Annotated in this window: 108 protein-coding genes and 1 tRNA gene (1 of these 109 running past the window's edge); 42 read left to right on the top strand and 67 right to left on the bottom strand. The window is 37.7% G+C overall.

Going from position 1 to position 115,343, the window contains the following annotated elements:
* Positions 1-209: 209 nt before the first annotated feature.
* The 8 genes from BUB03_RS06505 to BUB03_RS06540 all read right to left on the bottom strand — a co-directional run bounded on the left by BUB03_RS06505 (position 210) and on the right by BUB03_RS06540 (position 13,697).
* A complete protein-coding gene (locus BUB03_RS06505; protein ID WP_175547489.1) occupies positions 210-620 on the bottom strand; it encodes a VanZ family protein in 411 nt (136 codons plus the stop codon).
* Positions 562-939, bottom strand: a complete 378-nt coding sequence (gene gcvH / locus BUB03_RS06510; RefSeq protein WP_040993778.1) for a glycine cleavage system protein GcvH — start codon at positions 937-939, stop codon at positions 562-564. Before gcvH ends, BUB03_RS06505 begins: the two co-directional genes overlap by 59 nt.
* A gap of 128 nt (positions 940-1,067) precedes the next feature.
* A complete protein-coding gene (locus BUB03_RS22060) occupies positions 1,068-2,270 on the bottom strand; it encodes a hypothetical protein (RefSeq protein WP_228417789.1) in 1,203 nt (400 codons plus the stop codon).
* A gap of 130 nt (positions 2,271-2,400) precedes the next feature.
* Positions 2,401-9,366, bottom strand: a complete 6,966-nt coding sequence (gene sov, locus BUB03_RS06520) for a T9SS outer membrane translocon Sov/SprA (protein ID WP_073061373.1) — start codon at positions 9,364-9,366, stop codon at positions 2,401-2,403.
* A 57-nt stretch (positions 9,367-9,423) separates the two neighbouring features.
* A complete protein-coding gene (ruvA, locus tag BUB03_RS06525) occupies positions 9,424-10,008 on the bottom strand; it encodes a Holliday junction branch migration protein RuvA (protein WP_040993774.1) in 585 nt (194 codons plus the stop codon).
* Between the two features lie 185 nt (positions 10,009-10,193).
* Positions 10,194-12,491, bottom strand: coding sequence for an NADP-dependent malic enzyme (locus BUB03_RS06530; RefSeq protein ID WP_040993772.1), 2,298 nt, complete (start codon positions 12,489-12,491; stop codon positions 10,194-10,196).
* A 15-nt stretch (positions 12,492-12,506) separates the two neighbouring features.
* A complete protein-coding gene (locus BUB03_RS06535; protein ID WP_073061376.1) occupies positions 12,507-13,358 on the bottom strand; it encodes an ATPase in 852 nt (283 codons plus the stop codon).
* A gap of 75 nt (positions 13,359-13,433) precedes the next feature.
* Positions 13,434-13,697 (bottom strand): hypothetical protein, encoded by a 264-nt coding sequence (locus BUB03_RS06540; protein WP_040993767.1) that lies wholly within the window; start codon positions 13,695-13,697, stop codon positions 13,434-13,436.
* Between the two features lie 494 nt (positions 13,698-14,191).
* Between BUB03_RS06540 and BUB03_RS06545 the strand changes: the two genes are divergently transcribed.
* The 7 genes from BUB03_RS06545 (at position 14,192) to BUB03_RS06575 (ending at position 23,838) form a co-directional block, all read left to right on the top strand.
* Positions 14,192-14,650: a GtrA family protein gene (locus tag BUB03_RS06545; RefSeq protein WP_073061379.1), complete on the top strand. Its 459-nt coding sequence runs from the start codon at positions 14,192-14,194 to the stop codon at positions 14,648-14,650.
* A 3-nt stretch (positions 14,651-14,653) separates the two neighbouring features.
* Positions 14,654-15,382: a lysophospholipid acyltransferase family protein gene (locus tag BUB03_RS06550; RefSeq protein WP_083538873.1), complete on the top strand. Its 729-nt coding sequence runs from the start codon at positions 14,654-14,656 to the stop codon at positions 15,380-15,382.
* Between the two features lie 39 nt (positions 15,383-15,421).
* Positions 15,422-16,867: an MFS transporter gene (locus tag BUB03_RS06555; protein ID WP_073061382.1), complete on the top strand. Its 1,446-nt coding sequence runs from the start codon at positions 15,422-15,424 to the stop codon at positions 16,865-16,867.
* Between the two features lie 91 nt (positions 16,868-16,958).
* Positions 16,959-17,918, top strand: a complete 960-nt coding sequence (locus tag BUB03_RS06560; protein WP_139258796.1) for a DUF3810 domain-containing protein — start codon at positions 16,959-16,961, stop codon at positions 17,916-17,918.
* Positions 17,919-18,561: 643 nt separating this feature from the next.
* On the top strand, positions 18,562-20,070 hold the full coding sequence (locus tag BUB03_RS06565) for a vitamin K epoxide reductase family protein (protein ID WP_073061388.1): 1,509 nt from the start codon (positions 18,562-18,564) through the stop codon (positions 20,068-20,070).
* A gap of 234 nt (positions 20,071-20,304) precedes the next feature.
* Positions 20,305-22,497 carry a peptidase domain-containing ABC transporter gene (locus tag BUB03_RS06570; protein WP_073061391.1) on the top strand — a complete coding sequence of 731 codons (2,193 nt, stop codon included), beginning with the start codon at positions 20,305-20,307 and terminating at the stop codon, positions 22,495-22,497.
* A 42-nt stretch (positions 22,498-22,539) separates the two neighbouring features.
* Complete coding sequence (locus BUB03_RS06575) at positions 22,540-23,838, top strand: HlyD family secretion protein (protein ID WP_040993964.1); 1,299 nt, start codon at positions 22,540-22,542, stop codon at positions 23,836-23,838.
* A gap of 197 nt (positions 23,839-24,035) precedes the next feature.
* On the opposite strand, the gene BUB03_RS06580 is transcribed toward BUB03_RS06575, so the two are convergent.
* The 7 genes from BUB03_RS06580 to greA all read right to left on the bottom strand — a co-directional run bounded on the left by BUB03_RS06580 (position 24,036) and on the right by greA (position 29,904).
* Positions 24,036-24,109, bottom strand: a tRNA-Met gene (locus tag BUB03_RS06580).
* Between the two features lie 44 nt (positions 24,110-24,153).
* Positions 24,154-25,446 carry a TlpA family protein disulfide reductase gene (locus BUB03_RS06585; RefSeq protein WP_073061394.1) on the bottom strand — a complete coding sequence of 431 codons (1,293 nt, stop codon included), beginning with the start codon at positions 25,444-25,446 and terminating at the stop codon, positions 24,154-24,156.
* 61 nt (positions 25,447-25,507) lie between these two features.
* Positions 25,508-25,729 carry a hypothetical protein gene (locus tag BUB03_RS06590; RefSeq protein ID WP_040993756.1) on the bottom strand — a complete coding sequence of 74 codons (222 nt, stop codon included), beginning with the start codon at positions 25,727-25,729 and terminating at the stop codon, positions 25,508-25,510.
* 6 nt (positions 25,730-25,735) lie between these two features.
* Positions 25,736-27,682: a T9SS type A sorting domain-containing protein gene (locus tag BUB03_RS06595; protein WP_040993754.1), complete on the bottom strand. Its 1,947-nt coding sequence runs from the start codon at positions 27,680-27,682 to the stop codon at positions 25,736-25,738.
* 75 nt (positions 27,683-27,757) lie between these two features.
* On the bottom strand, positions 27,758-28,945 hold the full coding sequence (gene clpX / locus BUB03_RS06600) for an ATP-dependent Clp protease ATP-binding subunit ClpX (RefSeq protein WP_073061397.1): 1,188 nt from the start codon (positions 28,943-28,945) through the stop codon (positions 27,758-27,760).
* Positions 28,946-29,003: 58 nt separating this feature from the next.
* Positions 29,004-29,393 (bottom strand): HIT family protein, encoded by a 390-nt coding sequence (locus BUB03_RS06605; RefSeq protein ID WP_040993750.1) that lies wholly within the window; start codon positions 29,391-29,393, stop codon positions 29,004-29,006.
* Between the two features lie 40 nt (positions 29,394-29,433).
* Entirely contained in the window at positions 29,434-29,904 is a 471-nt protein-coding gene (greA, locus tag BUB03_RS06610) for a transcription elongation factor GreA (RefSeq protein WP_040993748.1), read from the bottom strand.
* A 110-nt stretch (positions 29,905-30,014) separates the two neighbouring features.
* Between greA and BUB03_RS06615 the strand changes: the two genes are divergently transcribed.
* The 3 genes from BUB03_RS06615 to BUB03_RS06625 all read left to right on the top strand — a co-directional run bounded on the left by BUB03_RS06615 (position 30,015) and on the right by BUB03_RS06625 (position 32,681).
* Complete coding sequence (locus BUB03_RS06615; RefSeq protein WP_073061400.1) at positions 30,015-30,470, top strand: Rieske (2Fe-2S) protein; 456 nt, start codon at positions 30,015-30,017, stop codon at positions 30,468-30,470.
* A gap of 1 nt (position 30,471) precedes the next feature.
* Complete coding sequence (dtd, locus tag BUB03_RS06620) at positions 30,472-30,921, top strand: D-aminoacyl-tRNA deacylase (protein WP_040993744.1); 450 nt, start codon at positions 30,472-30,474, stop codon at positions 30,919-30,921.
* A gap of 107 nt (positions 30,922-31,028) precedes the next feature.
* Positions 31,029-32,681, top strand: coding sequence for a S8 family peptidase (locus tag BUB03_RS06625; RefSeq protein WP_073061403.1), 1,653 nt, complete (start codon positions 31,029-31,031; stop codon positions 32,679-32,681).
* 208 nt (positions 32,682-32,889) lie between these two features.
* Here BUB03_RS06625 and BUB03_RS06630 read toward each other — a convergent pair whose 3' ends face one another.
* The 11 genes from BUB03_RS06630 to BUB03_RS06680 all read right to left on the bottom strand — a co-directional run bounded on the left by BUB03_RS06630 (position 32,890) and on the right by BUB03_RS06680 (position 39,654).
* Positions 32,890-33,402 carry a hypothetical protein gene (locus BUB03_RS06630; RefSeq protein ID WP_040993742.1) on the bottom strand — a complete coding sequence of 171 codons (513 nt, stop codon included), beginning with the start codon at positions 33,400-33,402 and terminating at the stop codon, positions 32,890-32,892.
* A 52-nt stretch (positions 33,403-33,454) separates the two neighbouring features.
* Entirely contained in the window at positions 33,455-33,994 is a 540-nt protein-coding gene (locus BUB03_RS06635) for a hypothetical protein (protein ID WP_073061405.1), read from the bottom strand.
* Positions 33,995-33,999: 5 nt separating this feature from the next.
* On the bottom strand, positions 34,000-35,373 hold the full coding sequence (locus tag BUB03_RS06640; RefSeq protein WP_073061408.1) for a DUF4153 domain-containing protein: 1,374 nt from the start codon (positions 35,371-35,373) through the stop codon (positions 34,000-34,002).
* An 84-nt stretch (positions 35,374-35,457) separates the two neighbouring features.
* On the bottom strand, positions 35,458-35,754 hold the full coding sequence (locus BUB03_RS06645) for a hypothetical protein (RefSeq protein WP_073061411.1): 297 nt from the start codon (positions 35,752-35,754) through the stop codon (positions 35,458-35,460).
* A gap of 9 nt (positions 35,755-35,763) precedes the next feature.
* Positions 35,764-36,249 (bottom strand): Coq4 family protein, encoded by a 486-nt coding sequence (locus BUB03_RS06650; protein WP_073061414.1) that lies wholly within the window; start codon positions 36,247-36,249, stop codon positions 35,764-35,766.
* A gap of 6 nt (positions 36,250-36,255) precedes the next feature.
* Positions 36,256-36,555: a hypothetical protein gene (locus BUB03_RS06655; protein ID WP_073061416.1), complete on the bottom strand. Its 300-nt coding sequence runs from the start codon at positions 36,553-36,555 to the stop codon at positions 36,256-36,258.
* 12 nt (positions 36,556-36,567) lie between these two features.
* Positions 36,568-37,407 (bottom strand): metallophosphoesterase, encoded by an 840-nt coding sequence (locus BUB03_RS06660; RefSeq protein WP_073061419.1) that lies wholly within the window; start codon positions 37,405-37,407, stop codon positions 36,568-36,570.
* A gap of 20 nt (positions 37,408-37,427) precedes the next feature.
* On the bottom strand, positions 37,428-37,718 hold the full coding sequence (locus tag BUB03_RS06665) for a hypothetical protein (RefSeq protein ID WP_083538894.1): 291 nt from the start codon (positions 37,716-37,718) through the stop codon (positions 37,428-37,430).
* Positions 37,719-37,783: 65 nt separating this feature from the next.
* Positions 37,784-38,074, bottom strand: a complete 291-nt coding sequence (locus BUB03_RS06670; protein ID WP_040993730.1) for a winged helix-turn-helix domain-containing protein — start codon at positions 38,072-38,074, stop codon at positions 37,784-37,786.
* Between the two features lie 58 nt (positions 38,075-38,132).
* Positions 38,133-38,750 (bottom strand): hypothetical protein, encoded by a 618-nt coding sequence (locus BUB03_RS06675; RefSeq protein WP_073061421.1) that lies wholly within the window; start codon positions 38,748-38,750, stop codon positions 38,133-38,135.
* 139 nt (positions 38,751-38,889) lie between these two features.
* Positions 38,890-39,654 (bottom strand): enoyl-CoA hydratase/isomerase family protein, encoded by a 765-nt coding sequence (locus BUB03_RS06680; RefSeq protein ID WP_040993726.1) that lies wholly within the window; start codon positions 39,652-39,654, stop codon positions 38,890-38,892.
* A gap of 307 nt (positions 39,655-39,961) precedes the next feature.
* On the opposite strand from BUB03_RS06680, the gene BUB03_RS06685 reads away from it, so the two are divergent.
* A complete protein-coding gene (locus tag BUB03_RS06685) occupies positions 39,962-40,507 on the top strand; it encodes a phage tail protein (RefSeq protein WP_073061423.1) in 546 nt (181 codons plus the stop codon).
* A gap of 21 nt (positions 40,508-40,528) precedes the next feature.
* Complete coding sequence (locus BUB03_RS06690) at positions 40,529-41,350, top strand: T9SS type A sorting domain-containing protein (protein ID WP_073061426.1); 822 nt, start codon at positions 40,529-40,531, stop codon at positions 41,348-41,350.
* Positions 41,351-41,430: 80 nt separating this feature from the next.
* On the opposite strand, the gene BUB03_RS06695 is transcribed toward BUB03_RS06690, so the two are convergent.
* Both BUB03_RS06695 and BUB03_RS06700 read right to left on the bottom strand, forming a co-directional pair.
* Positions 41,431-42,117 carry an SMUG2 DNA glycosylase family protein gene (locus tag BUB03_RS06695; RefSeq protein ID WP_073061428.1) on the bottom strand — a complete coding sequence of 229 codons (687 nt, stop codon included), beginning with the start codon at positions 42,115-42,117 and terminating at the stop codon, positions 41,431-41,433.
* A complete protein-coding gene (locus tag BUB03_RS06700) occupies positions 42,110-42,838 on the bottom strand; it encodes a DUF4241 domain-containing protein (RefSeq protein ID WP_073061431.1) in 729 nt (242 codons plus the stop codon). The genes BUB03_RS06695 and BUB03_RS06700 overlap by 8 nt, the downstream gene beginning before the upstream one ends.
* Positions 42,839-43,023: 185 nt before the next feature.
* On the opposite strand from BUB03_RS06700, the gene BUB03_RS06705 reads away from it, so the two are divergent.
* Entirely contained in the window at positions 43,024-43,722 is a 699-nt protein-coding gene (locus tag BUB03_RS06705; protein WP_073061434.1) for a CPBP family intramembrane glutamic endopeptidase, read from the top strand.
* A gap of 65 nt (positions 43,723-43,787) precedes the next feature.
* Here BUB03_RS06705 and paaZ read toward each other — a convergent pair whose 3' ends face one another.
* The 18 genes from paaZ to BUB03_RS06795 form a co-directional block, all read right to left on the bottom strand.
* Positions 43,788-46,283: a phenylacetic acid degradation bifunctional protein PaaZ gene (gene paaZ / locus BUB03_RS06710; RefSeq protein ID WP_073061437.1), complete on the bottom strand. Its 2,496-nt coding sequence runs from the start codon at positions 46,281-46,283 to the stop codon at positions 43,788-43,790.
* A gap of 24 nt (positions 46,284-46,307) precedes the next feature.
* Positions 46,308-47,000 (bottom strand): DUF6624 domain-containing protein, encoded by a 693-nt coding sequence (locus BUB03_RS06715; RefSeq protein ID WP_073061439.1) that lies wholly within the window; start codon positions 46,998-47,000, stop codon positions 46,308-46,310.
* Positions 47,001-47,009: 9 nt separating this feature from the next.
* On the bottom strand, positions 47,010-47,837 hold the full coding sequence (locus tag BUB03_RS06720; RefSeq protein WP_073061441.1) for an alpha/beta hydrolase: 828 nt from the start codon (positions 47,835-47,837) through the stop codon (positions 47,010-47,012).
* Between the two features lie 74 nt (positions 47,838-47,911).
* Positions 47,912-48,490, bottom strand: a complete 579-nt coding sequence (locus tag BUB03_RS06725; protein WP_073061443.1) for a transposase — start codon at positions 48,488-48,490, stop codon at positions 47,912-47,914.
* 78 nt (positions 48,491-48,568) lie between these two features.
* Positions 48,569-49,162: an acyltransferase gene (locus BUB03_RS06730; RefSeq protein ID WP_073062680.1), complete on the bottom strand. Its 594-nt coding sequence runs from the start codon at positions 49,160-49,162 to the stop codon at positions 48,569-48,571.
* Positions 49,163-49,258: 96 nt separating this feature from the next.
* Entirely contained in the window at positions 49,259-50,464 is a 1,206-nt protein-coding gene (gene pcaF, locus BUB03_RS06735; protein WP_073061445.1) for a 3-oxoadipyl-CoA thiolase, read from the bottom strand.
* Positions 50,465-50,566: 102 nt separating this feature from the next.
* A complete protein-coding gene (locus BUB03_RS06740) occupies positions 50,567-50,980 on the bottom strand; it encodes a PaaI family thioesterase (protein WP_040993717.1) in 414 nt (137 codons plus the stop codon).
* Between the two features lie 71 nt (positions 50,981-51,051).
* Positions 51,052-52,182, bottom strand: coding sequence for a 3-hydroxyacyl-CoA dehydrogenase NAD-binding domain-containing protein (locus BUB03_RS06745; protein ID WP_083538876.1), 1,131 nt, complete (start codon positions 52,180-52,182; stop codon positions 51,052-51,054).
* Positions 52,183-52,222: 40 nt separating this feature from the next.
* Positions 52,223-52,576, bottom strand: a complete 354-nt coding sequence (locus BUB03_RS06750; protein WP_073061448.1) for a four helix bundle protein — start codon at positions 52,574-52,576, stop codon at positions 52,223-52,225.
* A gap of 36 nt (positions 52,577-52,612) precedes the next feature.
* Positions 52,613-53,413: an enoyl-CoA hydratase/isomerase family protein gene (locus tag BUB03_RS06755; RefSeq protein ID WP_073061450.1), complete on the bottom strand. Its 801-nt coding sequence runs from the start codon at positions 53,411-53,413 to the stop codon at positions 52,613-52,615.
* Positions 53,414-53,641: 228 nt separating this feature from the next.
* Positions 53,642-54,106: a 1,2-phenylacetyl-CoA epoxidase subunit PaaD gene (gene paaD, locus BUB03_RS06760; RefSeq protein WP_073061452.1), complete on the bottom strand. Its 465-nt coding sequence runs from the start codon at positions 54,104-54,106 to the stop codon at positions 53,642-53,644.
* Positions 54,107-54,188: 82 nt separating this feature from the next.
* On the bottom strand, positions 54,189-54,977 hold the full coding sequence (gene paaC, locus BUB03_RS06765; protein ID WP_073061454.1) for a 1,2-phenylacetyl-CoA epoxidase subunit PaaC: 789 nt from the start codon (positions 54,975-54,977) through the stop codon (positions 54,189-54,191).
* Between the two features lie 31 nt (positions 54,978-55,008).
* On the bottom strand, positions 55,009-55,290 hold the full coding sequence (gene paaB / locus BUB03_RS06770; protein WP_040993707.1) for a 1,2-phenylacetyl-CoA epoxidase subunit PaaB: 282 nt from the start codon (positions 55,288-55,290) through the stop codon (positions 55,009-55,011).
* A 3-nt stretch (positions 55,291-55,293) separates the two neighbouring features.
* A complete protein-coding gene (locus BUB03_RS06775) occupies positions 55,294-55,668 on the bottom strand; it encodes a 2-dehydro-3-deoxyphosphooctonate aldolase (RefSeq protein ID WP_073061457.1) in 375 nt (124 codons plus the stop codon).
* 10 nt (positions 55,669-55,678) lie between these two features.
* The gene (gene paaA / locus BUB03_RS06780) at positions 55,679-56,620 is read right to left on the bottom strand and encodes a 1,2-phenylacetyl-CoA epoxidase subunit PaaA (protein ID WP_040993702.1); all 942 of its coding nucleotides are present in this window, start codon (positions 56,618-56,620) and stop codon (positions 55,679-55,681) included.
* Between the two features lie 85 nt (positions 56,621-56,705).
* Positions 56,706-57,791: a 2Fe-2S iron-sulfur cluster-binding protein gene (locus tag BUB03_RS06785; RefSeq protein WP_073061460.1), complete on the bottom strand. Its 1,086-nt coding sequence runs from the start codon at positions 57,789-57,791 to the stop codon at positions 56,706-56,708.
* Positions 57,791-59,107, bottom strand: a complete 1,317-nt coding sequence (locus tag BUB03_RS06790) for a phenylacetate--CoA ligase family protein (RefSeq protein WP_073061462.1) — start codon at positions 59,105-59,107, stop codon at positions 57,791-57,793. The genes BUB03_RS06785 and BUB03_RS06790 overlap by 1 nt, the downstream gene beginning before the upstream one ends.
* Positions 59,108-59,302: 195 nt before the next feature.
* Entirely contained in the window at positions 59,303-59,881 is a 579-nt protein-coding gene (locus BUB03_RS06795) for a TetR/AcrR family transcriptional regulator (RefSeq protein ID WP_040993695.1), read from the bottom strand.
* Between the two features lie 470 nt (positions 59,882-60,351).
* Here BUB03_RS06795 and clpB point away from each other — a divergent pair, with 470 nt between their 5' ends.
* The 9 genes from clpB to BUB03_RS06830 all read left to right on the top strand — a co-directional run bounded on the left by clpB (position 60,352) and on the right by BUB03_RS06830 (position 68,918).
* Positions 60,352-62,946, top strand: coding sequence for an ATP-dependent chaperone ClpB (clpB, locus tag BUB03_RS06800; protein WP_040993693.1), 2,595 nt, complete (start codon positions 60,352-60,354; stop codon positions 62,944-62,946).
* Positions 62,947-63,093: 147 nt separating this feature from the next.
* Positions 63,094-63,270: a hypothetical protein gene (locus tag BUB03_RS21820; protein WP_175547490.1), complete on the top strand. Its 177-nt coding sequence runs from the start codon at positions 63,094-63,096 to the stop codon at positions 63,268-63,270.
* A gap of 11 nt (positions 63,271-63,281) precedes the next feature.
* A complete protein-coding gene (locus BUB03_RS21825) occupies positions 63,282-63,434 on the top strand; it encodes a hypothetical protein (protein ID WP_155859079.1) in 153 nt (50 codons plus the stop codon).
* A 173-nt stretch (positions 63,435-63,607) separates the two neighbouring features.
* Positions 63,608-64,150 carry a hypothetical protein gene (locus BUB03_RS06805; protein ID WP_073061465.1) on the top strand — a complete coding sequence of 181 codons (543 nt, stop codon included), beginning with the start codon at positions 63,608-63,610 and terminating at the stop codon, positions 64,148-64,150.
* Positions 64,151-64,173: 23 nt separating this feature from the next.
* Complete coding sequence (locus tag BUB03_RS06810; protein WP_073061467.1) at positions 64,174-64,830, top strand: hypothetical protein; 657 nt, start codon at positions 64,174-64,176, stop codon at positions 64,828-64,830.
* A complete protein-coding gene (locus BUB03_RS06815; protein WP_073061469.1) occupies positions 64,800-65,585 on the top strand; it encodes a sensor histidine kinase in 786 nt (261 codons plus the stop codon). Before BUB03_RS06810 ends, BUB03_RS06815 begins: the two co-directional genes overlap by 31 nt.
* Positions 65,582-66,223 (top strand): response regulator transcription factor, encoded by a 642-nt coding sequence (locus BUB03_RS06820; protein ID WP_040993686.1) that lies wholly within the window; start codon positions 65,582-65,584, stop codon positions 66,221-66,223. The genes BUB03_RS06815 and BUB03_RS06820 overlap by 4 nt, the downstream gene beginning before the upstream one ends.
* A gap of 261 nt (positions 66,224-66,484) precedes the next feature.
* Positions 66,485-67,501: a zinc metalloprotease gene (locus tag BUB03_RS06825; protein WP_073061471.1), complete on the top strand. Its 1,017-nt coding sequence runs from the start codon at positions 66,485-66,487 to the stop codon at positions 67,499-67,501.
* A 412-nt stretch (positions 67,502-67,913) separates the two neighbouring features.
* Positions 67,914-68,918, top strand: coding sequence for a zinc metalloprotease (locus tag BUB03_RS06830; protein WP_040993683.1), 1,005 nt, complete (start codon positions 67,914-67,916; stop codon positions 68,916-68,918).
* Between the two features lie 53 nt (positions 68,919-68,971).
* Here BUB03_RS06830 and BUB03_RS06835 read toward each other — a convergent pair whose 3' ends face one another.
* The 5 genes from BUB03_RS06835 to BUB03_RS06855 form a co-directional block, all read right to left on the bottom strand.
* Positions 68,972-70,840: a M1 family metallopeptidase gene (locus BUB03_RS06835; protein WP_073061474.1), complete on the bottom strand. Its 1,869-nt coding sequence runs from the start codon at positions 70,838-70,840 to the stop codon at positions 68,972-68,974.
* Positions 70,841-70,993: 153 nt separating this feature from the next.
* Positions 70,994-71,821 (bottom strand): endonuclease/exonuclease/phosphatase family protein, encoded by an 828-nt coding sequence (locus BUB03_RS06840; RefSeq protein ID WP_073062682.1) that lies wholly within the window; start codon positions 71,819-71,821, stop codon positions 70,994-70,996.
* Between the two features lie 282 nt (positions 71,822-72,103).
* Positions 72,104-74,302 carry a M1 family metallopeptidase gene (locus tag BUB03_RS06845; RefSeq protein ID WP_073061477.1) on the bottom strand — a complete coding sequence of 733 codons (2,199 nt, stop codon included), beginning with the start codon at positions 74,300-74,302 and terminating at the stop codon, positions 72,104-72,106.
* Between the two features lie 157 nt (positions 74,303-74,459).
* Positions 74,460-75,341, bottom strand: coding sequence for an SDR family oxidoreductase (locus BUB03_RS06850; RefSeq protein WP_073061480.1), 882 nt, complete (start codon positions 75,339-75,341; stop codon positions 74,460-74,462).
* Between the two features lie 217 nt (positions 75,342-75,558).
* Positions 75,559-75,966: a DUF1573 domain-containing protein gene (locus BUB03_RS06855; RefSeq protein ID WP_040993677.1), complete on the bottom strand. Its 408-nt coding sequence runs from the start codon at positions 75,964-75,966 to the stop codon at positions 75,559-75,561.
* Between the two features lie 169 nt (positions 75,967-76,135).
* On the opposite strand from BUB03_RS06855, the gene BUB03_RS06860 reads away from it, so the two are divergent.
* The 3 genes from BUB03_RS06860 (at position 76,136) to BUB03_RS06870 (ending at position 80,519) form a co-directional block, all read left to right on the top strand.
* Positions 76,136-77,383: a sensor histidine kinase gene (locus BUB03_RS06860; RefSeq protein ID WP_073061483.1), complete on the top strand. Its 1,248-nt coding sequence runs from the start codon at positions 76,136-76,138 to the stop codon at positions 77,381-77,383.
* A gap of 19 nt (positions 77,384-77,402) precedes the next feature.
* A complete protein-coding gene (locus BUB03_RS06865; RefSeq protein WP_073061486.1) occupies positions 77,403-78,089 on the top strand; it encodes a response regulator transcription factor in 687 nt (228 codons plus the stop codon).
* Positions 78,090-78,221: 132 nt separating this feature from the next.
* Entirely contained in the window at positions 78,222-80,519 is a 2,298-nt protein-coding gene (locus BUB03_RS06870) for a GH92 family glycosyl hydrolase (protein ID WP_073061488.1), read from the top strand.
* A 62-nt stretch (positions 80,520-80,581) separates the two neighbouring features.
* Here the strand turns inward: BUB03_RS06870 and BUB03_RS06875 are convergent, their stop codons facing one another.
* Positions 80,582-80,956 carry a winged helix-turn-helix transcriptional regulator gene (locus BUB03_RS06875; protein ID WP_042278794.1) on the bottom strand — a complete coding sequence of 125 codons (375 nt, stop codon included), beginning with the start codon at positions 80,954-80,956 and terminating at the stop codon, positions 80,582-80,584.
* Between the two features lie 108 nt (positions 80,957-81,064).
* Between BUB03_RS06875 and BUB03_RS06880 the strand changes: the two genes are divergently transcribed.
* Entirely contained in the window at positions 81,065-81,667 is a 603-nt protein-coding gene (locus tag BUB03_RS06880; protein ID WP_040993662.1) for an FMN-dependent NADH-azoreductase, read from the top strand.
* 63 nt (positions 81,668-81,730) lie between these two features.
* Here BUB03_RS06880 and BUB03_RS06885 read toward each other — a convergent pair whose 3' ends face one another.
* A complete protein-coding gene (locus BUB03_RS06885) occupies positions 81,731-83,068 on the bottom strand; it encodes a dihydroorotase (RefSeq protein ID WP_073061491.1) in 1,338 nt (445 codons plus the stop codon).
* 180 nt (positions 83,069-83,248) lie between these two features.
* Between BUB03_RS06885 and BUB03_RS06890 the strand changes: the two genes are divergently transcribed.
* The 8 genes from BUB03_RS06890 to ribA all read left to right on the top strand — a co-directional run bounded on the left by BUB03_RS06890 (position 83,249) and on the right by ribA (position 90,302).
* Positions 83,249-84,670: an oligosaccharide flippase family protein gene (locus tag BUB03_RS06890; RefSeq protein WP_040993658.1), complete on the top strand. Its 1,422-nt coding sequence runs from the start codon at positions 83,249-83,251 to the stop codon at positions 84,668-84,670.
* Between the two features lie 157 nt (positions 84,671-84,827).
* Positions 84,828-85,844 carry a sugar phosphate nucleotidyltransferase gene (locus BUB03_RS06895; RefSeq protein WP_040993656.1) on the top strand — a complete coding sequence of 339 codons (1,017 nt, stop codon included), beginning with the start codon at positions 84,828-84,830 and terminating at the stop codon, positions 85,842-85,844.
* 107 nt (positions 85,845-85,951) lie between these two features.
* A complete protein-coding gene (locus tag BUB03_RS06900; protein WP_040993654.1) occupies positions 85,952-86,797 on the top strand; it encodes a lipoprotein insertase outer membrane protein LolB1 in 846 nt (281 codons plus the stop codon).
* Positions 86,794-88,356, top strand: coding sequence for a peptidoglycan DD-metalloendopeptidase family protein (locus BUB03_RS06905; RefSeq protein WP_073061494.1), 1,563 nt, complete (start codon positions 86,794-86,796; stop codon positions 88,354-88,356). The genes BUB03_RS06900 and BUB03_RS06905 overlap by 4 nt, the downstream gene beginning before the upstream one ends.
* Before the next feature lie 31 nt (positions 88,357-88,387).
* Entirely contained in the window at positions 88,388-88,603 is a 216-nt protein-coding gene (locus BUB03_RS06910) for a twin-arginine translocase TatA/TatE family subunit (protein WP_034702992.1), read from the top strand.
* Positions 88,604-88,618: 15 nt separating this feature from the next.
* On the top strand, positions 88,619-89,233 hold the full coding sequence (locus BUB03_RS06915) for a DUF4254 domain-containing protein (protein ID WP_040993649.1): 615 nt from the start codon (positions 88,619-88,621) through the stop codon (positions 89,231-89,233).
* On the top strand, positions 89,230-89,688 hold the full coding sequence (locus BUB03_RS06920) for a hypothetical protein (protein WP_040993647.1): 459 nt from the start codon (positions 89,230-89,232) through the stop codon (positions 89,686-89,688). The genes BUB03_RS06915 and BUB03_RS06920 overlap by 4 nt, the downstream gene beginning before the upstream one ends.
* Positions 89,689-89,705: 17 nt before the next feature.
* The gene (gene ribA / locus BUB03_RS06925; protein WP_040993645.1) at positions 89,706-90,302 is read left to right on the top strand and encodes a GTP cyclohydrolase II; all 597 of its coding nucleotides are present in this window, start codon (positions 89,706-89,708) and stop codon (positions 90,300-90,302) included.
* A gap of 59 nt (positions 90,303-90,361) precedes the next feature.
* On the opposite strand, the gene BUB03_RS06930 is transcribed toward ribA, so the two are convergent.
* Positions 90,362-90,706 carry a hypothetical protein gene (locus BUB03_RS06930; RefSeq protein WP_052352561.1) on the bottom strand — a complete coding sequence of 115 codons (345 nt, stop codon included), beginning with the start codon at positions 90,704-90,706 and terminating at the stop codon, positions 90,362-90,364.
* Between the two features lie 190 nt (positions 90,707-90,896).
* A complete protein-coding gene (locus BUB03_RS06935; RefSeq protein WP_040993641.1) occupies positions 90,897-91,454 on the bottom strand; it encodes a hypothetical protein in 558 nt (185 codons plus the stop codon).
* Positions 91,455-91,569: 115 nt separating this feature from the next.
* Between BUB03_RS06935 and BUB03_RS06940 the strand changes: the two genes are divergently transcribed.
* On the top strand, positions 91,570-93,300 hold the full coding sequence (locus BUB03_RS06940; RefSeq protein WP_073061498.1) for a glycoside hydrolase family 3 protein: 1,731 nt from the start codon (positions 91,570-91,572) through the stop codon (positions 93,298-93,300).
* A 7-nt stretch (positions 93,301-93,307) separates the two neighbouring features.
* Positions 93,308-94,456: an N-acetyl-alpha-D-glucosaminyl L-malate synthase BshA gene (gene bshA, locus BUB03_RS06945; protein ID WP_040993637.1), complete on the top strand. Its 1,149-nt coding sequence runs from the start codon at positions 93,308-93,310 to the stop codon at positions 94,454-94,456.
* A 73-nt stretch (positions 94,457-94,529) separates the two neighbouring features.
* On the opposite strand, the gene BUB03_RS06950 is transcribed toward bshA, so the two are convergent.
* Positions 94,530-96,155: a transcriptional regulator gene (locus BUB03_RS06950; RefSeq protein ID WP_073061499.1), complete on the bottom strand. Its 1,626-nt coding sequence runs from the start codon at positions 96,153-96,155 to the stop codon at positions 94,530-94,532.
* Positions 96,156-96,680: 525 nt separating this feature from the next.
* Here BUB03_RS06950 and BUB03_RS21830 point away from each other — a divergent pair.
* The 4 genes from BUB03_RS21830 (at position 96,681) to BUB03_RS06965 (ending at position 99,177) form a co-directional block, all read left to right on the top strand.
* Positions 96,681-96,821, top strand: a complete 141-nt coding sequence (locus BUB03_RS21830; protein WP_175547491.1) for a hypothetical protein — start codon at positions 96,681-96,683, stop codon at positions 96,819-96,821.
* A gap of 355 nt (positions 96,822-97,176) precedes the next feature.
* Positions 97,177-98,448: a DUF2851 family protein gene (locus BUB03_RS06955; RefSeq protein ID WP_073061501.1), complete on the top strand. Its 1,272-nt coding sequence runs from the start codon at positions 97,177-97,179 to the stop codon at positions 98,446-98,448.
* Positions 98,441-98,662, top strand: coding sequence for a PspC family transcriptional regulator (locus BUB03_RS06960; protein WP_034712816.1), 222 nt, complete (start codon positions 98,441-98,443; stop codon positions 98,660-98,662). Before BUB03_RS06955 ends, BUB03_RS06960 begins: the two co-directional genes overlap by 8 nt.
* Before the next feature lie 2 nt (positions 98,663-98,664).
* Positions 98,665-99,177: a GNAT family N-acetyltransferase gene (locus BUB03_RS06965; RefSeq protein WP_073061502.1), complete on the top strand. Its 513-nt coding sequence runs from the start codon at positions 98,665-98,667 to the stop codon at positions 99,175-99,177.
* A gap of 121 nt (positions 99,178-99,298) precedes the next feature.
* On the opposite strand, the gene BUB03_RS06970 is transcribed toward BUB03_RS06965, so the two are convergent.
* The 3 genes from BUB03_RS06970 to BUB03_RS06980 form a co-directional block, all read right to left on the bottom strand.
* Positions 99,299-100,033, bottom strand: a complete 735-nt coding sequence (locus BUB03_RS06970) for an SIMPL domain-containing protein (RefSeq protein WP_040993627.1) — start codon at positions 100,031-100,033, stop codon at positions 99,299-99,301.
* Between the two features lie 76 nt (positions 100,034-100,109).
* Complete coding sequence (locus BUB03_RS06975; protein ID WP_228417791.1) at positions 100,110-100,988, bottom strand: carboxypeptidase regulatory-like domain-containing protein; 879 nt, start codon at positions 100,986-100,988, stop codon at positions 100,110-100,112.
* A 5-nt stretch (positions 100,989-100,993) separates the two neighbouring features.
* Positions 100,994-101,740, bottom strand: coding sequence for a peptidase associated/transthyretin-like domain-containing protein (locus tag BUB03_RS06980; RefSeq protein WP_073061505.1), 747 nt, complete (start codon positions 101,738-101,740; stop codon positions 100,994-100,996).
* Between the two features lie 168 nt (positions 101,741-101,908).
* On the opposite strand from BUB03_RS06980, the gene BUB03_RS06985 reads away from it, so the two are divergent.
* On the top strand, positions 101,909-105,064 hold the full coding sequence (locus tag BUB03_RS06985) for a UvrD-helicase domain-containing protein (RefSeq protein ID WP_394363663.1): 3,156 nt from the start codon (positions 101,909-101,911) through the stop codon (positions 105,062-105,064).
* A gap of 129 nt (positions 105,065-105,193) precedes the next feature.
* On the opposite strand, the gene BUB03_RS06990 is transcribed toward BUB03_RS06985, so the two are convergent.
* The 8 genes from BUB03_RS06990 to folE form a co-directional block, all read right to left on the bottom strand.
* Complete coding sequence (locus tag BUB03_RS06990) at positions 105,194-105,703, bottom strand: ferritin (RefSeq protein WP_040993945.1); 510 nt, start codon at positions 105,701-105,703, stop codon at positions 105,194-105,196.
* Between the two features lie 126 nt (positions 105,704-105,829).
* The gene (locus BUB03_RS06995; protein WP_040993621.1) at positions 105,830-106,279 is read right to left on the bottom strand and encodes a hypothetical protein; all 450 of its coding nucleotides are present in this window, start codon (positions 106,277-106,279) and stop codon (positions 105,830-105,832) included.
* Positions 106,280-106,460: 181 nt separating this feature from the next.
* Complete coding sequence (locus tag BUB03_RS07000; RefSeq protein ID WP_073061508.1) at positions 106,461-107,483, bottom strand: hypothetical protein; 1,023 nt, start codon at positions 107,481-107,483, stop codon at positions 106,461-106,463.
* Positions 107,484-107,622: 139 nt separating this feature from the next.
* Positions 107,623-110,277, bottom strand: coding sequence for a 4-alpha-glucanotransferase (locus tag BUB03_RS07005; protein ID WP_073061510.1), 2,655 nt, complete (start codon positions 110,275-110,277; stop codon positions 107,623-107,625).
* A 148-nt stretch (positions 110,278-110,425) separates the two neighbouring features.
* A complete protein-coding gene (locus tag BUB03_RS07010) occupies positions 110,426-111,592 on the bottom strand; it encodes a T9SS type A sorting domain-containing protein (protein WP_073061512.1) in 1,167 nt (388 codons plus the stop codon).
* Between the two features lie 242 nt (positions 111,593-111,834).
* On the bottom strand, positions 111,835-113,301 hold the full coding sequence (cysS, locus tag BUB03_RS07015) for a cysteine--tRNA ligase (RefSeq protein WP_040993613.1): 1,467 nt from the start codon (positions 113,299-113,301) through the stop codon (positions 111,835-111,837).
* Between the two features lie 121 nt (positions 113,302-113,422).
* Complete coding sequence (locus tag BUB03_RS07020; RefSeq protein WP_073061513.1) at positions 113,423-113,854, bottom strand: DinB family protein; 432 nt, start codon at positions 113,852-113,854, stop codon at positions 113,423-113,425.
* Between the two features lie 3 nt (positions 113,855-113,857).
* The gene (folE, locus tag BUB03_RS07025) at positions 113,858-114,526 is read right to left on the bottom strand and encodes a GTP cyclohydrolase I FolE (protein WP_040993609.1); all 669 of its coding nucleotides are present in this window, start codon (positions 114,524-114,526) and stop codon (positions 113,858-113,860) included.
* A gap of 89 nt (positions 114,527-114,615) precedes the next feature.
* Between folE and BUB03_RS07030 the strand changes: the two genes are divergently transcribed.
* On the top strand, positions 114,616-115,343 hold the 5' portion of the coding sequence (locus tag BUB03_RS07030; RefSeq protein WP_073061515.1) for a hypothetical protein. 427 nt of this gene lie beyond the right edge of the window; 728 of the gene's 1,155 nt are visible here — the first part of the coding sequence; it begins with the start codon at positions 114,616-114,618; its stop codon lies off the right edge, out of view.

Raw genomic sequence — 115,343 nt, forward strand, 5'->3', positions numbered from 1 at the left:
CAAAAGCTCTTCTGCGCTACCGTCTACTCTCGTTTTCAGTGGGGCAAAGATACATCCTTATAACTACACAAAACAAAAGTATTTAACATAAAATTCATATAATAATCACATTGGGGATAAGTTACCCTGTAATAAGCTTATTTAAAGTTCATTACAATTAAAATCGAGTTATCCACAATAACAGTGAATAAAACCAAAAAGCTTTTTTGCTAGAAAAAACGTTTGATGAGTGCTTTATATATGGAGTATCCGATCAGGCAGCCTATAATATCTGCTACGATATCCAAGGTTTCCATTGATCTGCCTAATCCCATTTCTTCCTGAAGAATTTCGGTAAGGAAGGCATATAGAAGTATGATCTGGAAAAAATACGAAAATTTGATTCTGGGAAAGGTAGCAATGAAGGAAAACCCCAGCATTGCAAATATGCTCACATGCAAAACTTTGTCGATACCATTGAACATAAACCAATATTCATGGTTTTCTTCACCGGGCTTGAGAAGCATATAAGTAAGAAATGCCCAATAAATGGGCAAAATCTTACTAAATATTTTTGAAATATTATCCAATGATTGCCTGGTATTCTTCTGCAGTAAGTAGTTCTGAGTGATCTGCACCATCAGCAAGCTCTAATTTAATGATCCATCCGTTTCCATAAGGATCTGTATTTAAAAGCTCAGGTTGATCTTCCAGTTCGGAATTAAACTCAATAACTTTTCCAGCGACAGGTAAGAATAAATCTGAAACAGTTTTCACTGCTTCTACACTTCCGAAAACCGCTCCTCCTTCAAGATCATCATCTACAGTATCTACATCTACATATACGATATCTCCAAGTTCTCCCTGTGCGAAGTCTGTAATACCGATGGTAGCAACATTACCTTCAACCTTGATCCATTCGTGGTCTTTAGTGTACTTTAATTCTGATGGTGTATTCATTTTAATTTTTATTTTGTACAAATGTATTCAAAATAATAAAAGGTTCAAAGAGGTAATGAATATCTTGATCAAATTTTGGATGGAAAATAAAAAAACATTCCTGAATCAGCGATTGGATTACTATCTTATTACTTTGTTATAGCTTTTAATTCTTTAATTTCTTGTGCTAACTTGTTATTATTTTCCTGAAGTTTTTTAAGCTGCTTATTTTGCTCGATGGTATATAATGTAAGTTCCTCAATTTTCTGCAGAAGTTTAATCTGAAATTCTCCGATATTAACTCCCTCTTTCTCCATTTGTGCTGCCGATGCAATTTCAGGAAGATGCTTTTTTTCTTTAATATGTTTTTCTACCTCATCTAATTTTGGCAGCTTATAATTTTCATCAAAAACAAAATCAGCTGTTGGAGTCAGTGTTACCTTTACTTCCTTTGCTTCGAATTTTCCATATAAAGCCATATTACCATCGTCAGAAAGTTTTAATCTTGAACCATACATTGTTCCATCATTTGAATAATTCCAGAATTGTAAAGAATTACCATAGCCTCCTGTCATATTGTATATAGCCCACTTTCTGGCAATATTTGAGGATGTTTTTGTAGAGTTTTCTAAAATAAGCACGCCTCCTTCATTTGAATTTGCCAGAGAAGAGAGCTGGCCGCTAACTTCAAATTTGTCTCTAGTTAAAGTAGCTATGATTTTCCTCTCGTCCGTATTAGATACTAAATTAAAATTAATCTGATTCTCCAATAATCGCATATAAGAACCTCCTGTATTTGTATTAATACGAGGAAATTTTTGACCATTAAAATAGTTTCTTACATTATTCCCAATTCCTACACCTGTATATGTTTCTTGCGGCTCTGAAGCCCAAAACGACAAATTAGCAGAACTGTTTCCTCCATCACCTGATGAATGTAGTAGAATTGTAGAATTTTCATGATTTCCAAAAACGGTTAGCTTTTCAGATGGGGTTAGTGTTCCTATACCCACATTGCCCATTATTGTTTGTTTACCTGTAAAATCATTTGCACCTTTGGTTGCTAGCTCATTCCAAGAATTCCAAACACTAAAATCCCCATTTCTAGTTCTAAAGGATATATTACTTCCATTATAAGCGGCACTTATTTGTGTATCATATTGATTTGCAAAGCCTCCAAAACTTATTAGTGAGCCATTCCAAGGTGTTCCGGAAGTAGCATAAGCAAAAGTATAACCTCCTGTAAAATTATCAGCTGAACCGGGAGCTGAAATTGACACTGTAGGGGACAGATTTTGTGCCGTGGACATTATAGACATTAGGGTGAAAAAAGGTAAAATAAATCTCTTCATAGTTTTATGTAAATTTTGAGCAAAGATATCATATAAACCAAGGCATTCCAAAAAACGTGAATTAAAACTATAAACCCTTTCTTTTACAGAAAGGGTTTATTATTTTAACAATTATATATTAATTTTTTTCTTAGAAACCACCGCCTGAATCTCCAAATGTAAATGTTGCAGACAGACCTGCTCTAATAGTAGACAGCGGGAATGCCGTTGATATTTTGTACTTGGAAGTCATCTGCTCGTAGAATACTCTCAGGTTCAGGTTTTCTGATACATTGTAATCTGCGGAAAGCTTTATATTCATCAATTTCTGACCTCCTGTAATCTGTGAATCATTCAACAGGATGTTCATGATCGAAGTTTTACTGTCTCTTAACGAGATATCCCCTCTAATGTTAAGGTCACTTCCTTTTCCTCTTGAACCTCTTGTATTGGCCATTCCTAATCTGAAATTCTTAACGATATATCCAAGTCTCACTACATATTCGGTATTGGCATCTTCAGTAAGGGTATGGTTTACCAATCCTAACATCAGCATTCTGTTTCTGTTATACTGAAGCCCAAACTGCATGTTGTTTCTCATCGTAACATCTATACCGATAAGCGGTGAGAATGATTCTACGTAACCAACCTGCGAGAAAGTAAACGGATTAATATAATCATTATTAACATCGAAGGCATTTCCACCTGAAATCCTGTTAAAGTAGTCAATACTTGACTGGATACCGGTTGCTGTATAGGTCGCCGTATATCCGTGCTGTATATCAAACTTCGTAAACTGACCGTTAATGATAGGAATATTCCTTAAGCCTGAATAGATGACCTTCCAGTTTGGAATAGGAAGTCCCGCTTTTTTAGCATTGCCGATCTGTTTAACGGATTTCCCTTCAACTGCCGCCCTGAATGCAGGAATCAATACATAGGCATTGGCAATACTGTAGTGATCCGCAAAGCCGTCACTGTTCAGTATTTCTCCTATTCCCATCTGCTGGGAAAGTATCATTGCATTTTCTCTTATCGCCTGGTAAACAGCCTGGGTTTCTTTAAATGAGGTTTTAAGAAGCACCACAGAGTTGGAGTACGTTACCAGATCGTTAGCAAAGGTATAATCGTGATTGGCTGTTCCAAGGTTGTTCCTGTTATTAAATCCTGATTGTGAGAAGTTTCTGTTATAATTATGCAATGCACTAAGGTCAATCCTGAAATCATTAATCGGAACGATCTGTAAATTGGCTCTTAATTCTCTGGTGGACATCCTCACATATGGATCCGTCATATAAGGGGAATCACTTACCCAGCCATTTTCAAGCACTGTTCTTCTGATATCGGCCTGCGATCCTAAAAGGAATCCAATGGTTGGTCCTCCCAATGTCTGACCGTATCCATACATATTAGGTGCTGAAAGTAAACCTGGAAGCACCGTTCCGTTATTTTCGGAATAATTAATATCCAATTGTTTGAATGAAGTCAAAGCGAAAGCTGCACTCTGCAATAATGTCAGTTTATTTTTGAACTTATAGCCCTTATATCTGTATCTTTTCTTTTCCCATTGCTGTGTATAGACGTTGTTCAAGGAATCTATCTCCTGTTTACGCTTCTGCAGTTTTGCAGAGATGTTCTTGAAATATTTAAACTGGCCAAAGAACTTAGGAATATCTGCAGTAGCCGTAGCCTGAATCACATTGGTATTCTGACCTACAGAACCTAGGCTTCCCTCAGGACTTGAAAGAAGTGCCGTAGATCTTGCATTCCAGTTATAAGTAAGCCCATACCCTATTTCTGCGTCAATAAAATCCAAATATGGAAGATACTGGAACGGCAGTTTGTAATTAAGCTGAACTCTGTGATTATACAATACCGGTCTACCGGCTCTGAACACATTTCCAAAGATGGATTTGTCATTCATCCCGTTCACATCCACATTATCATTAAGGGTTCTTGTCGCAGAATTAATTTCCAGATTCAATGATTTGGTAAATTTAAATCCTAAGCCATACTGCCACCCGAAATAGAAGTTTCTGTTTCTGATCGGAGCAAAACTTTCACCGGTATTTCCGTTCAGGATTGCTTCCACGTTTCGGAACTCAAGCTCATTGTAATTTCTGTCTATTTCCGTTCTGAAAGATAATCTTGTAGGAACCGGATTGAAATTGAATTCTTTAATCCATTTCAGGTATTTCGTGGATTTTGCCGTATCACTGATCATTTTGTTGAATGGCTTAATTACCCATGGCTTGAAGGTGTAATTATAATCAACATATCCTCTCAGATACTGTCTGTAGTTTTTAGAAGTATAAATATCTCTGTAATAATCATCATTATAGACTGCAGTTACAGAAACGTTTTCAATATCATAGAACTTAGGCTTTTTATTTGGATTTACCCTTTCTTTATGCATATTGACAACTCCAATACTTCTTTGTTGTGTATATGTTCTTGCTACCTTCTTAAGCTGTTCTTTGTTCGCTGCCTTGCTGAATTGTACATCGGTATCAAGAGGATTATATTTTGGATCCTCAATGGTTTGCGAATAGGAATAGTTTAAAGGAATCTTCATTCCGCTTTTTTCAGGAAGGAACTTATCTACATTGACAGCGGTATTGATACTGAATGCAGATTGGGTAGACTGATTTCTTTCCGCCGGTTTTGAATCTATATTCCCGAAACCTACGGAAGTATAAGATGCATTGGTATTGACGGTGGCAAAATCTCCAAGGTTGAAGTTTAAGCTTGCATTACCTGCATATCCTCCGTCATTTTCAATTTCGGAAAGGCGGATTTCGTTTACCCATAGAATTCTGGTGATGGAGTTTGAACGGCTTGTATTTCTTACCCCGATCATAATAGTCGTAATATTTCCTAAACTTGGACGTCCTTTGATATAAATCCTTTTTGACTCATCTCCAAAGTTAGGATCCATAATTCTGTCTACAATATTGGTTGAGTTTTTATCTCTTCTGATTTTGGCGTCTACAAAATTCTGAATTTCAAAATCGACATTATTTTCAATCGGCCATATTTCCAAAGGAGTGGTTGCAGTTCTAGGAGTAAGCATCATTTGAGATTCATACTCATAATAGTTGTCTGTAGCATCACTTCCGAAACGGATAAAGAATTTAGATTCGGAATCAATACCCTGGTATCTGTCAGTAGGATCCTGAGCATGTACAAAAAATTTAAGCTTTTTATATCTTCTCATATCCAGGGTAGTATTTTTGAAAACTCCTCTTGCTTCTCCGGCAAGATTATCTACCTTCATGTAAAGGGAAGCTTCATTCTGTCTCTGTGCTCCCGCATTTCCACTTAACACCTGTCTGTCGATTCCCGGAGGCAATACATACGGAGGCTGGTTTAATGCATTTTCCTCAATATTTACGCTTCCTACTTCGAAGTTGTTATTTTGCGCTATACCTACCCCTTCCTGCTGAGAAGTTACTGTTGGGCTGGCAATTTGATTAGGATATCTTCTCCAGTCTGATCTTACAAGATCCATGGTCCCAAATCTTAAAGTAGAAGTGTTCTCAAAACCTGTAAGCATTAATCTCGCAAATCGTACGTTGTTAAGTACTGATGCACTTCTTTCTCCTTCCGCATCATTCTCAGCATATTTAGAAACAGGAATTCTGAACAGGTACCATTTCACATCGGAAGACTGCCCGTTCTGGAAGGTAGCTTTTACTGTTTTTACATCTACGATATTGTTCTGTCCTAATGCAAGACTTGGTTTATCTAATTTTACAACGTATTCATTATAGCTTTCTGTCTGGTCAAGGTTATAATCCTTGTTGATATCTTCCGCATCCGGAGTCTGGGAAGCTACTTCCAATGAATTGGCCTGAGAGTTTCCTTCCGGGTTTCTGAAATATTTGTATCTCTGAACAAGAGATGCAGCCTGATTTCCTGTAAATTTATCTGACATGAAAAACACAAAGTCATCCACTGCAGGGTCTACCAGGTTGGTAACCGGGTTTACAAATGTATTCCCGAATCTCATGGATTCCTGATCAGAACTTAGACCATCGTAACCCAAATCCTGGGATCTTCTGTCGTCCCCTTCACTTGAAAATGCATAAAGAATCGGTGGCTGTTTCGGCTGTACTCCCCAATTGGAAGTGGTGGTAGTAGATGGTGCTCCTGGCGTTGGAAGACCATTTTCATACTGCATTTTGCCATCTTTCAGGATATCTTCGGAAACGTTTCCTAATTGAAGTAAAAGCCTGGCATTGTTTCCTAAAACGGTTCCGTCCGCATAAGGATCCATCATCCAGAATTCTACATATTCTATATTCGAGTTAACGAAATTGGAAACACTGATCGGTCTCATGATCCCCGCCCATCTGGAAGCTGCTGTTTCAGAACCAGGATTAACGTTATAAGGACCTTTTTCCTGAGGATAATAGGAAATATCTAAAGTATTGGTGAAGGTTTGCTCACCTGCAACAAAATCTCTGTTGTTATAAATTTCGGAGTACTGAACTCTTCTGGATGCGTGATTGGAAACAGATTGTGCTGTAATTCCCGCAGGTGCTCTTCCTCCTACTCCCCAGAATCTCGGGTCAATGTTGTACCATGATAAAAGTCCTCTTCCGTAGCCGCTTGTCAGGGCATCATCACTTGGTGCGCCGTTAAACGGAGGTGCCAGGTTTTTCTCAGGTCTTGAAGCTAAGCTCCATGCTGCCGGCTCTTTTAAAGATATTTTAGAGGTTGTCTGTTCGAAATCATCCACATAAGATTGGTCATTCGTCCCTTTATTCAGTCCCGGAAGAAGGTATGCAGCTTCCATTTTGAAGTTCAGGTTGGATGGGGCTTCAGTGTTTACCAATGGAATTTTATCCGTCAGCCTGGTAAGGAAAGGAACCTGATTGTTATACATCATATTGATCCCTGCCATTGTATTGTTGACCGCTTCCTGTCCGTAGTTTACCTTCTGGGTAAGCGGAGATTCGGAATAATTGACAATGGTTCCTCCTAATATGAAGTTTTCACTGAATCTTCTTTCGAGGTTTAATCCTAAGAATCTTTTTCTCTGGGTATTAAATGTAAGCTGGTTTTCCAGTGAAATATTAATGGCCTGTCCGGACTGTTTAACATTTTCGTTGATAATGGTTACCGTTCCCAGCATATAATCTACGGTATAGTCTACCCCTTCTGTCAGCTGAACACCGTTTGCAGAAACTTTTACAGATCCCTGCGGAACGTTTACAGCACCAAGGGAAATTCCCTGCCCTTGTGTTCCTTTATAACGCCCTTCTATGGTATATCGCTGTGCAAGGTTGCTGGAAGATGCCACCTGCTTCTGCTGCCTGTAGAGATCAGTAAAAACAAACTGCGGATCATTCCCGACCTGTCCCTGCATAAAGCTTCCGAAAGGCTGTACTTTGGTAAAGATAATTTTTCCTGTTTCCGGCCTGATGGTAATTCCGTTGACAAAGTCAAAAATACCGTCTCCCAGTACTCCGCTGCTGGCCTGGATATCGCCGTTCATATTAAGACGGTCCCAGTTAAGTAATTTAAGTAAGTTTTTGTCCTGAACACTGGTTCCCGGAAGGTAGTTGACTTTACCTCCGGTTTTCGGATCACGATAAAAAACATTCAGGATGAATCCGTCCTGTGCTACCTGTCCGGCATCCAGCGAATAGATGTTTTTCATCATCAGGTCCCACATAGGGGATTCTGTATTCACTTTATTGTTTACCCTAAGAACTTTGGTTACCAATACCGGGCTTTCTTCGGAGAATTCCCCTACTTTATAGACTTTATTGGTTCCATCCGTGAAGGAATATGAAACCGCTAAAAGCTGATTCTCGTTTAGTTTCTGGTTTAATGAGATATATCCTAACTGAGGCTGCAATGTATATTCATTGGCATTCAGCCTTCTTGCTTTTGTATTGAAAATAAATTGTTCTCCGTTGTCATATGGCTGCGTACTTCCCGGAAACATCTGCCCCTGAAAAGTAGTTGCATAGTTTTTCCCGGCTTCCCTTGTTCCTACCACAGCATTAATTGACTGATACAATCCGTTCTGTGAGTTGTCCGGCAGACCGGCTGCTCCTTCTCCCAAATCCCTGATACCAATAATACTTTTCTGATAAGCCAGGTTACTGTTTCCCTGGTCAAGTACCCATACTTCCAATCTGGTAATATTAACCGTGGAATTGATCTGTGGATAATTGGCCAAAGCATTGTCGTAACGATCCAGGAAGTAATGTCCCAGGAAGAAGTGCTGATTATCTTCGTAGTCAATAGCATTAACCTTGAAGTTATTCATCACACCACCACCCTGTACTACAATATTTCTGGCTTCTCCCTGTTGTTGGGAAAGAACTACCGTTCCATAAGTTTTTCCAAGCTGGAATTCTGATTTTACCCCGAATAATGACTGTGAACCACGGATAAGACTTGTAGAAAGCGGCATATTAACGTTACCGAATTCTACTCTTTTAATGATCTTATCTTCTCCTCCGGCACTAGGCTTGTCTACATCCCCAAGACCTTTGGTCTGAAGATCTTTCCAGCTGCCTTTTGCCTGCCATACGAGGTTCATCCTGTTTTCGAATGCAAAACCACTCTGGGTATCGTAATTGGCTTTCAGCTGGAGATTTTCTCCTACTTTACCTAACAGTCCCAACTGTATCCTTTGGTCGATATCAAAAGTAAAGCTAGTTCTGTTTTGAGGCAGAATCAGTGGGTTATCTATTTTCTGGTATAACCCGGCAAAGTCTAAAGAGGCATATCCGGATGGGATAATCTCTATTTTATTACTTCCGAAAATAGTTTCAAACAGCCTGTTGTTGATCGTTAAAGACGGAATGAGCCCTTTCTTGCGGGCATCAGTTCTGTCTCTTCTGTAAAGGAGACTGTATTTATCGGATTTTTCTTTGTAGTAAGCTTTTGACTGCGTTGCGAGCATAAATTCCTTATACTCTTCGGGAGACATCGCTGTAGGAGGTCCTGTGAATGTATTTCCTATTTTAGGATACACATAATACATTCCTGTTTTTATATCGTAATAGGCTTCGTACCTCGTGGGATCGGCCAGTTGATAATCTTTCTTTATGATCGCAGTATCACGCACCTGTGCAAAGGCACTTACTGACATGCACAGGAACGACAGGAACAAAAATATTTTCAGATGCTTATTATTCGCCACCAAATGTTAAATGTTTTTTAAAATTTGTTTTACCAATTCTTCTACGGAGATCTCCGGATTCTGTTTCATCATTCTGTCCGCGATCTTCTCACTCATACGTTTCGGAATCCCTAAAACTTCTAATGCAGATAACGATTCTTCCTTCACTTTATTATCCACAAAAGAAGAAATATTTTCTTCTGCAATGCTGAATTTTTGGACTTTATCCTTCAAATCCACGATGATTCTTTCTGCAGTTTTAGCACCAATTCCTTTGGCTTTCTGAATGAGTGCGCTGTTTCTCGAGAGGATGGCCGAAGCAATCTCTTCAAGGCTTAAAGTGGAAAGAAGTATAAGGGCAGAAACAGCTCCTACTCCGTTAACGCTTATTAACAGATTGAACATTTCTTTTTCTGAACGAGTGTTAAATCCAAAGAGAAGATGAGCATCTTCCCGTATGATCTGCTGAGTAAATAAGAATGCCGGCTTATTCAGGGCCAGTGCCTGGGAGGTCATCAAACTGATACCTACATAGTAACCAACTCCTTGTACGTCGATTACTGCGTAAGTGGGTGTAAGTTCTTGAACGCTGCCTTTTAAGGAAAATATCATTATTAATTTTTAAAACTCCCAAATATAGCAATTTAAACTAATTAATATTTTCATTTCATGAGCGAATGAGTTTTAACTTAAATTTTGAGTGTACATTCAATGATTTAATACAAAAACAAAAGACTCCAAAATATGGAGTCTTTTACTGTTTTATATTTAAAATTGCCATTGGTCTGGCAGTCTTATTATTTCTCGGAAGCTTTCTTTTCTCTTCTCTGGGCATCGAGAACGGCTACCGTTGCAAGGTTTACAATTTCATCCACACTGGAACGCATCTGTAAAACGTGTACAGGCTGCTTTAGTCCCATTAAAATAGGTCCTATTACCTGGGCAACCTTCATTCCTCTGATGATTTTGTAAGAAAGATTAGCACTTTCAAGATTCGGGAAAACGAAAGTATTGGCAGGAGTTGTTCCTAATTTAGAGAAAGGATAATCGCTCAAATGGTCTGCGTTCATTGCAAAATCCGGCTGGATTTCACCATCAACTATCATTTTAGGATATTTCTCATGAAGGATACTTACTGCTTTGGCTACTTTTTTGGAAGTATCGGAGATAGCTGCAAAGTTTTCGAATCCAAGCATAGCGATTCTAGGTTCTATTGCAAAAGATTTCACGGTGATTTCTGCCATTTTAGCAATATTCACAAGATCTTCCGCCGTAGGATTCTGGTTGATGGAGGTATCTGCAAAGAAAATAGGCTTCTTTTCAGACAGGATCATCATCATCGCCGCTATTTTATCTACTCCTTTATCTTTTTCAATCACTTCCAAAACAGGACGAAGTACTGAAGTATAGTTTTTAGAGAAACCTACGATAAGTCCGTCTGTATCTCCATGTCTCAGCATTAAAGGACCGAAATAATCTCTCTGGCGAACATATCTTTTCGCCTTATATTCATTCATTCCTTTTCTCTGACGAAGTTTCCAAAGGGTTTCCCTGTATTTTTTTCTGTTTTCTTTCTGGTCGTCGTCGCTTGGATCAATGATTGGAATATCCAGATTGATTCCAAAACGCTCCATCTGTTCTTTGATGTATTTCTTGTCTCCTAAAAGGCTTGGGAAGGCAATTCCCTCTTCATAAAGGATCTGCGCTGCTTTCAATACGTTGTATTCTTCGGCATTTCCTAATGTGATTCTTTTCGGATTGGATTTGGCACGGCTCTGCATCATTCTTACCAGCTTCTCGTCTCTTCCCATTCTGTCCAGCAGCTGGTTTTCGTATTCTTCGAAGTCTTCGATGGTTTTTCCTGCAATACCGCTTTCGATAGCTGCTTTTGCTACAGCACTGGATACTTTGGTGATCAGTCTGTTATCAAATGGTTTCGGAATGAAATATTCTCTTCCAAACTGTAAGTTCTGAACATTGTAAGCAAGAATTACCGCTTCAGGTACAGGTTCTTTCGCAAGATCTGCAATTGCGTGTACAGCTGCCAGCTTCATTTCTTCATTGATTCCCCTTGCCTGGACATCCAAAGCGCCACGGAAAATATAAGGGAATCCCAATACATTGTTTACCTGGTTAGGATAATCGCTTCTTCCGGTTGCCATGATGACATCCTTACGGGTTTCAAGGGCAAGGTCGTATGCAATTTCAGGATCAGGATTAGCCAAAGCGAAAACGATAGGATTTTCGTTCATGCTGGAAAGCATTTCCGGGGTCATTACGTTTCCTTTTGATAAACCGATGAAAACGTCGGAACCTTTTACGGCATCTTCTAATGTTTCGATATCGGTATTGGCAATGAAATCCAGTTTTTCAGGCGTAAGGTTTTCTCTTTTGTGATTGATAACCCCTTTGCTGTCGCACATTAAAACATTTTCTCTTTTCAGTCCCAGAGAAATATACAGGTTGGTACAGGCAATGGCTGCCGCTCCGGCACCGTTCACTACCATTTTCACTTCTCCGATGTTTTTATTGGCAATCTGTAATGCATTGATCAGGGCAGCTGCGGAAATAATAGCTGTTCCGTGCTGGTCATCGTGCATTAAAGGAATATTAAGCTCTTCTTTAAGTTTCTGCTCAATGTAAAATGCTTCAGGAGCTTTAATATCTTCAAGGTTGATTCCTCCGAATGTAGGAGCAATCCCTTTTACAATCTGAATAAACTTGTCCGGATCTTTTTCATCAATCTCGATATCAAAAACGTTGATATCTGCAAAGATCTTGAATAAAAGACCTTTTCCTTCCATTACCGGTTTTGAAGCTTCTGCCCCAATATCACCAAGTCCCAATACCGCCGTTCCGTTTGAAATTACGGCTACCAGATTACCTTTTCCTGTATAATCGTATACGGTTTCGGGCTTATCATGGATCTCCATACAAGGAACCGCCACTCCCGGTGAATAGGCCAGTGATAAATCTCTTTGTGAAGAGTGTGGCTTTGAAGGAATGACTTCAATTTTTCCTTTAGGTTCATTTTTATGATAATCCAACGCAGCCTGATTGAAGTTCTTTTCGTCGCGGTTGTTTTTGCTTGACATAGAATTTGTTTTTTATTAAAGTATATACTTAATATGGTAGTCTACTAAACTTTCGATGGGTTTCTGGACCACATGGCCCACATGTAATTGGAATTCTTCCGCAACAGAGCGGAGAATGTGCTCATAATAATACGCAATAGAGCCGATGAAATTGATCTCGGCATCTTTTGATTCTTCATAGGGAATCACCTGGTATTCGAAGAAGTTTTTCATTTCTTCGTATACCATATTTTTAAAGTAAGGGTGCTCCTTTCTTTCGATCACGAATTTGTTGAAATCTGCCAGCCAGGCATTCGGTCTCGGGCTGTGATACATATTGTTCAGGGCTTCCTCTATTTTAAGCCCGTAGCTCTGCTCGAATTCTGTATGAAGGTCTGCAGGGAGTTTTTTCATAAAATATCTTCGTACCAGCTGTTTTCCGATGGCACTTCCGCTTCCTTCATCTCCCATAAGGAAGCCTAAGGACGGTAATTCTATCTTAAGGTTTTCACCGTCAAAATAGCAGGAATTTGATCCTGTTCCTAAGATGCATACTACAGCCGGTTTGCCGCCGTATGCAGCATAGGCTGCGGCCATAAGATCTTCCCTCACAACAATTTCTGCTTTTGTGAATATTTTTTTAAGCTCTTCTTCAATGGTTTCGCAGTTTTGTTTCACACCGCACCCTGAGCCATAGAAGAAGATCTTTGTAATGGAATTTTTGACTAGTATAAGGCTGCTGTTCTTTTCTATTTCAGGAACAATGAGTTCTCGGTTGATAAAATTGGGATTAAAGCCGATGGTTTCTGTTTTTAAAAACTCTTTTTTGAAATCATCCAGTATCACCCAATCTGACTTGGTAGACCCACTATCAACAATAGCAACCATATTTTACATTTTAGTTTAAGGATGCTAAATTATGAATTTATCTTCAAATAGCGTTTAAAAACAGACTGGAAGCTTCTAATGTTTTATATCAGCTTTTTGATCATTGAACTTAAGCAGCCAATCTTCTATTTCATCTTCAAGATAGGAACTCTGAAGCTTGATTGCATTAATAAAATCATCAGGCACAGGATCGTTTGTAGAGTTCTCCAGATTCCACAATTCATTTTCCATATTTTCATATTCTGAATACACTCTTTTGAAGCGGGAATTTTCTCTCTCAAGAGCTTCAATATTTTTTTGCTGAAGCTGGAATTTTCTGTATTTGTTTTGACTTTTCATACAAATATTATTATAATTTGGGTCGTAAAAATTAAGGTAGTATGCGTTATACCGCGCATTACAAGATAGAAAAAACCATCAACACAAGAAGTTGAAAATGAATTTATTATCAGGTTATAATTACATCATTCTGAATATTAAATTTAGAAATTATTTTGGTTCAAAAAAATAATTTAACAACTTTTTTCATTGTTTAACATATGCTTATCACAATATTCCCGAAGCGAAACTTTCAGATCCCTGCACCCATCCCTATTGCTCCTGTTTTTATAGTTTTAAAAATGATAAAAATAAATTTTTCCATTCCATATATAATAACTTTAATTAACTAAGACCCGGGAACATTATTTCTCTGTATACTACTATAACATGATGTAAAAAGCCTCGCACAATATTGTAATTCAATGATTTAAATTAAAATTTAAGTTTAAAATAATCTTTTATTCTTACATTATTAACATATAATTATAAATTTGCAACTTCATATCTATTGAATGAGAGAATTACTAATACGCCAGAAACAGGTATTGTTCTTTATTATAGCCGGTGGGCTAAGTGCCATTGTAGAGATTGGAAGCTTCAAGGCATTCAGTACCTATCTTCCGCATTTCTTTGCCAGAGAGACCAATTTTCACGGCATCCATTATCCGTTAAGTAATATTTTCTCTACAAGCTGCGGGATCATCAGCAATTATTTCCTGAGCATCTGGTTTGTATTCGAAAGGGGCAAACATTCCAAGAAAAAAGAATTTGTCTATTTTATGGCAGTCTCTTTTGTCTCCACTTTATTAAGTCTAGGCTTCTTCCAGATTTTTTACAGCTTTATATTTAAGGATAATATTGATTTAATTTTTTATACCTTAAGCCCGGAAATGATCAGTAAGATCGCAGCAATCCTGCTGGTTTCCATTCTTAATTATTCAGTAAAGAAGAAAGTAATTTTTAACGGATAGGCGGTGACAAAAATTTTAAATTATCTCTGGAGATTCTGGCTGCTGGTACTGGCATTTGTTCTGACAGTCACATTAGGAATCCCTGTTTACATACTGTCTTTTAACAAAAAGCATTACAAATACGCTTACAGGTTTATCCGCATCTGGTGTTTCGGGATGTTTTACGGCATGGGCCTGCGTTACGATCTTATTAATCTTTCTGATCAGAAAAAGGATAAAGGCAAACCGTATGTTTTTATTTCGAACCACACTTCCATTATGGATATTATGCTTACCTGTATCCTGATGCCACACCACCCGATCTGCTTTGTGGGCAAAAAAGAGCTTGTAAAGATTCCCATCTTCGGTACTATATATAAAAGGATATGTGTAATGGTGGACAGAAGCAGTGCCAGAAGCCGTGCAGATGTCTACAGAAGGTGTGCTGAAAAGATGGAAGAAGGAAACAGCATTGCCATATTTCCTGAAGGTGGCGTTCCCGACGATACTTCCATTATTCTTGATGAATTTAAAGACGGAGCATTTACCTTATCCTCCAAACATCATTCTCCTATCGCCGTTTATACTTTTATCGGATTGAAGGAAATATTTCCTTTTGACAGTGGAAAAGGTTACCCTGGAAGGGTAAAAGTATATTTCAACGGAATCATGGAACCATCAGATTCTCCGAGAGATCTGAAAATGGAAGCTTATAAAGAGATAAAAAAAACACTGCTGGAACATTCCATTTAAAAGAAATAGTTATATTTGTTTGCGAAATTTTTAACAAACATGTCAAATTATTCTAAACAAACCAATTGGGGACAGTTTATTCCCTTGGTTACTGTGTTTTTTTTCTGGGGATTTGTTGCTGCAAGTAATGACATTCTGATACCAGTTTTCCAAAAAGCCTTTAAATTATCCCAAACTGAAAGTATGCTCGTACAGATTTGTTTCTACGTGGCTTACACTGTGGGTTCTTTAATTTATATGGTCGTCTCAAAAGGTTTGAAACAGGATCTTATTAATAAAATAGGGTACAAAAACGGCCTTATCTTAGGGCTCCTTATTTCTGCGGCAGGAACTTTACTGTTCTATCCGGCAGCAAATATGGCATCGTTCCCGTTAATGATTTCCGGCCTGTTCATTGTAGGGTTAGGATTCTCCTTACAGCAGATTGTTGCCAACCCGCTGGCTATTGAAGTAGGACCCACTGAAACAGGATCCCAAAGGCTTACCATGGCAGGAGGAATTAATAACCTCGGAACTACCATCGGGCCGCTTATTGTATCATTTGCTATTTTCGGATCAGCTACTGCAGCCAATACTGAGGCAAGCATTGAAAGCGTAAAGGTTCCTTATCTTATGCTCGGAGTTGCATTTGTGCTGGTAGCCATCATGCTTAAGTTCTCCTCTCTCCCTGCCATTACTCCAACTATTATAGAGGACACCGACGATGTTGTTCCGGGAGACCATAAAACATCTGCTTTCCAGTATCCGCAATTGGTGATGGGGATGATTGCTATTTTTGTTTATGTAGGGGTAGAAGTTTCTACAGCCAGTAATCTTCCGGCTTATATGGAAAAAAGCTTAGGTTTTGAAACAAAAGATGTAGCCCCTTATATTTCATTGTACTGGGCTTCATTGATGATTGGCCGTTGGACAGGTGCAGTAGAAGCATTTGACCTGAGTGCAGGATTCAAAAAGATCTTAAGATTCCTTGCTCCTTATCTTGCGTTTGGTGTATTCTTATTGGTAAATGCCATTGCCAAGCATGATCTTTCTCCGTTCTATGTTTATGGTGCTGTTATCATTGTGATGATTATTTGCGATATCATGAGCCAGGGAAATCCGGCAAGAATGCTTCTGATTTTTTCTATAGCAGGTATGGCTGCTTTGTTGATTGGAATGTTTACCTCAGGAATGGTTTCCGTATACGCGTTTACCAGTGTGGGATTATTCTGCTCTACTCTATGGCCATGTATTTTTGCACTAGCCATTAACGGGCTTGGGAAACACACCAACCAGGGTTCCGGATTATTGATTATGATGATTATGGGAGGAGGTATTGTAAGTATAATTCAAGGATATGTAGCTGATTTAACAACTATTCATATGAGTTATATGGTGGGAGTAATTTGTTTTGCTTATCTTGCATTCTATGCAGTCCGCGTAACCGGGATTCTGAAATCTCAGGGTATTGATCTGGATAAAATCTCTAAAGGCAGTGGTCACTAATAATACAAAAATAATATATAAGAAGAGATTTTGGGCAGGTATTTTACTTGCCCAATTTCTTTTGTTTTATGCTTTCTCAAAGTCGGGGGCTATGATTTCTTTTTTCGAAAAGTTTTTTGAATTACAGAAGAAAATCCATCAGATGCTTTTCAGCCGGATTCCTTTTTCTTTTGGGGATCTTATGTACATTATTTTCGGCATTTTTCTTTTATATCAAATTGTTTTATGTTTTAAAAAGATAAGAAGAAATGAGGCTATGTTAAAGCTTCTGATTGCCATTAATGCCTTCTACTTAGTTTATCAGATGTTTTGGGGCATGCTGTACTTTCAGATTCCCATTATTAAGAAGCTCTCTGATCAGAAAGAACCGGAAATTGGTAAAGCAAAAACATTGGCGCTGCGTTATCTGGAAAAGTGTAAAGCTACCAGACAAACTGTAAAGGAAGACAGAAACGGTATATTCATTATAACCGATCTTTCCTCTATCCAGACGGAAATTTTACAGCAGCAGGCAAAACTTCCAAAATATATTTCCGATAAAAAAGCCCCACAGATCAATTCTTTTAAACCCAGTATTTTTAAAAGCGTGATGAATTTTACAGGAATATTGGGCTACTACAATCCTTTTACAGCAGAAGCTCAATATAATGCCAAGCTTCCTCATACCCTCATTCCGTTTACTTCAGCACATGAAAGTTCTCACCAGCTTGGTTTTGCAAGGGAACAGGAAGCCAATTTTGTAGGTTATCTGCTGGGGGTGAACTCTAAAAATGCCGATCTGAAATACAGCACTGAATATTTTACATTAAAAAGTCTTCTAAGGTTTATTGTGGAGGAAGATCCTGAATTTGTAAAATCAGTTCTCAATCAGTATTCTCCCGCCATGAAAAGGGACCGCATGTATGAAAGAAGCTTTATTTTCAGACATCAGGGCTGGCTGGATGATTTCTTTGGATTTACCAATAATCTCTTTTTAAAAAGCAATCAGCAGGAAGGTGCAGTTACCTACTCCTACTTTATCGATCTCCTTTTGAACTACGAAAAACCATAAACAAAAAAAGAATCGTATCAGGCGATACGATTCTAAAAACACAAATGATGAAAAAAAATTTATTACCTTGACTTGTTCCCTCATTCAAGGCGATGTAAAAGTACAATATATTTTATAAATACAAAAACATTTCCCTTCTTTTTTTAAACTTTAAGAAAATTTTATGATTTTTTATGTTTTTTTGAGTTTATTACTGGAAATTATATTTTTAACAAAACAGCCGGTTTGATCATCAATCATCATTTAAACATCACTTAAGCTATAAAAAGCTTATAAATCTAAACAATTGTTTAATGATAAAGCATTGTGATTTTGTGTAAAATTTGTTATCTTGAAAATTAGAGTTATTTTCAAATTAGCAGCAAAATAATCAAAGAAAAAGGAATGAAAAGCTGCGAAAAATATATCACCCTAAATAACATAACAATTTCTTCATTTTAACTTCGATCAATTAACTTGTTTCAATTTCATCAGAAATTCTGTTAGGATTGTATTGCGAAATCAACTTGAATTTTCGCTAAACAAAACAAAAACAGCAACAATATTTGCACAAAATCAAGTATTTAACAAAGGTATATCACTAACAAAAGAAAAAAAACTTGTTTTTTTAAAACATCTGCGTATTTTAGTTAAAAATATTACTATGATTTTCGACAAATTAATTAACTACCTGAAGCTCGATAAACAGGAATTTTCTTTCCAGTTCAACTCTCATCCAAACTACCCTTCTGCATTGGCTTTTAGCGATACGCTTAACTTTATGGGAGTAAAAAATGATGCTTATGAACTTGATAAGGAATATTGGGATGAGCTGCCGGAAGAGTTTATTGCGATCGTAGATAATTCCTTTTCCTTGGTAAAGAAAACAGGAGCCGGATATTCGGTCTATTCTGAAAAAGCAAAAACGCTTAATAAGGAAGAGCTTCATCAGAAATCGACAGATTTTGTACTGCTTTTCGAAAAAACTGAACATGCAGAAAGTAAAGCTGTTTTTGATTTCAAGCCTCTTTTGTATGTTATTTTTGCCATCATTCTAGGCTATTCCTTCTTTACACAAACTATATTTGAAGCTCTTTTTAATGTTCTGTCTCTTGCAGGTGTTTATATTTCGATGGAAATTTTCAATCAGAAATTCGGAAATACGTCTACAGTAATCGGAAGTATTTGTGGAGATACTTCAGCCAAACAGGCCATCAATTCATGTGATAAGATCATCAAACAAGATAAAACCAGTATTTTAGGCTTAAAATTTTCTGATTTTTCTCTGATCTATTTTACCGGCCTCGCTGCATTGGGACTTTTTCTTCCCGCAACAGCCTATATTGTAAAAGGATTTACGTTGGTTTCCGTACTGGCAATCGCCTATTCATTATACATCCAGGCATTTGTGGAAAAAGCTTTCTGCAGAGTTTGTCTTTTGATCATTTCAATTCTTGCAGGACAATTGGTTCTTAGCATATTATTTTTCCAGAGTACACCATTTAGTGTAGGAGCATTATTATTAACTGCAGTTCTGTGGATTCTTGTTTTCTCTGCGGTTCTGTATTTCAACAATATTCTTTCACAAAAAGAAAGCCTTCAGAAGTCGAATGCTAAAAATCTCAGATTTAAAAGAAATTATGAACTTTTCAAGAGCCAGCTTTTAGAAAAGGAGAAAATAGAATTCCAGGATACCGATACATTCACATTAGGAAATAAAGATGCCAAGTTTCGTCTATCCATTGTCTCCAATCCATACTGTGGATTCTGTAAAGACGGCCATAAGATTATGGAAGGGCTTCTTGAAAAATATCCAGATGATATTTCCGTACAGATCCGTTTTAACTATTCTTCAGAAAGGGCTGATGAGAAGTACACTAAACTACTTTCAGCTTTTAAACATATCTATCAGACTAAGCCTCAAAAAGAATTTTTAAAAGCCGTTGAGGAGTGGTTTGAAACAAGAGACGAAAACAAGATCGTTAGCCTCTCAGGTTCATCTGCTCCGGAAGATCTTAGTCCATTTGTTGAAATGACAAAAGATAACAGTAATTCAGGATTAAACTTCACCCCTATTTTTATACTGAATGGATACCAGTTCCCGGATAAATATGATCGTGAAGATATCTGGTTCTTTATTGATGAATTAATGGAAGACGAGGACTTTCAATAAGAAATCTCCAGAATTCAAAAATTCACTATCTTAGGACAAAATTAAAAGCGGTTTCTGAAAAGCTTTGAAAGAGTAAGAGATAAAAAACTTAATAACAATATGAAAAATTTAAAAAAATGTTCTAAAGAATACAATAACAAATAATAGTGTTAGTTAAAGATTAAGTTGTAACAATGAATAAAGAAAAAATGTCGTCATCCAATGACGGCATTTTACAATGAGATAAATTAAATTTTGAAGAAATTTCCCTTTTATAAACAGCCGGACGCTAAAGACTGCGGACCCACCTGCCTTAGAATAGTAAGTAAATATTACGGCAGAAGTATTTCTTTGCAGCAGATCCGTACTCTTTCTGAAACAACCCGTGAAGGAAGCAGCCTTCTGGGACTTAGTGATGCGTCAGAAAACCTGGGATTCCGCTCGCTTGGAGTCCAGATCGATTTTAATACCCTTGCAGAAGAAGTTCCGTTTCCCTGTATTGTCCATTGGAACAAGAACCACTTTGTTGTTGTCTATAAGATTGATAAAAATAACAAGGTCTATATTTCGGATCCAAGTTATGGATTGATCACGTATACCCGCGAAGAATTCATTAAGTTATGGATTGGGGAAAATGCCAACGAAAATACGGAAGAAGGGATTGCCCTTATCCTTGAAACTACACCTGCATTTTTTCAAACTGAATTTGATACAGAGGAAAGCAAGGCAAGCTTCTCTTTCCTTTCGAAATACCTGCTTAAATACAAGTCGCTGGTTATACAGCTGGCGGTTGGTCTTTTGGCAGGAAGTTTACTGTCCCTTATATTTCCGTTTCTTACCCAAAGTATTGTAGATGTCGGGATACAGAATCAGGATCTCAATTTCATTTACGTAGTTCTTCTTGCCCAGGTTATGCTGTTTCTTGGAAGGATGGGGATTGAAGTAATCCGGAGCTGGATTTTGCTACATCTTTCTGCAAGGATCAATATTTCGATTATTTCAGATTTCTTTATCAAACTAATGAAGCTTCCTATAAGCTTTTTTGATACAAGAATGACCGGAGATATCATGCAGAGGATCAATGATCACCACAGAATTGAGCAGCTTCTGACGAGCTCCTCTTTAAATACCCTGTTTTCTCTTGTTAACCTTATTATCTTCAGTATTGTCCTGTTATTCTATGATTACAGACTTTTTCTTGTTTACCTTGTAGGAGCAGCTCTATACATTGGATGGATTACTTTTTTCCTTAATAAAAGAAAAGAATTGGATTATAAAAGATTCTCCCAGGTTTCCCAGGAACAGAGTAAGGTAATTGAGCTAATCAATGGAATGCAGGAGATCAAAATGCATAATGCGGAAAAACAGAAGCGTTGGGACTGGGAATTCCTTCAGGTAAAATTATTTAAAATCAGGATAAAATCTCTTTCTCTGGAACAATGGCAGTCCGTAGGAGGAAATTTCATCAACCAGATGAAAGATATCCTGGTAAGTTTCCTTTCTGCCAAATTGGTTCTGAGCGGAAATCTTACTCTGGGGATGATGCTTTCGGTACAGTATATCATTGGACAGCTGAATAGTCCTTTGCTACAGCTTATCGAATTCATTAAACAAACCCAGGATGCCAAAATCTCTTTGGAAAGATTGGGTGAAATTCATGACAAAGAAGACGAAGAAGATAAAAATGAACAGTACGCGGGAGAAATTCCTCAGAAAGATATTGAAGTGAACAACATATCGTTCCGATATATCGGGTCAGATGTTCCCGTGTTTGAAGATCTCAGTCTTACTATTCCCTATCAGAAGACTACAGCCATTGTAGGTTCCAGCGGAAGTGGAAAAACCACTCTTCTGAAGCTTCTGATGAAATTTTACGAACCTGACACAGGAGAAATTAGACTTGGAAATACCCAATTGAAAAGCATTTCACCAAGGGTCTGGAGAGATCATTGCGGAGTAGTAATGCAGGAGGGTTATGTATTCAATGACACTATTGCTAATAATATTGCAGTAGGAGAAGATTATGTTGACAAACAAAAATTGAGACGTGCTGTAGAGATTGCCAATATCAAAGATTTTATCGAAAGTCTTCCGCTAAGCTATAATACAAAGATCGGAAATGAAGGTGTAGGGGTGAGCGGTGGCCAGAAGCAGAGATTGTTTATTGCCAGAGCTGTATACAAGTCTCCGGAATTCATCTTTTTCGATGAGGCTACTTCCGCTTTGGACGCCAATAATGAAAAGGTGATCATGGAAAATCTGGAACAGTTCTTTAAAGGCAAGACAGCCATTGTGATTGCCCACAGATTATCAACCGTAAAACATGCCGATAAAATTATAGTTCTTGATAAAGGCAAAGTGGTAGAGGAAGGCAACCATGCCGAATTGGTGGCCATAAAAGGGGAATACTACAGGCTGGTGAAGAATCAGCTGGAATTAGGAAATTAAATAATATCCTCCTTAAATATGGGAGGAATTTATCTCAGAAACATGAAAGAAGACATCTTAGACAATATTGAACTCCGTTCGGAAAGTGTTCAGGACATTCTTACCCAGCCTCCTCATTGGATGATACGCTGGGGAAACAGTGTTATATTAATTATACTCCTGCTTATCCTTGTGATGAGCTATATTATAAAATATCCGGAATTCGTTTCCGCTCCTGTTATTGTAACATCGCAGAACCCTCCCGAGAAAATAGAAGCCAGGACAAGTTCTAAAATTGAGAAAATCTTTATAAAAGACCATCAGCAGGTTAAAAAGAACGATGTACTGATGGTTATGCAATCAACGGCAAATTATAAAGATGTTTTGGAGCTGAAAAAGCTTGTGGATTCTATCACTCCCAATCAGCTCAGCTCTTTTCCGATTGCGCAGACATCCAGGTTTAAGCTGGGCGAGCTTCAGGCTGATTACAACAATTTCGCCAAAGCTTTTCAGGATGAAGAGCTTTTCACAAGGCTCCAACCCTATGCTCCGGAAAATATAGCAGCCAATCAAAGTATTTCTGAATACAGGGGAAGAATTGCCACATTAAAACAGCAGAAAAGCCTGGAAATGGCCAAGTATGAATTATCAAAGAAAAGTTATCAGAGATCTCAGGAACTTTTCAACCAGGGTGTCATTGCTTCCATAGAACTTGAAAACGAGAAAATAAAATTCCTTCAGGCCCAGCAGAATCTTGAAAACCTTAATATTTCTATCTCCCAGATGGACGAAGGGATTTCGAACCTGAACAAAACGAAAAGCGGGACAGCTATTAATACGGAAAAAGACAAGATCACTTACTCTTCACAGACATTACAGCTTTTCGAGCAGCTCCGCAAATCTTTAAAGCAATGGGAGCAGAATTACCTTGTTATTTCTTCTACTGATGGGATGGCCAGTTTTCAGCAGTTTTTCGGGGAAAATCAATTTGTGAAAACAGCAGAACCTATTCTGTCTATTCTTCCAAGCAACAAAGAAAAGCTGGTAGGCAGATTGTCCGTTCCTACCGTGAACTCAGGAAAGGTAGCCACAGGCCAGAAAGTATTGATTAAACTCGATAACTACCGCTTCCAGGAATATGGTATCGTAGAAGGAAAAGTACAGAATATCTCCCTTATTCCTGATGAGAAAGGAAATTATTATGTAGATATAACTCTCCCTAAGGGATTAAAAACAAGCTATAATAAAACTCTTCCATTTGATAAAGAACTCAGAGGTAATGCAGAAATTGTAACCCAGGACCTGAGGCTGATTGAAAGGTTTTTCTACCAGATCAGAAAATTATTGGGATACCAAAGCTAATTGTTCTCAGAAAATATGAAAACCGTAACTGTATAAGTTGCGGTTTTTTTATCTATAATCCCACATTTGAGTCTTGCAAAAAATAAACTGCTGAAAACTTAGAGTGGGCAGATTTTAAATCATCATTTAAAAGTTAACAATCATGATTTTTTAAAATAAAAAAAGGGAAAGTAAATATCTTACTTTCCCTTCTGTTGTAGCGAAGACGGGAATTGAACCCGTGACCTCAGGGTTATGAATCCTGCGCTCTAACCAACTGAGCTACCTCGCCGTTTTGGTGGTGCAAATATAGAAAATATTTGTTTACCACCAAAATTATTTTAGCTTAAAATATTCCAAAACATTCCCCACGTGATCTGGTTTATTGATTATCTTATTGTTAGCATCTAAAATAAAATACGTCGGAGTTGCATGAACATTGTACGTATCTACATAACTACTGTTCCATCCTCTTAATTCAGAATCATTGATCCAAGGAAATGCAGCAATCTTTTGAGTATATGAGTTCTTATCCACATCCAGGGATAATCCAATAATCTGTACATTTTTACCTTTCAGATCACTATATTTTGCCAAAAGTTGAGGCAGTTCACTTTCACAATGAGAGCATGTAGATGACCAGAAAACAACTATCTTTTTATCCGCTTTTACATCATACAGTGACTTTGCAGATGTATTTGCCGGAGACTGAAATTTAACATTAGGAAATGCAGCTCCAATTTCAACATTGGCATTGGATTTTAAAGTAGATGCCAGCCTGTCATTGATAGTACACTTAAGGTTTTTTGCCAATGTAAGATATTTCGTTTTAAACTCTTCCATATCATACGCGTCAAAGATATCAATAAGCTCTGATAACACCGTCTGCCCTCTTGGAGTTTCCACCTTTAAACGGTCTAAAAGTGTATCTACAGAAGCTCCTACATTGGTATTTCCTCCTGAATTAAGATAAGCCACTAAAACCGGTCTTAAAAGAGAAGACGATTCAAGCATATCATTGGATTTATCCAGAAAGTTAACAATATCGTCCTGAGTAACTTTTTTAGTCGAATCTGCAGAGTTAGACAGAAACTTGTTATAATTGGTATTATAATAGGAAATAAACGGATGCTGGGTAGCATCAATAGCTGTATTCATTCCGGCAAGCCTTTCTATTTCTGTTTTCAGCGCTTTTCCGAAATCTGTATTGTCTTTGTAATATTCTTTAATCTGTGCCAGGGCCGGAAGAATAAGATCTTTCTTCTGCGAACCTTCCTGCTGTTTACTCATAAGATCATTCACTTCATCAAGATAGATTACATCTTTGATCTTATTATTCTGAACATCCATTTTGATGTTTACATTTTTATTTTCCGAAACAAAGCTTACCGAATTATTTGAAGCCGGAAAATACACTTTCATCATTCCCATATAATGACTGGGATATTTGAAGGTCCAAGTATTGTTCTTGCTCTGTTCTTTGGTAACGATAATATCTTTCGAACCGTTTAATGTATATAGAATAGCATCCTGATCTTTAAATTCTGCCGGTGTCTGAATTGTAACTGTAAACTGTGCCTGCAGGGAAAATGCAGCTAATACTGCAGATAATATATATATCTTTTTCATAAAGTAAAAATAAAAAAACTCTCCGATTAATCAGAGAGTTTAATGTTATTTTAATAAAATTTTAGGCTTTTTGGCTCTTAAATTTCTTTGTATAGTATACGATGAATGCTACTGCTACAATAGATAGCAAATAAACATACATATCAATAGGTGATGCTACCCCTCCAGGTCCTACACCTCCTGTACCTCCACCTCCTGGTGCTGGTGGTATTTCATCATCTGCCTTGACTAAAAGTGTCCCGAAAAAGAAAAGAGCAAGTACTAGTTTATTAATAGTTTTCATAATATTTTATTTTAAGATTTTAGTGTTAACGGTTTCTCCTTTATCAGAAACAATTTTTACAACGTAAGAATTTTTAACTGCGCCATCAAGCTCAATTACAAAATCCCTAGATGCATCAACTGCTTTTTTAGAGATAACCAGTTTACCGCTCATATCATAAACTTCAATATCTGCTTTTTTCCAGTTTGGATCAAATCTAACAATGTAGTTGGTAATCGCTGGATTATATACTACTATTGTTCTCGAAGGTTCGGCTGTTTCTTTTGTAGCCAACACCACACTACTAGGCTCACCATAATATAAATCATAAGATGCAACAGCATTAGGAGCAATACCTCCTTGTGTTGCCGGCTGTAAAGTACCGTTTGATGCTTTATAGTAGAAACCAATTCCTGCAGACAATAAGTGAGTTCCAGATGGAACTAATTGTCCGTTTTCTCTTATTTCAAATTTATACGATTTTACTTTACCTGTATCGTAATTTACCAGTTTAACATTTTTACCTTTGAAGTTACTTTCATTAGCTTCGTTAATGTATAACCAATACTGTCCTGTATAGTTAGTATCATAACCACCATTTAAAGCTTCTTCAAATGTACCGATAATGTTACTTCCTGCAGTTGCCTGAACCGTAGTTGCTACAGAAGTCTGGTGACCAGTAACTGCATTAGGTGAAACTACATAATATGTTCTTGCAATTTCATTCCCGTTAACGTCTAAACCAATAACTCCAAGTTGTTTTATTGTACCTTCACCAACTTTTCCATTGGCATTTCTGGCAGCAGTAACACTGTAGTCAGTAGTTTCAGCTCTAACGGTTGAATTAAATCTTCTAAGGGTATTGAAATTCAGGGTTTGTGCAGAATTATCTCTCAATTTCAGAACAAAAGTCTGCATTGGTTTGATAATCATTCCGATATCTCCTACCGGAACTTTTGTAGTTGCATCATAGGTCTGGATCAATGCTCCTGTACTGTATGCATTTCCTTGTGAGCCTACAACAACAGTTCCCGGATCATATCTTACTCCCCAGATGTTGCTGATATTGTTACCATCAGTAACACCTCCGGTTGCTGGCTCTGCATATCCTATTCTTGATAAATCAAGGTTAGTTAAGAAAGGATTCCCGAACTGGTAAATATTTTTACCATAAGTTCCTCCCCAAGGCGTAGCTGAGTTTTCAAACTGATCCTGAAGATACGTGTTATATTTTTCATTATATCCGTTAAGCGCTGTACCACCTGGGCCAAATGTTACATTTCCTCCATTTTGAAGAGTTGCGGCAGAGGCAAATGTTGCATAAGGACGACCATTAACAGTATGCAAAGAGCTACTTACATCTAAATTATTATTATTAGACCCAAGCATATAATACTCTGAACCATTGCTGGTGTTAGTTGTTAAACTTGTATAATGATCAGCTACAGCTCCAGTGTTATTCCATTTTAGGATTTCATTCTGGCTTCTTCTTACAGTACCGAATGTTTTACCCAGCTCAGTGGATAAGCTGCTCAAGGTTTTATCAAAGAAAGGTAACCCAACCTGTTGGTAATAATTTCCAGTACCGTTTTTCTTGGTCCTGAATTCCTTACTTACAATTCCAGTAATGTCGCTTTGGTTTAAACCATCAACATATAACTGCCCGTAAGTAGATGCATCGTCTGTGTTAGTAGGAGTATTAAGCCTTAAAATAATATTTCCGCCATCAGTTTTAGGACTTCCTAATCCTGCTCCGGAAATTGTTTTAATAGCATCACCAGCAGCACCTACGACCATTACATTACCATGAACGTCGAGGATACCATTATCTCTGGTCTGTAAACCTCCACCGCTGTAGACGAGGGTGCCTTCGCTCACATACATATTAGCATTAGTGTCAACATGACATAGTACCTGCGCCTGAACAGAGTAACTAATTGCTAAAAGACCTATAGCAAATAAACTTTTTCTCATTGTATAAATTATTTGTGTGTTAATACAATCTTCACCTGCAAAGGTAAGATTTTTTTTTAAAGAAAAAAATATATTTTATTTATTAACAAAAATATTATCTTCCGTTAATATGATTTCTTTTTCTTCACCTATTGAAAACATATAGTCCTCCAATACTTTTTCTGTTGTTCCTCTTAAACCTCTGGCTCCCAACCCTTTTTCGATGGTCTCTTCCACAATCTTTTCAATAGCTCCATCCGTAAAAACCAAATTCGTGCCATCCATTTTGAAAAGCTCTACGAACTGATTGATGATTGAATTTTTAGGCTCCTTCATGATTCTCACCATCGTCTCTTTGGTAAGTTTATCGAGGTAGGTAATAATCGGGAATCTTCCCAAAAGTTCCGGAATCAATCCGAAAGAGCGAAGGTCGATTGCGTTGATATGGGTTAATACATAATCCTCTTCATCGGCCTTATTGATTTTTTCCGAACTGAATCCTATAGCCTGCTTATTCATCCTTCTTTCGATGATCTCTTTGATCCCGTCAAAAGCACCTCCTGCAATGAACAGGATATTCTGGGTATTGACCTGGATGTATTTCTGGTCCGGGTGTTTTCTTCCTCCCTGAGGCGGAACATTCACAATACTTCCTTCCAGAAGCTTCAGTAATCCCTGCTGTACCCCTTCTCCTGAAACATCTCTTGTAATACTCGGGTTGTCTGATTTTCTTGCAATTTTATCGATCTCATCAATAAATACGATTCCTCTTTCCGCTTTTTCCACATCATAATCCGCAACCATAAGAAGTCTGGAAAGGATACTTTCCACATCTTCCCCCACATAACCTGCTTCTGTAAGAATTGTGGCATCTACGATACAGAAAGGAACGTTAAGCTCTCTTGCAATGGTTTTTGCCAGAAGAGTTTTTCCTGTACCGGTTTCGCCTATCATGATGATATTCGATTTTTCCAGTTCTACTTCTCTGTTCTCGTCCTGAGCGTGAAGCAGTCTTTTATAATGGTTGTATACAGCAATCGAAAGCTGTTTTTTAGCCTGATCCTGTCCAATGACATATTGGTTCAGGAATTCCTTGATTTCTTTCGGTTTTTTAAGTTCTTCTATATTGGCTGCAGGAGAAGATCCTGTTTTAGAAACGCTGTCTTTTACGATAACATGCGCCTGTTCGATACAGTTCTCGCAGATAAAACCACTCTGCCCTGAGATAAGCATCTGTACTTCATTTCTTTTTCTGCCGCAGAAAGAACATTGGTTTGAATTCATAATAATATATATGTTAAAGAAAATCGTAAAAAATTTCTTTTTTACGATTTTATGCTTTTTAAGAATTAATAATTGAGTTTTGGATCTCTTTATATTCTTCGTCTGTTAATTTCAGTCTCTCATTTCTGAAGTTCATGTCTTCCATTTTATTTAAGGGAATAAGATGGATATGGGCATGAGGAACTTCAAGTCCTACTACAGCTACTCCCACTCTTACACAGGGAACTGCATTTTTTACTTTTTTGGCAACCTTCTGGGCAAATCCCCAAAGGTTTTTGTATTCTTCACTTTCCAGATCAAAGATCAGGTCAACTTCTTTTTTGGGAACTACCAGTGTATGCCCTTTTACCAAAGGCATTGCATCAAGAAATGCTACGAAATTATCGTCTTCAGCAATTTTGTATGAAGGAATTTCACCATTGATGATCTTTGTGAATATACTGCTCATTTTAGAATTTAGATTTTAAAGTTGAATTTAATTCAGCGGTCTAAAGAGTAATGTCCAATACTTCGAAAGACAGTTTGTTTCCGTTGGGTAACGTAATATCTGCGGTTTCGCCTATCACTTTACCAAGTAATCCTTTAGCGATAGGTGTATTCACAGAAATTTTTCCTGTTTTAAGGTCGCTTTCATTATCCGGCACTAAAGTAAACACCTGCTCCTGGTTGGTTGCATTGTTTTTAAGTTTAACCGTAGTAAGGATTGAAACCTTTGAAGTATCTAGTTGACTTTCATCTATGATCTTGGAATTTGCAATAGCATCCTTAAGCTTGGAAATTCTCATTTCAAGCATACCCTGAGCCTCTTTAGCAGCATCGTATTCAGCATTTTCAGATAAATCTCCTTTATCTCTCGCTTCTGCAATCTGCTGGGTAATTTTTGGTCTTTCCACAGTTTCTAACTGTTCCAGCTCAGCTTTCATTTTCTCTTGTCCCACCTTTGTTACATAGCTTGCCATAATTTTCAAAATTTAGTTTTGGTATAAAAAAATAATCCGACATTTGCCGGACAATGTTTTACGTGTTATAATCGTTTAACTTTTACAAATATATAAAAATTTAAATTGAAATGAAAAAAACTTTTTCAATCCTGTCTATTTTAACACTGCTGATTTTCAGTAATTTAACCATAAACTCATGCGGAAGCAGGGAAGACACCGTGAACTGCTTCCCCAGCAACCCTATCAATGTATCTTTAAATCTGAACCTGCCCGCCTATAATAATCTCAACTATGACGGAGGCTGGATTTATGTGAACGAGCAACAGTCCGGGACAAGAGGATTAATCGTAGTCCGCGTGGGAGATTCCTTTAAAGCTTATGACCGTAATGCTCCTCATATATGCCCTGATACCAATACAACTCTTGAGGTAAAAGACAATATCAGCATCCTTTGTCCTAAGGACAATACCCGCTGGATTTTGAGAACAGGCCAGCCGGAATCCGGTGCTGCCACTTCCCTGCCTCCCAAAACATATCCTTACAACTATGATGTTGCTACCAAAACATTAAATATTTATTATTAACATGAAGATTGTGATCCAAAGAGTTTCCGAGGCTCATGTAAAAGTAGATGGAAAAATTGTCGGGGAAATCGGAAAAGGCCTGATGCTTCTGACCGGAATTGATGAAAACGATGAGAAACAGGATGCAGACTGGCTTGTTCAGAAGATTCTGAATTTAAGGATCTTCGGTGATGAAGATGACAAGCTTAATCTTTCCGTAAAAGATATTTCCGGTGAAATTTTGTGCATCAGTCAGTTTACCTTAATTGCAGACTATAAAAAGGGAAACCGCCCCTCTTTTATCAAAGCGGCCAAACCAGATAAAGCGGTTCCTCTTTTTGATTATTTCAAGGAGGAACTGGCTAAATCAGGATTAAAAACCGAAAGTGGAATTTTTGGTGCAGACATGAAAGTTTCGCTCGTCAACGACGGGCCTGTTACTATCGTTATGGATTCAATCACGAAAAGCTAATACTGTCCTCATTAAAAAATTCAATTATTTTTCTAAATTCACAAAAAAGTGATTAATATTTCTCATTTAATTTATATATTTGGTTTACAACCATTTAATAAGATATTATGAGAACGAAAATTAGACTTTTCACATTATGTATTTTCATTTTCGTGTTTTCATTCGGGCAGAAAACCGATCAATTAAGTCCTAACATTTATGTGTGCTTCTCAAAAGATGTCAGTTCTGACAAAGAGGCGTTCAGTAAAAACCCTGCATTAGCAGAATTTGTCAAAACAAGTGACATTTTATTCGTTAATGATCTTGGCTTCAGTGAGAGGAAACTTGAGGAAATGATGGCAAGCAGCAGAGCAAACGGTAATTCGGGCGAATCCGTTCAAAAGCTGAAACGCATCTTCAGAGTCAGTCTTCCTTTCCTGAATCACGAGGAAGCTGAAAGAACAGCTCGCACTCTTGAGAAGTTTCCGGAGGTAGAATATGTTTCCGTAATGAGCAGCACTCCCATTGAACCTCCATTCGTTAAAGCTTTTGTGACTACCCCGGATCTTGAAAGCCTTCAGACTTACCTCAACGACAATCCCGGGATCAACGCAAAATATGCATGGTCCAGAGGAATTACAGGGCAAAATATCCGGATTCGTGATGTTGAATACGGCTTTTACAAAACTCACGAAATGCTCTCCAATCAGAACTCGATACAACTGGAACCGGGATATTCACCTAATTCGGGGCTATCAGGTAACAATTACAGGGATCACGGGACTGCAGTGGTTAGTATTTTAGGTTCCGTGAAAGATAATATCGGGCTTTCCGGCGCCGCTTACAGCGCATCAGAAATCAAAGGATATATGGAATGGACTACTGTGGGCTACAACAGGGCTGCCGCAGTAAGCAGATCGATCAATGCATCGCAGGCCGGTGATATTATTTTATACGAAATGCAGACAGGCGGAAAAGACGGCCAGTACTGCCCAGCTGAATACGACAGTGTGATCTGGGATCTGACAAAAGCAGCTACCGATTCCGGAATCATTATTATTGCAGCAGCAGGAAACGGAAATCAGAATCTGGATGATCCTTTTTATGCTTCTTACATGGCAAGAGGAAACAGCGGGGCTATTATCGTAGGGGCAGGTTCTTCCAACACTACTCACTCTAAACTGAGCTTCAGTACCTACGGAAACCGCGTGGATGTACAGGGTTGGGGAAGTAATGTTCTGGCTGCCGGATACGGCTCGTATCAAAAATACGACAACGATAATAACAGAACATATAATTATTTCAGCGGAACAAGCTCTGCTACTCCTGTTGTAGCATCGGCAGCTACTTTGATCCAGTCTTTTTACCGGCAAACTACAGGTCAGTATTTGACTCCTGCTGCTATGAAGAACCTTTTAATATCAACAGGAATCCCTCAGGGAGGTACCGTTGCCAATCAAAAAATAGGACCTTTTCCTAATGTGAAAAATGCCATATTACAGCTGGAAAGTAGTTCTTTACTCAAATCCAATAAGGCTGAGGTTCCTCTTCCTTTAGAAGTTAAGATTTATCCGAATCCTGTAACCAGCCATATCACCATTCACAGCAGTGAAAGTAAAAAACTGGATTTTGAAATTATCAATATGCAGGGAAGAACTGTCAGAAAGGGATCTGCCTTACCTGATGAAAAGATCGGAACTGCAGATCTTCTTCCAGGCCAGTATATCATCAATATTACAGAAGGACAAAGAAGAGTGGTTGAAAAATTCACTAAATTATAAGAACTAAAATACTTATAAAATAACTAGGTGGTCCAATTAAGACCACCTTATTTACTACCTATCATGATCATATTTTTGTCAATAAGAAGGATGCTGAGAAGACTATTGAAGTATTGATAAAATTATCCGAATAGGCTTTTTACAATGATTTAATACTTAAAAAAAGAGGCTGCCCTTTTCAGGACAGCCCTTTATTTTATTTTTCGAATTAGTTTGCCGGAACGCTGTTAAAATTAAGCGCTATTTTAAGCGTCATATCTGAGCTTGTCTGATTTTTCAGCTCATACACTGTTCTTACCGTTAAACCTGTACTTTTTACCACCTCATCCAGATATCCTGTATCATTAATATCCAGATTTAAGCTGGAAGAGTCCGTTGTTATATTGGAACGGGATGCAACAAGTCTTTCACTGGTTCCGTTAGATGAAACATAAACCTTTACGGATTGAACCGCACTTAAGTTTCCTCCTGAAGGGGACACTACGGAAATTTTAGCATCAGAAATTCTTACATCCTTGATTTTCGCGTTATTGTTACCTCCAAACCATGTCTGTACATTGGTAGCAGTAGATGTGGAAGAAACTTCTTTACCTGCCGGCACTCCCGTAGAAACCAAAACGTTGGTTGTATAAGGGAACGTATTCTGAACAAGCGACTGTACGGTTCCGCAGCTTACTGCTAAAACTGAAACGGCTGCTGACATTAAAAATATATTTTTCATAATGTTAAACTTTAGGATTGAGTTTGCAGAAATTATACCAAAATGATGAATCCTATTCCACACTTACATTAAAACCTCCTTTTGTATTACCGGAAGCCATATTACTTTTTCCTATGATGAGCCATACTTCACCTTTTCCTTTGGTTTCGTAGGTAATCTCTCTTCCAAAAGGCCCGTCATAATCTCCGTTTGGCAGCCTGATCTGGTTGAACCTGATATTGAAATCTTTTTCATTAGTTGAAATCGTGGCTTTAATGTTGGGTCTGTCATAATGGGTTAGCTTTAAAACCAGCTCCTGTCCGTCTTTTGTAAATTCCTCGCCTAATGTAAAGGGAAGCTGTGAAGCATCTGCTGTTCTTATGATCTGCCCTTCTTTTTCGCTTCTCATCACGCCTTTACGCAACACTTCTTTGGTAACGGGAGCATTGTTAATGATTGAATCTTGCTTTCTGAGAGCCGCAGAATCTGTTTTAATGGCAGAATCCGGCATTTCTTTAACCACAGCGGAATCCTTGTTCACAGTTTCCGTTACAGCGGGTTCTTTTTTACATGAAATAATAATCAATGGGATTAACAATAAGGATTTTTTCATAATAATTATTCTTTTAATGTTTCGAAGTAAAGAATCTTTGAAAGGAAAGTTTTGGATTTTTCCGCTTTAATTTTTTCCAGCACTTTCTTTTTAAGCTTCAGATCGTTTTTGCCGTCTGCATACTTCAGCAGTCCTTTCTCACTGAAATTGATCTTTTCCAGGTGATAACTGACTGCAAAGTCTTTACGTTTCATATTCTGGGAGATAATAATTCCGCCCCAGTTCACATAACTGCAAGCCAAAATTGTTCCATAAAAATACCAAATCATTGTATTGAACAGGAATGCATTTCTTTTTTTCCTCTGAATTTTAATGAAAGTAAGAGCAAGTCCTATTAATGCCAGCAGAAGAAAAGCAAAGACTCCCAGCCTTTTGTAAGTATAGCCGTAACTGATGATGTATTCGTAGTTTTTCAAGGCAGCAGAACATACGAGAATGGCATTCAGAACGATCCAGATTTTAGCAAGAATTTTTAGAAACCCGGCCTTAGGATCAAAATTAAAACCAGCTTTAAAATAAAACATAATCACGAGTACCGCCATAATGATCGACAGGATTACGGCATTAACCCTTTCATGGGTTTCTTCCGAAAGCTGAACCGGCGTTTTTGAAACTTCATAAAACTGCTCGTAATTGTACGTAATGATAAAAAATATGAGCAAAATATTCAGACAAAAAAAGGAAATAACACCGCTGGTTCTTTCTGCATTCAGATCCAGAAAAGAATATGTGGCCTTCTGAATCTTATCCGCATCCTGAAAATCCTCATCCAGCAGATGGTTCTTTTTATAAATAAATCGTTCCACGGCATAGTTCCAGTAATTGAATGCAATGAAAAACCCAAGAACGGAAAGAGCAAGTACCTGCCATATATTAATATCCAGCTCATAATCCCTGAAAACAGCAGCAAAATGATCGCTCCCCACGGAATAAATTCCAAAAAATATAGAGATAAATAATAATGGTATGATGATAAAAGCCAAAGTTTTCTGCCATATGACGGAAATATTTCTTTTCGGCAGCCATGCGTCAAAGCTGAAGAACCGGAAAACTGAAGTAACACTATTGATGATAAAAACCGGGATCAGGAAAAGTATTTTCAGCTTTCTGTTTCGTGAGCGGTAGCCTAACAGCAGAAGGGAACTTACAACCGCCAGCAGGGACGGAAAATCTCTGAACCATGCAAAAGCAAAACCTGACAGAATACTGGTAACAAAAAGTATCAGAAAAGTTCTGGTCCTGTTTCTCTCAGGAGTTTTGAACAGGGTAAGCAATGCATAAATAATGGCAAGTATACCTAGATTCAGCCCGGGCTCCTGATCATAGAACAGGATGACAAACAAAGCGGCTGTAAGAAATATATAATGATGTGTTTTCATGATTTAAAATTGAAGAGTTTGTAACCATTAAAAAAGGAGAAGAATATTAAGATGGAATCTTCCCATGTCATTTAATTAAAAATACTATGGATTTGAATTCAAGATAATAAAGATATAAAGGACAGTGACGGGAATATTGATCAACAGAAGAAGGACTGAGTTCCCGGATGATTTCTTCTCTGAGGTATTGTTCAGAAATTCCAGAAGTTCATACAGCAGGACCAGCATATTGATCACTGCTGCAATGATTACAAAATAGAACCCTGTTATCAGAAGAAAGTCTGCCCTGGCTATCAAATAAGAAACCAGCAAAAAGCTCCCCGATAAAAATGAGATCCAAAAGGTCGTTCTTCCGGTTTTGCTAAATTTTATTGTCTTCATGGCAGTTGTTTAATATAGAACTGTTGTTTCTTTCTGCTGGATATAGTCTTTCAGGTGGTCGAAATTCTGCCATAACAGGCTTTCAAAATCCCAGTGATAAAAAGGTCTCATGCTCTGCCCTTTCCTGTATGCTTTTACGTACAGCTTCAGGTATTCCGGAAGGATGATCGTCCCCAATACAACGGCTGCAAGGAGGTGTGCATTGAGTTTACCATTTCCCAGAAGAAGGTACTGCATGGCGATTTCGTCTTCGAATTGGGTACCGCAACCTGTGATCAGGTGATGCACATCATGGTTTTCCATTTTGGGAATCATTGAAAACCCATGCTTTTTATAAAACTCGCCCAGCTTTCTCCCTAAGGAATCTTCTTTGAATTTCAGCAGCTGCTCTTCATTGAACTGCCACTGTCTTTTTTTCTTTTTAAAATATTTCCTGTAAGCTTTCTGGGTTTTATCATAAACAAACAGCAGAAATTGAACTCGTATTTTTTTCATAATGTATTATTTAAATATTAAATTAATTCCTATTAAAACATAAAGGTATGCTAAGGGAATATTGATGAGAAGAAGACCAATAGCTTTGAGACAAGCTTTAAGTTTAGATCGACTGGCAATTCCATAAATCAATAATCCAATTACAAAGAGTAGGTTTACAATGGTTCCCCAAGTTAAGAGCATATAACCACAGGCTACAAAACCATCATTTCTGGTTATTAAATAGCCGAAAAGACAAATATTTCCGAGCATAAAGCATAATCCGAAAATATATTTCCCGATGTTTATTATTTGATGATCTTTCATCTATATTGTATTTTAAGCTCGAGTTAAAGTAAAGACTGTAATTTCCGGACGCACCATAAACCTGATCTGGAAAGAATGACCAATAGCCCTGTTGATGTACAGCATTCTTCCATCCTGAAGGTCTATTTCTCCGGATACATATCTTCGGTTTTCCACAGGCAGAAGAGGGGTGATAATTCCTGGGATTCTGCATTGTCCGCCGTGGGTATGACCACTCAGAATCCATCCTTTATACCCGTTCCAGATATCCCTGTCGCACGCATCCGGATTATGGCAGAGTACGATATGGGCTTTGGAAGGATCATAGCTTTCCATCACTTTTTCCGGATAGAAATTGGGTGACCACAAGTCTTCAAAACCTATAAAATTGAGTCCGTGGCTTTCTTCACTGCTGTTTTTTAGCATCCTGATTCCGAAGCTTTCCAGAGTATCGCAGATTTTTTCGGAGCATTCTGTATCATCCCAGTTTTTTCCGTAATCGTGATTGCCGAGAATTGCAAAAGTTGACAGTTTGCCATGCACTGCATGATTCATTACTTTCTCTAGATTCTCCTGATCTTCTGAGGTTCCGTGGTTAACAAAATCCCCCGTATACACTACAAAATCAGGATTGAATTGTTTTGCTTTCTGAAAGGATTCAATCAGGAAATTCCAGTCGAAACGATTTCCGACATGCAGGTCTGATATCTGCATCAGTATTTTTCCCTCCAATGCTTCTGGCAAATTTTTAATGGGAAGTTTTCTCCGGACGAATTCTACCCAAAAAGGTTCTATCTGCCAGGAATACAAACCCGGAAAAGCTTCTAAAAGGGAAAGCTGCATGAGCCTTTTAATAAATTTTTTCCTTGTCATAAGTGAAAATAAATCAGCTTTTAACTTCCTGCGAAAGGACTTCCGAAAATCCCTACTGCCAGTTCAGCCCAGATTAATGCGAGAATCAGCAGAATAACAATACTGACCAGGACTCTATGATTTTGCTTTTTGACTGTTCTTCTGACCAGATTGATCAGAAAAGCTGTGGTAAAAAGTAAAGCCACTGCTACCAGAAAATCTGAAGCTGTCCAATTGAATTCTTTAGAAAATAGATTTCCCAGCAATGGAATACACAGCAAAGCCAATGGTAGGGCATAAATCGTGATTGTTTTTTGTTTTTGTGTCATCATTTTATTTAATTTTAATTTATAAAGTACTTTGTAATTCAAAGTTAATTTTTAAAAAAATATAAAGCTTATCGTCCCAACAATTTTTCAAGGGCATCCAGATGTTCGTTAAAGGCCTGTCTCCCATTCTGCGTAACACGGTATGAGGTTTTGGGCTTTTTACCAACAAATTCTTTTTTTACTTCAATATACCCTGACTTTTCAAGGGCATTGCTATGGCTGGCCAGGTTACCGTCTGTAATTTCCAGAAGTCCTTTCATTTCAGAGAAATCAACCCAGTCGTTGACCATAAGAACGGACATGATCCCCAGTCTTACACGGCTTTCGAATTCTTTATTGAGTTGATGTATCTTTATCATAGTAAGTCAGTAACTGCAGGTTCTTAAGAAGGCTTTCTTAAAATCCTGCAAATTTAATCTATTTATATTTTTTATGCATGATCAATCCATACACAATATGTAAAACTCCGAAACCAATGGTCCAGAAGACTAGTCCCCAGCCTAAAAAGAACAGGGAAATGAGGCCAAAAACGATCTGGCAGTATCCAAGATACTTAATATCCGTCAAAGTATATCTTTCTGCACCCACCAGGGCGATCCCGTAAAATATTAATGTTGCCGGGGCAATCCATACGAACAGATGGTGAAAAAGAAGCGCGAGACAAAAGATTCCACCTGTTACCAAAGGAACGGCAAAGGTTAATAGCAAACGTTTTGTTGTAGCATCCCAGATCTTCTGCCCTTTCTTCTTACTTTTATTGGCTGTAAAAATGTAACCGCTCAATAAGGCTGTCAGTAAAATGACTGCTCCGGTAAGTACAAGTTCTCTGACCAATGCGGGGCTGAAGAAGTTTCTGTCCCCATCAAAATAGTCAATTCCTTCCCTTTGGAAAACAAAATATACATATCCGGCACCAATCAGCGCGGCCAGTCCTGCAAAAACTCCTGACAATCCGCTCAATGAAATAAATCTGGAAGACCGCTCCATCATGGAACGGATATGAGATAAGTCTTCGTGATAGTTTTTCGAATCCATAAAAAGAACTTTGAATTACAAAGTTATCATTTAATTTTAATCTGCAAAATATTTTTTTTAAAATTTCAATCTTTACAAAGACATGAAATAAAAAACCGCTGAAATAATCAGCGGTTTTAATAATGTATAATGAAAAAGATTATTTCGCTCTTAATCTTTCCTTAATTCCTTCGATATTTTTCTTCGCCGAGTCTTCAAGGATCAGGCTTGCGCTCATATGGATTCTTGCAGGCATCAGTTCATTGAAGTGATCTGTTCCTTCCCACGAAACTTTTTTAATCAGAGCTAAGGCATCACTGCTTCTGGAAGCCAGCGTCTGCATAAATTTGTCCAGTTTGGAATCCATTTCCTGGATATTTTCCGAAACGGAATGGTAAACGTTATGCTGCTCCGCCCATTCTGCCGATCTGAAATCTGCATCAATAGCCATTGCAGCAAACTGTGATTTTCCGATCTTTCTTTCTACATAAGGTCCGATTACGAAAGGTCCGATTCCTAAATTAATCTCCGTAAGTGCCAAAGCTGAATCTTTAGTAGCAAAACAGTAATCTGCACCGCAGGCAATACCTACTCCACCGCCTGTAGTTTTTCCCTGAACTCTTACCACAACTATTTTTCCGCAATTTCTCATTGCATTGAGGACTTTAGCAAAGCCCCCGAAGAATTTTGTAGAGGCCTCTAGTTCTTCAATCGCTAAAAGCTCATCAAAACTTGCTCCTGCACAGAATGCTTTTTCACCTTCACTTTTTACCAGAATAGCTTTTACTTCTTCTTTAGCTCCTTCATCCAGAATGGTCTGAGCCAGCTTTTCTAAAATAGCTCCCGGAAGGGAATTGCTTTTGGGTGTTCCGAAGGTAATTTCGGCAATATTGTTTTTAATTTCTGATGCTACGAATTCGTTCATTTTTATTTTAATTGGATTCTTACAAAAATACTAAATACCGCCTTTCCGGAGAAATTATGCAACATAAATTCCAGATTAAATTGTGATTATGTGATCTCCATGATTCCTTATGATAAAAGCTATTTAAAAAGGGAAAATAAATCACCATTACGTATAAATACGGACTCTTCAATTTGGTATTTTCTACTCTAGTACTGCCTTTCTATATATTGTTCCTTTGACTTATCAAATTTAAAGTTGAAGGCGGTATCCGAAAAGCCCAGAGAACAGAGTAGGAAAATTTTAAAACTGAAAAAAAAATATTATCATGGATGAGTACATGGGAATCGTAAAATTATTTGCAGGAAACTTTGCACCAAGAGGCTGGATGTTCTGCGACGGCAGTATATTGAGTATTTCTCAAAACTCTGCACTATTTTCTTTATTGGGAACAACGTATGGGGGTGACGGGATAACTACCTTCGCACTGCCTAATCTGATCGGGCGTATGGCTCTGGGAGCAGGAAATATGAATACCGGTAAGTCTTATCCTCTGGGAATCGTTTCCGGAACAGAGCAGAATACACTTCTTCAACAAAACATGCCAAGCATGGGAGGATTTCAATTAAAGGTAGCTAATGCAAATGCTACAACATCTACTCCTTCTGCAAGTACCTCAATTGCCATAACAGGGAATCAGGTAGGAAGAGATTTTACTGCTGTACCAAGCTTTATACAGGCCGATCCTGATACTGCTATTAATGTAAAATCAATTTCTTATACGGGACAGAGTATCCCGGTCAACAATATGCCGCCTTTCTTAGGGCTAAATTATATCATTTGCGTAGAAGGCATTTATCCGTCTCGCAGCTAAAAATTATTTAAAACCTAAATCATGAAAAGATCTATTTTTTTAACCATTTGTAGCCTGCTCATATCTTTATTGTCTTTCGGGCAGACCAGTACAGAGCAATTTGAAACCGAATCTCACGGAAGTTCAAGTTTCACGGACAATGGAGTGATTTTTAACATTATCTCCCATGTAGGAACTTTTGATATCCAGGGTAATTATCCGGGTACAGGATGGAGCGGAACAGCTAACGATAACAGGTATATTGATAATTCCAATGATGCTGCTTCGCCACCTTCATTCAGTATAAAAACTACATCCAATTTATTTAAAGTAAACCGCTTCTGGATGTATCTGTCCGCCCTTAATCTGGATCTGAATGTATCCGGTACTCTTACCATTACGGGAAAGCTAAGCGGTGTCACAAAGTTTACACAGACAAAGACGACCGGTTTTGCAACATCTCTGGGCTCCACTAATGGATATACCCTTATTGACATGACGAATCTGAATGGTCAGAATTATTCGAATATAGTGATTGATGAATTACGCATTACATTAGGCGGAAATTTCAGATATGCAGGATTTGACGCCTTCACCTGGGTAAAAGACAGCAATATAGTACTGGCAACGAATGAAACAGCGATTTCAAAAAAAGAAATCAGTATCTATCCTAACCCTACCAGCGGACCTTTTACGATTAACACGGAAGAAAACGGTCAGGCAGAAATTTACAGCCAGGACGGTAAATTGCTGAAAAGATTGGAGCTGAAGAAGGGAAATAACCATGCGGATGTTTCGGAACTTCCCAACGGTGTCTATATCCTTAAAACACCTTCCGGATCTTCTAAGATTATCAAAAAATAAAATTTTTCATAAGCGATGTGTGCCGCGAAAAGATTCTAATGCATAAATGATAAATCCCCCTGGAATTATTCCGGGGGATTTTATTTTTTCAATGCTAAAATATATTTGTCAATATACAGCTGTTTTTCTTTTGATTTGTATTGCTGGATATACCTGGGATGCTCAAGGACGGTCATTTTTTCAAATAACTGAGCTTCTTTATTCAGTTTGGAAATAAATTCTGAATTCTTTTTCCCAAGCACAAAAACTTCGGAAGTATCTACGCCCATGCTGATATGCTTCTTCAGAGAATCTATCATAAAGTCTTTCACTGCTTCAAAAAGATTTTTATCATCATAATAATTGGCGTTCAGCCAGCCTGTTTTTGCTTTTCTTACAATAGCCAACGGAAAAGGTGAATTGATGTAGATATCCTTATAAAATTCTTCTGCTCCACCATATTGATCAATCATATCATAAACAAAAACCGAGGAAATTTCATGGGTCCGGACCGAATTCATTTTGATGCCACAGACACTTTCCAATCTTTTGGTATCGGTAAAAGGGACTCCGGTAACTCCTGCCCCATGCCTGCTGGGATTGATTCCGATGATAAATTTTCGGCGGTTCTGATCATTATAATATTTGTGATAAAATTCCCGCATAACCTTCACCGTTTCCGGATTGTCCAGATATGGATTCATAACTTCGAAACCATCAGGAAGATGTCCTGAAAACCGAAGATTTATATTGAATTCTATAACTTTATCAGCAAATGTTTTATTCATCTCCGTCATCTTCATCAGACAATGCCAGTTCAATATCGATAAACTGGATGTACAATCCACAGATCTCATCTTTTTCATCATATGCAAAATAAACGGGATAGCCTCCATCTCCGAAACCGCTTGCAAACATTGGAATTTGATAATCTGTATTGGGAACCGTCCAGTTGATCCAGTCTCCCAGCTCTCTTTGATTTTCCGGATGTTCTTTATAACTTTTTGCAAATTTTTCTGCAAAATAATCATCGTAAATGTTTCCGACATTCAGCTCAGTAAGGAACTTATCAATATAAGGTAGCACCTCCGCATCTGTAATACACCCCAATCCGGCATCAACCATGAATCCGAAATAGTCTCCTTCATTTAATCCTTCAAGGTTTTCTATCCCTATCAGAGCTTCCCTGTACAGTACAGGTTTTTCTTTGGTAAATTCCACTTTTACCGCAGCATAACGATCACCCCATTCTTCTGATTTTACAACAGCGATCTTTACAGGAAAATTTCCTTTCGGAGCCTGTACGAAATAGGGCTTTTCACCGGCGTTAAGAAAAACCAGCGGATCTCTTACAAGTATTTTACCGGAAGGCAGAGAAACATTTCCAATCTCCATTACCTGCATCTTCTGTTCCAGAATTTCATCTGAAGTAAAATAGGTTTCCAAATCTACAGGGCAGGTAAGAATATCTTTTACCTCTTCCCATTTTTGCATCCAGCTTTCGTCCATTATTTTATTTTTATGATGGGTTGAAGTTTTAAAAATACTATTTATCTGATCGAAATCAAATTCTTTACTGGTTCTTAAATTTTCAGCCTACAACTTCAAAACCTTACTTCCTGATTTTCAATATTTTCATTAACTTAGTTTTAAAGAATATAGCTTTATCTTTTATTCAAAAAAACTACTTTACCATGATCGGAATTATCATTGAGCTTATAATTTCCTGGCTCCTCCTGCGATTCATAGCAGGAAAAAACTTATCTGTCCTTGGACTTAAGCTGTCACCAGAACGAATGAAGCACTTTACCGCAGGATTTTTTTTAGCAGCTATCTGTTGTTCGCTTTATCAGGTGATGACGGTAACATTTGCCAATAACAGCTGGGTCGTTAATGATCAACTGACATTCCAGAGTTTACTGAAAGGCGTTTGGTTTACTTTAAAGTCTGTATTATTTGAGGAACTCATCTTCAGGGGAGCTTTACTATATTTAGCCATAGAAAAAATTGGCATTCAGAAAGCATGTATTCTCTCTGCAGCCTGTTTTGGCATTTATCACTGGTTTTCCTTTAATTCTTTTAGCAATCCATTTCAGATGGGTATTATTTTTCTAATGACCGGTATTTTTGGATGGATGCTGGCTTTTGCCTTCGCAAAAACAAAATCACTCTATCTTCCCATAAGCCTTCATCTGGGCTGGAATCTTTTTAATATTGTAGTCTTTTCGGCCGGGCCACTGGGTACTCAAATTCTTATAAAAGCCAATCACCATAAGCTTGAAGGTATCTTATCCTTATTTGTATTTTTGTTTCAGGTATTGGTTTTACCTGCTCTTGTCTATTTTTATTTAAGGTATTCAAAATCAAAACAACCTCCCAAAACTGTCATGTAGACTGATAATAAAGCCGCAGCCCAAAATTGGGCTGCGGCTGTTTAATTGTACTATTGAACGACTCTTTAAATCAGTCCAAACTGTTCAAAATGGTGGGTAAAATGCTTTTTGTGCATCAGTTCCCACATTTCTTTATTCAGCTTTCCGAATACGAAATTCATATGTTCAGCCTGTGGATTTTCTTTGTAGTAAATTGAAAACCTTTTTAAAGTGTCCAGGAAAGACTGTTTTGCAGCTTCAAGGTTTTTATGTTTCAATTCAAGTAAAGTTTCATCTTCAGCCAGGAACGGAGCCGGGAAATCTTTCGGCATTTTTCTGTGGTTGTAAAGGGAATCCTGCCATTTTTCCAGATGTTCTTCCGGTGTGAAGCATTTATCTGCTTCCGGCTCTCCTAAGCTTACCAGAACGCCATGCTCCAGATGCTCAATCATTTGCTGAGGTGACATTTTACCCCAGTTGGGTTGGGTATTTTCTGACAGACCATTCAATATTTTACTCATATTTTTCACGTTGAGGTCGATAAATGGAGAATGCTTTGCCACGAGTGTCAAGATAGTTGCTACACAAACAATTTCATCTCTTTGGTTCACTACTTCAACCAGCCATTTTACAACACCGGAAGGAATGTTTCTCCCTTTTACCCCTCTGTTGATTTTTTCTTTTGCTGTTAAATAGACTGTAATGGTATCTCCTGCGTAAACAGGTTTAAAGAATGAACAGTTTTCAAGTCCGTAATTGGCAATAACCGGTCCTTTTTTACCGGAAACGAATAATCCAGCTGCTGCTGAAAGGATGAAATATCCATGGGCAACTGTTTTATCGAAAATAGTTCCTGTTAAGCTTGTAGCATCAGTATGGGCATAGAAGTGATCCCATGAAACATTGGAGAAATTAACAATATCTGCATCCGTAACCGTTCTTCCTGCTGTTTCTAACGAATCTCCGATTTCAACTTCTTCAAAGTATTTCTGGAATGGGTGTTTGTCCGAGAATTTTTTCTCCGCACCCTGCTGATAAATTTTTGTAATCGCTTTCAAAACATCCGGTGACCCCTGAATGGCTGTTTTCTGAAGGAAGAAATGAAGACCGTTCAGTCCGCCCATTTCTTCACCTCCTCCGGCTCTTCCCGGGCCTCCGTGCATCAGGGTAGGAAGTGGTGAGCCGTGGCCTGTACTTTCTTTAGCGTTATCTCTGTTCAGTACAAAGATTCTTCCATGCTGGGAAGCCATTTTCCATGAAGTTTCAGCGATAAAGCTCTCATCATGAGAAATAATAGAACCTACCAGACTTCCTTTTCCTCTTTTTGCCAGAGCTGCCGCTTCTTCCGCATCTTTGTAAGGCATTAGTGTAGAAACAGGTCCGAAGGCTTCTACATCATGAGAGATATTTTTCTCGAAAGGTTTATCATTAAGGAATAATTTCGGACTCATAAATGCTCCGTTATCGTAGTTGGCATCTACAAGTTCGTGTTTTCCGTCATATATCAGTTCTGTTTCAGATTTTAAGATATTTACTTTTCTTACTACCTCATCATACTGCTGTTTTCCAACCAAAGATCCCATTCTGGTTTCCCTGCTTAACGGATTTCCGATCTTAGTTTGATCCAAGGCTTTGGATAAAGCATTTTGAACATCGCCTAACAAATGTTCAGGAACGATAATTCTTCTAATTGCAGTACATTTCTGGCCTGCTTTGGTGGTCATCTCGTTTCTTACTTCTTTGATGAACAGATCAAATTCAGGGGTGCCCGGCTTTGCATCCAAACCAAGAATTGAACAGTTCAAAGAATCTGCCTCCATATTGAAACGTACTGCATTTCCTGCCACTGACGGTAAAGATTTTAATTTTCTACCAGTGTTGGCAGAACCGGTGAACAGTACAGAATCTCCATCCTGAACATAATCCAGGATATTTCCAGGTTCACCGCAAACCAACTGAACCGCTCCTTCTGGCAGAATACCGCTTTCGATCATGTCCTGGAAAACCGCATTGGTAAGATAGGAACCGAATGGTGATGGTTTTACAATAGATGGAACTCCTGCCAATAATGATGTTGACAGTTTTTCGAGCATTCCCCAAACGGGAAAGTTATAAGCATTGATCTGTATGGAAACCCCTTCACTTGGGGTCAGAATGTGGGTTCCTAAGAAAGTTCCGTTGGCTGAAATTTTCTGAGTTTCTCCATCTACCCAAAACGGTGTATTCGGCAGCATTCTTTTTGCAAGTCCGGAATAGGTAAAGAAGGTACCGAAGCCTCCTTCAATATCTACCCAGGAATCTGCGTGGGTTGCTCCTGTTTTATATGATAATTCGTAATATTTCTTTTTTCTTTCCAAAAGATAAAGCGCTACTTTCTTCAGCATTTCGCCTCTGTCGTAGAAGGTCATGGAAGATAGGTTTTTGTAGCCTACTGTTCTTCCGTAGTCAAGAGCCTGCTCAAAATTAAGCCCTTCCGTATCTGAAATGGCAACCTGTTCACCTGTAACAGCATTGTATAAAGGTATTCCGTTTCCGGTACCTTCAACCCATTCTCCGTGTATATAGTTTTTTAACTTTTCCATATATTTTAACTTTTTACTTGACTTTTATTTAATTTTTTCCTGAATTTCCAAGGCTTCCTTCAGTGTATATTTTCTGTATTCCATACCCGTCACATCTTTGGCATACTCTTCTATGGTTTGGGTAAACCCGGAATTCTTTCTCAGTTCATTGACGTGGTCTGGATTTTTTACAGGCCATACCAAAGACAGTGTTTCCGTTTTTCCGTCTTTTGTCGTAAAAAAAGAACGAATCTGTGTTCCATAGATCTGCTCTTTGTTTTCCTGCATGAGCTTTCTGTCCAGCATCATGGCATACAGTCTGAACGGTAATTCTTTTTCATCTGCTGCTTTCTTAATCAAAGGAAGGTATTTTTGAATTTCAGGGGAATGCTGGATCACATACCATACTGCTTTATTTTCCGGCTCTCCTACCATAGATTTTCCCGGATAACCATATTTTTGAATGATATTCTCAACCTTGACAAGGTTTGCATGATCCTGGGCATTCATGATCTCGGATAGCCTGGCTCCGAGATCTGCTTCCGTGAGATTTCTCTCCGTCATGATCTGTTTCTTTCTTTCGGGAGTAATATTGGGCTGCATCATTTCACGGTAAACCTGATCGTCTTTATAAATTTGTGTCAGTTCTTTTTTAAGCTCTGCATTGAATGGTTTTATATCTGTTTGCTGGGCATTCAATACAACAGAAAAGAAAAATGCAGTCAACAAATATCTCATGATTTCTGATTACTTTTGGGGTTCTTTATACGGAAACATTTTCACCAAACCTTCATACAAACTTCTGTGAAGAATGGTGGCATGATTGTCTGTTTCCATCATTTTATATTCAACAGTCCAGTTTTTTTTGCCGGCTTTCTGAAGGGTCTCATAAAGAGTTCCTGCATCTTTTACCATCACCGGATGTTCGTCTTTACCTACAGACACATAAACAAATTTCTTTGTATCCGGGCTTTTAGACAGTAGCTGGGTCTGCTTCAAAAGGCTTTGATCATCCCACCATAAACTTGGGCTGATGATAAAATAATTATTGAACATTTCCGGCTTTTTAAAAAGGATTTCTGTAGCAAGAAGCCCTCCCAATGACTGTCCGAACAAATACCTGTCTGTTGTTTTATACTGGGATCCTATGTAGGGCAGTAATTCTTTTTCCAAAAAATTGATAAACTTGTCAGAATGGCCTGTGGTAGGATAATCCTGCTGTAAATCTTTTAAATCTGTGTGGAAGGTAAAATCTCTTTTCCGGTCGATATTGGCAATTCCCACCACAATGGTCTCCGGCATGGAATACATTTGATTAAAGAACTGAACGAGCCCGGTTACATGAATGAAGTCTTCATTTATTGAGCCATCCAGAAGATAAATTACCGGATAGGATTTTGCTTTGTCAAATCCTTGAGGAAGATAAATGTTTAAGGTTCTGTCTTCATTTAATATCTTAGATTTTAATGTTCGTACTTCTCCGATAGTCAGAGGTTTTACATTTTCACTCTGGGCTAAAACCATGAATTGGAAAGCAAAAAGAATACTGAAGAGTGCGAGGATTTTTTTGATCATACTTTATTTTATTACTGGTTGTCTTTCAAAACCTCATAGGTTTTAGAAACCTATGAGGTTTGAATCAAAATATTTTATTTAATTGTTAAGAAATCATATTCAACATTTGATTGATGATATTCTATAAAATCATTTACTGTATCAAAATACTGCATCATTTCTGTTCTTTCAATTTTACTTTCTTTAGCCAAATTAATATAAGAATGATAAGATGAATATTTCCAATCTTTAATATCTTCAACAAATCCATGATTAACCGGATTATTGTGGATATAATGAAATAGTTTTATCAAATACTCACTATCATTCACTCTTTTGCGTTTTAAATAATCAAGAAAAAGAGAACCTTTTCGATTATATCTTTTATTATAAGCTTTTGCATAACCATTTAATAAATTACTAAACTGTTTCATTAAATATTTATGTTCATCTTCATTTGGAATTTGATCTTCACTTTTAAATCTTACCAATAAATGAAAATGATTTGGCATTAAACAATATGCATATATTTCAGCTATTGGAACAATATATTTTACAAGCTTATCTAAAAAATATTTATAATTTTCTTCTTCTCTAAAAATTAAATCTCTTCCATTTGCATGAGAGTAAATGTGATACACATATTCATATTCAAAATTTTCTGTATTTGACATTTATTTTTTTCATTTGTGTGTGTGTTTTATATTCAAACCTCATAGGTTTTCAAAACCTATGAGGTTTATTAAGGACAATTATTTCACATCATCCCAAATACTGTAATCAACCGTTTTGGTAGCAGTCTGTTCTACATATTCCGAGAAGGGCTCACATGGAAGAATGGCTTCTTTTCCTTCTCTAGCCAGCTGCTGGTAAAGTTTGGTACCTTCTGTTTTCCAGTGGATCATTTCATCAGAAACATCACGGATGATTTTTGCCGGACTTCCTACGATGAGTTTTCTCGGCTCACATTTGAAGTTGGCAAGAACAAACGCTAAGGCGCCAATGATACATTCATCACCGATAACGGCTTTGTCCATCACTACGGAATTCATTCCAACAAGGCAGTTTTTACCGATATGTCCGGAATGGATGATCGCTCCATGTCCGATATGGGCAGATTCTTCCAGAATGGTTTCAATATTCGGAAATACATGAAGAGTACAGTTTTCCTGAACATTGGCTCCGTCTTTAATGATAATTTTCCCCCAGTCGCCGCGGATCACGGCATTGGGCCCGATATATACTTCTTCACCGATTTCTACGTTCCCAATGATTACCGCCTGCGGATGAATGTAGGCAGAGGGCTTGATGATAGGACGTATGCCGTGGTATGAGTAGATGTTCATTTTATTTAATTTGAAAATTTGAAAATGAATTAATTTGAAAATGATTAGCATGCTGAAACATTTCAAATTCTAAAATTACCCCATTTTCAAATTGATTTATACTTTTTCAATGACCATTGCATAGCCCTGCCCGACACCGATACAGAGGGTACACAATGCATATTTTTTATTCTGTTTTTCAAGTTCAATAGCAGCAGAACCAACGATTCTTGCCCCGGAAACTCCCAGCGGATGCCCTATAGCAATAGCTCCTCCGTTCGGATTAACTCTTGAATCATCGTCTTTTAAACCTAAGGTTCTGGTTACTGCCAAAGCCTGTGCTGCAAATGCTTCGTTCAGTTCAATGATATCCATATCATCAAGGGAAAGGTTTAATCTTTTTAATAGTTTTTGTGTGGCTTCCACAGGTCCGATTCCCATAATTCTTGGTTCAACGCCAGCTACGGCAGATCCCAATATTTTAGCTTTTGGTTTTAAACCATATTTTTTTACGGCTTCTTCGCTTGCAAGGATAAGGGCAGCTGCTCCATCATTCATTCCTGACGCATTTCCTGCAGTTACGGTTCCTTCTTTTCTGAAAGCGGGACGAAGTTTGGCAAGGCCTTCCATTGAGGATGTCGGCTTAATGAATTCGTCTGTTTCAAAAATTTTAGGTTCTCCTTTTTTCTGTGGAATTTCAACTTTTACAATTTCTTCTGCCAGTCTTCCACTCTCCTGGGCTTTTGTAGCTTTCTGCTGAGACCAAAGAGCAAATTTATCCTGATCTTCTCTGCTGATATTGTGCATATCTGCTAAGTTTTCAGCTGTTTCCCCCATTCCATCTACTCCATACATTTCTTTCATTTTCGGATTGACAAAACGCCATCCGAAAGTGGTATCAAACATCTGGCTGTCTCTTCCGAAGGCCATACTTGGTTTTGACATTACATAAGGTGAACGTGTCATATGCTCTACCCCACCTGCAATATAAATTTCTCCTTCTCCGGCTGCAATAGATCTGAATGCATTGGCTACTGCTGACATTCCCGATGCACAAAGCCTGTTTACCGTTTCGCCCCCGATTTTGTATGGTAACCCGGCCAATAGAAGAGCCATTCTGGCTACATTACGGTTATCTTCTCCTGCCTGGTTGGCACATCCGAAAATAACATCCTCAATTTCATCTACCGGTAATTCAGGGTTTCTGGCTATAATTTCTTTAATAACTACTGCTGCCAGATCATCAGCTCTTACTTCTGATAATCCTCCCTGCAATTTTGAAATTGGCGTTCGTACGTAGTCTATGATGTATACGTTGTTCATTTATTTTAATTTGAAAATATGTTAATTTGAGAATTTGAAAATGAGATAGTGATAAGGCATTTAAAACAATTTTCAAATTACCTCATTCTCAAATTCCCAAATTTATAGTTCAGTTACTTTTTTTCCTATTTTATAAACGGTTCCGACGAATTTAGCTACCAATTCACTGTTTTGATTGGTAATTTTAATATCGTAAACGGCTGTTTTTCTGGTATTGTTCACGAGAATACTCTCTGCTCTGAAAATATCACCTTCTTTTCCTGCTTTGGTAAAATTGATGATACAGTTCAGGGCAACGGCTGCGTCTCCGGAACTGTTTGACGAAAAGGCCAGTGCAGAATCTGCGAACGCAAACGTAACGCCTCCGTGAACGGTTTTAAGCCCATTAATCATTTCTTTTTTGATGGGCATTTCTATTAAACAATAGTTTTCTTTGACTTCAATCAGTTTGATATTCATCCATTGGGAAAAATAATCCTGACCGAACATATAATCTGCAACTTGTCTTGGCGTCATAATTTTTAATTTACCAATGTAACAGTTTACCGATGTACCAATAATTGCTACACTGTTACATTTTTATATTTTTACATTTTACGAAGTAAAGGGCTTTGTCTGTACCTTTCTTCCTGATATTCTTCGTAAAGATTTTGAAGGGTTTCAGAGATTTTTGAATAACCGATTTCTTTTCCCCAGGCTAATAATCCTTTCGGGTAGTTGACTCCTTTCTGCATTGCCAGTTCGATATCTTCATCGCTGGCAACACCTAATCTTTTGGCTTCTACCGCTTCATTAATCAACATTGAAATAATTCTTAAAAAGATCTGCTGATATAAGGCATCATCCTTCTGAGCTGCCGGGTTTTCTGCACCTTGAGCATAATTGTAGAAACCTTTTCCTGTTTTTCTGCCATGAAGTTTGGCTTCGGACATCCTTTGCTGAAGAAGGGACGGTTTATACTTCGGATCGTAGAAATAATCTTTGTAAACGGTTGTCGTTACAGCAAAATTCACATCAACACCAATCAGATCCATCAGTTCAAAAGGTCCCATTTTAAAGTTTCCAAGCGTTCTCATGGCTTCGTCCACCTGCTCAGGAGTTGCTATATTTTCTTCAACAATCCTCAAACCTTCACCATAGTAAGGACGGGCAATCCTATTGACGATAAACCCGGGAATATCTTTAGCAATTACAGGCATTTTACCCCACTCTTTCATGAGGTTATACATTTTTTCAGCTAATGATTTTTCTGTAAGTAAAGATGGAATAATTTCAACCAAAGGCATTAATGGAGCCGGATTGAAGAAGTGAATTCCAATGAAGCGTTCCGGCTTCTTTAGTTCTGCACCGAGAGAGGTGATAGAAATGGATGATGTGTTGGAACTGATGATACAGTCTTCGGAAACATAGGTTTCGAGCTCTGTAAATACTTTGGTTTTTATGTCTTTGTTTTCGATGATGGCTTCTATAATCAGCCCGCAATCTTTAAAGTCTTTCAGTTCTGTAGCGATGGAAATATTAGCTAAAATTTCAACCATTTTTTCTGCCGAAATTTTCTGCTTGTCAACCAGTCTGGTTAATGTTTTTTCTAAACCTACAGTGGCTGTTTCTACCTGTTTTGGATTGGCATCATATACCCAGACTTTGCATCCGTTCGTTGCGGCTACTTGTGCAATGCCGATTCCCATAGTCCCAGCACCGATAATTCCTACATTCATAATTTTAATTTGAAAATTTGAAAATGAGCTAATTTGAAAATTATTTAAGCTTTGAGCTTGAAATGATTTTAGACAGAATTAATAGAATTTCCCTCAAATCCGATAACATTTTTTCGCTCGGAGATTGTAAATGTGGAGATTGTAAACACAACAAAAGCCAATATTCAGTTTCATCAGCTTCTTTAGCTGCAATTTTTAATTTATGAATAAAATCGGCTTTACTTTCCGCATTCTGGGCTTCTCTGACATTTGCACCAATTGATGTTCCCGATTTAAAAATCTGATTGGCCAGAGAAAATTTGTTAACTTTATATAATTCTTCTGAAAATTCAATAATATTTAATGCAAAATCGAAAGTCTTATTTACAATAACATTTTCTTTGTCATTTCTCATTTCCGAATTCTCAAATTAATTCATTTTCAAATTGATTTACTTTCCTTTATATTCAGGTTTTCTTTTCTGTAAAAAGGCGTTTACACCTTCTATAAAATCTTCTGTTTCTGCTGCTTCCTGCTGTAAATCTCCTTCCAATTCCAACTGTTCCTTTAATGTATTGCTGTAAGACTGAGCAAAGGCTTTTTTGGTTAATTTAATGGCGGCAGTCGGCATATTTGACATTTTTTCAAGGATCTCCATAGATTTAGGAACAAATTCTTCTTCTGTGAAAACCTCAGCCACCAAACCATACGATTTGGATTCTTCAGCTGACAGCCTTTTTCCTGTAAATGCCAAGTAGTTGGCTAACTGTCTTCCCAATAATTTTGGTAAGAAATAAGTTCCTCCTGTATCAGGAATCAATCCTATATTCGAAAATGCCTGAGAAAAATAAGATTTATCTACGGCTAAAACGAAGTCGCAGATCAGGGCCAGCATAGCACCTGCTCCTACTGCAGGACCATTCACCAATGCCACAACAGGTTTTTTACAACGCGTAATCTCCGTTACCAGCGGGTTGTAGTAGTCTACTACAATTTTTCTGATGATATCGTTATCATGGTGCTCGTTGCCCTGTACAAAGGCATCATCCAGATTCTGGCCGGAGCAGAAAGCTCTTCCTCTTCCTGAGATTGCCACGCATCTTACTGTCGGGTCTTCGCTGCATTCTTTAATAAAATCTTTTAGATCTGATAAAGAGGGCTTGGTAAGCGCGTTCATGGTTTCTGGCTGATTGAGGTAAGCTACTTTCAGTTTCCCGTCAAAATGCGTTTCAATATCAAGTTGTGTATACATGGTTTTAAATTTAAAAATTAAAGATTAAAAGAATTAAAAATTACACTGCTCTAATTTAACAATATAAAATAATCTAACAATCTATATAATGTAACAATCTAACAGTTTAATTATGTAACAATAAGTAGTTATGCATAACATCAAAATAATTTAGCAATATATTTGTCAAACGATGTAATAGTTATTTTGGAATTGGTAAACCGGTACATCGATATATTGTTACATTAATCAATGGCATTTAAAATAATCAAAAGGTTCCAGGCAGTCCAGGCACTGGTAAGAAGCCTTACACAAGGTGGAACCGAATCTGCTGATCTGTTTTGAATTCATAGAGCCACAACGCGGACATTTTTTCGGTTTCCCGATGTGATGTTCATCTGCTCCTTTTTCAGGAGGTGTAATTCCGTAAGCACGGAGTTTTTCTCTTGCTTCATCCGTCAGCCAATCCGTTGTCCATATGGGAAACATTTTGGTGACTACTTTGGCATCCCAGCCGTTTTCCTTCATGATTTTCATGATATCTTCCTCAATGGTAAACATGGCAGGACAGGCAGAGTAAGTGGGCGTTATGGTTACTTCACAGGTATTTTCACCTGTCACTTTCGCCTCTCTTACAATACCTAGCTCCACAACGTTGATCACCGGAATTTCGGGATCTGGAACCTGGGATAGTATGTTTAATAAATTATTCATTTTAATGTACCAGTTCAACAATATAACAGTCTAACAATTAATTGCTACATTGGTAAAATATTACATTGTTCCATTTTAAAAATTACCACGTACACCCCGGATAAGCTCTCTGCATATACTGAAGCTCACAAAGAATGTATCCGAAATATTCTGTATGATATCCTGTTCTGGATTTTGGCTGCATGAATGGGTTTTCCGGAAATGCCAATCCATATTCCTGGAAATCTTTTGTTGTAATCGCTACAAATTCTTTGTATAATTCATCAACATCCGGAGCAATGTTTAAAGAAATTAAATCATCTTCTCCTTCCACTTTTGCGAACAAGCCTTTGGTATACTCCCAGATATTTTCAATAGCTTTTACCAAACGGCTTTTACTTTCTTCCGTTCCCTGGGCAAAGATTTTCATCCATGAAGAAGCATGGGTATAGTGGTATTTTACTTCTTTCAAAGATTTCTGAGCAAGAGCAGAAAGCTGTTCATCCGCAGAATTGGATAATGCTTCATACATCAGTTTCTGGTATACAGAGAAAACGTATACTTTAAGAATGGTCTGTGCATAATCTTCATTGGGAAGTTCTACCCAGTGGGCATTTACATATTCATGTTCATACCTTAGAAATGCCAGGTCATCTTCACTTTTACCGTTATCAGCAACCCTTGAAGCATACTGATAAAAGTTATTCGCCTGCCCGAGTTCATCCAGGGCAATATTCGTCAAAGCAATATCTTCTTCCAGATATGGGCCTTCACCACACCATTCGGATAACCTCTGTCCCATGATGAAACTGTCATCGGCAAATTTCAATAAATAATTATATAGTGGATTCATTATTTTAGCTTTTGGCTTTTGGCTTCTAGCTTTTAGCAAATTGCAGGCAGCTAGCGGCCGGTCAGCTGTTTTACATATTTTTTACATCATTAGGAATATCGTAGAACGTTGGATGACGGTATAATTTGTCATCTGCAGGATCGAAAAACGCATCCTGATCCATTCCTTCGGAGCTGATGATATATTTACTCGGAACTACCCATACGCAGGTTCCTTCTTTTCTTCTTGTATAAACGTCTCTTGCATTCTGCAAAGCCATTTCTGCTGTTGGTGCCTGAACTGTTCCGGCGTGTTTGTGGGATAATCCCGGTTTAGTCTGAATAAACACTTCCCACATATCTAATTGACTCATATCTTATTTTCTTTTAAATCCTTTTGGTGTTCCTAATTCTGCTTTATCATAAATATTCATATACAGATAAACGGTATCTTTTTTACCTTCATAAGTAACCCGATATTTATCAAGAAGTCCCATATCTCCGATTAATGCATTTTTAGTCTTAAAAGCACAGCAACTTCCCAGTCTGTCAAAACTGATTTCCTCTCCATTGGGACCTGTTAATGATGATAAATATTCAATCGAGTTTGCAGGGTTTAAATTGCCTAACTTCACCGGATTTTTTTCTGAATATCCATAAGTATCATCAAAAACATTTGTTGCCACAGATTGAGTACCGCATGCCATTAAAAATATTAATGATGAAAAAAGGAATACCAATGTTCTTTTCATAATTTGATGATTATTTTTCTATTGTTTTTGCACTTTTTTCAGCAAAAGCCACTGCTGCCTCTTTTACCCATGCATTTTCTCTTTGAGCTTTTCTTTTGGTCTCGATACGCTTTTTATTGGCAGGTCCGTTTCCTTTAAGGATTTCCATGAACTCATCCCACGGAAGTTCCCCGAAATCATAATGCTGTCTTTCCTCGTTCCACTTCAGGTCTTTATCCGGAATTGTTAATCCTAAAAACTCAGCCTGAGAAACGGTAACATCAATGAATCTCTGACGAAGACTGTCGTTACTCTCACGTTTTACTCTGTAATTCATAGAGATTTTAGAGTTTGGAGAACTGTCGTCGTTAGGGCCAAACATCATTAAAGCCGGCCACCAGAAACGGTTAAGCGAAGCCTGAGCCATTTCTTTCTGTTGTTTGGTACCACGGCAAAGTGCCATTAAAATTTCATACCCCTGTCTTTGGTGGAAAGATTCTTCTTTACAGATTCTCACCATCGCTCTTGAATAGGGCCCGTAAGAGTTCCCCATCAGCATTACCTGGTTCATGATGGCAGCACCATCTACCAGCCAGCCGATAGCTCCAATATCTGCCCAGCTTAATGTAGGGTAATTGAAAATGCTTGAATATTTTGCTTTACCTGAAAGCATATCATCATAAGTAGCATCCCTATCCGCTCTGATGGTTCCGTTTCCAAGAGTTTCGGTTGCAGCGTACAGATATAAGCCATGTCCCGCTTCGTCCTGAACTTTTGCCAAAAGAGCCATTTTTCTTCTTAATGAAGGAGCTCTTGAGATCCAGTTGGCTTCCGGCAGCATTCCTACAATTTCAGAATGGGCATGCTGTGAGATCTGACGTACCAAAAGTTTCCTGTAATCATCAGGCATGATATCTTTTGGTTCTACCTTATTTTCTTCGTGAACGTATTGAACAAATTTTTCTAAGTCCATAATTTTTTTAATTTGAAAATTTGAAAATTTGATAATGTATCAATTAATTTTCAGATTAACACATTACCACATTTTTCAAATTGAATTAAACATCATAATTAAGCATCACCACATTGGTAGTCGGGTGGCATTGACATGTCAGAACATAACCTCTGGCTACTTCTTCTTCGGTAAGCGCAAAATTCTTTTCCATGAAAACTTCTCCTTCAAGAACTTCTGCTTTACACGTACAGCATACTCCTCCTTTACATGCAAACGGCACCGGGAGATTGTCTTTTAATGCTTTATCTAAGATACTTTCTTTTTTGGAATTTAGGTGGAACGAATATTCATCATCATCAATGATGACCGTTACCATACTTTCAATATTGGCTATCGCTTTGAATTCTTCACTCATTTCCTCGGAATTTTCTTCGTCGGGAGCTGTAAAATATTCAAACAATACCTGGATAGCAGGTACTTTTTTATCTTTCTTCAGATAGTCTGCTATCCCTTTGATCATTTCTGCTGGTCCGCAGATAAAATACGTAGCTTCTTTTACATCAATATCCGTATATCTTTCAAAGAGCTGCTCCAGTTTTTCTGCGGAAATTCTTCCTTCGAATACAGGATCTTCATGTTTTTCACGGCTTACCAGATAGATTACCTTCAGCCTTCCGTTAAACTGCTCAACCAACTTATCAATTTCGGACCTTTTCATTACATGATTCATGCTTCTGTTGCTGTAGAACAGATAAGCACAGCTGTTGGGCTCCTGATAAAGACTTTCCTTAATATTGGATAAAACCGGGCTTATACCACTCCCCGCTGCCAAACCTACATAGGTTTTTACATTGCTGGGATGATAAGAAGTATTGAAACCGCCCATCGGAGGCATTACTTCCAGTACCTCGTCCATATGAAGATGCTCATTAAAATATCCTGAAACCCTTCCACCTTCCAAAAGCTTAACCAGTACTTCCAGCGTATTGCTTTTTTCACTTGGAGCATTACAGATAGAATAAGAGCGTCTTTCTTCATTCCCGTCGATCATCATACGGAAATTAAGATACTGTCCCTGCTTGAACCTGAACTTATCCTTCAGCTCCTCAGGAATTTCTACTGCCACGTTTACCGCGTCAGGGGTATCTTTCTGAACTTTTACCGTTTTAAGTTTATAAAATGAATTCATTATTTTTTAAGTATTCTATTAATTTTTCCACCTTCGCACTTTGGCAGGCTGTCCTGGGCATGGATTTTTACTTTCGTGGTAATTCCTACCCTCTTTTTTATTTCGTTTTCTATGTTTTTTCCGAAGCTGCCGACAAAATTAAAATAATCATCGGTATCTGCATATATTTTCTGCTCTTTCACCAATTCATCATCAATTTCTACGTCAATATCCAATGCTACGCACATTTGTTCCTTTTCAACAGGGGTCAGGTAATAGTTGGGAACCACTCCTTTTACATGAGAAAATGCTTCTTCTATCTGGCTTGGATAAACGTTTACCCCTCTTACGATCAGCATATCGTCTGCCCTTCCTTTGATGGGTTTCATCTTTACCATGGTCCTTTTAGCATTTTCATCATAGTAAAGGCTTGTAATATCATTCGTCCAGTAACGCAGGAGCGGCATTGCTTTTTTCGTTAAAGTCGTAATTACCAAAACACCCTCTTCTCCAAAGGGAACGGGTTGTTTGGTAACCGGGTCTAAAATTTCCGGATAAAAATGATCTTCCCAGATGTAAGCCCCTCCTTTCTCTTCATAGTCTTCCATGGACACTCCGGGACCTATGATCTCGCTTAATCCGTAGATATTGGTTGCATGAAGACCTAATCTTTCTTCAATATGGTTTCTGATAATTTCCGTCCATGGCTCTGAGCCTAATACAGCATATTTAAGACTGATTTCATCTGCAGAAATCCCTCTGTTGGCAAATTCATCAGCAATTGTCAAAGCGTAAGACGGTGAGCAGCAAATGACTTCAGGTTTAAAATCAAGAATCAGATCGACCTGTCTGGCCGTCATTCCCCCGGAAATCGGAAGAACGCTCATTCCTAATTTTTCCGCCCCATAATGAAGTCCTAATCCTCCGGTAAAAATTCCGTATCCGTAGGCATTGTGCAGCTGCATTCCCGGCCTAGCCCCTGCCGCATACAACGATCTGGCGACTACTTCGCTGAAAAGATCAACATCTTCTTTGGTGTAGCCTACCACTGTAGGTTTTCCCGTTGTTCCACTGGAACAGTGAATCCTCTGAAGCTCATTTTTCGGAACTGTAAACAATCCAAACGGATAATTATCCCTCAAATCCTGTTTGTAAGTGATCGGAAGTTTCGTGATATCTTCAATTGACCTTATATCCTGTGGAGATATTCCCGATTCATTAAATTTCCCTCTATAAAATTCTGATCTCTCCCCAAGATAGCCGACCAAATCTGTCAACCGGTCAGACTGAAGCTGTCTCAACTGGTCGAGCCTTATATATTCAACTGAAAAATCCATATTCAACTAACTAACATTTGTTAGGTGTAAATTTAAAAAGAATTTCTATGCTGGCAAAATTTTTATGATTTTTGTCATATTTTGAATGATTCTAAATAACGAATACTATGTTGAATATAGTTAAGAAGGCTATGAAAGTGAATAAGTAAATGGGCAAATAACCTTCTTTGTTTTATTAACTTTTTGCTTTTACTATTAACGTGGCTGATTCCCCAGGAGGCCATAGAGAAGCTTAGCTCGGATTTCGTCGGTGATTTCGGTGGTAGATTCTGTATTTCTTTTGAACCAGAAATAAGAGTTGTTCAGGGTATGAAGAATGAATCTTGTTGTAAAAGTCGGCGATTTCAGCTCCCAGTTTTCAGCTTTATAAATCTCGGAAATCAATTGCTCCACTTCTTCCTGATAGTTTTTCCTGAGTTCAATAAATTCGGGCAGCCTTTCTTCAAGATGCCTCCATTCATTCGAGTAAATATGAGTAACATCCCTGTTCTTAAGAACGACCGATAAGTGTTTATCTAAAAATAAATTGAGCTTATCTTTTGGCGCAATGTCTGTATTTTTTACTTCCTGGAGTTCATCAAAAAATTCCTGTGCGATACCAAAACAGATCCATTCAAGAATTTCTTCTTTTGAACGAATATGGGCATACAGTGACGCAGCTTTTATATTAAGCTTTGTAGCCAGGTCCCGAACCGAGCTGCCCATGTAACCTTTCTCTTTGAAAAGTTCTACGGCTACGTCTAAAATTTTCCTTTGTTTTTCTTTAAGCTCCATCTGGTAAAATGCAAAAGTAATTATTCTGAGATTAATAAATTAATTTAAAATGATGATTTTAGACACAGGAGTGGGAGTTTTGTAGAACCACCCCGTCAAATCTGCGATTTGCCACCCCTCCAGTGGAGGGGAATTCTAAGTAAAGCTGATATGAAGAGGTCGTCTGATACAATTTTTCTTCGTTTTTACAATTTCGCGTTTTCTTCAATATGACGGTTTTTCCATTATTTTAAATCAAATATTGAAGAATCGGAAAATTTGTCAAGTTAATTTAACGTTAAAAATGGATAATCCGGAAAATTTGTCCATATTTTTTGTAAATTTAATAATTGAACGGTTTTTGAAATAAACTAACCGATTAAATGATTAAATAATTGATGGCATTAGGAAACCAGGCCTGAAAATTTGGTTTCTTGATGTCTTTTTAAAACTGAACCAAAAAACAAATTATTACACAAAACATAAAAAATATGAACTTAAACCAATATACTGTAAAATCACAAGAAGCCATCCAGGCAGCACAGCAGACTGCTATGGAATTTGGCAACCAGAGTATAGAGCCGCAACATATACTTGAAGGTATTTTTCAGGTAGATGAAAATATTTCGCCTTTCCTATTAAAGAAGTCTGAAGCAGACGCCAATCTGGTTAGGGAGCGAAACAGAGAAAATATTGAAAAGCTTCCAAAAGTTCAGGGAGGAAATATTTACCTCTCTCAATCGGCCAACAAAGTTTTGCTGGATGCCCCGAATATCGCCAAAAAAATGGGTGACGAATATGTCACGATAGAGCATTTATGGTTATCACTACTGGAAACCAGTTCTGAAGTATCCAAAATGTTAAAAGATATGGGCGTTACCAAAAGCCTTTTGGAAGGTGCCATTAAAGAATTAAGAAAAGGAAGTAAGGCAACGTCTGCAAGCTCAGAGGAGACTTACCAGTCTTTAAATAAATATGCAAAAAACTTCAACGAATTAGCAGCGGAAGGAAAGCTGGATCCGGTGATCGGGCGTGATGAAGAAATCAGAAGGGTGCTGCAGATTCTTTCGAGAAGAACAAAAAACAACCCGATCCTCATCGGGGAGCCCGGTGTAGGTAAAACCGCAATTGCAGAAGGTATTGCACACCGTATTATTTCAGGGGATATTCCTGAAAATCTGATGGACAAGACTTTATATTCACTGGACATGGGTGCTCTGATTGCCGGAGCTAAATATAAGGGTGAGTTTGAGGAGCGTCTGAAATCTGTAGTGAATGAAGTCATCAAATCTGAAGGACAGATCATTCTTTTTATCGACGAGATCCACACTTTGGTGGGAGCAGGAGGCGGTGAAGGAGCTATGGATGCTGCAAACATTCTTAAACCGGCTTTGGCAAGAGGTGAATTAAGAGCGATTGGTGCCACCACTTTGAATGAATACCAGAAGTATTTTGAAAAAGATAAAGCATTGGAACGACGTTTCCAGAAAGTAATGGTGGAAGAACCGGATACGGAGTCCGCAATTTCCATTCTGCGTGGTATTAAGGATAAATACGAGGCTCACCACAAAGTAAGAATCAAAGATGAAGCGATCATCGCCGCGGTGGAAATGTCCCAAAGATATATTTCGGACCGTTTTTTACCGGATAAGGCCATTGACCTTATTGATGAGGCTTCCGCAAAATTAAGGATGGAGATCAATTCAAAACCGGAAGAGCTTGATGTTCTGGACAGAAGATTAATGCAGCTGGAAATTGAGCTGGCCGCCATTTCAAGAGAAGGCAACCAGACGAAGATTGATCATGTAAAGGAAGATATCGCTAAAATTTCAGAGGAAAGAAATGAGATCAATGCGAAATGGCTTAAAGAGAAACAGAAATCTGAGGATTTAACTCAGCTTAAAAAAGATATTGAGTCTTTGAAACTCGAAGCAGAAAAGGCTTCAAGAGCAGGAGACTACGCAAAAGTAGCAGAAATCCAGTACGGAAAAATTAAGGAGAAAGAAGATGCTTTGCAAAAACTGGAACTGGAGATGCAAAATCATCAGAATGAATTGATCAAGGAGGAAGTTACTGCTGAAAACATTTCTGAAGTTATTGCTAAATGGACAGGAATTCCTGTAACTAAGCTTCTTCAGTCCGAAAGAGAAAAACTGTTGAATCTTGAAACGGAGCTCCACCACCGTGTAGTTGGACAGGATGAAGCTATCGGAGCCGTTGCAGATGCAATCAGAAGGAACAGAGCTGGATTAAGTGATGAGAAAAAACCTATCGGGTCTTTCTTATTCTTAGGAACAACAGGTGTCGGTAAAACAGAGCTGGCTAAAGCCCTGGCAGAATATCTATTCGATGACGAGAATAACATGACGAGAATCGACATGAGTGAATACCAGGAAAGACACAGTGTTTCCAGACTGGTAGGAGCTCCTCCGGGATATGTAGGTTATGATGAAGGCGGACAGCTGACGGAAGCGGTAAGAAGAAGACCTTATTCTGTAGTTCTGCTTGATGAGATTGAAAAAGCACATCCTGATGTTTTCAATACTTTGCTTCAGGTTCTGGATGACGGACGTTTGACGGATAATAAAGGACGTGTCGTAAACTTCAAGAATTCAATTATCATTATGACTTCGAATTTAGGTTCACATCTGATCCAGGAGAACTTTGAAAATATTACGGACGAAAACCAGGATGAGATCGTTGATAAAACCAAGGATGAAGTTTTTGATCTTCTGAAACAGACCTTGCGACCTGAATTTCTGAACAGAATAGATGAAGTGGTACTGTTCCAGCCTTTGAGCAGAAAAGAAATCGGAAAAATTGTTCAGTATCAGCTGAGAGGGTTTAATGAGATGCTGGCTAAACGCAACATTATCATGACTGCCACTCAGGATGCGATAGATTACCTGATGAATAAAGGATATGATCCTTCTTTCGGAGCGAGACCACTGAAAAGAGTGATCCAGCAGGAAGTTTTAAATAAATTATCCAAAGAGATCCTTGCAGGAAAAGTAAATGACGGCGACAGGATTGCCCTGGATTATTTCGAAGAGACCGGTTTGGTTTTCAGACCGGCAGATCAATAAGTAGTTTTTTTCATATATATTATTTTTGTAAGTAAGTGGTGCAGCCCAATCTGCATCACTTATTTTTTTGAAGATTAAATTTATCCAAATCTTGTGAAATATTTGTACATTTATATCTCATCAAATTATAACTAAAACAAAATCAGTATGAAAAAGCTAAAAAGAAATGCGCTAAAAACCATTTTAGGCGGAAAAAAAGATTGCAGATGCATAACAATAACTTATTCTGACGGCTCTGTAAGCAGCAACTGCGTTACGGAATACTGTACCGAAATAAGTCTTGCATGCGCACAGACAGAATGCCAACCAGTTCTTGAACTTTAAAAATTAATTTTATGAAAAAGCTAAAAAGACATGATTTAAAGAAAATCAGCGGAGGTGTTTCTGCTGAAATAGTAGAGTGCGATATTAATATGAACTGCCCTACAGGCTTATGCTGCTCAACGGGGAATATCTGCAGAGATCCCAGAAGATATCCTTGTATTTAAAAGAAATTTTATAAAATATATAACCCTCAGGCTATCTGAGGGTTTATCATTTTATATCCTAATGTACAATCCGTAAAAACACGGAAAATAAACAGGAAAAAACACATCAGTTTACTGCTTATTTTTTACGAAATTTGCACTACTAACTAACATTCTTTTATAAAACTAACATTATGGAAACAAAACCTACTTTTGAGAGTGGATCACTTGGAGCTGTTTCAGCTGCAAATACTATCGCCTCTGATCTTGTTCAGAAGTTGATAGACAACTACAGAAATAACCAAATGCAGGCTGTGAATAAAGAAATGGGAATTACCGATTCCCACGCGATCTGGTTTGATCTTCCCAAACTTAAAAAATTTATTGCCTGTATAGAGAGTGAAGCGAAAAAAGTAAATCCTGAAGTTTCTGAAGAAGATTTGGGCATCAGGTTTTATTACGCAGCCTATCCAAAAGCTGAAGACTGGGCTATCATGGAAAGCCATCCTGTAGAATTGGAATATGCAGAAAGACATACCCTGGTGATGATCCCTACCCTTAAAAAAGCGGATGAGAACGGGGAAATGCTTAATTACGATTTCTGTCCTTTAAATGCCGGCTCCTCATTAGCTATGGCATCGAAAGGAGGTACTCCCGTTTCTCCGGAAACGATTGCAGAAAACCATGGAGCTCTATCTCCGCCGGAAAATCCAAAGGTCGAGCATTTTTCTAATTAAAATAATCAATTTCCACAACACACATGACTGATTTTCAGAATATACTTCAACAATCTTTAATCTGGGCCGAAGGTCTCGCTGCCATAATATCCATTATTTACTTTAACAGCAGTAAAGAAAGACATTGGAAGTATTTTTCCCTTTATCTTATACTTATGTTCCTGTGTGAAGTAATAGGAAGATGGGGGCATTTATTTATAGAATATGACAAACCAAAGTTTTACAACTACTTTGTGATTCCTGTTGAGTTCCTTTTCTTTTATTGGCTTTATGCTTCAAAATCATTGGGGAAACCAAAACTGTTTTATTTGCTTTCGTTGTTATATTTATTGTCATTTCTTCCCAGCGAATCTTTTTTCACTTCCAAAAAGATAATTTTCTCTTTTAATTATACTTTTGGATGCCTGATGCTCATGGTACTCGTTATTATGGAATATTATAAGCAGATTAATTCTTCCGATATTCTGAATTTCAGCAGGAACAAGATGTTTTATATTAATTTGGGAGTCACCCTATTTTACATAGGAACACTTCCCTTCTGGACATTTTTTACTCTTATAAAAAATTACAGAGAAATTTATAATGTTTATTTTTCCTATTTTCTGATCTCAGGGATCATTATGTATTTATTATTCTCAATTTCATTCATATGGGGAAAACAGAGCTCTTCACAACCTTAATCTTATTCAATATCTTCTTTGTATTGTTTGTTATTGCAGTGATGGTTTATATCCGCAAATACAAACAACGCAAAAGAGAATATATGAATGAAATTGAAGTAAAAAACGAAATTCACAAGCGTGAGCTTCTCGCTACACAGCTTGAAATTCAGCAGGCTACCATGCAGCAGATCGGCCGTGAGCTTCATGACAATATCGGGCAGAAACTTACACTGGTAAGCCTTTACACCCAGCAGCTTCTCTACGAAAACAGAGTTCCTGAAGTAAGTGAAAGGATCGATCAGGTGTCTCAGATCATCAACCAATCGCTCCAGGACCTCAGAAGTCTTTCAAAAACCCTGACAGACGACAATATAAACCAAAAGGAAATTGTAACTTTGATTCAGGAGGAGGTAGACAATACCAATACGTTTAAAAGATGCCATGTAACTTTTGAACATAATTTCAGGCAGCTTGACCTGAGCTTTGTCCACAAAAATGTACTGCTCAGGATTACACAGGAATTTATCCAGAACAGCATCAAGCACGCCAACTGTAAAAATATATTGATCAAACTGAACACATCCGAAAATATCCTTTGGGAACTGAGCCTTAAAGATGATGGCATTGGATTTGACAGCGAGAAAATAAAATCAAACGGCATAGGCCTGACCAATATGAAAAACAGAGCGGCAATCATAGGTGCCGATTTCACTCTTGAGAGTCAGGAAAATACCGGAACTTCACTCCATATTATTTTAAAGAAACAGCCATGAAAAAAACAATAGTGATTGTTGATGATCACATACTGATTGCCAAAGCACTTGAAGGAATCATTGATAATTTTAATGAATTTGAAGTCATTTATGTATGTGAAAACGGAAAAGACCTGATCCAGAAATTTGAAGATAACGGTAAAATCCCGGATATCGTTCTGCTGGATATCAGTATGCCCATTATGGACGGCTTTGAAACTGCCGCCTGGCTTACACTGCACCATCCGGACATTAAAGTGATGGCACTCAGCATGCAGGGAGATGATAACAGCGTTATTAAAATGATCAAAAACGGAGCAAAAGGATATTTGCTGAAAAATACCCATCCGAAGGATCTTGAAACTGCACTCACAAAATTAAATTCTGATGGATTCTTCTACCCGGAATGGGCATCCAAAATTATATTCTCTAACCTGAACAAGGAAAAAGAAGCAGAAAATGCTGTAAAAATATCCGACCGCGAAAGAGAATTCCTGAAATATACCGTCACAGAGCTAAGTTATAAGGAAATTGCAGACAAAATGTGTTGCAGTCCGAGAACGGTAGAAAGCTACAGAGATCAGTTGTGTGATAAGCTGGATCTTAAAACGCGGGTTGGGCTGGCCGTTTTCGCAATTAAAAATGGTTTTGCCGGTTGATCCAAAGACAGGAAATCAAATTAAAAATATAAATCAATTCAGACATATCTCCTGATTATTTTAAACAAAAACACGTTTACCAATAAAATATTTTAAACACACATTGGTGATATGATTAAAATTCAACTAAAACGATAAAAAACCAAATAATATTCAATATTAATAGGTATTGAATGAAAAATATTCAAATATTTGTGAAAATATTTTGTGTATTAATTTTTTATAATATAAATTTGGGGACCAAACCATTTATAATTTATTATGAAAAAACTATTATTCGGAGCTCTCGTTCTGGGCTTCATGTCAGCGTGTAACAGTGATAATATTTCAAACCAGGAGGAAATATCCCAGGATTCGGGTGCTCCAGTAGGGTTTACCAATGCAAAAAGAAGTTGCCCTTCTGACCTTATAAGAGAAAAGAATCTTCAAAATGATCCGGCACTTAGAGCCAGATTTGAAGCCAATGAATTACAATCTGAAAAGTTTTCAAGAGATTTAACGATGGGCAAGGTACTTGCCGATGGAACTGTTGAAATACCGGTTGTTTTCAATGTAATCTACAACACTTCAGCACAGAACATTTCTGATGCAAGAATTGCAGAACAGATCGCAGTACTGAATGCTGATTATTCGGCGACCAATTCTGACATTAATAAAATACCTGCAGCATTTCAGCCATCAGCCGCAGGAAATGTTAAAATCAGCTTCAAGCTGGTAGCAACCAACCGAAAGCAATATACAAAAACAGGCTGGAGATCGGATCTGGAAGAAATGAAAAAATCCACAACAGGAGGGATCAATGCAACTGATCCAACTAAAAACCTGAACATCTGGGTAGTTAATTCTATTCTTGACGAGAATAACCAGCCGGGAACTCTCGGATACGCCTACTATCCTGAATCTGCGGGATTATGGTATGACGGTCTTGTAATAGGTTACCAATATATCGGAAAAACAGGTGCTTCCGCTCCGTTTAACTTAGGAAGAACCGTTACACACGAAGTGGGCCACTACTTAAACCTGCCTCACCTTTGGGGATCTTCCGACACAGGCTGTCAGACCGATTACTCTAACGATACCCCAGTTTCTCCGGGACCTAACTATGGTACTCCTACTTACCCATTAAACAGGGTTTGTGGAGGAGTAAGCCGTTCCCAAATGTTCATGAACTATATGGATTATGTAGATGATAAAGCTATGTTCATGTTCTCTGCCAACCAGAAAACAAGAATGCAGGCTGTAGTAGCAGCAGCCGGACCAAGAGCCGGATTAAGATAATTACTATCCAAATTAATTTAAATACGAGCCTGAAGAAAAACTTCAGGCTTTTTTAATGATGAGTATTTAAGACTTACCTATCAGAAGCCATTGGAAAAAAATGCAGGAAATGTTTCCAATAATAGAATTTTGGCTTAAAAAATTACCTGCTGCAATCCTTATTAATAGTGAAGCAAATAATCTATTCAAGACTCTAAAAAAATTAAAATTTTACTATAAATTTTAAAAATCTTAAATTATTTTCCTCTCATTATTAAAATTAACATAAAATCAAATAAACAACACATTAGCAAATGAAACAACAATGAATAAGCTAAAAATTTAATATATTAATAATAAAATCAAAAATAAGTTGCATAATAATTTATAATCATATAAATTCACAATCTGAAACTATACAAAATAACAACTTATGAAAAAATTATTATTGGGAGCCGTTGTATTAGGCTTTATGTCAGCTTGTAACAGCGACAATATGTCGAACCAAAATGAAAATCCTGTAAATGAAGATATTGCTTCAGCAGGTTTGACGCAAAGAGGATGCGCGTCCGAAGAGGTAAGACAGGAAGCATTAAAAAACAATGCGGAACTCAGACAAAAATTTAATGCTTTAGAAGCCAATACTGAAAAATTTGCCAACGATATCAAGCTAGGAAAAGTTCTTGCAGATGGCTCGGTAGAAATTCCGGTGATTGTGAATGTACTTTATAACACTGCTGCGGAAAATGTATCAGATGCAAGAATTGCAGAACAAATTGCCGTATTGAATGCCGATTATGCAGGAACCAATTCAGATGTCAACAAAATTCCTTCTGAATTTGTCCCGGTAGGCGCAGGTGATACACAGGTGAGGTTCAGATTAGTAAACACTATCAGAAAACAAACAGCCACTAAGAGCTGGAGAACGAATGATGCAATGAAGCAGGCTTCTTCAGGCGGAATTGATGCAACTAATCCTACAAATTATCTAAACATTTGGGTGGTAAGTAAAATGACCAGCCAAGGGAAAACAATTCTTGGATATGCTACATTCCCTGAATCAGCAGGATTATGGAATGACGGTGTGGTAATTGCAGCACCTTTCTTCGGAAAAACCGGAGCTTCCTCTCCATTCAATCTAGGAAGAACAGCAACACACGAAGTAGGACACTACTTAAACCTAAGACATATCTGGGGTGATGCCAACTGTGGGAATGACCAGGTTGCAGATACTCCTACACAGACTACTGCCAACTACGGAAAACCAACTTATCCGTTATACAATACCTGTACAGGTGTTCAGAGATCTGTAATGTTCATGAACTATATGGATTATGTAGACGATGCTGCAATGTTCATGTTCTCAGCAGGACAGAAAGCAAGAGTTCAGTCCGTAGTAGCTTCTACAGGTGCCAGAGCAGGACTAAGAGTTTATTAATAACAATTTGACTTCAATAGAAAGCGCCTGAATTTTCAATTCAGGCGCTTTCTTTATTTTAATACTTTTGTATTATTTTCAGGAGTATAATCCATAAAGATATCCCCATCCAAAGTGACCGACTTTACTTTCTTTTTAATAGGAACGGTAAGGTCTGTCTGCTTCTGATTCTTCTCCCACAGACCTGGTGAAAAATGAAGCCTTTCTACGGATCCGTCCTCATAATTCAGAACAGCATCAAAAGGAATCGCAAAACCTCCGACATTATCTACATTGACTGTAAGAAGATCATTAAGCTGTGAAGCACCGGTTATTTTCAAATCAATATAATTGTTCGTATAAAACCAGTTTTGAAAGAACCAGTTCAGATTTTTACCGGAACCCGTATTCATTGAATTAAAATAATCCCACGGCACAGGATGTTTTCCATTCCAGTTATCCATATAATGAAGAAGTGCTTTTTTAAACAGATCATCTCCTAAATAATCTTTCAATGCAAGATAGGACAGAGACGCTTTTACGTAAGAATTATTTCCGTACCCGGCTCCGCTCACCTGTGTACTCATGGTAATCACCGGCTGGTCCTGCTCAGCAGAAGCATCGTTGATCCATCTTTTAACCCGGAAGTTTTTATAGAATTCCTTTGCAGCCTCTTCTCCGTTTTCATCAATTCCAATCAGATATTCCAGCGTGGTAGCCCAGCCTTCATCCATAAAGGCATAACGGGTTTCATTGATTCCCATATAAAAAGGGAAATAGGTATGGGCAATCTCATGATCCGCCGTAAGTCTTGCATCACGAAGATCATCAGGAATACTTGTATCATTAATCATCATTGGGTATTCCATATCAGCATATCCCTGAATAGCCGTCATTACATTGTAGGGATACTCCACACCCGGCCATTTTTTTGAAAACCAATCCAGATTATAACGCATCCAGTCCACATAGTGCTCAAAATCCTTAGCACCGCTTTTATATCCTGCCTGAACGCTTGCCCTCTTTGTTTTTAGCTGAACACTTGATGCATCCCACACATAATGATTGCTCATTGCAAAGCAGAAATCCGTAATATGATTAGCCCTGAATTTCCAGGTATTCCATTTGTTTTGTTTGGTTACCTTTCCGGACCTCATTTCCTGTTCGGAGGCAATGTGGATCACTTTATCGCTTTTAAGAGAAGATTTATATCTTTTTAAATATTCCGGCTGAAGTACAGCCTCAGGATTCAGAAAGTCTCCGGTAGCCCATACTACAAAATTCTTAGGCGCAGAGATAGCGAAGCTATAATCATTAAAATCGTTATAAAATTCCTGTCTGTCCGAATGAGGAAGCATATCCCACCCATTATAATCATCATAGACGGAAATCCTTGGAAAAGAATAGGCAACATAAAATGTTTCAGGATCTATCTGCCCTTCCCTTCCGCTCTGTACGGAAAGAGGATATTCCCACTCTATTTTCACCTCAGCTTTAGCTCCGGCCTTAAGTATCTTATTCAGCTTTACTTTTTCTACAGTCCCCCAGTCATCACTGTTGACCTGATATTTTTCCCCGTTTACAATAAATGATTTAATATGAAGCCCGGAAGTGAGAAAATCTTTGGATACAAATCCTGATCTCGGAGACTGAGGCTTATGAAGGTTATTCACAAACCTGATAGCCAGTTCCTGAAGGGCATCCGGACTGTTATTGGTGTATGTAATCGTTTCTTTTCCTGAAACCGTTTTAGTTCCGGCATCCACTTTTACCTCCACATTATAAATTCCTTTATTCTGCCAATAGTTTTTACCCGGAGCCCCTGAAGCATCCCTGGTTCCTTTTTCATAGGCTTTTTTAATATTCCTTGGCATGTATAATTCCTGAGCAGAAATCTGTTGCATAGAAACAGCAATTGCCAGAATATAAAGAAATCGTTTCATATGTAATTTTTAAAAATAAATATCAAAATTAACGAAAATGTAAGACCTGGCAACCATTTCTTTTATAATAATGTTTTATGAATGAACCTAAAATAAAAACCAACTTCTCGAAGAAATTGGTTAAAAGTTATTGATCGGTAAACCAGTCAGAAATTAAAAAGACAACTCTGTAAGAACCGGGAAATGATCCGATGGATACAGCAGATTTTCTCGTCTGTCATTGATATGTCTCTGGGATTTTATCCTGAAGCCTTTTACAAAAATATAATCGATCCTGTCTTTAGGAATCTCGTTGATATTAAAGCCTGTGAATGTTCCTTTTGGTCCGTAAGGTTTTGTTTCGGAATGGTAGAAACTGTCATTTAAATTCTGCGAAAGGATCTTTATCGGTTCTGAATCATCCGTTAAGTTAAAATCTCCACTTAAGGTAACCGGAAGATTTTTAGGATTGATCTCTTTGATTTTCTTCAAAATAAGGTCTGCCGATTTCACTCTCGCTACATTCCCGATATGATCGAAGTGAAGGTTCATCGCTAAAAATTCCTTCTTTGACTTTTTATCTTTAAACACGGCATAAGTACAAATCCTGTTAAGGGCAGCATCCCACCCTCTTGAAGGTGTTTCCGGCGTTTCGGAAAGCCAGAAAGTCCCTGATTTTACTACCTGGAGCCTGTTCGTATCGTAAAAAATGGCTGAAAATTCGCCTTTTTCTTTTCCGTCGTCCCGTCCCACTCCTACATAATCATAATTCTTAACGCCGGCCTTGATGTCTTTCATCTGCTCAGGAAGCGCTTCCTGAACTCCAAAATAATCGGGATGATAATAATTTAATAAATCTGCAACATCCTGTTTTCTTTCTGTCCAGGCATTTTCCTTGTCTGAAGTTACCTGCAGCCTGATATTAAAGCTCATTACCTTAAGGTCCTGGGACAATCCCAATGCAAAGAACAGCAGGGATACGATTGAAAATCTGAAATTCATAACCATATTTTAAATTAAGTAACAAAAATAGAACATCTTTACGAGAGATGATGAAGGTTTGGAAATACATTATTGTTAATTTATGAAGGAAGGGCGGAAAATGACGGATAGAGGTTATAGCCTGATAAGCAATCGAAGCCTAGCTTTTTGTTTTAACGGTCAAATCCTTGAAATGAAGATAGAATGAGAATATCCACTGCCTTCTTCTAACCTTTCAACAACAAAAAACCTAAACTTCAAATACATGAAGTTTAGGCCTCTCAATATAATTGAAGCTATGTTTTATTCTTTGGTAAACTGGTATTCCCGTCCCGCCTGTTTAAAAGTAACAATCTTTTTGTCTTTACTGAATTCCAGCGTTATAGCCGCTTCTTCAAAAGTAAAAACATTATTCCCTGCATATTGCAGTGGAAATTCCTGCTGATTTCCTGCCTTGGCAAAAAGCTGTCCGTTTTTATCAAAAAAGGTCAGTTTGATCGGATCACTTTTAGTAACATAGGTTCCTGCAAAATCTTTGGTATTGATCTTATCAACCGGTTTCGTCTCTGAAGAAGGCCAGATATTGTTTTTTGCATTAACATCAGGAATCATTGCATCCGGATCCAGCATTACTTCAGCAATCTCTTTATTTGAATTCAGTTTGATCAGCCACTCCGTATTACGTTTCCAGACCTCAACCGGGATTTTTACAATCTGTTTGGTTCCGTCTTTAAATTTCACCTGAACTGTTGTAGGCATCGGAAGCTGGCCAATATTTTCAACTGTAACCAGGGCACCGTTTTTGAAATCATCATTGACGTATTTCACATCTTTAACCGACTGATCGATCTTCCATTTATTGATAAACCAGCCTCTCCAGAACCAGTTCAGCTCTTCACCGGACACATTTTCCATGGTGTGGAAGAAATCCCAGGGTGTAGGATGTTTGAAAGCCCATCGGTCCACATAAGTTCTGAAAGCTTTGTCAAATTTTTCAGGACCGAGAATAGATTCCCTCAAAATCTGCAATCCCATTCCCGGCTTGAAGTAAGCAAGAACTCCTATGCTTCTTTCCTTCATATTATCCGGACCTACCATAATAGGCTCAATATTGTCATTCATCATAAAACTTCCCGTTCTGGCAAGATCTTTCTTATGGTAATATTCACCATTGTTAAATGCTTTTGTAGATAATTCATTGATAAAGGTATTGAAGCCTTCATCCATCCAAGCAAACAGTCTTTCATTGGAACCTACGATCATCGGGAACCAATTGTGCCCGAATTCATGATCGGTAACTCCCCAAAGGTCTTCGCCGGCGGAGTCCATATGACAGAATACAATCCCCGGGTATTCCATTCCGCCTTCATTTCCTGCTACATTGGTCGCTGCGGGATAAGTATATTCATACCATTTCTGGGAATAATGCTCAATCGCAGCTTTTGTGTATTCCGTAGATCTTCCCCAGGCCTTTTCACCAGCACTTTCTGCAGGATATGCAGATATTGCAACGGATTTTTTACCACTCGGAAGGTTAATTCTTGCTGCATCCAGAATGAACGCCGGTGACGAAGCCCATGCAAAGTCACGGGTCTGATCTATTTTGAATTTCCATGTTTTAGTTCCGGAAGCCTGGCCTTTCCCGATTTCAGATTCAGGACGGATCATCACTGTTTTATCACTGTTTCTGGCTTGCTCCCAGCGGTTATTTTCTTCTTTAGTATAGACCTCTTTGGAATTCAGCAGTTCTCCGGATGCCACTACATAATGATTGGCAGGCACGGTAATGTTTGCAGTGATATTGCCATATTCAAGATAAAACTCAGAGGCCCCTATATAAGGAAGAGTATTCCACCCCATTACATCGTCGTACACACACATTCTTGGATACCATTGCGCAATCGTAAATATTTTACCGTTTTTTGTCTTGCTCACTCCCATTCTGTCAGAACCATATTCAGGAGAGATAAAAGAATATTCAATTTTAATTTTAGCAACACCGCCCTTAGCTTTCAGCTCTTTAGGAAGATCGATCTGCATTCTGGTATCTGTGATGGTATATTTCACATCTTTACCATCCAGTTTTACCGATTTAATTTTATAACCTCCGTCCAGATCTTCCCCGTGAGCTCCGTTCCTGCTACCCGACGGCGGAACCACAGCATTACCGCGGGAATCTTTTGCAAATAAATTCTGATCCAATTGCAGCCATAAGAACCCTAATTGGTCCGGACTGTTGTTGGTATAGGTAATATCAGCTGTTCCGGTGATTTCATTCTTAGCATCGTTCAGACTAACATTCAGATTGTAATCTGCTGAATTCTGCCAGTAAGCATGCCCCGGCTGTCCGCTTGCAGAACGGGTTTCCGTACCTGTCTGAGGATAAAAGAAGGGTTTGAATGCTTCTACATAACTGTATTTCGGAGTTTCCTGTGCTAAAACAGTTCCTGAAAAAAGGAATACTGCCGCTGCTGCAATAAGACGTGGAAGTTTATAACTCATTGGGAATAATTTATAATATTTCTCTGATAAGTTATAAAAAAACCCGGAATCGTTACAAATCCGGGGTTATTTTATGAAAAATTAATTATTCTGAGTTCAGGATAGTGAGGAAAGCTGTACTATTTTTTCTTTTTCCAGCTTCAGGTTTCCTGCTCTCTTAATTTGTTTTCTTTGCCTTGATCATTGCTTCCAAAGCATCCCACATTTCTTTCGGGATGTCTTCAAGCATATTGAATTCTCCTGCTCCCTGGAGCCATTCTCCTCCATCTATGGTTACCACTTCACCGTTCATATAAGCAGAATAATCTGAAACAAGGTAAGCCGCCAGGTTGGCAAGTTCCTGATGCTCTCCCACTCTTCTCAAAGGAACTTTTTTCCTCATATCGAATTTTTCCTGAAGGTCTCCCGGAAGCAATCTGTCCCATGCTCCTTTGGTAGGGAAAGGCCCCGGCGCAATTGCATTGAAACGAATGCCGTATTTAGCCCACTCTACCGCAAGAGATCTTGTCATAGCCAGAACTCCTGCTTTTGCACATGCTGAAGGAACTACGTAAGCAGATCCGGTCCATGCATAGGTAGTTACTATATTCAGAACAGTTCCAGGACTTTTAGAATCTATCCAGTGTTTTCCAACGGAAAGTGTACAGTTTTTGGTTCCTTTTAAAACAATATCCAAAATGGAATCAAAAGCCGAATGGGTAAGCCTTTCTGTTGGCGAAATAAAATTCCCGGCAGCATTGTTCAGTAAAATATCAATTCTCCCGAATTCCTTTAATGTAGCTTCTTTCATCGCTTCCACCTCATCCCAGTTTCTAACGTCACAAGCCACACACAGAACTTTTCCACCGGTTTCCTCTTCCAGTTCTTTTGCCGTCCCCTGTAGTTTTTCCAGATTACGGGAAGTGATCACCACTTTTGCCCCAAGCTGAAGAAAATATTTGGTCATTGCTTTTCCGAGGCCGCTTCCGCCTCCTGTTACAATTGCTACCTTATCCTGTAATGCACCTTCGCGCAACATGGGCTGTGTATATGAATTCATATGATTTTATTTTTTCCTAAAAATACTAAATATTGAATTCATGCCATTTAAAATAACAGGATAAATCATAATGTCATAAATAGTTTTACTCATCCGTGCTCTCTATTCATAAGAAAGGATAAAAATCAACTGCAGATCAGAAAAAAATAAAAAAACATCCCTGTAGTGAATTACAAGGATGCAAGGTCTGTTAAGACTGTATAACTGTAAAATTTTATTAGGCAACTACTCCTTTGAAAGAAAGTGTTTTAGGGGTTTTGCTTTCGCTGGTTGTCACATTGACTGTTTTCATGAACGGACCTTTGCTTGCTGCATTATAGCTTGCTTCTACAAATCCTGTTTTTCCCGGAAGAATCGGAGTTTTAGTGTAGTCTGCAGTTGTACACCCGCATGATGGCGCAACATTTTCTATAACGATCGGCTTGGAAGAGGTATTGGTAAACTCAAATCTGATAAGTTTTGGTTTTCCCTGAGGGATATTTCCCACATCTATAGATTCTGATTTCCATTTAATAGCATCAGCGATACCTTTTACTACCGGATGGCTTTCGGAAGGAAATACATTGGCATAAAATGGTGAAAATGCCAAAACGGCCAAAAGTGCTGTAATTTTTAATTTTTTCATGATACAAATTTTAATAGTTAATAAATAACGGGATACAATTCTTATTTTTTGATATAACAAATGTAATGCGGATGAGAGATACAACTTGTTAACTGCTGTCAAACATTTGTTAACGAGTTGTTAATGATAAAAGATTAATAGATATTTTTGGATAATATTGTTCCTGAAAATGAAAATAAAGAAGCTCAATATTATAATAACACTCGGATTCATTGCTATTATTGGAATTTTAATAGCCCAGCTTCTCTGGACCCGTCAGGCTTATAATCTTGAGGATCAGAAATTCAATCAAAAAGTAAATATTGCTTTAATGGAGGTGGCAGAAAAACTGTCCGGGGGAAAAACTTCCTTTACTGAAAATCCTGTACAGACCATTGCCAACGATTATTATGTAGTCAATATTAATAATGAATTTCACCCTGTAGTCCTGGAACATTATCTCAGGACAGAATTCACCCGTTTTCAGATTAATACAGATTATGTATATGCTTTATACAACTGCCACAGCGATAAAATGATGTATGGAAAGTACATGTCTAAAAACCAGGAAGAGCCCAGCGATAAGGTCATTAATTTCCCGAAGCATAAAAACCTGATTTATTATTTTTCCATACGTTTTCCCGACAAAACCACTTACCTCATCAGCTCATTAAGATTCTGGTATGTGCTTACGGCAGCACTTATTATTATCCTGCTGGTATATGTCTATTCCATTTATACTATTATCCAGCAGAAAAAATTCTCGGAACTGCAGCGTGATTTTATTAATAATATGACTCATGAGTTTAAAACTCCGCTGTCTTCTATACTTTTAGCATCAGAATCTCTCAGCAAGCAGGAAATTGTACAGGAAAACTCCAAGCTTCAGACTTATACTTCCATTATTATCAATCAGAGCTACAAACTCAACAGTCATATTGAAAAAATACTGAATATCGCCAAAAATGACTCTTCGGGACTTTCGTTAAAACCTCAAAAAATAATACTCCTCCCTTTTATTCAGGAAATTGCAGATACTTTCAGACAAAAGAATGAAAACATGACGATTGATATAGCAATTGAAAGTCACCTCTCCGTAATGGCAGATGAATTTCACTTTACCAATATCATCTACAACATCCTGGATAATTCGATTAAGTATTGTGAAACCAACCCTGTTGTGAAAATTTCATCCTATAAAGATTCAAAAGGTTTATATTTAAAGTTTAAAGACAACGGAATGGGAATTCCTTCTAAAAATATCCCTCATATTTTTGAAAAATTTTACCGGGTGCCCAACAAAAAGAATGAGGAAGTGAATGGTTTCGGATTGGGACTGTTTTATGTAAAGAAGGTTGTACAGCAGCATAACTGGAAGATTTCAGTTGAGAATAATGCTGATAAGGGAATTACAATAATGCTCTTTTTTCCGTTCTAAAATTTAATAATGTGTAAGTATGGAAAAATCTAAAATTTTATATGCAGAAGATGATAAAACGATTGCTTTCCTGATCCAGGACAGTCTGGAAAGTTATTACGATATCAACTGCTATTCGGATGGAAGATCTGCACTGGACGCATTCAACAGCCAGAGTTTCGACATCTGCCTGCTGGACATTATGATGCCAGAGCTTAACGGTTTTGAGCTGGCACAGCAGATCCGCGATAAAAACTCGGAGATTCCCATTATTTTCATTTCTGCAAAAGCTTTAAAAGAAGACAGGATCAAAGGCTTAAAGCTCGGAGCTGACGATTATCTGGTAAAGCCTTTCAGCATAGAAGAATTAATCCTGAAAATTGAAGTATTTCTGAAACGCACCAAAAGAACAGATACCTCCCCGCTTAAATATAAAGTCGGAAGATATGATTTCGATCCTAAAAACTATATCCTTCAGGATGCAGAAAACAGCATTACTTTAACCCAAAGAGAGTCTGAGCTTCTTTTATATTTCATCCGTAATAAGAACATGGTTCTGAAAAGACAGGATATCCTTAAAGCCATTTGGGGTGATGACGATTATTTTATGGGACGAAGCCTGGATGTGTTTATTTCCAGACTGCGGAAAGTATTGGCCGATGAGCAAAATATACTGATCGAAAACCTGCATGGAATAGGTTTCCGGTTTTCCGAAAAGAATATCTGATGAATCTGATTCATTTTCCGAACCATTAAGAATATTAAGTTATTAAGGGTATTAAGAATTTCTTCAAATCTTAAAGCAATAAATAATTCTTCTTGATTTTTAATTAATTTAGCCTTTGAAAATTTACCATTAATGAGAAATCACGGAACAACTGTTTTTCTATTCCTTCTGTTTTTTAGTTTACATTTTAAAGCTCAAAAATTTGAAAAATTAATACAATACGTCAATCCATTAATCGGGACGGAAAAAATGGGACACACTTATCCCGGGGCCACCGTTCCTTTCGGGGCTGTACAATTGAGCCCGGAAACCGATACCATTTCTTACGAACTTAACGGGAAATATAACGGTGAGGTCTATAAATACTGTGCAGGCTACCGTTATGAAGACAAAACTATTGTAGGATTCAGTTCAACGCACTTCAGCGGAACCGGGCATTCTGACCTTGGAGATTTTCTGATAATGCCAACTGTTGGAAAACTGCAATTAAATCCGGGAACAGCATCAAATCCTGAAAGTGGTTACAGGAGCAGGTTTTCTCATCAGAATGAAAAAGCCGAAGCCGGTTATTATAAAGTGAAACTGGAGGATTATAATATTCTGGCTGAACTTACTGCCTCAACGAGAACCGGAGTTCACCGCTATACATTTCCAAAATCTGACCAGGCACATATTATTTTAGACCTTACTGCAGGCATTTACAACTATGATGGTAAAAACATCTGGACTTATGTACGTGTGGAAAATGACGGTACAGTTACCGGTTACCGCCAGACGAACGGCTGGGCAAGAACCAGAACTGTTTATTTTGCGATGAAATTTTCAAAACCTTTTAAATCTTACGGGCAGAAAAATTTTGACGGCAAACAGGCTTACAAAGGGTTCTGGAGAAAATTTGATCAGACCAAAAATTTCCCGGAAATCGCCGGCAAAAACCTGAAAATGTATTTTGATTTCGACACTCAGGAAAACGAAGCTGTTGAAGTAAAACTGGCAATTTCTCCCGTAAGCCAGCTCAATGCCCTGGAAAACCTGGAAAAAGAAACCGGAAACCAATCTTTCGACCAGATAAAAGCCAAAGCACAGGAAGACTGGAATAAAGAGCTGAATAAAATCGTCATCAAAGGTTCCGACACAGAAAAAACGAATTTTTATACCGCGATGTACCATACCTTCATAAGCCCTACCACTTATATGGACATCAATGGCGAATATAAAGGCTTGGACCAGAATGTTCACAAAGCGGAAGGTTTTACCAATTATACAACATTCTCCATCTGGGATACCTACCGTACCCTTCATCCTTTCTTTAATATTATCCAGCCAAAACGGAATAATGATATGGTAAAGTCAATGATGGCACACTATAACCAGTTTTCGATGAAAATGCTGCCCATATGGTCCCATTATGCCAATGACAACTGGTGTATGAGCGGTTACCACAGCGTAAGTGTGGTAGCAGATGCAATAATCAAAGGAAATTACACCGGTGACCCGAAGGAAGTACTCAAAGCCTGTATCGCAACAGCCAATAAAAGAGATTATGAAGGAATCGGGTATTATATCGACATGGGCTACATTCCTGCAGAGAAAAACGGTACTTCAGTTTCAAACACTCTGGAATATGCTTATGATGACTGGGCAATTGCGCAGCTGGCAAAACATTTGGGCGAAACGGAAATCTATAATCAGTTCATCAAACGTTCTGAAAACTGGAAGAATAATTTCGACCCAAAAGAAGGATTTATGCGTCCCCGACTGGCAGACGGGAACTTCAAAAAAGATTTTGATGTTTTAAGTACTCACGGTCAGGGCTTCATTGAAGGAAATTCCTGGAACTACAGCTTTTTTGTGCCACAAAATCCTGACGGATTGATCCAGGCGATGGGTGGTAAGAAAAATTTCGCTTCAAAACTGGATGAACTGTTTACTATGCACCTTCCTGACGAGTTTTTTGCCGATACTGAAGACATAACCCGCGAAGGAATTATCGGCGGCTATGTCCACGGTAACGAGCCGGCCCACCATGTTGCCTATTTTTATAACTGGGCAGGGCAGCCATGGAAAACCCAGGCTCAGATCAGACGCATCCTTGAAATGCAGTACAAAGCCACTCCAGACGGCTTGGGAGGAAATGATGATGCAGGACAGATGAGTGCGTGGTATATTTTAAGTTCGCTTGGATTTTATCCTGTAGCACCGGGATCTGAAGATTATGCCATCGGAAGTCCGGCCGTGGATTATGCAGTTTTAAACCTTGAAAACGGCAAAACATTTGAAATTGAAGCTGTAAATCAGAGCCCGAAGAATGTATATGTTGAAAAGGTTCTTTTAAATGGCAAAGAAATTAAAAACTTCACCTTGAAACATTCGGAAATAATGAATGGTGGAAAGATAACCTTTTATATGAGTGCCAAAGCGAAAAAATAATTTTCTGATTACATTAGAAACAAAAAATAAAGGCTGTTAATGACAGTCTTTATTTTTTATGGTTAAAAATCTTCTTTAAGTTTTCGCTTGTGGGTTCTCCCCCATTCCGAAAGAGACATAATAACGGGTTTCAGCGTCCGGCTGTAATCTGTCGAAATATATTCTACAACAACCGGTGTCTGTTCGGCATGCACTACTCTTTTTACAAAGCCGTTCAATTCCAGATCTTTCAGTTCATTGGAGAGTACCCTTGCCGAAATTCCGTTGATTGCTCTCTGCAATTCATTAAAACGGATATTTCCGTTCTCCTGTAAGACAATAATGATCTTCAGCTTCCATTTTCCACCGATAACATAAATCGCATCTTCCACAGAAGAAAGATTTTCTGAACATTTTCCGGTAAACACATGTTTTTCTAAAACAGCAGAATTTTCCATACATCTAAAATTTAACTAACAAAAAGGTTAGTACTAACCTTTTGTTTACTACTAACTTTTGATAAGCAAATGTACATAATTTTGCTAAAGAAATTTTAATTAAAAAAAATGAAAAACATACTTCACATTATTTCAAGTCCGAGAACTGAAATATCCGCAAGCAGAAAACTGGGCAATGCCGTTATCAAAAAAATTCAGGAAAAATATTCTGATGCTGTCGTAAAAGAACGTGACCTTACCAAAAATCAGGTTCCACTTTTAGAAGAAGTACATATTAATACTTTTTTTTCACCGGAAGAGAGTCATTCTTCTGAGCAGCAGGAAATCAACAGATATTCCCAGGAATTAATTTCAGAATTGAAGGAGGCAGATATTATCGTGATTGATTCTCCTATGTATAATTTTTCGGTTCCTGCTACCCTTAAAGCTTATTTTGACTTTACTTCAAGAGCAGGATATACGTTCAGATACGACGAAAATGGTCCTAAAGGGCTTTTAAACAACAAAAAATTATACATTGCTTTTACTTCAGGAAATATTTATTCTGAAGGTCCTTATCAGATTTATGATTCTAATGTACCCTATATCAAAAATGTCTTTGGTTTCTATGGCATTACAGATGTTAGTGTTTTCCGTGCAGAAGGGTTATCCATTCCGGGAATCCAGGAAACTTCCCTGGAAAAAGCAATTGAAGGGATTACTATTGATTAATTTCGTAAACGAATTGTTAGAAAAACAAAGCCCTTCTGAATCTGAAAGGGCTTTGTTTTTTATTTATTCCTGAACTTCAAAAAGCAAACGCTCTCCGAATTTCTGCTCATTTATTTTTCCATTGTCATAAGCAAGATGACCATTCACAAAGGTATGTGTCACTTTGGAATGCAGATTCATCCCTTCCAGCGGGCTCCAGCCGCATTTGTAAAGAATATTGTCTTTAGCTACGGTCCAGTCTGTATCTAAATCTGCCAAAACAAGATCTGCTTTATAGCCTTCCTTTACAAATCCTCTTTTCTCAATTCTGAAAAGTATTGCTGGATTGTGACTCATCTTTTCAACGATTTTTTCCAAAGAAATTTTCCCGTTCCTGTAGTTTTCCAGCATAACCAATAATGAATGCTGCACCAAAGGTGCACCGGAAGGACATTTTGTATATACATTCTGCTTTTCTTCAGCGGTATGGGGCGCATGGTCTGTAGCTACCACGTCAATTCTTCCGTCAAGAAGGGCTTCCCACAATGCATCTTTGTCTTTCTGGGTTTTTACAGCAGGGTTCCATTTGATCAGAGAACCTTTTGTCTCATAATCTTCATTGGTGAATGTCAGATGATGAACACAAACTTCAGCGGTAATTTTTTTATCTTTTAAAGGAATATCATTTCTGAACAGTTCCATTTCCTTAGCCGTTGAAAGATGAAAGACATGCAGCCTCGCCCCTGTTTTCTCTGCCAGTTCAATGGCTTTTGAGGAAGATTTATAGCATGCCTCTTCACTTCTGATCAGGTGATGGAATTTTACCGGAATATCTTCTCCGTATTCATCCATATATTTCTGGGTATTGGCTTTGATGGTTGCTTCATCTTCGCAGTGGACGGCGATCAGCATTTTTGTACTGCTGAAGATATTTTCAAGGGTTTCAGGATTGTCTACAAGCATATTTCCGGTAGAAGATCCTAAGAATAACTTAATTCCCGGAACATTTCTCGGATTGGTCTTTAAAACTTCCTCCAGATTATCATTGGTTCCTCCCATCATAAAACCATAGTTGGCGTATGCTTTTTGAGAGGCGAGTTCGTATTTATCTGCCAACAATTCCTGGGTAACTGCATTGGGAACTGTGTTCGGCTGATCAATAAAACTGGTGACCCCACCCGCAATGGCAGCTCTTGATTCACTTTCAATATCGCCTTTATGCGTCAGACCAGGATCCCTGAAATGCACCTGGTCATCTATCACACCCGGCAAAAGATATTTTCCGGAACCATCAATAATTTGGTCTGCTTCTTCAGTAATACCGGAATCTATCCTGGAAATCAGGTCATTTTCTATTAAGATATCGCCTTCGAAGATTTTACCTTCGTTGACGATTTTTACATTTTTGATTAGGGTCTTCATTTTTTACTTTTTATAGAAATTATAGGTTAAAGACGGAAAGCTGGAAAGTTTTGAGCTGCTAATTGTTAACTTCCGGCATCTACCTTTATGAACAACAAAATTAAGGTTTATGAATGAATTTTAATGTTGCCGATTACAAATCAATTTCTAAATATTTACATTTGCATAAAATTTCACACATTGAAAAAACTTCTCAACGAGACTATTATATATGGAATTGGGGCGATCATGCCAAGAGTTATCCTGTTCATTCTTAACCCTTTATACATTAACCAAATTAACAATAAGGATTTCGCCATATTTTCAAACCTGTACGCTCTTATTTCTTTTGTGAATATCATGCTTTCGTTCGGTTTTGAAACGGCATTTTTCCGTTTTTCGGCCGATAAAGACAATGAAAAGAAAACATTCAATACTTCATTCTGGTTCTTATTCGGTTTATCCACAGTTTTCCTTTTAAGCTTACTGATTTTCAGTCAGCCGGTGGCAGATCAGCTGGGATACTCATCTAATCCAGAATATATCCGGTGGTTCGCATGGATTGCATTTTTTGACAACTTATGTGTCATTCCTTTTGCATGGCTCAGGTTCAATAACAAGCCTATTAAATATTCTTTAGTCAGAGTTTTGCAATCCCTTTTTCAAACTGTGATCACCGTTGCTTTATTCTTATACATTCCTCTGAGTGTCTCTCAGAATTTCGGGTTAAAAGAAAAAGTATCATTCCCTTTTTACAGTAACCTTGCTGCAAGCTTCTTAGGTTTTCTGCTGCTGCTCCCTGTTGTTTTCAAAGTAAGATTCCAGTTTTCCACTGAGCTTTTCAAAAATATGATCAAATATTCCTGGCCGGTAATGATTGCAGGGATGGCCTTTATGGTCAATGAAAATTTTGATAAAGCTATCCAGATCTACAATATTCCGGGTGAAGATGCCGGAGCCTATGGCGGATGCTATAAATTAGCCGTTTTAATGACCCTGTTTGTTACGGCTTACAGAATGGGAATCGAGCCGTTCTTTTTTAAGCAGATGAATAATAACAATGCTAAAAATACCTATGCTAAAGTAACAGAATATTTTACATTCTTTGCCTCAACGGTGGCCATGGGAATTATCGCCAATATTTCCTGGCTGAAGCAGATCCTTATTCCTAACAGCAGTTACTGGACAGCCATTGATATCATCCCGATTATCGTTATCGCCAACCTCTGCTTTGGAATTTACTATAACTTTTCCACATGGTACAAAGTAACAGACAGAACTAAAGTAGGAACCGTGATTTCATGGCTGGGAGCGTTCCTTACCATTATCTTAAATTTACTATTCCTCAGCAAATATGGATTTATGGTTTCTGCATGGGTAACGTTTATTGCATATTTCGTCATGATGGTCACCTCTTATCTCTTAGGACAGAAATATTACCCTATCCCATACCGTATCAAAAAAATGACCTTATTCCTTGGATTGCTGATGCTCTTCAGCTTTGTTATTGTGTATTTATTTGATTATAATTTCTGGGTAGGAAATCTTTTATTTCTTGTATACGCAGGAGTTTTAATCTATTCCGAAAAAAATATGCTGCTATCAAGAATCAGGAAAAACTAATTATGGCCTCTAATTTGATACTACTGAATTCTTTAAAAAAAAATTAATCAGGTGATGGATTAAAGATGATAATTATTAGGATCAGCAATGATTTTTATGATTAACTTTAAGCCTAAACAAATTATAAAATAACAAATAAAACATTGTCATATAATCTATGAAAATAATTGTTCCTATGGCTGGACGTGGTTCCAGATTACGTCCACATACTCTGACAGTTCCAAAACCTCTTATTCCGATTGCAGGAAAACCTATCGTACAGAGACTGGTGGAAGATATTGCTAAAGTGGCAGGTGAAAAAATTGAGGAAGTAGCATTTATCATTGGGGATTTCGGACCGGAGATTGAAAAATCTCTGCTTCAGATCGCTGAAAAGCTGGGAGCAAAAGGCAGTATATACTACCAGAACGACCCACTTGGTACCGCACATGCTATTAAATGTGCAGAAGATTCCATGCAGGGAGATGTAGTGATCGCTTTTGCAGATACACTTTTCCGTGCAGATTTCCAGCTTGACAAAAACTCCGATGGAGTGATCTGGGTAAAAAGCGTGGAAGATCCGTCTGCTTTCGGAGTTGTAAAATTAGATAACTACGGTTTTATTACAGATTTCGTTGAAAAACCTCAGACTTTCGTTTCAGATCTTGCCATCATCGGTATTTATTACTTCAACAGTGCTGAAAAGCTGATGAACGAGATTAACTATATTATGGATAATAATATTAAAAACGGAGGTGAATATCAGTTGACGACAGCATTGGAAAACCTTAGGGCCAAAGGAGCCAAATTCACTTTAGGAAAAGTAAATGACTGGATGGACTGCGGTAACAAAAATGCAACCGTAGAAACCAACAGCAAAATCCTTGAGTACGAAAGAGAAGAAATGCTTAATTACCCTCAATCTGCGGTTATTGAAAATTCATTGATTATTCAGCCATGTTTTATCGGTGAAAATGTTAAGATCTCCAATTCTAAGATTGGCCCTGGCGTTTCATTGGGAAACAATACGGTTATTGTGAATTCCAATATTGAAAACTCTTTGATCCAGGAAAATACAAGGATCAATCACGGGAACCTTTCCAATTCCATGATCGGGAATTCGGCACAGTACTTTGGAGTTTCCAGGGAGATTTCTTTGGGTGATTATTCCGTTTTAGATTTTTTATCTAAATAAGATCAGAAATATTTAATATAAAACAACATACGTCCGGACCACACAACATTCCTTGTGTGGTTTGGCGTTAATATTGCAGCGTATTTTTTTAATTGAAAGATAAATACATGAAAAACTGGATCCCGATACTTCTTATATTTCTTACCCTGTCATCCTGTAAAACCAGACATGCAGCTAAAAACAATACCGGCAATACGCAGGACAGCACAATCGTAGCAGATGACAATGGAAATCCCAAAGATGCCAATGAACCGGTAAGAGATAAACTTACCTTCTACGAGCATGTACTTATCCCACCGAAATTTGATCAGATCAAGATCAACAGTAAAGTTAATGTAGAAACAGGAAACTTCATCCCAACCCTTGATGCTGTAATTTATATTGAAAATAACCAGAAGGTATGGATGAATCTTCAGGCATTTTTCTTTACCGTTGCCAAAGGGATTGCCACGCCTGAAGGGATCAAAGGACAGGATAAAACCAGCAAAACCTATATCGATTCAGATTTTGATTATTTAAATAATCTTCTTAATGTCAATTTCATTGATTACAAATCACTGGAAAAAATACTGATGGGAAGAACTTTTGTTAAAATCAGTGATTCCCAATTTACCCTGACTAAAAACATGCAGGGCTTTAAAATGGTTTCCAATACCACCCAGAAAATCGTGACCGATCAAAAAACCAGGGAATATAAAATCGCTCTTCAGTATGATAACAATTACGATCTTTTAAGCGTTAATTTAAAAGATGTTTTATCTCCTGATGAACTGGAAATCTCTTACAGCAACTGGAATGAATACAATGGAATCCGCCTTCCGAAAAATGTTAAAATAATTATAAAAGGATCAAAATCTAGCCAAATTTTACTGGAAAACACGAAATTTGACTTTTCGAGGATGGAAACACCTTATTCTGTACCATCCAGTTATAAGAAAATTGAGATTAAATGATTAAAAAATTTAGCTTTTTAATAGGTATTCTTCTGTTCGGAATTCATCAGGGACAGCAGAGCAAGGAACAGCTTCAGAAACAGAATGCCGATCTTAAAAAACAAATTGTACAGATAAATACAGACCTGGCGAAAACGAGAACTGAATCTAAACTTTCAGTCGCGTATCTTAATAATGTCAATAAAAAACTCGTTCTGAGAGAAAAGGTATACACCAATACTCAGAAAGAAAAAAGATTTATTGAAGATGAGATCTATCTGCGTCAGCTGGAAATCAACCGTCAAAATAAAGAACTGGCAGTTCTCAGAAAGAATTATGCCGAAGTTCTCGTTAATGCTTACAAAAATAAAGGGGTACAGAACAAAGTAACCTTTATTCTCTCATCCAAAAATTTAGGGGAAGCTATAAGAAGAGTTCAGTATCTGAAACAATATGCTGACTATCAGGACAAAAAAGCGGCAGAAATAAGCAATGCAGCTGCCCAGATCAAAAAATCAATCGCACAAAAACAGAATTCTGCAAGAGAAAAAGAAAACCTTCTGATCAATCAGCAGAAAGATCTGGCAACCATCAATGCTGAAAGAGCACAGAAAGAACAACTGCTGGCAGATTTTAAGAAAAACGAAGCTAAACTTACCGTAGAACTTAAGCAAAAACAGGTTCAGTCCAAAGCTTTGGAAGGACAGATCAGAGCCATTATTGCAGAAGAAATCAGAATAGCTAAAGCGGAAGAAGAAGCAAGAAAAAAAGCCGAGGCGGAAAAAATCCGTATGGCTAAAATTATTGCAGATAGAGAAAAAGCAAGAATCGAAGCTGAAGCCAAAGCAAGAGCTGAGGCATTGGAAAGAGAAAGAAAACTTGCTGAAATTGAAGCTAAAAAAGCAGCAGATCTTGCTGCAAAAAGAGCTGAAGAAGAAAGAAAACGTAATGAAGAGGCTGCAAGAGCAGAAGCCAATGCAAAAGACGAGGCCAGAAGAGTGGCTGCGAAAAAAGCATCGGACGAAGCCAATGCCAGAGCCAAAGAAGCATCGGATAAACTTATCGCAGCAAGAGCAGCAGAAGCCGCACTGAACAAGAAAAAAGAAGAAGAGAAAAAAGCTGCCGAAACCAAAGCCATGACCAGTTATGGAGTAACCACAGCTACAGGAAGCAGTTTCGCAGACAGCAGAGGAAGACTTGGCTATCCGGCAGACAGAGCCGGACAGATTACCCACAGATTCGGAAGACAGCCCCACCCGGTTTTCAAAAATATTGTTGAGGAAAATACAGGGATTAAAATAGCCGTACCTTCAGGTACCCGTGCCAAATCCGTATACCCAGGATCAGTCTCTTCTGTATTGGCAAACAGTGACGGAACAAAAACCGTAATGGTGAAACATGGAAACTATTTCACGATTTATTCCAATCTGGGAAGCGTAAGCGTATCTAAAGGACAGCAGGTTTCCTCCGGTACTCCGGTAGGGACAGTAGCCCAGGATTTCGATGGTTCCTATACCCTTGATTTTCAGGTATGGAACGGAAATACACCAGTTGATCCATTAGGTTGGATTTCATATTAAAAAAAGCGTAACTTTGCAAAAATCTTAAGAGATGAACACACTAACAATACTTGCCTTATCTTGGCAGCACATCCTTATCGTAGCAATCCTTTTGGTATTGTTGTTCGGAGGAAAGAAAATTCCGGAACTAATGAGAGGAGTTGGTTCAGGAATCAAAGAATTTAAAGATGCAGTGAAGGAAGAAGACAAACCAGGTTCTGAAAACAAAACCTCTTCTACCAATAACAATAACACTACCAGCAACTAAAATTCTTCAGAATTAATGAATTTTACTGAGACTGCATGGAAAGTCTTCAATCAGTCTATTGAAGATTATCACGTGTCCGATGACGTTAACTCTCTAATTAATAACCCGTTTGAAAAAGACACTTTGGAACGGATTTTGTATGCAAAGAACTGGATTGATACCGTTCAATGGCATTTGGAAGATATTATTAGAGATGAAAATATTGATCCCGCTGAAGCTCTTCAGCTGAAGAGAACGATAGATGCATCTAACCAGAAAAGAACTGATCTGGTAGAATTTATCGATAGCTGGTTCCTTACAAAGTTTGAAAATATAACTCCGAAACCCGATGCAAAAATCAATACAGAAACTCCCGCTTGGGCTGTAGACAGATTATCAATTCTTGCATTAAAGGTTTATCATATGTCGTTAGAGGCCAATAGAGAATCCGCTTCTGAAGAGCACCGTGCCAATTGCCAGGCTAAACTGGAGGTACTGCTTACTCAGAAAGAAGACCTATCAACTTCTATAGATCAGTTGCTTGCTGATATTGAATCCGGTAACGTTAAGATGAAAGTATACAAACAAATGAAAATGTATAATGATGATAGTCTTAACCCGATCCTTTATCAAAAGGGGCAACAGAAATGAGAAAACTATTTTTTTTTGGAGTACTACTATTAATCATAACTTCCTGCGCAACGGAGAAGCTTAACCTTTCCCCGTTGTCTAATAACTTTTATAGCGAAACCAAAGGTTCTAATTCCGACAGAGGCGCAAAAAAAGGCTTTGATATCAATCTGAAAGAAAATGTAAACGCTTCTGAAATTTCAAATCTGATTTCTACTTTTCCAAAGTTTAAGAATAACAGTTTGAATGATGAAGTGACCAGCTTGAAATACAGCCTCCAGAATTATCTGTACGCCATTGATGCCAACAACCCGGCAGGAAAAAACAGATCCATTAAAAGTTTCGAAAAATCGTACAAGAAAATTCAAAAACTCAGACAGCAGCTTGACAAAGATGATGATGAAGTTCTTAACAGATACCTGGTTCGTCTAAAAACCAACATTTCTGTGATCGAAGATTCTTTAAAAGGAAATTAAAAAACGAACCATTATTAATGATTAAAATTCAGGCAGAAGCCAATGTTCCTACAGAGCACGGCTCTTTCCGAATGATCGCTTTCTCCGAAAACGAAAACGACTGGATGCCACACATGGCCATCGTAGCAGAAAATACAGATTTTTCAAAACCGGTGAACGTACGTTTCCATTCCGAATGCATTACCGGAGAAGTTTTCCATTCAAAAAAATGTGAATGCGGGCAGCAACTGGATGCCGCAATGAAATATATCCATGAGCACGGAGGAATTATCGTATACCTTCGTCAGGAAGGACGAAATATAGGGATAATCAATAAGCTTAAAGCTTATTCCCTGCAGGAAAAAGGTTTAGATACCGTACAGGCAAATCTGCAACTGGGTCTTCCTGCTGATGACAGAAATTTCGGGGTAGCTATTGAAATCCTCAATCTTTTAGAGGTAAAAGATATTAATCTTCTCACCAACAACCCTGAAAAAGTAAAATACGTTGTAGACAGCAATATCCATCTTAATTCAAGGATTCCTTTACAGATTCCGGCCAATGAGATCAGTAAAGGCTATCTGAAGACGAAAAAAGATTTCTTCGGTCATTTACTAGATGATAATGACAATTAGATAAAAATGAAAGCTCCGGAAAATTTCCGGAGCTTTTTTATTATGGATGATAAGCCAGACTATTGTTTGGAAACAGACCAGCTGCCACTCCAGTGTTGAAAATTCCATGTTCCGGACTTCGTATGCAAACTCCCGTATAATATAAAGCCTTTTGGAGAAGGTGAAGGATTTAAAGCACCGTTTGATCCCTGAAGACCGGTATAGTACACTTCCCCTGTATTTCCATTTTCAACCCTTGTTACCTCAATACTGCCGCTTTTACTTACATTTAAAATCAAAGTCCCGCTGATGGCATCTCCCGAGTAGGTTCCTACCCACTTTCCCATATAGGGAGAGGTATAGTTTTCTTCTGCATTATTCTGATGTATATTATCTAAAATTTCATCAGCACCTATACATGACAACAGACATAATGGTAAAATTATTAAAAATTGAAAGTAAAGCTTTTTAACCATGGGATCATATTATTTAAGATCATAAAATTAAACTTTTTTATCATCCAAAGAAATCGAGTTCCAAAAATATAAAATCAAAAGCTCCGGAATTTCTCCCGGAGCTTTTTTAATTATAAAAAACTGAAAAGATATTTTGTTTTTACTTACTAACTTTAGTCTGAATTTTAGACTCGTTAATATTGTAATACTTAATTACGCTGTTATAGTCGCTATAATCCACTGCACTTTTAGCCGTTTTTGCGCCGCCACCTGTTCCTGATCCGTTAGCCGGAACAACAAGTACTCTGAATTTCTTATTCTGATAGTATGAAGGGTTAGCCGTTAAACTGAATGTAGAAGTAGAATTAATATTAATGGTAGCACCATATTTACTGAATTCATAAACATAATCTACAGCATCATTAGCTAAATTACCCACATAATAAGTGTATGGCAAAAGCTTCCAGATAGGAGAATCTCCATCGGTACCGGTCTGCATATAAATAAGTACCATATCGGACTGCACTAATGGACTATTAAAATCATCACTCCATCTATAAAGATTATCATTAACCCTTGTAAAACTCGGTGTTATATCAAATGCCTGGCTTATTGTATCGTAGTCCTGGCCCTGTACAACAGTATCATCACTATTGTCACAGCTATAGGCTGTAAAACCTACAGCGCCCAGAAATAAAAAGAGAAGTATTTTTTTCATTTTTAGAAAAGTTTAGTTATTATTTATAAAGCGTATTCAAATCATATACCAAAAATTGCAAAAACTTTGTTTTCATCATTTTTTTAATTGTATTTTTGTTCTTATTCAAAAGATCATGAAGAAATTGCTATATACTTCCCTCTTTATTTTTTCATTAATAAGCTTTACAGCCAAAGCTCAGTATCAGCCTAAAGACATTTCCAAAGAAGACCTGAAAAAGGCTCATCACTGGGTAGACAAGACTTACAGATCGCTTTCCCAGGATGAAAAGCTGGGCCAGCTGTTTATTGTAGCGCTTTATACAAACAAAGGGGAAGATTACATCAATCAGGTCAGAAACATTGTAGTGAATGATAAAATCGGGGGATTGATTTTAATGCAGGATGATGCAGCGAGAGAAATTAATCTGGTTAATGAATTTCAGCAGAAATCAAAAGTTCCGATGATGATCGGGATGGATGCGGAATGGGGATTGTTTCAAAGAATTGCCACAGCGCATAAATTTCCATGGGCGATGACTCTTGGAGCAATTCAGGATAAGAGCCTTATTTACCAGATGTCCGCCAAGATAGCGGAAGATTGCCATAGAATGGGCATCAACTGGGATTTTGCACCGGTTGTTGATGTGAACACCAATCCGAACAATCCTATTATCGGAAACAGAAGCTTCGGCTCGGAAGTCGATAATGTGATCAGTTCTGCCTTGTCTTACTCTAAAGGTCTTCAGGACAATACTATTCTTGCGGCAATCAAACATTTCCCGGGACATGGCGACACCAGTACAGATTCTCACCTGGATCTGCCGGTAGTTCCCCATAATCTAGACAGGCTAAATACTGTTGAACTTGCTCCATTTAAGGCGTTAATGGATAAAGGAATTGGCGGTGTGATGGTAGCTCACCTGTATGTCCCAAGCCTTGAATCAGGAAAAGGAATTCCTGCCTCAGTGTCCAAAAATATAATTACCGGCGTGCTGAAAGATAAACTGGGATATAAAGGCCTGATCATTACTGATGCCCTGAATATGGGGGCTGTTGCTAATAAATATAAACCCGGGGAACTGGACGCGCTTGCTTTTAAAGCAGGAAATGATATTATGCTATTCTCACAGGGAGTTTCAGAAGGAAAAAAATTAATTCAGAAAGCCATCGAAAAGGGTGAAATCTCACAATCCAGAGTGGAGGAAAGTGTAAAGAAAATCCTACTTACAAAATATTTCCTTGGCCTCGAAAAATACACTCCGAAAGATCCTGTAAATATTAACAGCGATCTGAATAATGATTCTCATAAAACTTTGGTACAGAATCTTTATGCCAATGCCCTGACTTTACTGAAAGATGATCAGAAATTACTTCCTGTTGCCGGAAAGCAGGTTTATTACGTTCCGCTGGAAGAAGCCCCTTACCAGACATTCGCTAATCAGCTTGGCGCTAATGTGACCGTAAAAAAAGCAAATGAGATCAGCACAATTCCTGCAGGCTCTACAGTAATCGTAGGATTTCATAAAGATAATTCATCAGCATACAAACCTTATAAAATCTCAGCTGAATCCAAAAAAATCCTTGCTGATCTTACCGGAAACCAAAATGTTATTTTAAATGTTTTCGGTAGTGCTTACGCTTTAAAAGACATTGATATTTCAAAAGTATCTACAGTCCTTGTATCTTATGAAAATAATGATGATTCAATGACCGCAACGGCCAATGCCCTGAACGGAAAAACAAAAATATGGGGCAGACTGCCTGTCCTTGTCAATGATCAGCTGAAAGCCGGTATGGGAATCGACAGCATCCCGGTTTCTACTGTGAATACGAATACAACAGTTTCTATAACATCAAAACAATAATAATCTAATGAAAATAGGCATACTTTGCTATCCAACATACGGCGGAAGCGGAATCGTAGCAACAGAGCTGGGAATGTCCCTGGCCAATAAAGGCTATGAAGTTCACTTTATAAGTTCTGCACTTCCCGCAAGATTAGACATTACGAATCCCAATATTTTCTTTCACCGGGTGAATGTACAGACTTACCCTCTTTTCCAGTATCAGCCCTATGATATTGCATTAAGTTCGATGATCTATCGTGTAGTGAACCTGTATAAGCTGGATCTGCTGCACGCTCATTATGCCATTCCGTACGCCTACGCAGCGTTTACGGCCAAACAAATGCTTAAAGAAGATCATAATGATATTCCTCTGGTAACTACCCTTCACGGAACAGATATTACCCTTGTAGGACAGCATCCGAGCTATAAGCATGCCGTAGAATTTTCCATCAACCAGTCGGATGCCATTACTTCGGTTTCTGAAAGTCTGAAAAAAGATACACTTCAGTTCTTTAATATCAAAAAAGAAATACAGGTGATTACCAATTTTATTGATAATTCTGAATTCGACGACTGTACGGAATGCCAGAGGACCCAGTTTGCCAGTCCCGATGAGAAAATCCTGATTCATGTTTCCAACCTTCGTCCGGTGAAGCGTGTAGATGAAGTCCTTCAGATCTTCAAAAATGTGGAGAAAAAGGTAAAATCTAAACTGATTATCATAGGTGAAGGCCCGGATATGGAAAAGGTAAACCAGTTCCTGGAAGAAAATCCTGAACTCATTTCAAAGATCCGTCTTTTAGGAAAAGTAAATGATCTGTACAAAATCCTGCAGCTTTCTGATGTATTCCTGCTTCCTTCCGAACAGGAAAGTTTCGGTCTGGCAGCACTTGAAGCTATGGCAGCCTATACTCCGGTAATAAGTTCTAACGCCGGCGGAATTCCTGAGGTAAACATCCAGGGTGAAACCGGTTTCTTAGCAGAGATCGGAAATGTAGAGGCGATGAGCAACTATACGATAAAACTATTGAGCAATGATGATCTTTTAACCCAAATGAAGAAAAATGCGAAAGATCAGGCTATAAAATTCGATTTGAAAAACATTCTTCCTATCTATGAAGAAATGTATAGAACGACTATAGAAAACTTTAAAAAGGAGCTTGCGAAGGCATAACCCAGCTCTTTTCTATACCTTATAAAACCCTCTGCAATGCGGAAGGTTTTTTTTATTGAATCAAAAATTAATTTTATAAATCCATATTCTGGATAAAGCTTCTCAGGTCATCATTTTTGCCCAATCCCATTTTCTGTTTTAGCCGGTATTTGGCAACCCGTACGGTATTCGGGTCTGCTTTAAGGATATTTGCGATCTGCTGATTATCCATATTCATGTAAATATACGCTGCATACTTCATATCAAGATTGGATAATTTTGCCGTTGATTTACTGGCCAGGGATTTAAAAAAATCAGGGTGAACTTTTTCTACAATGTTCTGGATTTCATTAAATTCATTTTCATTCAGCAGATCTTCTTTCCAGATTTTATCCAGGCTGGTTTCCGTTTTATCGTTCATTCTGGATTTGAGGCCTTTGATAAAATTATTCTTGTAATCCAGCCTTAGCGATATGGCGAGGGCATGTTTTTTTAATCTTTCCTGCTGAATAACCAGGATTTTCTGTTCTGCTTCCAGCAGAGCTATATTTTTTTTGTTCAGCTCATATTTATTATTGAAAGTATAATACAGGGAGACTCCGGCCACAATGATAAGGATAATAATGACAATATAAAGTATCTGCCTTTTTCCCAATTCGGTTATCTGCTGGTTTTTCTGCTCTGCATTATAAAAAAGCTTCATGATTCCAACATTATTGCTTAATCTTTTTTTACCATCATCTTTGATGATATCTTTTATTTTTTTTTCATAGGTCAGTGCTTTTTTAAAGTCATTCTGCTTTTGATAAATATTGGACAGGTTTTCAAAAACCGCAATTTTATTAATCAATTTATAATAATTGTTAGCGTCATAGTATTGATAGGCTTTAAGATAGAATTCTTCAGCTTTTTTGTAGTTTTTCATCCCTTCGTAAGTAAAGCCGATGTTACCGTACACATCACTCCTGTATTTTTCAAGTGTTTTATTATCATTAATAACCTTTTCAGCCAGGGCATTCAGCTCCATCGCTTTTTCATATTGTTTCGGGGTCACCAGATTTAATGCATATGAATAGTTGATATAATATACCATAAACGATTTTTCCCTTGCAGCAGGCTCCTTTATGAGTTTCGCATACTGGTAGGATTGATTATAAAAGCTGACGGCTGCATCAATATCTTTTTTATGACCTGAACGGATAAATTCATCTAAACACGAGTTGCCTAATCTGCTCAGAGACCAGCTTATCAGAACCGGATTACCTGTTTTAATTGCATAATCACGGGTTTTATAATATCCCGAAAAGTCACTGTTGTACATCTGTTTCAAAAAGTACAGCAAGGTGAGCATAAAATTCTCGTTGGGTGACTTACTGAAGGTATTGAAGCTTTTATTGAAGAAATTTAAGAAAAGTTCATCATCACTTGACTCCATAAAATAACCTGCATAACCGTAATTGACATAGGCATTATCCAATGGATTCTTTGTTTTCTGGGCAATAAGCTCTGCCTGGTTTAATATTTCCGCTCTTTCACGCCTGTCCTTAATCATAGAATAATAAAAGGAAAGATAAACATAGCCTATTACTTTTCTGGACTCGTCTTTTGAAGCCAGATAGTCTGAGTAGATAAGATCCTTTGCTTTTACAAGTTCATTGCTGAATAAATAGGTATAAATCAACTGCTGTTCTTTATCAAAATCACTTTGTGAAAAATACATATGGCTGAAGCAAGTAAAAACAAAAATCAAAATATTTTTTTTATTCACCCTCTATTACAATTACGTTAACGGTTAATGTGTGTGTTTTTTTATGTAGTGTACAAATATATACCTGAGCTTTATATAAATGAAAAAAAGTTCTATTTTATAGCATGCGAACCATGTCAGTTTAAAGCATTAGTAATCAAAAGATTAACCAATCCTGTACATACTTTGTACATACCCTATTTTAAGCTTGTAAATAAATTGTTTCCTGTATTTCTTACCTGTAAAGGTTTAGAATAACATATTTGCATTCATAAGAATTATATTTTCCTTATAAAATATTTCTGAACATAAAATAATCAGATTAAATATTCTATCCGATAAATAAAAATCTACATCTATAAAAAAAACAAAAAAAATATACTCATCACAGAATACATAAAAAATTCACTTCCTGCACAAGATAAAGTATAAAAACAGTCGGAAAACGAACTTAAAAAAGGCTATAAAAACATAAATAATTCTCATCTGAGATACACCATGAACTATACAGATAATGAATTGAAGAAAAATATCAGGAGCTATAAATTCCTGAAGATGCTGCAACGTTTTAAAACCGTGATCTATCTGGTTCTTTTGATTCTGTCTTTCGTATTAATCTATTATTTGAAGAATTACTGAATCCTCTTTTGATTCCAGTAAAGAACGTTATACAATTTTCAATCCCGGTGCCTAAAAAAAACACAATTAAAATAGTCTTGGTTAGAGGCGAGGGGGCACCACTATTAACCACTATAAATTTTGAAAGGTGATGCTGTTTTTTACACATCACCTTTCATTTTAAGTTTAAACCAAACATGTCATGATAAGCAGAAATACAGTTGCCAAATGGAAGAAAATGGTATAATAAATTCACTATAAATTTCATTTGGAAAACATTTTTCCTACAATTCATAAAATGTTTAGAATATTCGCGGAAAACTTTAATGTAAGGCCAACAAAAACCTGATATTTCCCTTATATTTATCGTCACACTATGACGGAAAAGCTGCTTCAATATCTTTGGAACTATAAGGTTTTCAAACATTTCGACTTCAAGGATATTGAAGGGCAACCTGTTGAGATCATCAGCTTCGGAAAATGGAATACGAATGCAGGTCCGGATTTCCTTGATGCGAAAATTAAAATAAAAGACCTTGTCATTGCCGGACATATTGAGCTGCACGTCCGGGCTTCCGATTGGGTTTTCCATAACCATTCCCAGGATCCCAATTATCAAAATATTATCCTCCATGTTGTTTATGAAAATAATGTCGAGATCAGTGAGCTCCTCTCTAAAAGCGTTCCTACGCTGGAACTGAAAAACTATATTGACCCCACCCTACTTTGGAAATACGAAAAGCTCATTAACGGAACGCTGTTTATTCCCTGTGAAAACATTTTCGATTCCACCAAAATTCCACCTGGTTTTCATGAAGCCAATATCCTTAAAAAGCTGGATGAAAAGTCCCTGGAACTGGAAGCAAGCTTAGAAAACTACAAAAACAATTTTGAAGCTGTTCTTTTTCATAGTCTGGCCTATTCCTTCGGATTAAAGGTAAATGCCCATATTTTCAGGCAGATCGCGGAAAGTATAGATTTCAGTATCGTTAACAAGATCCGGCAGAATGAATCCCAGCTGGAAGCTTTACTGTTTGGTATTTCCGGATGGCTCGATCACCCGAAAGACAGCAGAATGATGATATGGAAAAGAGAGTTTGAATTTTTACGTAAAAAATTTAATATCCCGAACCTAACATTTCATCCTAAATTTTTAAGACTGCGTCCTCCCAACTTTCCTACACTCCGTCTTTCCCAGCTTGCCGATCTTTATTACAGGCATCAGAATCTGTTTTCAAAGATTATTAAAGCTAAAAGTATGAATGACCTGTACGAGGTTTTTGCTCCGGTAAAAGCATCTGAATATTGGGATTTTCATTTTAATTTCGGGAGCGTTTCTAAATTTCAGCCTAAAACATTGAGCAGGGATTTTATTGAATTGGTTATCCTTAATACTGTACTTCCATTTAAGTATACTTATAACAAATATCACAGTGAAGAAATTACGGATGAAATACTGGAACTGTACAGGAACAGCCCGGCTGAAAAAAACACTGTAATTTCAGGATGGAAGAAACTTGGCATGAAGGTAGAAAATGCTTTGGAGAGTCAGAGTCTTATTTATCATCATAAAACCTCGTGTGAAGAAAAAAATTGCTTAAATTGCAGTATTGGATTTAAACTTTTAAAAGAATCTTCTAATGTTTGATAATATCCGCCACAAAATGGAAAGAGAATGGTTTGGCGTCCTTACGAGAATGGGGGCTAAGCTGGGGATTCCCGTATCTAAATTAAGGGTTTTCTTTATCTATTCTACTTTTGCAACTGCCGGCTTCTTTTTTTTAATTTACCTGGGGCTGGCATTCACGCTTTGGATCAAAGATATTTTTATCACCAGAAGACCAAGCGTTTTTGATTTATAATTATGGAATTTTTACCGATTACTTCTGCCGAAGACTATAGAGTCCAGGACATCTATTCGTCTTATTCCAGTACATTTCCCGCAGATGAACAAAGGGACTGGAAACAATTTGCCGCTTTATTTTCAAACCCATATGTGAAGGTGATTTCTGTACTTCATGAATCTCAGGCCATTGGCTATCTTATCCTGTGGGAACTGAGCTCTTATGTTTTTGTAGAACATTTTGAAGTTTTCGAAGCATTCAGAAGCCAGAAACTGGGATCACATATTACAGGATATCTGTTTAAAACCTATCCCAGAATTATTTTGGAGATAGAGCCTGATCATTTGGGCGACGACGCAAAAAGACGTTATTCCTTCTATCAGAAAAACGGGTTTACCCTGATTGACGAAATGTACGTACAGCCAAGTTATGGTGAAGGGAAAAAACCTTTGGATCTTTGGCTGCTTGCCAATTATACCCCCGAAAACTTAAACAATGTGAAAGAGGAAATCTATGACATTGTGTATCATTAAACATGAAGCCGCCGGAAATTCCGGCGGCTTATTTTTTTGACCACCCCGTCAGATCTTCGATCTGCTACCCCTCCGGAGGAGTGTAATGGATAGACAACTATTTGTAGTATTGTAGAGGGTTTTAGTTGACTTCGTATTCCAGTTTTATAGTAATATTTGCTTCTTTTTCTTTGGAAGAAGTATTGAATGTTCCGCCGTAGGAATAGTCTTCATTGGAATTGGGTTCTGTAATCTGAATGACTCCCATTGTTGCTTTTTTAAGGCTTCCCAGGCTGCTTCCGGAATTTTCTGCGATCTTTTCTGCTCTTTCCCTGGCATCCTTGGTTGCACTGGCTATCATTTCCTGCTTTACCGTGGCCAGTTTAGTATAAAAATAAGAAGGTGCTGAAGAAGTAAACTCAATACCGCGGTTGATGATTTCTGTGATGTTTCTGGAAAGATTCTCGATTTTCACCACTTCCTTGCTTTCAATAGAAACCTTTTGGGTAAGATTATACCCTGAGAATTCACCCTGCACATAATTTCCGTTAGAGTCGTTATAACTTCTGAACTGTTTTTGAATATCTACAGAGGAGAATACGATCTCAGCCTGCTTAATACCTTTTGAAAGAAGATAATCGTTAATTACCTTTCTGTCTATCGCCAGCTCATCATAAGCCGCTTTCAGATCGGAATTATTTTTTGAAAAGCTTCCGGACCATGTAATCAGATCGGAAGTAAACTGTTTGGTCCCCAAGCCGGTGACGGAAATGGTATTTTCAGATTTATTCCTGTTTTTTACAGCGTTTCCCAATAAACCGAGCCCAAGGACAAAACCCAGTGCTCCGACTGCTACTGCAATAATATTTTTATTCATAAATTGGTTTGTGATTAATTGATATTGTATAGCAATACATCAATTTTCATTCCGAATTTTAAGAATTTATTAACATTTATTCCTGTAATTTTTTATGCTTTAACCGCTCCAGATAAGCAGGTATGGTTTCTTCCATTCTTAAAAGGACTCCGGATAGGTTTCTTGCTTTTACATAGGTCCGGACCTGCGGTTTCATTTCAAACGAATATTGGATGAACTCTGAAATCCTTTCTTCCGGGATGCCTGCTTTGGTAAAATATTCATTATCCACCCTGTTCCTTACCCATGCAATATGCTCCTGGAGATCATCATATCTGTACTGTCTTTTCTGGCGCCTGGCTTTTCCGCTTATCAGGTCATAAGCTCCCTGAACATCCAGGCCGCCCAAAAGTATCGGGAGAAGTACCTGCTTCACTTCTGCCGGTTTTTCCCTCATCTTTCCTACAGGTTGTGGTAAGCCTATTGCCTCCTGTACAATCTCACCTTTATTTACCTTTGCTGCCAGCCTGGAATCCGTTTCAAGATCACCGGTTGGCTTTTTAACAACTTTCACTTCTTCAATTTCTTTGGGGATTGGGATGAGGGTTATCAAAAGCTGTGCATTGAATCCACCAGCAGGTACAATGACGGAAACCCTCCTGAAATCTGCCCTTACAAATCTCAGCTCATCATTCGGAGCTGCTTCAATAGAGAACATCCCCATAGAATTGGAGTAAACTTTTTGGTCACTGGACATATTAATTACAATAACAGAATTAAGATCTGCCCCACTGTCATCAGTAATATGACCTGTAACGGTTTCCTGTGAAAAGCAATGAATAAACATGAAAATAAGAAGAAGCGAAAATTTCTTCCATTTAATGATGGAAACCGCATTCAAATTTCTATTGCTGCTATTCGTCACAACTTCACAAAACGGAACTGCAAAAATATTTTCCCTGATGTAAGTTCTCACCGTATTTATCTTTGAGTCTGCGGAGCACGGTAAGAAGAAATTCTCGTCAATACAAACCGCTGAAATCTATGAAGGTCAGCATCGCTGCAGAACCCATATTTCAGGATAGTTTTTCTTTCAAAACCACCAGCCAGAACATAGCCGATAAAGTGGTCAATCTGAGATTTATCAATTTTCAGATCTGTAAAATATTCTTCGCCGAGGGCTGTTTTCAGATAACTGCCCAAATCAATATCATCCCATTTATTTTTAACTTTACCTATAGAAAAGCCCTGCCCTTTAGGCTGTACAAATTCGCCAGGTTTTGCGGCAAGTATTCTTGGATCTGATTTCTGTGCAATATAGCGGTCAATATCTTTGTTCAGCTTCTCTACTTTTTTAGGCCTGTTAAGATTCTTTGCATCAATTTTAAGATCACCGGTAATTCCCTGTTTCACTTCTACTTCGGGAATCAGTATTGTTTCTCTTACTAAAGTAATATTGAGGGGAGATGCTATATTTTCACCAGAAACTTTTTTAACCAGACGTTCGTAACCTACCCTTACAAACCTAAGCTCATCCCCTGCCCTTCCGGAAACCATGAAGTGCCCGTCCCGGTTCGTCATAGTTCTTTCATCTGTTCTGATGTTGATGACTGTAACATCCGGCATTTCCGAATTATCTTCTGAAGTTACTTTTCCAAAAATATAATTCTGGGCATTGCTATTAATGAAAAGAAAGGAAGTTAAAAGAAAGAGTAGTTTAAATTTCACGGACAGTTTTTTATAGAGCAAAGCTAAAATTATTTTTAATCCAAATGGCAAGTTTAACCACAGTTAACGCGTTTTAGCATTTCTTTTTGATTTTTGCCGGGCAAACTGTTAAATCGCTCCTCCAAATTGTTAAAATTTCACTTAAAAATTAGCTAACTTGCAGTCTCAATTCTAAATTCAGCAATGCAAAATTCTTATACAGTCATCAATGCTTCCGCCGGTTCAGGGAAAACTTACGCCCTTGTCCAGAGGCTTTTGATGATCTGTCTGCGCTATCCCAACCAGCAGCAGTCGATCCGGAATATTTTAGCCCTTACTTTTACCAATAAAGCGGCTAATGAGATGAAGGAGAGAATTTTATCCTGGCTTGGAAATTTCTCTGCAGATAATTTTGCTGAAAATAATGACCTGAAAAATATTCAGAAGGCCTTTGAAGCTGAAGGACTGAAAATTACCATTGATGAACTTCATGTCCGTTCAAAAAAATTACTGGATTATGTACTTCACAATTATTCTACCTTAAATATCGGAACAATTGACCGTTTTAATTCAAGATTGGTAAGAAGCTTTTCCTATGAATTGGGCTTAGCCAAAAATTTCAATCTTGAAATAGAAGCTGAACCGTTCCTGATCGAAGCTGTGGATAAAATGCTTGATCAGATCGGCGAGAATGAAAATATCTCCAATTCTTTCATGGATTATGTAGATTACAGCCTGGAAAACAATGAAAGGATCAATCTTAATAAAAACCTTTATGATTCCGCCAAGGAGTTTGTAAAGGATATTCACTATGAGCACCTGAAAAGCAATAAAAGCTTTGATGATACGAACTACGAGAATATAAAAAATACACTCAGAAAGGAAATTGTACAAAATAAAAAACGGTCTGCAGAAATTGCCGCAACATCTATTGAGCTGTTCCGGTCGAGAAATATAGAGATCGAGGATTTTGCTCAGGGTAAAAACGGAATCGGAGGATTTTTCACTAAAGTACAGGATTTTTACAATCAGAAAAGGCCGGGTTTTCCCTTTCCAACCACCCTTGAAGAATCGGTTGTCAGTAATTACAGGAAAGGAGCTTCTTCAAAATCCAAAAGTAAAGAACCTGATATCCTGGAAATTCTGGATCAGCTTCTTGACAACAGAATGCAGCTGATCCTTTTATATATTGAAACTCAAAAGAAGGAAAAAATCCTCTCTGCCCTTCTTCCGTTAAAAGTAAATAAAGATATCCAGGACGAATTAAAAAAAATTGAAGAGGAAAGCGACCTTGTTTTGCTTTCAAAATTCAATATTCTGATCAATGAAAACCTTAAAAATGAGCCGTCAGCCTTTATTTATGAGAAAGTAGGTTCGCAGTTTCAGCATTATTTCTTTGATGAATTTCAGGATACCTCTGAGCTTCAGTGGCAGAATTTTGTTCCTCTTCGTGATCACAGCGTTTCTACAGAAAACACTTCTTTTACGCTCGTAGGCGATCCTAAACAGAGTATCTACAGGTTTCGTGGCGGGGAAAGCAAGCTAATGTTGGATATTATCAACAAGAAGGAATTTTCGCCAAAGGAAGCAGATCTTCTTGTATTAAAGGATAACTGGCGTAGCGCTAAAAATATCGTTCAGTTTAATAATGAGCTGTACCGTTATCATTCATCAGGTTTAGAGGAAGAACACCGGAATATTTTTGGGGAAGATGCTGAACAGAGCTCAAAATCCCGGATCGATGGCCGTGTGAAGGTCAACCTGATCGAAAATCTCACGAACGAGGATTTTTATAATGATACCTCAGAAAAAATGCGGAAGGATATTCAGGAAAGCCTGGATAATGGTTTTAAGTTTTCGGATATTACAATTTTATGCCGTGGAAACTTTGACATTTTCAGTTATTCCCAAAAACTGGGAAATCTTAAAGTGAATTATCAGGGGGAGGAAACCAATATCAAAACCATTTCCGATAAAGGTCTGACCTTGGAACTTTCCAATACTTTGAAAGCGGTGGTTGAATTTCTCCGATGGGAAATCAATCCTAAAAACAGACCGAATCTGATCATGATGATGTATTACCTGAATACGCTGGGAAGAATTCACATGGCAGATTTTACATTGGAAATGAAAGAAATTCTGGATATAGAAACGCATGAGGAGATCCTGCTGTTCATTCAGAATAAATATTCACTCAAGCTTAAACAGGATAATTTCCCAAGGTTTAATCTGTACAACTTTGTGGAATATTATATCAATGAATTTGCTGTGGAAAACAAGGAAACGGATTTCCTCCTGAACTTCCTCGAAATGCTTTTCAATTTCACTCAGAATGCCGGTGCCAGCACGAAAGAGTTTTTAAAATACTGGGATGAAGAGGCTTCTGCTTATACCATCCAGGCGTCGGAAAACATTGATGCGGTACAGATCATGACGATTCATAAATCGAAAGGACTGGAATTCCCGATTGTATTTATCCCAATGATGAACAAAAACCGTGACAGTGAGTTCACCAACTGGTTCGATACAAATAATGATGATGCCCTGAAATCCGTAAACATTAACCAGTTCAGTAAAAATCTGGAAGTCTACGATGAAGAAATAGAGGCATTCAACAAGAAAAACTCGTATAAAAATCTTATTGACAGGTTATGTCTGCAATATGTGGCCACTACCCGGCCTGTGGAACAGTTGTTTTTCTACATTCAGAAGGCGAATAAAACATCCAATAATCTTGAGCTGCTGGAATTCTTTAATGAAAAAAACACCGAGGGAGCTGATGAATTCGACCTGTATGAAGTGCATCCTGAAATGCTGAAAAAAAATTCCAGTGACAAAATATCATTATTCAAGACCAAGAATATTCAGAATCTTAAAAACATCAATGAAAACAGGTCTTCCATAAAAATTGCCACCCCTTCCAAAAATTATCAGGTACGGAATGAGAAGGTAAGAATCGGGCTTTTTGTCCATGAATTATTGTCGAAAATCAATACAGAAAAAGATATTGCCAAAGTCCTGGAAAGCTATCTACTGGATGGGCAGATTACTTTGGACGAAAAAAATGAGATCCAGGAAACACTGGTTCAGATCATCCGAAAATATTCTGAGTTCTTTGATGAAAAGTGGGAAGTGATTAATGAAAAAGATATTATGATCTCCGAGAGAGGCCAAAGTCATATGCTGCGTCCTGACCGTATTCTGAAGGGAGACGAAGGCTATATTATTGTCGATTTCAAAACAGGAGAGCAAAGTGAAAAAAATGAGCGCCAGATCGAGAGGTATAAAAATGTTCTGGAAAGCCTGGGAAGAAAGGTTTTAAAGACCCAGCTTATTTATCTTTAATCAAGAAATTTTATCCACAGCGTTTTCCACAACTAATGTGGGTAACTTTGTGGATAACTGAATATAATCAAAACAAAACCGCCCCGCCGTTCTCCGAACGGCGGGGCGGTTTATTACAATATAAAGTAATTAAGCTGTAGGATCAGGGGTAAATACTCTCTGAGACAATTCCTGATCAAAAAGATATAATGCAGATGGATTATCGCAAACCATCTTAATCTTTGTTACGTATTGGGAGGCACTTGCCTCTTCTTCTACCTGCTCATTGATAAACCACTGAAGGAAAGAAGTGGTTGCAAAATCTCCTTCATCGTTAGCATTTTTTACAATATTGAAAATACTTCTGGTTACTTTTTTCTCGTGCTCCAGTGCTTTTTCAAAAATATCAATAGCATTTTCGAACTCATGCGGAGGTTTTGCAATTTCCCCGATGATGATTTCCCCGCCTACGTCATTTAAAAAATCGAACATTTTATCTGCGTGCATCAATTCTTCTTTGCTCTGAACTCTGAAGTAATTCGCAATTCCGTCAAGGTCTTTTCCTGAAAACCAGGCAGACATGGAAAGGTAATATTGTGCGGCATATTGTTCGTGAGCGATCTGTTCGTTAATTAATGTTGCAATTTTTTCGCTGATCATAAGTATAAATTTATAGTCAAAAATACGCAATAAAAGCCCGAAATCAAAAGTTTTAATGAAAATTAATACAAAAAGGACGGAGAAAAACCCGTCCTTCACACATTAAAAAATCAAAATTATGAATAACTATTTTGCTTCCTGAACAGCAGTATTCATAGGCTTCCTCATCATTTTTCTATCCTTCATTGCTGTTTTTCTCTGCTCCATTTTAGCTTGTCTGTCAGCCTGCCATTTATCATATTGTTCCGGAGTCAGGATTTTCTTCATATCGGCATCCATTTGTGCTTTTTTAGCTTTCATTGCTTCCATCTTCGCTTGTCTGGCTTCCTTATTGTTATCGAATTCAGCTTTCATTTCAGCTTTTCTTTTTTCATGAAGACTTTTGATCTGAGCTACCTGAGACTGGTTCAGGTTAAGATCTTTCTGCATCTGATCCAGATGCTCCTGTTCCCTCTGCTGCATTTTTTGCTGCATCTCAGCTCTTCTTGCCTGTTTGTCCTGTGGAGTTGTTGTTTGTTGTGCCATTGCAAAACCTCCTATTCCGATAAATGCTATTGCTAAAACTAATTTTTTCATCTTAAAAAATATTTAATTAATTGTTATACATCTTTTTGATTATTAGTTAAAAGATAAGTTAAACGGTAATATTCATAAAAAATGTTAAATTTTAATATTAAAATAATAAAATAAAAATAAAAAAAAGGACAGATCCTAAAACCTGCCCTTCACACCACTTAAATATAATATATGAAAATTATTATCTGCTTACTAACCGGCCTCTGAAACCACCTCCGCCTCTGTTTTCACTGCTTCGGTTATTCTGTTGCGGTCTTGATGAATTTTCAGATCGGAAGCCTCCGCTTTTACCCCTGAATCCTCCACTGTTATTTTCTCTTTGCGGAGCTCTTTCTCTGTTCATTTCATTGTTTCCTCTGAATCCACCGCCTTTATTTTCTCTTTGGGGTCTTTCTCTGTTTGCTTCATTATTTCCTCTGAAACCGCCATTGTTTCCATATCCTCCACGAACTCCGTTATTCTCAGAATTCCCTCTGAATCCACCGTTATTATTTTCATAACGGGTATTATCAGCCTGTTTACGGAAACCTCCTGTATCTTCTCTTCCTGAACCTCTGAATCCGTTATTGGATCTGCTACCGGTTCGGATTACATTGAAGGTTGGATTGTCCATTCTACGGAACCTGGATCTGTCTACTCTATACACATTGATATTTACATTCCTGTATCTTGGCATTACCGCATATCTTGGTGCATAATATGTTCTTCTGTAGTTCTGGAAGTAGACAACCGGACTCATTCCTCTGTAATAATTGTTTTGGAAAACAACGAACACTCTGGGCCCTAAAATTCTTTCCAATGCATAAAATCTGTCATAGTACCATCTGTCCGGGTTGTATCTGTAAAAATTATTCCATGTGGAAAAACTTACATACAGGTTATTAAGTCTTAGGATCTGATCGATCTGCCAGCGGTTCAGCCTGTTATCTCTGAAGAATACATTCCAGTTGATGTTGACTATACTGTTTCTGTAGTCGTTATAGTATCCCTGGTAATAATCACTAGGATAATAGTCCTGTGGATAGTTGTAATAATAATCGTCCGGGAAATAATTCCTGTCATCCTCATCATTATAATAGCCATCGTTTCCGTAACCATTTCCATTCTGATAATATCCGTCATCTCCCCACCCATTATTTGGATACTGCTGGGCGGAAGACAAAACTGCCAGTCCCAAAGCAAATCCCAAAAATATTTTTTTCATCTCTATAGTCGTTAATTGGTTAGTATATAACAGAATATCTCTATTCTATCTTTTGGATATAAATACAAAAAAGAAGTTAAATCCTAAGATTAAACTTCTTTTAATTTAAAGTTAACTAATTGAAAATCAAATGTTAAATTTACATTCTTCCACTATCTTTTACCCAATAAGCAATTTTTTTATTGAAAGATTCTTTCTCTTTCAGGTCTTCAAGCTTTAAATGCATCCTGTAGCGCCAGTAATGCGGGAAAACTGCGGGATTATTGATCCTTTCATTATCTATATGCGGATTAGTCAGCTCAGGGTCCGTAGCCAGAAATTCCTGGATCGGAAAGACAGCCAGCATGGCTTCCGTGTAAAGGTGCTGCTTCATAATAATCTCTGCAAGATGGGAATCCATTTCATCAGGAGCTTTTCCATACTGGATCAGCTGTTGGTTAAAATATTTCTGTGTCAATGCAGGATCTTCTTTCCACCACTGTCTCAGGGTTGAGCTGTCGTGTGAAGAAGCAGTTACCACATTCATATAATCTGCTTTTTTAGGATTATAAAACGGAATATTTTCCGACGGCATTCTTTGAACCTTTAAAGCAATAATAGCCAGCTCATCCATTACAATAGGCACGCAGGCAGGAACCATTCCAAGGTCTTCCCCGCAAATGAGCATTTTGGTTGCGTTAAGGATAACCGGAAGTTTTTCCATTGCTTTTTCATACCAGAGATGATCCTGCCTTTTGAAGAAATAATCATGGTAAAGATCATAAATTGCCTTTCTTTCCCAATCCGAAAGATAAGCATAGGAATCAGTGTTAAACACATTAAACCTTGGATGATAAACCTTTTCGCCATTCCTTTCTTCAGGAAGAAACAATACATTGGCACACAAAGAAATAAGCTGATCTTCCAAAGAACCTCTTGGATTCTTTTTGAAATATTCCGACAGCTTTCTCTGGGTATCAAATTCTTCTTTAAAAGAGTAAGTTCCGTTGTTATTGTTGTCAATGAATTCAAATACCTTATTGCTGTCTTCTCCGAAATATTTCCACAAAATCCTGTCGTTGATGAAAGGTTTACAATATCTGTTAAAATCAAAAGGAATATGTCTTGCTTTAAATTCATCCAGAACTACAGGAACTGCAGGATAGAAATACCCTAAAATTCCCTGTGTGGCAGAAATCGGCATCCTCCATATCCTGAAAAACCCTAAAATATGATCGATCCTCATGGCATCGAAATACTGTTCAAGTGCTTTGAACCTGTTTTTCCACCAGCGGTAATCATCCTCTTTCATGGCTTCCCAGTTGTAGGTAGGGAATTCCCAGTTCTGACCCAGCTCTGTAAACTGATCCGGCGGTGCTCCGGCCTGGAAATCCATTCCGAAAAGTTCAGGCTCGGTCCATGCTTCTACGGAGTATCTGTAAATACCAATCGGAAGATCTCCTTTTAGGGAAACTCCTAAGCTGTGGGTGTAATCGACGGCATCTTTTAATTGCAAATGAAGCTGATACTGTACCCAGGCATGAAGCATGGAAGCATCATAATCCTTACTTTTCGTAGTGAAGAACTGTGATATCTTACCTGCAATATATTTTTTATGAGTCTTCCAGTCGTTAAAATTAGGGGTTTTATATTTATCTCTGAGTACGCAGAAAGCGGCATAAGGAGTCAGCCAGTAATCATTGTCTTTGATGAATTTCTTAAAGTTTCTGTCTTTGTAGATTTTCTCTTTTTCTACATTGAAAACAGCTTTTAAAAACTTCCATTTACCGGAAATCATCTTTTCGTAATCAATCAGGTCAAGAGCATTTAAGGCTTCTTTTTCAGCCTGGTATTCAGAAACTACTTCTTCCGGTAAAGCAAAATCAAGATTTTCCAGTGAGATATATTGCGGATGCAGTGCATAAACGGACACTGCAGCATACGGATAAGAGTCTGTCCATGAATAGTTGGCCGTAGTATCGTTAATCGGAAGGATCTGGATAATTCCAAGATTGGTTTCCTTCGTCCAGTCTGCAAGTTTTTTCAGATCGGAAAATTCTCCTACTCCAAAGCCATTTTCACTTCTCAAAGAAAAAACAGGAACTGCCACACCAGCGTCATGATACATCTGGTAAGACTTAAATTTAAAGTAGTGGTTGGAAACAATCTGGAGCACATCTTTAAGCTGATTAGCAACCGTGAATCTGTTCTCCCCGGTCTCCACATCAATAATCCTTCCTTCTTTTTTACTGTAAATGCAGTATTTAAACTGAATAAATTCATTTTCAGGAATTTCAACGGAAGCTTCCCAGATTCCAAAATCTGTCTGCGAAAGGCGGATTGCTTTATTATAATCCCAGTTTCCTAAAGATGCCGTGCTTCCAAACAGGGCAATTTCCCAGTCCGGATTGTAAACAGGCGCCTCAATTCTGAATAAGTGGGTGTGTTTCTTTAAAATGACAGCTTTCTCCGGAACAAACTGGTTTAGCTTATTGTAAAGAATTTTATTGTTTAAATAATTTTCAGGGAAGTTTTTATTATTCCATTCATCGAAAATAATAAATTCCTTATAGTTGTGGGAGAAATTAAGATTGTGCAGCACAAATTCTTCTCTGAGAATATTGCCTTTTTCGTCGGCAAGCTGATATTTATAAGAGATTGATTTTGAGAAATAATCTACTTCACATTTCCAAATACCGTTCTCCGCATTGAACATGGTATGAGTCTGGATAACAGCACCTTCACCATCTACAATCATAAGCTGCAGATTCTGTCCGGCCATTGCATTATATCCTACATTAAAGTATAGCTTCATCTATATTTTTTTTATAAAAATACATTATAATATCGAAAAATAAAACTTATTGAAGATCAAATAATCATTAAAAAAACCTTTCCAAAATTACTTGAAAAGGTTTACGTTTTATTAGAGTTAAAATAATTTACATCAATAATATAAGCTTTTATTGGGTAACTATAATTTTTTTACTTAATAATACTTTGCCGGATTCATCTGTAATGTTGACAATATAGGCTCCGTTTATTAAATTTTTAAGGAGTACCTGCTGATTAAGAGAACCATCTTTAACAGAAAGGTCCTGTTTACCCACATTTTTCCCGGAAATATCAAAAACACTAAGCTTCAGATTTCCTTTTACAGATTTGTCATTTACATTAACATTGATGAAATGCTCGTTTACTCTGGTCGGGAAAATATCAATATTAGCCAGGGCACTGACTGAAGAAGTTCTGTCGTTGGCAAAATATCTGCTCGCCAGATCATAAATATGAGGCTTCTCTCCGCCCGGAAGAGCTTTTGCCTGCAATGTCTGTAAATCTACTTCATATAGATTATCTCCTTTAGCACTTGCAATAACTACTTTTCCTTTGGAATTCACTGCGGAACCGTTCACTGAGTAATTATCCGGAATTCCGGAAATTTTACCTACAAATTTTGCCTTTAGTTCCTTGGCAGTTACTTTAAAAACATTTCCTGAAGCGGAAAAAACATAAAAATTATTTTCAGCATCTGCAATCATATCGCCACCAAAACCGGTTTCCATTGCTGTAAATGAGTTTTTCCCATTGGAAGCATCATCTGTAATAATTCCTAAATCGCTTACGATATACTGATTGCCCTTTTTGCTGATCTGCAATAACTGGGTTCCTGCATTATTGAGGGCATAAATATTTCCGTCATATCCTGTAGCCATTCTTGTTATGTGAGAATTAATATCGCAGGAAGTTATTTTTGAAACGGTATTCTCCACCAAAGTGATCTCCTTTGTTTTCGCATTCAAAACATAAATATTGGATGAAAACATGGGCATATACACAAGGTTATTGTTTGACGGGTCATAAGCCAGAGCCGCCATTGTCACTGCCTGGGAATGGCTGTAAGAATTTTTATCTTCCGCTACAGGACCTTTTCTATCCTGGGAAAATACTTTTGCTGTCTCTTCAGATGAAAATACTTTTTCTCCGGAAGTTCCGTTTGCCGCATTCATGACACGGAAATCGCTAAACACTATGCTGGAGGTATCTTTTCCTGCAATAGCAAAAAAGTCCTGCTGTGCCTGGACATTAGCACCAAGCACAAGCAGAAAAAGAGGGAATAAATGTTTCTTCATACAATGTAGAATTTAGATTCGTGATCATTTTAGTTATAACTAAGTTACACATTTTACCAATTAAATGATAAAAAAATATTAGTATTTACATAACATTTACAATCATTTAATGTAATCTTTGAAATAATAACAATTTAAATTCTATTATTCCTCATATAAAAACTCCCGCCGGTTACACAGATTACAACAGATTGATCTGCAGAATCCACGTGACCGGCGGGAGCTTATTATGTATTTGAGATTTAATTCAGAACGTAAGTTGTTCCGTCCCTTCCGTCTTTTAACTCAATACCTTCGGCAAGAAGTTTATCTCTGATCTGGTCCGAAAGATCAAAGTTTTTTGATTTTCTAGCCTGGTTTCTAAGTTCTATTAAAACTTTCAAAGTCTGGTCAAGCTTCTCATTATTATTTTCTTCAATATTCTGGAGTCCTAAAACATCAAATACAAATGCATTCATTGTAGATTTTAAATCTTCAAGGTCTTCAGCAGAGATCGTTTCTTTACCGTCATTTAAAGCAAAAATATATTTTACAGCTTCAAATAAGTGAGCGATAAGAATCGGAGAATTGAAATCATCAGCCAGGGCATCATAAGATTTGGCCTTCCATTCTTTAAGATCAAAACCTGATTGTTTTTCGTTATCAGGAGTCACAGAGTTTAATAGTTTAATGGCTTCCATTAATCTGATAAACCCTTTTTCACTCGCGATCATTGCATCATTGGAAATATCCAGCACACTTCTGTAATGTGCCTGCAGGAAGCAAAAACGTACGATGGTAGGATGAAAAGGTTTTTCGAAGAAATCGTTTTCTCCCGTAACCAGCTGCATAGGAAGAATATAATTTCCTGTGGATTTACTCATACGCTGGGAATTCATGGTCAGCATATTGGCATGCATCCAGTAATTAACCGGAGCAACATCATTGCAGGCTTTTCCCTGTGCAATTTCACATTCGTGGTGTGGGAATTTCAAATCCATTCCGCCGCCGTGAATATCAAATTTTTCACCTAAATATTTAGTACTCATTGCTGTACATTCAAGATGCCATCCCGGGAAACCTTCGCCCCAGGGAGAATTCCATCTCATGATGTGAGCCGGGGATGCTTTTTTCCAAAGTGCAAAATCCTGAGGGTTTTTCTTTTCACCTTGTCCGTCAAGGTCGCGGGTATTGGCAAAAAGCTCTTCGATATTACGTTTTGAAAGTTCACCATAGTTCAGTCCTCTCTTGTTGTATTCCAGAACATCAAAATATACAGAACCGTTACTTTCGTAAGCAAAACCTCTTTCTATAAGCTTTTGGGTAAGCTCTATCTGTTCTACAATGTGGCCTGTAGCCGTAGGCTCAATATTGGGAGGAAGAAGATTGAACAATTCCAATACTTTATGAAAATCTACAGTATATTTCTGTACGATTTCCATAGGCTCCAGTTTTTCCAGACGGGTTTGTTTCACGAATCTGTCATTTTCAACATTTCCGTCGTCTGTAAGGTGCCCGGCATCGGTAATATTTCTTACATATCTTACTTTATACCCTAAATGCATCAGAGTACGGTAGATAAAATCAAAGGAAAGGAAGGTTCTTACGTTTCCCAGATGCACATTGCTGTACACGGTAGGTCCGCAGACATACATCCCTACGTTTCCTTCTAAAATAGGCTTAAATATTTCTTTCTCTCCTGTAAGGGAGTTGTATAGTTTTAATTGCATTTTTTTAAATTAAAAGATTCAATGATTAAAGGATTTAAAAATTAGTTAAAATAATTTTAACCACAACAGATAATTGTTGTGAGAAAAATTTTATTTGAAACTTTTTTAAATATAACCATTATTAAATTGCTTTTAAATGATACTGCAGATGATCAATATAATCCTGAATAATGTACTCTAATGTGAAAGTCTGGGGAACTGTTTTTGTGGTATCACAGGTCCTCTGCAAAGCTTCATCAGGAATATTCTCTACGGTATGAACGATCTGAAAATTTAAAGATTTCCAGAGAATGATCACTTCTGAAGCCGGAATATTCTGATAATTCTGCGCTTTTACCCAGAAATCCTGATCATAAACAATATTGTCATTCTCTTTATATTGTGTAACCACAAATCTACGGATATTCGTCAATGCACTGTCGCAAAGATGGCCTAAAATTTCTTTTTTCGACCATTTTTCCGGAGAAGGCTTATATGACCATTCTTCCTCAGAAATGTTTTCAAATCTCTGAAGTTCGGCGTCGACAATATTTTTAAGGATCTGGTAATTCATTTATTAATAATCAAGTTTTGCATGACTTCCTACATAATGAAGGAATTCCTGTCTGGTGATCGGGTTGGTCCTGAAAATTCCACTCAGTTCCGCTGTGATGGTAGAACTTGCCGTATCTTTTATTCCTCTGCAGTTCACACATAGATGTTTTGCATCAATAATGCATGCCACATCTTTAGTACCCAGTGCTTCTTTCAAAGCATCTACGATCTGCATGGTCAGTCTTTCCTGAACCTGTGGTCTTTTTGCATAATAATCCACAATCCTGTTGATCTTGGAAAGGCCAATCACTTCTCCGTTTGAAATGTAGGCTACATGGGCTCTTCCGATGATCGGCAGAAAATGGTGCTCGCAGAAAGAATATACGGTAATATCCTTTTCCACCAGCATCTGGCGGTATTTGTACTTATTGGAAAAAGTGGAAATTCCCGGTTTATTTTCAGGAAGAAGACCTCCAAAAATTTCGTTCACATACATTTTGGCAACACGTCTCGGTGAGTCTTTCAAAGAATCATCCGTCATGTCCATCCCCAGCGTTTCCATAATTTCACCGAAAAGTTCGGTAATTTTTTCTATTTTTTCCTCTGGCGATTTATCAAATGCATCTTTCCTAATAGGCGTATGTTCTTTTCCTGTGAAAATATCATCGTCGTTATCGGTAAAATCAACCATTTTTATTTAATTTGCAACAAAAATACGGATAAAATCTGTTCAGTAATTTCATTTTGAACGAAAAACATTATCCTTTCTCAACTTAGCCTATGATTATCGTTGAAGAAGTACAGAACGAAAACCAGAAAAAGGAATTTTTAGAATTTCCTGCAAGACTTTACCGGCAAGATAAAAACTATATAAGACCCCGAAATCAGGATATTGAGGAGATTTTTGATCCTGAAAAAAATAAATCATTCCAGAATGGGGAATGTACCCGGTTTTTATTTAAAAATAAACAAAATGAAACGGTAGGAAAAGTAGCCGTCTTTATTTCCGGCCTTTATGAACAAAAGCAGCCCACCGGAGGAATTGGTTTTTTCGACTGTATTAATGACCAGGCAACAGCAGATTTTATTTTTGATCACTGCAGGACCTGGCTTCAGAAACGAGGGCTGGAAGCGATGGACGGACCGATTAACTTCGGGGAGCGGGATAAGTTCTGGGGGCTTTTAACGGAAGGATTTGCTGAGCCACTTTTCGGAATGAATTACAATTTTCCTTATTACAAAGAACTGTTTGAAAACTATGGTTTTAAGCTGTATTTTGAACAGCTTTGCTTTTCGAGACCTATCTTCGCCGATGTTTCAAGGATTTTTACACTCATGCATACGAAACACAGCAGAAATCCAGCCATCTCCGCAAGACCAATGAAAAAAAATGCCCTGCCTAAATTTGCAAAGGATTTTACGGAGATCTATAATCAGGCATGGGCTGCCCATGGTGAGGGGAAACAGCTTGAGGAAGCCAAGGTCCTGAAAATGTTCAATACGATGAA

Origin of the sequence: Chryseobacterium oranimense (assembly GCF_900129755.1) — a bacterium.
Taxonomy (GTDB): domain Bacteria; phylum Bacteroidota; class Bacteroidia; order Flavobacteriales; family Weeksellaceae; genus Chryseobacterium; species Chryseobacterium oranimense.

Bases quoted from the DNA above. Each gene is read 5' to 3' on its own strand.
- BUB03_RS06725 (WP_073061443.1), bottom strand. From the start codon at position 48,490: ATGTCAAATACAGAAAATTTTGAATATGAATATGTGTATCACATTTAC.
- BUB03_RS06690 (WP_073061426.1), top strand. From the start codon at position 40,529: ATGAAAAGATCTATTTTTTTAACCATTTGTAGCCTGCTCATATCTTTA.
- BUB03_RS06850 (WP_073061480.1), bottom strand. From the start codon at position 75,341: ATGAATTCATATACACAGCCCATGTTGCGCGAAGGTGCATTACAGGAT.
- BUB03_RS06940 (WP_073061498.1), top strand. From the start codon at position 91,570: ATGAAGAAATTGCTATATACTTCCCTCTTTATTTTTTCATTAATAAGC.
- BUB03_RS06950 (WP_073061499.1), bottom strand. From the start codon at position 96,155: ATGTATTTTTCACAAAGTGATTTTGATAAAGAACAGCAGTTGATTTAT.
- BUB03_RS06715 (WP_073061439.1), bottom strand. From the start codon at position 47,000: ATGAGATATTTGTTGACTGCATTTTTCTTTTCTGTTGTATTGAATGCC.
- BUB03_RS06875 (WP_042278794.1), bottom strand. From the start codon at position 80,956: ATGGAAAATTCTGCTGTTTTAGAAAAACATGTGTTTACCGGAAAATGT.
- BUB03_RS06885 (WP_073061491.1), bottom strand. From the start codon at position 83,068: ATGAAGACCCTAATCAAAAATGTAAAAATCGTCAACGAAGGTAAAATC.
- BUB03_RS06810 (WP_073061467.1), top strand. From the start codon at position 64,174: ATGACTGATTTTCAGAATATACTTCAACAATCTTTAATCTGGGCCGAA.
- BUB03_RS06755 (WP_073061450.1), bottom strand. From the start codon at position 53,413: ATGTATACACAACTTGATATTGAAACGCATTTTGACGGGAAACTGAAA.
- greA (WP_040993748.1), bottom strand. From the start codon at position 29,904: ATGGCAAGCTATGTAACAAAGGTGGGACAAGAGAAAATGAAAGCTGAG.
- BUB03_RS06860 (WP_073061483.1), top strand. From the start codon at position 76,136: ATGAAAATAAAGAAGCTCAATATTATAATAACACTCGGATTCATTGCT.
- paaZ (WP_073061437.1), bottom strand. From the start codon at position 46,283: ATGGAAAAGTTAAAAAACTATATACACGGAGAATGGGTTGAAGGTACC.
- BUB03_RS06560 (WP_139258796.1), top strand. From the start codon at position 16,959: ATGATTTCTTTTTTCGAAAAGTTTTTTGAATTACAGAAGAAAATCCAT.
- BUB03_RS06545 (WP_073061379.1), top strand. From the start codon at position 14,192: ATGAGAGAATTACTAATACGCCAGAAACAGGTATTGTTCTTTATTATA.
- BUB03_RS06625 (WP_073061403.1), top strand. From the start codon at position 31,029: ATGAGAACGAAAATTAGACTTTTCACATTATGTATTTTCATTTTCGTG.
- BUB03_RS06870 (WP_073061488.1), top strand. From the start codon at position 78,222: ATGAGAAATCACGGAACAACTGTTTTTCTATTCCTTCTGTTTTTTAGT.
- BUB03_RS06685 (WP_073061423.1), top strand. From the start codon at position 39,962: ATGGATGAGTACATGGGAATCGTAAAATTATTTGCAGGAAACTTTGCA.
- BUB03_RS06815 (WP_073061469.1), top strand. From the start codon at position 64,800: ATGGGGAAAACAGAGCTCTTCACAACCTTAATCTTATTCAATATCTTC.
- BUB03_RS06955 (WP_073061501.1), top strand. From the start codon at position 97,177: ATGACGGAAAAGCTGCTTCAATATCTTTGGAACTATAAGGTTTTCAAA.
- BUB03_RS06705 (WP_073061434.1), top strand. From the start codon at position 43,024: ATGATCGGAATTATCATTGAGCTTATAATTTCCTGGCTCCTCCTGCGA.
- BUB03_RS06640 (WP_073061408.1), bottom strand. From the start codon at position 35,373: ATGAAAACACATCATTATATATTTCTTACAGCCGCTTTGTTTGTCATC.
- BUB03_RS06665 (WP_083538894.1), bottom strand. From the start codon at position 37,718: ATGATGACACAAAAACAAAAAACAATCACGATTTATGCCCTACCATTG.
- BUB03_RS07020 (WP_073061513.1), bottom strand. From the start codon at position 113,854: ATGAATTACCAGATCCTTAAAAATATTGTCGACGCCGAACTTCAGAGA.
- BUB03_RS06630 (WP_040993742.1), bottom strand. From the start codon at position 33,402: ATGAAAAATATATTTTTAATGTCAGCAGCCGTTTCAGTTTTAGCAGTA.
- BUB03_RS06660 (WP_073061419.1), bottom strand. From the start codon at position 37,407: ATGACAAGGAAAAAATTTATTAAAAGGCTCATGCAGCTTTCCCTTTTA.
- BUB03_RS06750 (WP_073061448.1), bottom strand. From the start codon at position 52,576: ATGAGAAATGACAAAGAAAATGTTATTGTAAATAAGACTTTCGATTTT.
- BUB03_RS06830 (WP_040993683.1), top strand. From the start codon at position 67,914: ATGAAAAAATTATTATTGGGAGCCGTTGTATTAGGCTTTATGTCAGCT.
- BUB03_RS06825 (WP_073061471.1), top strand. From the start codon at position 66,485: ATGAAAAAACTATTATTCGGAGCTCTCGTTCTGGGCTTCATGTCAGCG.
- sov (WP_073061373.1), bottom strand. From the start codon at position 9,366: ATGTCAGTAAGTGCCTTTGCACAGGTGCGTGATACTGCGATCATAAAG.
- BUB03_RS06965 (WP_073061502.1), top strand. From the start codon at position 98,665: ATGGAATTTTTACCGATTACTTCTGCCGAAGACTATAGAGTCCAGGAC.
- BUB03_RS06920 (WP_040993647.1), top strand. From the start codon at position 89,230: ATGAGAAAACTATTTTTTTTTGGAGTACTACTATTAATCATAACTTCC.
- BUB03_RS06635 (WP_073061405.1), bottom strand. From the start codon at position 33,994: ATGAAAAAATCCTTATTGTTAATCCCATTGATTATTATTTCATGTAAA.
- BUB03_RS06655 (WP_073061416.1), bottom strand. From the start codon at position 36,555: ATGAAAGATCATCAAATAATAAACATCGGGAAATATATTTTCGGATTA.
- BUB03_RS21825 (WP_155859079.1), top strand. From the start codon at position 63,282: ATGAAAAAGCTAAAAAGACATGATTTAAAGAAAATCAGCGGAGGTGTT.
- cysS (WP_040993613.1), bottom strand. From the start codon at position 113,301: ATGCAATTAAAACTATACAACTCCCTTACAGGAGAGAAAGAAATATTT.
- gcvH (WP_040993778.1), bottom strand. From the start codon at position 939: ATGAATACACCATCAGAATTAAAGTACACTAAAGACCACGAATGGATC.
- BUB03_RS06915 (WP_040993649.1), top strand. From the start codon at position 88,619: ATGAATTTTACTGAGACTGCATGGAAAGTCTTCAATCAGTCTATTGAA.
- BUB03_RS06790 (WP_073061462.1), bottom strand. From the start codon at position 59,107: ATGGATTTTTCAGTTGAATATATAAGGCTCGACCAGTTGAGACAGCTT.
- BUB03_RS06865 (WP_073061486.1), top strand. From the start codon at position 77,403: ATGGAAAAATCTAAAATTTTATATGCAGAAGATGATAAAACGATTGCT.
- BUB03_RS06775 (WP_073061457.1), bottom strand. From the start codon at position 55,668: ATGAAAAGAACATTGGTATTCCTTTTTTCATCATTAATATTTTTAATG.
- BUB03_RS06995 (WP_040993621.1), bottom strand. From the start codon at position 106,279: ATGAAAAAATTAGTTTTAGCAATAGCATTTATCGGAATAGGAGGTTTT.
- BUB03_RS07000 (WP_073061508.1), bottom strand. From the start codon at position 107,483: ATGAAAAAAATATTTTTGGGATTTGCTTTGGGACTGGCAGTTTTGTCT.
- ribA (WP_040993645.1), top strand. From the start codon at position 89,706: ATGATTAAAATTCAGGCAGAAGCCAATGTTCCTACAGAGCACGGCTCT.
- clpX (WP_073061397.1), bottom strand. From the start codon at position 28,945: ATGAATTCAAACCAATGTTCTTTCTGCGGCAGAAAAAGAAATGAAGTA.
- BUB03_RS06595 (WP_040993754.1), bottom strand. From the start codon at position 27,682: ATGAGAAAAAGTTTATTTGCTATAGGTCTTTTAGCAATTAGTTACTCT.
- BUB03_RS06605 (WP_040993750.1), bottom strand. From the start codon at position 29,393: ATGAGCAGTATATTCACAAAGATCATCAATGGTGAAATTCCTTCATAC.
- BUB03_RS06695 (WP_073061428.1), bottom strand. From the start codon at position 42,117: ATGAATAAAACATTTGCTGATAAAGTTATAGAATTCAATATAAATCTT.
- bshA (WP_040993637.1), top strand. From the start codon at position 93,308: ATGAAAATAGGCATACTTTGCTATCCAACATACGGCGGAAGCGGAATC.
- ruvA (WP_040993774.1), bottom strand. From the start codon at position 10,008: ATGATATTTTCCTTAAAAGGCAGCGTTCAAGAACTTACACCCACTTAC.
- pcaF (WP_073061445.1), bottom strand. From the start codon at position 50,464: ATGAACAACGTATACATCATAGACTACGTACGAACGCCAATTTCAAAA.
- BUB03_RS06540 (WP_040993767.1), bottom strand. From the start codon at position 13,697: ATGAAAAGTCAAAACAAATACAGAAAATTCCAGCTTCAGCAAAAAAAT.
- BUB03_RS06840 (WP_073062682.1), bottom strand. From the start codon at position 71,821: ATGAATTTCAGATTTTCAATCGTATCCCTGCTGTTCTTTGCATTGGGA.
- BUB03_RS06740 (WP_040993717.1), bottom strand. From the start codon at position 50,980: ATGACGCCAAGACAAGTTGCAGATTATATGTTCGGTCAGGATTATTTT.
- BUB03_RS06650 (WP_073061414.1), bottom strand. From the start codon at position 36,249: ATGAAAAAAATACGAGTTCAATTTCTGCTGTTTGTTTATGATAAAACC.
- BUB03_RS06835 (WP_073061474.1), bottom strand. From the start codon at position 70,840: ATGAAACGATTTCTTTATATTCTGGCAATTGCTGTTTCTATGCAACAG.
- BUB03_RS06615 (WP_073061400.1), top strand. From the start codon at position 30,015: ATGAAAAAAACTTTTTCAATCCTGTCTATTTTAACACTGCTGATTTTC.
- BUB03_RS06680 (WP_040993726.1), bottom strand. From the start codon at position 39,654: ATGAACGAATTCGTAGCATCAGAAATTAAAAACAATATTGCCGAAATT.
- BUB03_RS06530 (WP_040993772.1), bottom strand. From the start codon at position 12,491: ATGTCAAGCAAAAACAACCGCGACGAAAAGAACTTCAATCAGGCTGCG.
- BUB03_RS06855 (WP_040993677.1), bottom strand. From the start codon at position 75,966: ATGAAAAAATTAAAAATTACAGCACTTTTGGCCGTTTTGGCATTTTCA.
- BUB03_RS06970 (WP_040993627.1), bottom strand. From the start codon at position 100,033: ATGAATAAAAATATTATTGCAGTAGCAGTCGGAGCACTGGGTTTTGTC.
- paaA (WP_040993702.1), bottom strand. From the start codon at position 56,620: ATGGACTTAGAAAAATTTGTTCAATACGTTCACGAAGAAAATAAGGTA.
- paaB (WP_040993707.1), bottom strand. From the start codon at position 55,290: ATGAGTCAATTAGATATGTGGGAAGTGTTTATTCAGACTAAACCGGGA.
- BUB03_RS06535 (WP_073061376.1), bottom strand. From the start codon at position 13,358: ATGGTTGCTATTGTTGATAGTGGGTCTACCAAGTCAGATTGGGTGATA.
- BUB03_RS06880 (WP_040993662.1), top strand. From the start codon at position 81,065: ATGAAAAACATACTTCACATTATTTCAAGTCCGAGAACTGAAATATCC.
- BUB03_RS22060 (WP_228417789.1), bottom strand. From the start codon at position 2,270: ATGAAGAGATTTATTTTACCTTTTTTCACCCTAATGTCTATAATGTCC.
- BUB03_RS06700 (WP_073061431.1), bottom strand. From the start codon at position 42,838: ATGGACGAAAGCTGGATGCAAAAATGGGAAGAGGTAAAAGATATTCTT.
- BUB03_RS21830 (WP_175547491.1), top strand. From the start codon at position 96,681: ATGAACTATACAGATAATGAATTGAAGAAAAATATCAGGAGCTATAAA.
- BUB03_RS06820 (WP_040993686.1), top strand. From the start codon at position 65,582: ATGAAAAAAACAATAGTGATTGTTGATGATCACATACTGATTGCCAAA.
- BUB03_RS07010 (WP_073061512.1), bottom strand. From the start codon at position 111,592: ATGAAGAAACATTTATTCCCTCTTTTTCTGCTTGTGCTTGGTGCTAAT.
- BUB03_RS07005 (WP_073061510.1), bottom strand. From the start codon at position 110,277: ATGAAGCTATACTTTAATGTAGGATATAATGCAATGGCCGGACAGAAT.
- folE (WP_040993609.1), bottom strand. From the start codon at position 114,526: ATGGTTGATTTTACCGATAACGACGATGATATTTTCACAGGAAAAGAA.
- BUB03_RS06895 (WP_040993656.1), top strand. From the start codon at position 84,828: ATGAAAATAATTGTTCCTATGGCTGGACGTGGTTCCAGATTACGTCCA.
- dtd (WP_040993744.1), top strand. From the start codon at position 30,472: ATGAAGATTGTGATCCAAAGAGTTTCCGAGGCTCATGTAAAAGTAGAT.
- BUB03_RS06590 (WP_040993756.1), bottom strand. From the start codon at position 25,729: ATGAAAACTATTAATAAACTAGTACTTGCTCTTTTCTTTTTCGGGACA.
- paaD (WP_073061452.1), bottom strand. From the start codon at position 54,106: ATGAATAATTTATTAAACATACTATCCCAGGTTCCAGATCCCGAAATT.
- BUB03_RS06670 (WP_040993730.1), bottom strand. From the start codon at position 38,074: ATGATAAAGATACATCAACTCAATAAAGAATTCGAAAGCCGTGTAAGA.
- BUB03_RS06845 (WP_073061477.1), bottom strand. From the start codon at position 74,302: ATGAGTTATAAACTTCCACGTCTTATTGCAGCAGCGGCAGTATTCCTT.
- BUB03_RS06785 (WP_073061460.1), bottom strand. From the start codon at position 57,791: ATGAATTCATTTTATAAACTTAAAACGGTAAAAGTTCAGAAAGATACC.
- BUB03_RS21820 (WP_175547490.1), top strand. From the start codon at position 63,094: ATGAAAAAGCTAAAAAGAAATGCGCTAAAAACCATTTTAGGCGGAAAA.
- BUB03_RS06745 (WP_083538876.1), bottom strand. From the start codon at position 52,182: ATGAATGTAGGAATTATCGGTGCTGGGACTATGGGAATCGGCATTGCA.
- BUB03_RS06900 (WP_040993654.1), top strand. From the start codon at position 85,952: ATGAAAAACTGGATCCCGATACTTCTTATATTTCTTACCCTGTCATCC.
- BUB03_RS06905 (WP_073061494.1), top strand. From the start codon at position 86,794: ATGATTAAAAAATTTAGCTTTTTAATAGGTATTCTTCTGTTCGGAATT.
- BUB03_RS06730 (WP_073062680.1), bottom strand. From the start codon at position 49,162: ATGAACATCTACTCATACCACGGCATACGTCCTATCATCAAGCCCTCT.
- clpB (WP_040993693.1), top strand. From the start codon at position 60,352: ATGAACTTAAACCAATATACTGTAAAATCACAAGAAGCCATCCAGGCA.
- BUB03_RS06555 (WP_073061382.1), top strand. From the start codon at position 15,422: ATGTCAAATTATTCTAAACAAACCAATTGGGGACAGTTTATTCCCTTG.
- BUB03_RS06575 (WP_040993964.1), top strand. From the start codon at position 22,540: ATGAAAGAAGACATCTTAGACAATATTGAACTCCGTTCGGAAAGTGTT.
- BUB03_RS06505 (WP_175547489.1), bottom strand. From the start codon at position 620: ATGGTGCAGATCACTCAGAACTACTTACTGCAGAAGAATACCAGGCAA.
- BUB03_RS06795 (WP_040993695.1), bottom strand. From the start codon at position 59,881: ATGGAGCTTAAAGAAAAACAAAGGAAAATTTTAGACGTAGCCGTAGAA.
- BUB03_RS06960 (WP_034712816.1), top strand. From the start codon at position 98,441: ATGTTTGATAATATCCGCCACAAAATGGAAAGAGAATGGTTTGGCGTC.
- BUB03_RS06565 (WP_073061388.1), top strand. From the start codon at position 18,562: ATGATTTTCGACAAATTAATTAACTACCTGAAGCTCGATAAACAGGAA.
- BUB03_RS06935 (WP_040993641.1), bottom strand. From the start codon at position 91,454: ATGAAAAAAATACTTCTCTTTTTATTTCTGGGCGCTGTAGGTTTTACA.
- BUB03_RS06990 (WP_040993945.1), bottom strand. From the start codon at position 105,703: ATGATCAGCGAAAAAATTGCAACATTAATTAACGAACAGATCGCTCAC.
- BUB03_RS06720 (WP_073061441.1), bottom strand. From the start codon at position 47,837: ATGATCAAAAAAATCCTCGCACTCTTCAGTATTCTTTTTGCTTTCCAA.
- BUB03_RS06910 (WP_034702992.1), top strand. From the start codon at position 88,388: ATGAACACACTAACAATACTTGCCTTATCTTGGCAGCACATCCTTATC.
- BUB03_RS06805 (WP_073061465.1), top strand. From the start codon at position 63,608: ATGGAAACAAAACCTACTTTTGAGAGTGGATCACTTGGAGCTGTTTCA.
- BUB03_RS06675 (WP_073061421.1), bottom strand. From the start codon at position 38,750: ATGGATTCGAAAAACTATCACGAAGACTTATCTCATATCCGTTCCATG.
- BUB03_RS06645 (WP_073061411.1), bottom strand. From the start codon at position 35,754: ATGAAGACAATAAAATTTAGCAAAACCGGAAGAACGACCTTTTGGATC.
- BUB03_RS06585 (WP_073061394.1), bottom strand. From the start codon at position 25,446: ATGAAAAAGATATATATATTATCTGCAGTATTAGCTGCATTTTCCCTG.